This window comes from Tardiphaga sp., assembly GCF_041424195.1.
GTDB lineage: Bacteria > Pseudomonadota > Alphaproteobacteria > Rhizobiales > Xanthobacteraceae > Tardiphaga.
The window spans coordinates 70,995-160,909 of sequence record NZ_JBGMOE010000005.1; the positions used below are offsets into that span (position 1 = coordinate 70,995).

The 89,915-nt window shown below is 62.1% G+C and carries 75 protein-coding genes and 1 riboswitch (1 of these 76 only partly in view); of the genes, 33 read left to right on the forward strand and 42 right to left on the reverse strand.

Annotated elements, in window-relative coordinates; genetic code table 11:
• A protein-coding gene (purL, locus tag ACEK02_RS00595) for a phosphoribosylformylglycinamidine synthase subunit PurL (protein WP_371419877.1) crosses the window boundary here: on the reverse strand, positions 1–672 show its start. It extends 1,533 nt beyond the left edge of the window; the window shows 672 of its 2,205 coding nt (coding positions 1–672); it begins with the start codon at positions 670–672; the stop codon falls past the left edge of the window.
• A gap of 232 nt (positions 673–904) precedes the next feature.
• On the opposite strand from purL, the gene ACEK02_RS00600 reads away from it, so the two are divergent.
• The 4 genes from ACEK02_RS00600 (at position 905) to ACEK02_RS00615 (ending at position 4,543) form a co-directional block, all read left to right on the forward strand.
• Complete coding sequence (locus ACEK02_RS00600; protein WP_371419948.1) at positions 905–1,384, forward strand: PaaI family thioesterase; 480 nt, start codon at positions 905–907, stop codon at positions 1,382–1,384.
• A gap of 67 nt (positions 1,385–1,451) precedes the next feature.
• The gene (locus ACEK02_RS00605) at positions 1,452–2,327 is read left to right on the forward strand and encodes a helix-turn-helix domain-containing protein (protein ID WP_371419878.1); all 876 of its coding nucleotides are present in this window, start codon (positions 1,452–1,454) and stop codon (positions 2,325–2,327) included.
• A 114-nt stretch (positions 2,328–2,441) separates the two neighbouring features.
• Positions 2,442–3,350: a PhzF family phenazine biosynthesis protein gene (locus ACEK02_RS00610; protein ID WP_371419879.1), complete on the forward strand. Its 909-nt coding sequence runs from the start codon at positions 2,442–2,444 to the stop codon at positions 3,348–3,350.
• The gene (locus ACEK02_RS00615) at positions 3,347–4,543 is read left to right on the forward strand and encodes a serine hydrolase domain-containing protein (RefSeq protein ID WP_371419880.1); all 1,197 of its coding nucleotides are present in this window, start codon (positions 3,347–3,349) and stop codon (positions 4,541–4,543) included. The genes ACEK02_RS00610 and ACEK02_RS00615 overlap by 4 nt, the downstream gene beginning before the upstream one ends.
• 72 nt (positions 4,544–4,615) lie before the next feature.
• Here the strand turns inward: ACEK02_RS00615 and catC are convergent, their stop codons facing one another.
• The 4 genes from catC to ACEK02_RS00635 form a co-directional block, all read right to left on the reverse strand.
• Positions 4,616–4,906 (reverse strand): muconolactone Delta-isomerase, encoded by a 291-nt coding sequence (catC, locus tag ACEK02_RS00620; RefSeq protein ID WP_371419881.1) that lies wholly within the window; start codon positions 4,904–4,906, stop codon positions 4,616–4,618.
• A 3-nt stretch (positions 4,907–4,909) separates the two neighbouring features.
• On the reverse strand, positions 4,910–6,085 hold the full coding sequence (locus ACEK02_RS00625) for a muconate/chloromuconate family cycloisomerase (protein ID WP_371419882.1): 1,176 nt from the start codon (positions 6,083–6,085) through the stop codon (positions 4,910–4,912).
• Between the two features lie 49 nt (positions 6,086–6,134).
• Positions 6,135–7,304 carry an ABC transporter substrate-binding protein gene (locus ACEK02_RS00630; protein WP_371419949.1) on the reverse strand — a complete coding sequence of 390 codons (1,170 nt, stop codon included), beginning with the start codon at positions 7,302–7,304 and terminating at the stop codon, positions 6,135–6,137.
• Between the two features lie 127 nt (positions 7,305–7,431).
• A complete protein-coding gene (locus ACEK02_RS00635) occupies positions 7,432–8,430 on the reverse strand; it encodes a Bug family tripartite tricarboxylate transporter substrate binding protein (RefSeq protein WP_371419883.1) in 999 nt (332 codons plus the stop codon).
• 146 nt (positions 8,431–8,576) lie between these two features.
• On the opposite strand from ACEK02_RS00635, the gene ACEK02_RS00640 reads away from it, so the two are divergent.
• Complete coding sequence (locus ACEK02_RS00640) at positions 8,577–9,473, forward strand: LysR substrate-binding domain-containing protein (RefSeq protein ID WP_371419884.1); 897 nt, start codon at positions 8,577–8,579, stop codon at positions 9,471–9,473.
• A 103-nt stretch (positions 9,474–9,576) separates the two neighbouring features.
• Here ACEK02_RS00640 and ACEK02_RS00645 read toward each other — a convergent pair whose 3' ends face one another.
• From ACEK02_RS00645 to ACEK02_RS00655, 3 genes are all read right to left on the reverse strand, one after another.
• On the reverse strand, positions 9,577–11,628 hold the full coding sequence (locus ACEK02_RS00645; protein WP_371419885.1) for a DUF1217 domain-containing protein: 2,052 nt from the start codon (positions 11,626–11,628) through the stop codon (positions 9,577–9,579).
• 307 nt (positions 11,629–11,935) lie between these two features.
• Positions 11,936–13,486 carry a L,D-transpeptidase gene (locus ACEK02_RS00650; protein WP_371419886.1) on the reverse strand — a complete coding sequence of 517 codons (1,551 nt, stop codon included), beginning with the start codon at positions 13,484–13,486 and terminating at the stop codon, positions 11,936–11,938.
• A 114-nt stretch (positions 13,487–13,600) separates the two neighbouring features.
• A complete protein-coding gene (locus ACEK02_RS00655; protein ID WP_371419950.1) occupies positions 13,601–15,118 on the reverse strand; it encodes an amidase family protein in 1,518 nt (505 codons plus the stop codon).
• Between ACEK02_RS00655 and ACEK02_RS00660 the strand changes: the two genes are divergently transcribed.
• Positions 15,057–15,281 (forward strand): hypothetical protein, encoded by a 225-nt coding sequence (locus tag ACEK02_RS00660; protein WP_371419953.1) that lies wholly within the window; start codon positions 15,057–15,059, stop codon positions 15,279–15,281. The two genes, ACEK02_RS00655 and ACEK02_RS00660, sit on opposite strands and share 62 nt — an antisense overlap.
• A 156-nt stretch (positions 15,282–15,437) precedes the next feature.
• Here ACEK02_RS00660 and ACEK02_RS00665 read toward each other — a convergent pair whose 3' ends face one another.
• The 5 genes from ACEK02_RS00665 to purC are packed head-to-tail and all read right to left on the reverse strand — an operon-like array spanning position 15,438 to position 18,398.
• Positions 15,438–16,400, reverse strand: a complete 963-nt coding sequence (locus ACEK02_RS00665) for a tripartite tricarboxylate transporter substrate-binding protein (protein WP_371419951.1) — start codon at positions 16,398–16,400, stop codon at positions 15,438–15,440.
• 8 nt (positions 16,401–16,408) lie between these two features.
• On the reverse strand, positions 16,409–17,110 hold the full coding sequence (purQ, locus tag ACEK02_RS00670; RefSeq protein ID WP_309948809.1) for a phosphoribosylformylglycinamidine synthase subunit PurQ: 702 nt from the start codon (positions 17,108–17,110) through the stop codon (positions 16,409–16,411).
• Positions 17,107–17,361 carry a hypothetical protein gene (locus ACEK02_RS00675; protein ID WP_371419887.1) on the reverse strand — a complete coding sequence of 85 codons (255 nt, stop codon included), beginning with the start codon at positions 17,359–17,361 and terminating at the stop codon, positions 17,107–17,109. Before ACEK02_RS00675 ends, purQ begins: the two co-directional genes overlap by 4 nt.
• A 17-nt stretch (positions 17,362–17,378) precedes the next feature.
• Complete coding sequence (purS, locus tag ACEK02_RS00680) at positions 17,379–17,621, reverse strand: phosphoribosylformylglycinamidine synthase subunit PurS (RefSeq protein WP_371419888.1); 243 nt, start codon at positions 17,619–17,621, stop codon at positions 17,379–17,381.
• Positions 17,622–17,630: 9 nt separating this feature from the next.
• Complete coding sequence (purC, locus tag ACEK02_RS00685; protein WP_086937119.1) at positions 17,631–18,398, reverse strand: phosphoribosylaminoimidazolesuccinocarboxamide synthase; 768 nt, start codon at positions 18,396–18,398, stop codon at positions 17,631–17,633.
• Positions 18,399–18,752: 354 nt separating this feature from the next.
• On the opposite strand from purC, the gene ACEK02_RS00690 reads away from it, so the two are divergent.
• The 3 genes from ACEK02_RS00690 (at position 18,753) to ACEK02_RS00700 (ending at position 22,829) form a co-directional block, all read left to right on the forward strand.
• Entirely contained in the window at positions 18,753–19,076 is a 324-nt protein-coding gene (locus ACEK02_RS00690; protein ID WP_371419889.1) for a DUF1476 domain-containing protein, read from the forward strand.
• Positions 19,077–19,446: 370 nt separating this feature from the next.
• On the forward strand, positions 19,447–21,801 hold the full coding sequence (locus ACEK02_RS00695; protein WP_371419890.1) for a TonB-dependent siderophore receptor: 2,355 nt from the start codon (positions 19,447–19,449) through the stop codon (positions 21,799–21,801).
• A 2-nt stretch (positions 21,802–21,803) separates the two neighbouring features.
• Positions 21,804–22,829: an extracellular solute-binding protein gene (locus ACEK02_RS00700; protein ID WP_371419891.1), complete on the forward strand. Its 1,026-nt coding sequence runs from the start codon at positions 21,804–21,806 to the stop codon at positions 22,827–22,829.
• Positions 22,830–22,899: 70 nt separating this feature from the next.
• Here the strand turns inward: ACEK02_RS00700 and ACEK02_RS00705 are convergent, their stop codons facing one another.
• A complete protein-coding gene (locus ACEK02_RS00705; protein ID WP_371419892.1) occupies positions 22,900–23,922 on the reverse strand; it encodes an LLM class flavin-dependent oxidoreductase in 1,023 nt (340 codons plus the stop codon).
• Positions 23,923–24,084: 162 nt separating this feature from the next.
• Here ACEK02_RS00705 and ACEK02_RS00710 point away from each other — a divergent pair, with 162 nt between their 5' ends.
• Positions 24,085–24,750: a hypothetical protein gene (locus ACEK02_RS00710; protein WP_371419893.1), complete on the forward strand. Its 666-nt coding sequence runs from the start codon at positions 24,085–24,087 to the stop codon at positions 24,748–24,750.
• Positions 24,751–24,881: 131 nt separating this feature from the next.
• On the opposite strand, the gene ACEK02_RS00715 is transcribed toward ACEK02_RS00710, so the two are convergent.
• The 6 genes from ACEK02_RS00715 to ACEK02_RS00740 form a co-directional block, all read right to left on the reverse strand.
• Positions 24,882–25,025: an AraC family transcriptional regulator gene (locus tag ACEK02_RS00715; RefSeq protein WP_371419894.1), complete on the reverse strand. Its 144-nt coding sequence runs from the start codon at positions 25,023–25,025 to the stop codon at positions 24,882–24,884.
• 125 nt (positions 25,026–25,150) lie between these two features.
• Positions 25,151–29,581 carry a sacsin N-terminal ATP-binding-like domain-containing protein gene (locus tag ACEK02_RS00720; protein ID WP_371419895.1) on the reverse strand — a complete coding sequence of 1,477 codons (4,431 nt, stop codon included), beginning with the start codon at positions 29,579–29,581 and terminating at the stop codon, positions 25,151–25,153.
• Positions 29,582–29,764: 183 nt separating this feature from the next.
• Positions 29,765–30,253 carry a cyanase gene (gene cynS, locus ACEK02_RS00725; RefSeq protein WP_371419896.1) on the reverse strand — a complete coding sequence of 163 codons (489 nt, stop codon included), beginning with the start codon at positions 30,251–30,253 and terminating at the stop codon, positions 29,765–29,767.
• A 41-nt stretch (positions 30,254–30,294) separates the two neighbouring features.
• Positions 30,295–31,188: an ABC transporter ATP-binding protein gene (locus ACEK02_RS00730; RefSeq protein ID WP_371419897.1), complete on the reverse strand. Its 894-nt coding sequence runs from the start codon at positions 31,186–31,188 to the stop codon at positions 30,295–30,297.
• A 225-nt stretch (positions 31,189–31,413) separates the two neighbouring features.
• Positions 31,414–32,253 carry a nitrate ABC transporter permease gene (gene ntrB, locus ACEK02_RS00735; protein WP_371419898.1) on the reverse strand — a complete coding sequence of 280 codons (840 nt, stop codon included), beginning with the start codon at positions 32,251–32,253 and terminating at the stop codon, positions 31,414–31,416.
• 155 nt (positions 32,254–32,408) lie between these two features.
• Positions 32,409–33,794 carry a CmpA/NrtA family ABC transporter substrate-binding protein gene (locus ACEK02_RS00740; RefSeq protein WP_371419899.1) on the reverse strand — a complete coding sequence of 462 codons (1,386 nt, stop codon included), beginning with the start codon at positions 33,792–33,794 and terminating at the stop codon, positions 32,409–32,411.
• A 166-nt stretch (positions 33,795–33,960) separates the two neighbouring features.
• On the opposite strand from ACEK02_RS00740, the gene ACEK02_RS00745 reads away from it, so the two are divergent.
• The 6 genes from ACEK02_RS00745 to ACEK02_RS00770 all read left to right on the forward strand — a co-directional run bounded on the left by ACEK02_RS00745 (position 33,961) and on the right by ACEK02_RS00770 (position 39,231).
• Positions 33,961–35,862 carry a sigma 54-interacting transcriptional regulator gene (locus ACEK02_RS00745; RefSeq protein WP_371419900.1) on the forward strand — a complete coding sequence of 634 codons (1,902 nt, stop codon included), beginning with the start codon at positions 33,961–33,963 and terminating at the stop codon, positions 35,860–35,862.
• Positions 35,863–35,997: 135 nt separating this feature from the next.
• On the forward strand, positions 35,998–36,702 hold the full coding sequence (locus ACEK02_RS00750; protein ID WP_371419901.1) for a hypothetical protein: 705 nt from the start codon (positions 35,998–36,000) through the stop codon (positions 36,700–36,702).
• Positions 36,703–36,770: 68 nt separating this feature from the next.
• Positions 36,771–37,100 carry a type II toxin-antitoxin system RelE/ParE family toxin gene (locus ACEK02_RS00755; protein WP_371419902.1) on the forward strand — a complete coding sequence of 110 codons (330 nt, stop codon included), beginning with the start codon at positions 36,771–36,773 and terminating at the stop codon, positions 37,098–37,100.
• Positions 37,097–37,381, forward strand: a complete 285-nt coding sequence (locus ACEK02_RS00760; protein WP_371419903.1) for a helix-turn-helix domain-containing protein — start codon at positions 37,097–37,099, stop codon at positions 37,379–37,381. The genes ACEK02_RS00755 and ACEK02_RS00760 overlap by 4 nt, the downstream gene beginning before the upstream one ends.
• Before the next feature lie 204 nt (positions 37,382–37,585).
• Positions 37,586–37,828, forward strand: coding sequence for a hypothetical protein (locus ACEK02_RS00765; RefSeq protein WP_371419904.1), 243 nt, complete (start codon positions 37,586–37,588; stop codon positions 37,826–37,828).
• A complete protein-coding gene (locus ACEK02_RS00770) occupies positions 37,825–39,231 on the forward strand; it encodes a hypothetical protein (protein ID WP_371419905.1) in 1,407 nt (468 codons plus the stop codon). The genes ACEK02_RS00765 and ACEK02_RS00770 overlap by 4 nt, the downstream gene beginning before the upstream one ends.
• Positions 39,232–39,626: 395 nt before the next feature.
• On the opposite strand, the gene ACEK02_RS00775 is transcribed toward ACEK02_RS00770, so the two are convergent.
• The 4 genes from ACEK02_RS00775 to ACEK02_RS00790 form a co-directional block, all read right to left on the reverse strand.
• A complete protein-coding gene (locus ACEK02_RS00775; protein ID WP_371419906.1) occupies positions 39,627–39,974 on the reverse strand; it encodes a type II toxin-antitoxin system RelE/ParE family toxin in 348 nt (115 codons plus the stop codon).
• 3 nt (positions 39,975–39,977) lie between these two features.
• Complete coding sequence (locus tag ACEK02_RS00780; RefSeq protein WP_371419907.1) at positions 39,978–40,247, reverse strand: type II toxin-antitoxin system ParD family antitoxin; 270 nt, start codon at positions 40,245–40,247, stop codon at positions 39,978–39,980.
• A gap of 54 nt (positions 40,248–40,301) precedes the next feature.
• On the reverse strand, positions 40,302–41,120 hold the full coding sequence (locus tag ACEK02_RS00785) for an oxaloacetate decarboxylase (protein ID WP_371419908.1): 819 nt from the start codon (positions 41,118–41,120) through the stop codon (positions 40,302–40,304).
• Between the two features lie 125 nt (positions 41,121–41,245).
• Positions 41,246–42,460 carry a TrmJ/YjtD family RNA methyltransferase gene (locus tag ACEK02_RS00790; RefSeq protein WP_371419909.1) on the reverse strand — a complete coding sequence of 405 codons (1,215 nt, stop codon included), beginning with the start codon at positions 42,458–42,460 and terminating at the stop codon, positions 41,246–41,248.
• Between the two features lie 289 nt (positions 42,461–42,749).
• On the opposite strand from ACEK02_RS00790, the gene ACEK02_RS00795 reads away from it, so the two are divergent.
• The 5 genes from ACEK02_RS00795 (at position 42,750) to ACEK02_RS00815 (ending at position 50,730) form a co-directional block, all read left to right on the forward strand.
• Positions 42,750–44,480, forward strand: coding sequence for an alpha/beta hydrolase family protein (locus tag ACEK02_RS00795; RefSeq protein ID WP_371419910.1), 1,731 nt, complete (start codon positions 42,750–42,752; stop codon positions 44,478–44,480).
• Positions 44,481–44,730: 250 nt separating this feature from the next.
• Positions 44,731–46,455: a carbamoyltransferase C-terminal domain-containing protein gene (locus ACEK02_RS00800; RefSeq protein ID WP_371419911.1), complete on the forward strand. Its 1,725-nt coding sequence runs from the start codon at positions 44,731–44,733 to the stop codon at positions 46,453–46,455.
• A 162-nt stretch (positions 46,456–46,617) separates the two neighbouring features.
• Positions 46,618–47,832, forward strand: coding sequence for an NADP-dependent isocitrate dehydrogenase (locus ACEK02_RS00805; protein ID WP_371419912.1), 1,215 nt, complete (start codon positions 46,618–46,620; stop codon positions 47,830–47,832).
• 91 nt (positions 47,833–47,923) lie between these two features.
• Positions 47,924–49,987 (forward strand): prolyl oligopeptidase family protein, encoded by a 2,064-nt coding sequence (locus ACEK02_RS00810; protein ID WP_371419913.1) that lies wholly within the window; start codon positions 47,924–47,926, stop codon positions 49,985–49,987.
• A gap of 38 nt (positions 49,988–50,025) precedes the next feature.
• Positions 50,026–50,730, forward strand: coding sequence for an SDR family oxidoreductase (locus ACEK02_RS00815; RefSeq protein ID WP_371419914.1), 705 nt, complete (start codon positions 50,026–50,028; stop codon positions 50,728–50,730).
• Positions 50,731–50,752: 22 nt separating this feature from the next.
• Here the strand turns inward: ACEK02_RS00815 and ybaL are convergent, their stop codons facing one another.
• Together ybaL and alaS are read right to left on the reverse strand one after the other, a co-directional pair.
• Positions 50,753–52,447, reverse strand: coding sequence for a YbaL family putative K(+) efflux transporter (ybaL, locus tag ACEK02_RS00820; RefSeq protein WP_371419915.1), 1,695 nt, complete (start codon positions 52,445–52,447; stop codon positions 50,753–50,755).
• A 253-nt stretch (positions 52,448–52,700) separates the two neighbouring features.
• Positions 52,701–55,382 carry an alanine--tRNA ligase gene (gene alaS, locus ACEK02_RS00825; RefSeq protein ID WP_371419916.1) on the reverse strand — a complete coding sequence of 894 codons (2,682 nt, stop codon included), beginning with the start codon at positions 55,380–55,382 and terminating at the stop codon, positions 52,701–52,703.
• A 218-nt stretch (positions 55,383–55,600) separates the two neighbouring features.
• Positions 55,601–55,695: riboswitch (glycine riboswitch) on the forward strand.
• Between the two features lie 142 nt (positions 55,696–55,837).
• Between alaS and gcvT the strand changes: the two genes are divergently transcribed.
• The 3 genes from gcvT (at position 55,838) to gcvP (ending at position 60,356) form a co-directional block, all read left to right on the forward strand.
• Positions 55,838–57,001, forward strand: a complete 1,164-nt coding sequence (gene gcvT / locus ACEK02_RS00830; protein ID WP_371419917.1) for a glycine cleavage system aminomethyltransferase GcvT — start codon at positions 55,838–55,840, stop codon at positions 56,999–57,001.
• A gap of 11 nt (positions 57,002–57,012) precedes the next feature.
• Positions 57,013–57,378 (forward strand): glycine cleavage system protein GcvH, encoded by a 366-nt coding sequence (gene gcvH, locus ACEK02_RS00835; protein WP_371419918.1) that lies wholly within the window; start codon positions 57,013–57,015, stop codon positions 57,376–57,378.
• 113 nt (positions 57,379–57,491) lie between these two features.
• A complete protein-coding gene (gcvP, locus tag ACEK02_RS00840; RefSeq protein WP_371419919.1) occupies positions 57,492–60,356 on the forward strand; it encodes an aminomethyl-transferring glycine dehydrogenase in 2,865 nt (954 codons plus the stop codon).
• A 52-nt stretch (positions 60,357–60,408) separates the two neighbouring features.
• On the opposite strand, the gene ACEK02_RS00845 is transcribed toward gcvP, so the two are convergent.
• Complete coding sequence (locus ACEK02_RS00845) at positions 60,409–61,581, reverse strand: M20 aminoacylase family protein (protein ID WP_371419920.1); 1,173 nt, start codon at positions 61,579–61,581, stop codon at positions 60,409–60,411.
• A gap of 162 nt (positions 61,582–61,743) precedes the next feature.
• Here ACEK02_RS00845 and ACEK02_RS00850 point away from each other — a divergent pair, with 162 nt between their 5' ends.
• The 5 genes from ACEK02_RS00850 (at position 61,744) to ACEK02_RS00870 (ending at position 66,125) form a co-directional block, all read left to right on the forward strand.
• Positions 61,744–63,363 (forward strand): GMC family oxidoreductase, encoded by a 1,620-nt coding sequence (locus tag ACEK02_RS00850; RefSeq protein ID WP_371419921.1) that lies wholly within the window; start codon positions 61,744–61,746, stop codon positions 63,361–63,363.
• A 77-nt stretch (positions 63,364–63,440) separates the two neighbouring features.
• Positions 63,441–64,391: a metallophosphoesterase gene (locus ACEK02_RS00855; RefSeq protein WP_371419922.1), complete on the forward strand. Its 951-nt coding sequence runs from the start codon at positions 63,441–63,443 to the stop codon at positions 64,389–64,391.
• A gap of 12 nt (positions 64,392–64,403) precedes the next feature.
• Positions 64,404–64,733 carry a cupredoxin family copper-binding protein gene (locus ACEK02_RS00860; RefSeq protein WP_371419923.1) on the forward strand — a complete coding sequence of 110 codons (330 nt, stop codon included), beginning with the start codon at positions 64,404–64,406 and terminating at the stop codon, positions 64,731–64,733.
• 79 nt (positions 64,734–64,812) lie between these two features.
• Positions 64,813–65,376, forward strand: a complete 564-nt coding sequence (locus tag ACEK02_RS00865) for a sigma-70 family RNA polymerase sigma factor (protein WP_371419924.1) — start codon at positions 64,813–64,815, stop codon at positions 65,374–65,376.
• Positions 65,373–66,125, forward strand: a complete 753-nt coding sequence (locus tag ACEK02_RS00870) for an anti-sigma factor (protein WP_371419925.1) — start codon at positions 65,373–65,375, stop codon at positions 66,123–66,125. Before ACEK02_RS00865 ends, ACEK02_RS00870 begins: the two co-directional genes overlap by 4 nt.
• Positions 66,126–66,128: 3 nt before the next feature.
• Here the strand turns inward: ACEK02_RS00870 and hpnO are convergent, their stop codons facing one another.
• The gene (gene hpnO, locus ACEK02_RS00875) at positions 66,129–67,520 is read right to left on the reverse strand and encodes an aminobacteriohopanetriol synthase HpnO (protein ID WP_371419926.1); all 1,392 of its coding nucleotides are present in this window, start codon (positions 67,518–67,520) and stop codon (positions 66,129–66,131) included.
• Between the two features lie 99 nt (positions 67,521–67,619).
• Here hpnO and ACEK02_RS00880 point away from each other — a divergent pair, with 99 nt between their 5' ends.
• Positions 67,620–68,333 (forward strand): DUF2147 domain-containing protein, encoded by a 714-nt coding sequence (locus ACEK02_RS00880; protein WP_371419952.1) that lies wholly within the window; start codon positions 67,620–67,622, stop codon positions 68,331–68,333.
• On the opposite strand, the gene ACEK02_RS00885 is transcribed toward ACEK02_RS00880, so the two are convergent.
• On the reverse strand, positions 68,323–70,911 hold the full coding sequence (locus ACEK02_RS00885; RefSeq protein WP_371419927.1) for an MMPL family transporter: 2,589 nt from the start codon (positions 70,909–70,911) through the stop codon (positions 68,323–68,325). The genes ACEK02_RS00880 and ACEK02_RS00885 overlap by 11 nt on opposite strands.
• A gap of 394 nt (positions 70,912–71,305) precedes the next feature.
• Here ACEK02_RS00885 and ispH point away from each other — a divergent pair, with 394 nt between their 5' ends.
• Together ispH and hpnH are read left to right on the forward strand one after the other, a co-directional pair.
• Positions 71,306–72,250 carry a 4-hydroxy-3-methylbut-2-enyl diphosphate reductase gene (gene ispH, locus ACEK02_RS00890; protein WP_371419928.1) on the forward strand — a complete coding sequence of 315 codons (945 nt, stop codon included), beginning with the start codon at positions 71,306–71,308 and terminating at the stop codon, positions 72,248–72,250.
• A gap of 42 nt (positions 72,251–72,292) precedes the next feature.
• Positions 72,293–73,462 carry an adenosyl-hopene transferase HpnH gene (gene hpnH, locus ACEK02_RS00895; protein WP_371419929.1) on the forward strand — a complete coding sequence of 390 codons (1,170 nt, stop codon included), beginning with the start codon at positions 72,293–72,295 and terminating at the stop codon, positions 73,460–73,462.
• Between the two features lie 103 nt (positions 73,463–73,565).
• Here the strand turns inward: hpnH and ACEK02_RS00900 are convergent, their stop codons facing one another.
• The 6 genes from ACEK02_RS00900 to ACEK02_RS00925 form a co-directional block, all read right to left on the reverse strand.
• Positions 73,566–74,300: a phosphorylase gene (locus ACEK02_RS00900; protein ID WP_371419930.1), complete on the reverse strand. Its 735-nt coding sequence runs from the start codon at positions 74,298–74,300 to the stop codon at positions 73,566–73,568.
• Positions 74,297–76,270 (reverse strand): squalene--hopene cyclase, encoded by a 1,974-nt coding sequence (gene shc / locus ACEK02_RS00905; RefSeq protein ID WP_371419931.1) that lies wholly within the window; start codon positions 76,268–76,270, stop codon positions 74,297–74,299. The genes ACEK02_RS00900 and shc overlap by 4 nt, the downstream gene beginning before the upstream one ends.
• Before the next feature lie 42 nt (positions 76,271–76,312).
• Positions 76,313–77,563: a hydroxysqualene dehydroxylase HpnE gene (gene hpnE / locus ACEK02_RS00910; protein ID WP_371419932.1), complete on the reverse strand. Its 1,251-nt coding sequence runs from the start codon at positions 77,561–77,563 to the stop codon at positions 76,313–76,315.
• Positions 77,563–78,417 carry a presqualene diphosphate synthase HpnD gene (gene hpnD, locus ACEK02_RS00915; protein ID WP_371419933.1) on the reverse strand — a complete coding sequence of 285 codons (855 nt, stop codon included), beginning with the start codon at positions 78,415–78,417 and terminating at the stop codon, positions 77,563–77,565. The genes hpnE and hpnD overlap by 1 nt, the downstream gene beginning before the upstream one ends.
• On the reverse strand, positions 78,414–79,295 hold the full coding sequence (gene hpnC / locus ACEK02_RS00920) for a squalene synthase HpnC (RefSeq protein ID WP_371419934.1): 882 nt from the start codon (positions 79,293–79,295) through the stop codon (positions 78,414–78,416). The genes hpnD and hpnC overlap by 4 nt, the downstream gene beginning before the upstream one ends.
• Before the next feature lie 218 nt (positions 79,296–79,513).
• Positions 79,514–79,756: a hypothetical protein gene (locus tag ACEK02_RS00925; RefSeq protein ID WP_371419935.1), complete on the reverse strand. Its 243-nt coding sequence runs from the start codon at positions 79,754–79,756 to the stop codon at positions 79,514–79,516.
• A gap of 440 nt (positions 79,757–80,196) precedes the next feature.
• Here ACEK02_RS00925 and ACEK02_RS00930 point away from each other — a divergent pair, with 440 nt between their 5' ends.
• Positions 80,197–80,697 carry a hypothetical protein gene (locus ACEK02_RS00930; protein WP_371419936.1) on the forward strand — a complete coding sequence of 167 codons (501 nt, stop codon included), beginning with the start codon at positions 80,197–80,199 and terminating at the stop codon, positions 80,695–80,697.
• A gap of 71 nt (positions 80,698–80,768) precedes the next feature.
• On the opposite strand, the gene ACEK02_RS00935 is transcribed toward ACEK02_RS00930, so the two are convergent.
• The 7 genes from ACEK02_RS00935 to ACEK02_RS00965 form a co-directional block, all read right to left on the reverse strand.
• Entirely contained in the window at positions 80,769–83,108 is a 2,340-nt protein-coding gene (locus ACEK02_RS00935) for an RND family transporter (RefSeq protein WP_371419937.1), read from the reverse strand.
• Between the two features lie 244 nt (positions 83,109–83,352).
• On the reverse strand, positions 83,353–84,120 hold the full coding sequence (gene eutC, locus ACEK02_RS00940) for an ethanolamine ammonia-lyase subunit EutC (RefSeq protein ID WP_371419938.1): 768 nt from the start codon (positions 84,118–84,120) through the stop codon (positions 83,353–83,355).
• Between the two features lie 38 nt (positions 84,121–84,158).
• Positions 84,159–85,742, reverse strand: a complete 1,584-nt coding sequence (locus ACEK02_RS00945; RefSeq protein ID WP_371419939.1) for a B12-binding domain-containing radical SAM protein — start codon at positions 85,740–85,742, stop codon at positions 84,159–84,161.
• 223 nt (positions 85,743–85,965) lie between these two features.
• On the reverse strand, positions 85,966–87,348 hold the full coding sequence (locus ACEK02_RS00950; protein ID WP_371419940.1) for an ethanolamine ammonia-lyase subunit EutB: 1,383 nt from the start codon (positions 87,346–87,348) through the stop codon (positions 85,966–85,968).
• A 32-nt stretch (positions 87,349–87,380) separates the two neighbouring features.
• Complete coding sequence (locus tag ACEK02_RS00955; RefSeq protein ID WP_371419941.1) at positions 87,381–88,580, reverse strand: NAD(P)/FAD-dependent oxidoreductase; 1,200 nt, start codon at positions 88,578–88,580, stop codon at positions 87,381–87,383.
• Complete coding sequence (locus ACEK02_RS00960; RefSeq protein ID WP_371419942.1) at positions 88,577–89,455, reverse strand: transglutaminase N-terminal domain-containing protein; 879 nt, start codon at positions 89,453–89,455, stop codon at positions 88,577–88,579. The genes ACEK02_RS00955 and ACEK02_RS00960 overlap by 4 nt, the downstream gene beginning before the upstream one ends.
• Positions 89,452–89,915, reverse strand: a 464-nt coding sequence (locus ACEK02_RS00965) for an alpha-E domain-containing protein (RefSeq protein ID WP_371419943.1), incomplete at its 5' end; no start/stop codon positions are given. The genes ACEK02_RS00960 and ACEK02_RS00965, both read right to left, overlap by 4 nt.

Genomic DNA, 89,915 nt, shown 5'->3' on the forward strand with positions numbered 1-89,915 from the left:
GGCCGAGGCCATCGACGCGCCGTGAATGCCGTCGCGGCCCGTTTTGGAGCCGAGATAGACGATCGGCATGTTTACGCCGGACGCCGCCGCGAGGAAGATCTTGTCGGCATCGGCAAGACCGACGGCCATCGCGTTGACGAGGTTGTTGCCGTCATAGCGGGTGTGGAAGCGGGTCTGGCCGCCGACGGTGGGCACGCCGAACGAATTGCCGTAGCCGCCGACGCCGGCGACGACGCCTGACACGAGGTGGCGGGTCTTGGGATGTTCGGGCGCGCCGAACGACAGCGCGTTCAAACAGGCGATCGGGCGCGCGCCCATGGTGAAGACGTCACGCAGGATGCCGCCGACACCCGTGGTCGCGCCCTGATAGGGCTCGATATAGCTCGGGTGGTTGTGGCTCTCCATCTTGAACACGATGGCCTGATTGTCGCCGATATCGATGACGCCGGCATTCTCGCCCGGCCCCTGCAGCACCCACGGCGCCTTGGTCGGCAGCCCTTTCAGATGGATGCGCGAGGATTTATACGAGCAATGCTCGTTCCACATGGCCGAGAAGATGCCGAGCTCGGTGAAAGTCGGCTCGCGGCCGATCAGTTTCAGGATGCGCTCGTACTCGTCGGGCTTGAGGCCATGGGAGGCGACGAGTTCGGGAGTGATCTTTGGCTCGGTCATGGGGTCAGTCGTCGGCTTTCTGGCTCTGTAAGGCTTCTTCATAGGGAGATCGGAGCATGCGGAAAAGGCCTATTCCGGCCCGTTCCCCGCATGTCCCAAGCTTTGCCCGGGCAATGCCTTCACTGCCCGAAAAAGAGCCTGCATAAGGCCCTGCGCCGCGCCGGATTGCGCCCGCCGGATGGATCGGATTTAACACTTTTCTCAGCCAATCCAAGGAGTTCAGACCGTGAATGTGCCCGCCGATGCCACCATCCCGTTCCACGCCGACGCCTATACCGCGACGGAGGGGGAATTTGCGGGCTGGACCACCTGGAAGCGGGACTCCTTCGAATCGGTCTCAGGCCCGTTCTGGCACAAGGTCGAGGCCGACGGCTCCGTCCGCTGCGCCTTCCGGGTCGAGAAAAAGCACCTCAACGGCATGAAGAACGTCCATGGCGGCTGCTTCATGACCTTTGCCGATTACTGCCTGTTTGCGCTGGCCTCCCGCGAGCTGCAGGGCCCCGGCATCACCGTCTCCTTCGGCTGCGAGTTCCTCGACGCGGCCCGCGAAGGCGAGCTGGTTGAATGCCATGGCGAAATGACCAGGATCGGCGGCTCGTTGATCTTCCTGCGCGGAATCCTCAAAGCCGGCGAGCGCTCGCTGCTGACCTTTTCGGGCACCATCAAGCGCGTAAAGAAGCGCCCGAAGCCGGCGGCCATCGCGGCGGAGTAACCGGGCGTCGATTGGCGGGCATGGGCGCACCCTGCTAGGTTCGTCGACAACACATGTGGGCCCGAACATGCTGAGTTCATTCGAACGGCTGCGTCATCCGGCAAATGCCGATCTCCTGATCGTGGCGGACGATGAGCATGCGGCTGTCGCCGGCCGCGGCAATTACGCCATGCCGTGGCACTGGCATGATTGCCTGATGTTCATCCTGCCAAGCCGCGGGACGATCGAGCTGAAGCACGAAGCCGGACGTGAAGGTAGCTGGCTGTCGCAGGATAGGTTCGCGATCGTTCCTGCCAACCAGGCCCATGAGACGCGCGCAGGGATCGGCGCACACAGCCATGTCGCCATCTACGCAACGGACTCGGTCCTGAAGCGCCTTGAAAGCGAGAACGGCTCGCTGAGCGAATTCCGCCGCAGGACATCAACGACCCGGCTGTTTCGCCGGTCAGACAGACTGCGCGCCCTGCAGGCGCTGCTGGTCGGGGACGGCAGGCATGCCTATGGCAATGCCCATGTCCGGCACGGACTGTCCTCTGCCCTGCTCGTTCAGTGCATCGCCGAGACCCTGACCGGCGACGCCGTATCCAGTGCCTCGCATCGCGAACACGGCATGACATTGGTCGCGGAGCTGAGGGACTATCTCACCCTTCATGCCGACCGGGACGTTCCGCTCGACGCCCTGGAAGAGCGCTTTGGCGTATCGCGGCGTCATATCACCCGACTGTTTCGCGCGGGGACCGGGGCGTCGATCGGCGAATTCCAGCAACGGATCCGCCTCGATAATGCAAGCGAGCTGTTGAAGGCAACCGATCTCCCGATCGGCGAGATCGCGCTCCGTGTCGGCTTCGACAGCGGTGCAGCGCTGGCCCACGCGATGCGCCGGGCAGACGGCCAATCGCCAAGCGAAGTTCGCAAGCGCATGGCCCGGCCGATCAAAATCTAGGGCCCGCTGAAACGCGCGCCGCAGCAACACGCCCCGTAGCTTCGCACCGGTGAATTCCGTGCAGCGCTGGCTGACGTGCAGTGCGAACGCGCGAGGCTGCTAGAGGGTGTAAACATGATGACGACATCTCCCGAACCGCAGGTTCGATTTGTCAGTGTCTTTGCGGCAGGCCCGCAGGGCGGCAATCCCGCACCGATCGTCGTCGATGGCGCAGGGATGAGTGATGCGGAGATGCAGCAGGTCGCACGCGCCTACGGTCACGAGAGCGGGTTTGTGTTGCCGTCTCCGCCGGGCTCCGACTGCGATTTCGAGTTTCGTTTCTGGGTGCCCAATCATGAGATGTCCATGTGCGGCCATGCGACCGTCGGCGCGACATGGTTGCTTCAACGGCTCGGCCGGCTGCAGCGTGATCGCATCGCGATCCTGACGAAGAGTGGCCGCGTCCATGCACGGATCGGTCAATCAGACGAACAGGATATCTCGGTCGAGGTCTCGCAGCCTACAGGGATCGTCGAGCCGCTTCCCGACACGCCCCGAAGCGTCGATGACATTCTCGACGTCCTCGGGATCGGCTCCGACTGCCTCGCGCCGTTCCCGATCCAAAATGCGCGAACGAGCCGGATCAAGACGCTCATTCCTTTGAAGAGCGTGTCCATCCTTGATGGCCTCAAGCCTGACTTCTCGAGGATGGAGCGCCTGTGCAATCGCATCGACTCCACCGGTCTCTATCCCTACGCCGTGTCCGACCGGAACGATCAGATCATCGATGCACGCCAGTTTCCGAGCGCATCGGGATATCCGGAAGACGCAGCGACGGGCATAGCGGCTTCTGCCCTGTCCTTCGGTCTCCTCGCGAACCGGATGGTGGATGCGTCGGAACGCCAGATCACCATTCGCCAGGGCCGCGCCATGAATCGCCCCTCCGCGATCAAGGTGCGCTTCAGCTTCAATGACGGCGATCTCAACGGCTGCTGGCTCGGCGGCGCCGTTCAGCCGACCGAATGCGAGAAGATCGCGTCATGACGAGCAAGGGACAGCCCTCGGCTTTCGAGGCCGACTATGGCTTTGCGCGAAGCGACGTTCGTCTCGATAACTGGCGTCAGGCACCCTGGAATGTCTGGGCATTCCGTCACGTGTCCGAACTCATTCCGACAGCACGCATCGCAGCGACGCCGGGACTGATCGAGGATCCACCTGCCGATCCCGGAGACTTGCTCCGGCAGACATTACCGGTCGGTGGAGAAACAGCCGGTGTCGTGGATGTGTTGCGCAGGACCTCGACCGATGCCCTCGTCGTGATGAAATCCGGCCGTGTCGTTGCGGATTACCATGCGCCGAATTTCACCGCGCAATCGCGGCACATTCTGTTCTCCGCGAGCAAGTCGGTGACAGCGATCGTCGCGGGAATTTTATACAGCGACGGCCTGATCGATTTCGACGAGACCGCCTCGCATCACGTGCCGGAACTGAACTCCTCGGCTTTCGCAGATGCGCGGGTCCGCGATGTTCTTGACATGCGGGTGAGCCTGGATTTCGAGGAAACCTATCAGGATCCGCGCGGCGACTTCGCCAGATATCGTCGCGCCGGCCTGCTGGAACCGTCCAAGGCCGGCGACACTCCGGACTCCCTGCTGGCCTTCCTCGCCTCGCTGCAAAAGGGCGGCGGCAATCACGGAGGTCCCTTCCACTACTGCTCGCCGAATTCGGATGTACTGGGTCTGGTAATCGAACGCGCCTCGGGTCAACGTTTCACCGACTTTGCGGCTGCGCGCTTGTGGCAACCGCTCGGTGCGCGGCAGGATGCTTATATCACGGTCGATGCGGCCGGCACCCCGCGAACCGGCGGCGGCTTCTGCATGACCCCGCGCGACCTCGCACGCATCGGCGAGATGATGCGACTGGGCGGCATGGCCAACGGCCGCCAGATCGTCTCGCAGGATTGGGTATCGGATACGATCACGAACGGCTCCGACGAAGCCTGGCGCGCAGGCAAATTCGTCGAATGGCTGCCGGAAGGCCGCTATCGCAACAAATGGTATCAGACGGGCGATGCGAGCGGTGCCTTCTTCGCACTCGGCATTCACGGGCAATATCTTTACGTGAATCCGCGCGCCGAACTGGTCGTGGCAAAATTCTCGTCCCAGCCGGAGCCGGTGAACAACGATCTGAAGCGCCTCAACCTCGCGCTGTTCGATACGCTTGCAAGATTGTACTGATGACACGCCCCTGCGAGAGCAGCCCGCCGCCAGGACAGTGCGGCCTGTCGCCGATTGAGGCCAGCTCCGCGCCTATGTGTCGTCCGGGCGAATGGACGACGGATGCCGGCACAAAGGCGTCACGCTGACGCGCATGAAGGGGAAGAGCGGCAATGTCGACAGGATGTCGTGCAGCGCCTCATTGCTGGCCACATCGAAGATGCTGACATTGGCGTAACGTCCGGCGACCCGCCAGAGATGGCGCCACTCGCCTGTCTTCTGCAGTTCCTGCGCGCGTTCACGCTCGGTCTTCTTCAGTTGCTCGACCACATCCGGGGCGAGACCCGGCGGGATCTGAACGTCCATTTCCACCTGAAAAAGCATCGATCAAACTCCTGTTGTTGCGCCGGCCGGTTGAACGCGCGGCGAATAGCCATCGCGGCGGAAGAATGCGACACGGTCCATGTCCAGTTCGACGCCGATGCCGGGCGCGGTCGGCACCTGCAACACGAAGTCGCCGTAACGCAGCGGCGTCGCGAGAATCTCCTCGGTCAGGAGCAGCGGGCCGAACAGTTCGGTGCCCCATGCGAGTTTCGGCAGCACGGAGAAGACCTGCGCCGACGCCGCGGTGCCGACACCGCCTTCCAGCATCGTGCCGCCGTAAAGGCCGATGCCTGCAGCATCTCCGATCGCAGCCATCTTCACCGCATCATACAGACCGCCGGCCTGGTTGATCTTCAGGGCGAACACATCGGCAGCGCCCCGCGAAGCAACATCGAAAGCATCCGCCGTGCCATGCAGTGCCTCATCGGCCATGATGGGCACATTGAAGCGACCGCTGATGCGGGCCTGTGCCCCGCGATTGTCGCGCGACAGAGGCTGCTCGATGAGGTCCACGCCGGCCGCCTCCAGGGCGGGAATGCCGCGCCGTGCGTCGGGCTCGCTCCAGGCCTGGTTCACGTCGACCCGCACGCTGGCACGATCTCCGAGGGCGCGCTTGATGGCCGCCACATGCGCCACGTCATCATCCACGGGCCGCAGGCCGATCTTCAGCTTGAAGATATTGTGGCGGCGCGCATCGAGCATCTGCTCGGCTTCCGCGATGTCGCGCGTGGTATCGCCGCTGGCCAGTGTCCAGGCCACCGGCAAGGTGTCGTGCATGCGGCCGCCGAGCAGTTCCGACACCGGCAGGCCTAGGCGCTTGCCGAGCGCATCCAGCAGTGCCGTCTCCACCGCGCATTTGGCGAAGCGATTGCCTTTGACCCGCCGCTTCACGTCGGCCATGAGCGCGGCAATGCGTGATGCATCCATGCCGATGATGGCCGGAGCGATGTAGGTGTCGACGGTGAGCTTGATGCCCTCGGGGCTCTCCTCGCCGTAGCTGAGACCGCCGATCGTGGTGCCCTCGCCGATGCCGACCGTGCCGTCGGAGCAGCGAATGATGACCAGCACGAGAGTCTGGCTGTTCATCGTATGCATCGACAACCGATGGGGGCGGATCGTCGGCACATCGACCAGGATGGTCTCGACCCCGTCGACGCTGACTGCCACGCTGGTGCTCATGAAAGGCGTTTTCCTGTTGTCCATGGATGGGGCCTTGAATGGCGCCGCGCTACTTCTTGATCAGCGGGCAGCGCGACGCCGAGAGCGGCTGGAACGCGTCGTCGCCGGAGACGGTCGCGAGCAGCTTGTAGTCGTCCCAGCGCGCCTTCGATTCCGACGGCTTCTTCACCTCGAACAGGTACATGTCGTGCACCATGCGGCCGTCCTCGCGGATCCGGCCGTTCTTCGCGAACATGTCGTTGATCGGCGTGTCCTTCATGGCCGTCATCACGGCCGCTGAATCGGTGGTACCCGCCTTCTTCACAGCGTTCAGGTAGGTCGTGACGGACGAATAGACGCCCGCCTGCGCCGATGTCGGCGCGCGCTTGGTCCGCTCCATGAAGCGCTTGGCGAATGCGCGTGTTTCGTCGTTGAGATCCCAATAGAACGCTTCGGCCAGCAACAGGCCCTGTGCGGTCTCAAGTCCGACGCTGTCGATGTCGGAAATGAAGGCCAGCAAGGGCGACAGCTTCTGCCCGGATTGGGTCAGGCCGAACTCGGCCGCCTGCTTGATCGCATTGATCGTGTCGCCACCCGCATTGGCGAGGCCGATCACGTTGGCCCTGGAGCTTTGCGCCTGGAGCAGGAACGACGAAAAATCCGACGTGTTGATCGGGTGCTTGACGCTGCCGACAACCTTTCCGCCGGCCTTGACGACGACGTCCGAGGTGTCGCGCGCCAGTTCCTGGCCGAACGCGTAGTCGGCCGTGAGCAAGAACCAGTTGTTGAGGCCACGCTTCACTGTGGCCAGTCCGGTGACGGTGGCCAGCGCATAGGTGTCGTAGGTGTAATGGACGATATAGGGACCGCACGCCTCGTTGGTCAGCCTGACCGCGCCGGGACCATTGAACATGATGATCTTGTTGCGCGTCCTGGCCATTTCCGCCGCGGCCAGCGCCGTGGCGGAGCCAGCCACATCGACGATGGCCTCCACGCCCTGGTTGTCGAACATTTCACGGGTGAAATTCGCAGCCAGATCGGACTTGTTGAGATGATCGGCGACCACGATCTGGACCTTGCGCCCGAGAACCTCGCCGCCGAAATCCTCCACGGCCATCTTGGCTGCAGCCTCGCTGCCCGGACCCGTAATGTCGGCAAACAGGCCGGACATATCGAGGACAGCGCCCAGTTTCAGCGGCGCGGTGCTCTGTGCCATCGCAGCCGAAGTGGTGACGAGCATGACGGATGCCGTCAGACCTGAGAGTAGCTTCTTCACATCATTCTCCATGAGCGCCCTCAGCAAGAGCGCTCGTCTATCGCTTGATATTCGTTAGTGATTGATCGCGGTGTGTGTCAGACGCCCGTCGTCACTGGCTGCCGCGAATGCCGGCGGTCTCGACGATCTGCTTCCATTTGGCGCTCTCCTGCGCGAGATGAGCGGCAAGCTCCTGCGATGACGACGCGATGACGCGCCCGCTGACATCGGCGAAACGCTTCTGCACGTCGGGGTCTGCGAGAACCTTGCGGATATCGGCACTGATGCGCTCCGCCAGTGCCGGCGGCATCTGGCCCGGACCGAAAATGGCCCACCAGTTGGCGAGCTCGAAGCCCGGCAGACCGGATTCGCTGATCGTCGGCACATCAGGCAGTGCGGCGATGCGCTCCTTGGTGGTGACGGCAATGGCGCGAAGGCTGCCGCCCTGTACCTGCGGCAGCGCCGTCGAGGCGTTGTCGAACATCAGGTCGATCCGGCCGGCCATCAAATCCGTCAGGGCCGGCGATGAGCCGCGATAGGGAACGTGGGTCATCTCGACCTTGGCCTGCTGCCGGAACACTTCCGCAGCCAGATGCAGGGAGGAACCAACGCCCGCAGAACCATAGGTGGCGCCGCCCGATGCCGCCTTTTCTTTCGCAAAGGCGATCAGATCCTTGATGTTCTTGATCGGCGACGAAGGCGGCACAAGCACCACATTCGGCGTCTCGAGCGCCAATGTCAGCGGCGTCAGATCCTTCACAGGATCGTAGGGCATCGACTTGAAAAGCCACGGATTGACGGCCACGGCGATCGACGCGAGCACCAGCGTGTAGCCATCGGGGGCACTCTTGGCGGCAGCGTTGATGCCGATATTCGATCCGGCCCCGCCCCTGTTCTCGACGACGACCTGCTGGCCCCAGGTCTGGCTCAGCTTTTCCGCGATCGTGCGGCCGATGATGTCGGCGGCACCGCCGGCGGCGAAGGGAACGATCAACTGGACCGGCTTGGTCGGATATTCCTGCGCCACCGCACTGCTTGCGCCCATGGCGATCAAGCAAGCCGCCACCGCAGTGTGGGTTGCTCGGGCAAATAAAGTGCGTCGTGACAGCATGAAAGAAGCCTCCCGGTCGGTTCTTATGTTGTGATGGCGGCACAAAAGCATGCCGGCCAGGTCGGATATTGACAAACACTGGCATGAGACGCGTGATAGGCCAACACAGTTGAAACTATAGATGCAATAGAAGAATGTAATTGGCCATGGACCCCAGACGGCTCGGCTATTTTCTGGCGATCGCCACCCACAAGCGCATGGCCAAGGCCGCAGAAGTCCTCGGCGTCGCCCAGCCGACGCTGTCGCAGCAGATACGCGCCCTCGAGCAGGACCTCGGCACCGTCCTGTTCAACCGGACGCCCCAGGGCATGCAACTGACCGAGACAGGGCATGCACTGCGCGAACATGCGCAGCGTCTGATGGTTCAGACTGACGCCGCGCGCACCGCGATAGCCGAGCTGGAAGGCGGCATGACCGGCACGCTTCGGATCGGCGTCATCTATACCTACAGCACGACATTCCTGCCGAAGCTCATCGGCAGTTTCGGCGAGAAATACCCTGACGTTCGGCTCAGCGTGGAGGTCGGCTCCGCAAGCGATGTCGAGCAACGCATCCTGTCCGGGGATCTTGATCTTGCGATTGCTTTCGCGCCGCCCCAGCACCCGGAATTGGGCGTCGATCTGTTGTTCGAGGAGCGGCTCGTTCTGGTGCTTGCCAAGTCGCAAAATCACCCGCGGCAACAGTCGATCACGCTGCCGGCGCTCGCCCGACGCCCGTTGGCACTGCTGACCACCGCCTTTGCAACCCGCCGCATTCTCGACCAGTCACTGCCCAGCGATGTACAGCTCGACGTGCGCGTGGAGATGAACTCGGTCGAGGCCTTGATCGAACTTGCGAAATCCGGAGGGCTGCCGACGGTTCTTGCCGACCGAAGCTTGAACACCCGAAAGGACCTTGCGATCATTCCGATCGGGCCTCCGTGGATACGCCGTTCCGGAGCCTTGCTGTGGGACGCCCATCGCTACCAGACGGCGGCCGCGCGCGCTTTCATGGCGATAGCCCGCAAGACGACCAAGAGCACTCAAGCCACTCGCGCATTGTAGCGAACAATGGTGGGGTCGGCATTGCGCGAAGAGCGCTGGCGGAGTAAGCGGCGCGGCTCGCGATCGAGATTGCGGCGGCTGGCGATCACGGATCTGTCGTTCCTCAGCGCTGACTGCGCGCGATGGCCTGGAATGTGGATTCACCGATGCCGGTGCCGGAGCCCTGCAGGATCGCAAGGGCGGGCGACGATGTCGCGCTGTCATTCTTCAGGTCATACATCACCGAGAAGCGGCTGAGCAGTTTGGCCAGTTTCGCGGGGTCCGCGAGATCCTTCAGGTTCAGATATTTCTGCACGACCTTGGCCTGCTGATCGACATTCATGGCGCCCACAGTATCGGGCAGGTTGAAAGTCGTACGAAACACTTCCGCGAGCGCCTTGTCGGCCAGGATGTCGTAAACCGACGTGATGCTTTCAGCCTTGCGCTGGAAGTAGAGCGCCAGGCGTACGCCCGGATTGACCTCGCCCTGCTGCGTTTCGAGGCTTTGCTGGAGATAGTTGTTCTGCGTCTCCAGCAGTTGATCGCGCGTCTGCGGACCAATCGGCGCAAGACGGGCGACGTTGCCGTTCCTGTCGAAATTGAACGAGGCTGCGATTTCGGCGAAGCGAGGATCGCTCTGCGTGTTGGCGAAACTCCTGGGATCGCTCAGATCGGAATTGAAGATCTTGCTGAGAAAATCGTTGCTGACCTTCTCGGGCTGCAAACCTCGCGCAACGAGGATGATATCGACCATTTTCCGGTTGGCGAGCAGGTCCGACACGCTGCCGATGTCGGGAATCGTGTTCTGGTAATAGACGGCATCCTTCTCGGCCACGGCCCGAAGCGCGACCTGGTCCTTTTCGTCTGCAAATCGCGTCTTTGCGATGATGTAGTTCTTCGCCGTCTGCCTGATTTCCGCAGTTCCCTGCGCCACCAGTGACGTCGTCAGATTGCCTTTGCCGTCGAAATTGAAGGCGCGCGCGAGCTGGACATATCGGTCATCCTTGAGCGTATAGACGTAACTCTTCGGATTGGTCGGGTCGCTTTTGAGGACGGCCTTGATGGTGGCGACGGAGACTTTCTCGGGATCGAGACCTACCGATTTCAGCGCGAAATTATACACGCTCGGCGTCTTTACGAATGCATCGACCGACTTCAGATTGGAAATGCCGGCCCGGAACAGCCTGGTCATCAGGCTTGCATTTTCCTCGTCTGCCGCCAGATAGGCTGCCCCCTTGCTGTTCACGAAACGCTCGTTCGTGCTTGCACGATTTGCGTCGCTCTGTGCGTCGACGCCCGATGGCAGCGTACCGTCGGGCGAAAACTCGAAAGCGCGGGCGAGATCGAGATATCGGCCGATCATGGTGATCGCGTCATTGGAACTGATGATATTACCCGTGTTCTTCACCACACGGCTTTTCTCCATCACAATTTTTGCGCGCAGATCGTTGAGATCGGCGCCGGGCTGCGAGAGTTGCGCGGTATAGCTGGCGATTTTGGCATTGGCGTCGACGATATCTGCATTGGCTTTGGTAATCTTGCCTTCGATATCGTCGAGCTGGGAAACCCAGACCGTATTGACGTAGCTGTTGGGGTCGGCGGGGTCGCTGTTCATGGCCTGCCGGATCGTGTCACGCGACCACCGGCTGTCATCGATTCCGAACGCCGAGAACACATAGCTGCGCAGGCGATCATCGTTCAGAAGTTCGTCCACATTCCCGATCTTGCCGATCGCGACATTGTAGTGGCGAGTGTCGTCATCGATGGCCTCGACCTGTCGCTTCGCAGTAGTCGTATACAGGCCGATCATCTCATCGGTCTGATGGCCGGACTGGGCGACAAATGTGCCAGTGCCATTGAACGAAAATGCGGCGGCGAATTCCCGGTAGCGTTTGTCATTCAGTCTGTTGGCGAAGCTGTTGGCGTCGGAAAGATTGCTATCCAGCACTTTTTTCATGAAGGCCTTGGCATAAGCCATGTCCTCGAGACCATAGGCCTTCATCGCGTATTGATAGAGACGATAGTCCTTCAGAAGGTCGTCGGCGGTCTTCACCTTGCCGATATTGTCCCTGTAATAGGTGGCCTCGCGTGTCACGTCGGGCTGCAGCGCCACGCGCGTCATCGACTGCCCGAGATTGCGCACGACGGAATTGTAATTGGCATATGTCGACACCATCGCGGCGCAATCCTCGTTCGTTTTTGCGAGAATATGCCCTCTGGGTTGTCTGAAGCTGGCCAGCTTCGCCTCATGCCAGCCGCGCCGGATGCTTGCGCCCCGGCTGGCCAACCGCGAACGGAATGCGGCGCGCGTTCATCCGCACCTTCGGCAGCTCGCCACAGGCGCTACACGTGACGGGTGGCGAAGTCGCGGAGCGAAAGGTGCTCGCTATGTGCCGCTAGACGATGCCGGACGCCGGTTGCGCACGGCTCATCGCCTTACCGCCTTCGATGCAGTTGGTGCAAAGATGCGCGCGCCATGGCGCCTATTGCCACCATCCCCGCTGTACCGGAGCGTTATTCTGACCGCCACGACGGCGCGTATTGCCGGGTTGGGGGTCCCAACCGCGCTGGAAAAACGAGCTGAAGCCATCATCGTCGCCGTCATCGCTGCTCGCCATGAGGTCGGTCGCCGGCGCCGTCGGCTTGCGCGTGATGAACCCGCCTTGCGGCTGGTTGCTCAGCACCGCAACGAACTCGGTGCGATAGTTGGTCTCGCTGCTAAGCGGCTCGTCGGAGATCACAATCGATGACCGCGGCAAAGCGGTCGGCGCGACACGGTCGAGCACCTCCTGCGGGATGCTGATGCGGTCGAGCGCATTCCTGGCATCGTCGCCATGGTCGATCGTGACGGCGCTCCAGCGCAGGCCCGTTTCATTGCGCGCCATCGCCGTAAACACATGCGTGCCAATCGGCTTGTCAGGATCCCGGATCGTGACCGGAACTTCGATGCTCGAATCGAACACCTCACCGCCACCGTCCGGCGCGGGCTTATGCGTGTTTCGGCGCACATAGAGTTTCTGCGTCGCGCGGCTGATATAGATCGAGACCGGCTCAACCGCGAGCCTTGCGTCGCTCGCCTCCCTGGCAGTGGTCGCCTTTCTGGTCTCGGCCGCCTTGGCAGCGTCCTTTGCAGCGGTGGAGGCATCGAGCTTCGACGTCGCGTCGGACCTGGCGGTCTCGAACTGCGCGCCCAACTCAGCGGCCCTGGCGGCGGCCTTCTGTTTCGCATCCTCGGCTCGCGTCCTGGCCTGATCGGTCTTTGCGGCAGCGAGCGCCGTGTCGGCAGAGATAAGCTCGGCGTCGGCGCGCGCCTTCAGCGATTGCAGCTTGCGCAGTCCTGCGGCGAGCGGCTTTGCCTCCCGTGCTGCCGATGCAGCGGCTTTCTTCGTTTCGTCGGCCACTCTGGCAGCCTCTGTGGCCTCGCGGGTCAGCGTCTCGGCACGCCCCGGAGCGGCCGCGAGGGCCTCGGCCTTCGGCACCAGCAGCGCCGGGTGGGACAACTCGACCGGAACCGCATCGATCGGCGAGATGATGATCCGCATCCCGATCCGTGTCTTGTCGAACTGCTTTTCGGCAAAGCCGTAAGGCATCCGCACACAGCCATGCGACGCGGCATAGCCGGGCAGCGGACCGCCATGCAGCGCGACACCGTTCCAGGTGATGCGCTGCATGTTCGGCATCCAGGCATCGTCATACATGGTCGAGCGATGGTCCTTGTCCTTCTCGAGAACAGCGAACACCCCGGCCGGGGTTTCACGTCCCGCAACGCCGCTCGACACCGGCGCGCGCGCGATCCAGCCATCGGCATCGTAGAACGTGACCTGCTGACTCTTGATCGACACAATCGCCATGATCGGCTCGCCTGCCTCGCGCGGGGCGGTCGCCTCGACGACGCGGGCGGGACGCGCCTGCTTTGCAGCGGCATCGGCGGCCGGCATCACGAGCGCGACCGCGATTGCAAGCCCAGCAAGGACGGCAGGCCGCCGATGCCGCATCGGCATGTTGAATTGCGCCGTCATGGATCGGTTTGCCATACAATGCCCCGGTTTGGAGGCGCCTGCTCCCAGCATGCAAGGAACAGGCGCGATATCGCGATGTGACAATTCCTCTCATATACGCCCAAGCGTGCGGGAGGAAGATCGCTGCTATCAATCCGCTCGACTCCACAGTTCCCGCACCAGCATGCCGACCCGTTTCTCGATCGTTGCAGCCGCATCGAGAGCGAGGTCCTCGCGATAGCGTCCGGCAATCAGCTGCACGCCGACCGGCTTTCCATCATGCAAGGCGACCGGCACCACCGCGCCGGGCAATCCGAGCACGTTGATCGCCGAGATGAAACGCAGGTCATTCCAGAAGATTTCGCGTGTGCGTTCAGGGCTCTCTGTGTCGGCGCGTGGTCCCGGCGTCGGTTGAACGGACGTAGGCGCCAGCACCACCGGATAGTCCTCGAAGAACATCTGCCAGGCGCGTATATGACTGCTACGCGCGGCCGTTGCATTCATCCAGCCCACCATGTCGAGCGGATTGGCCTTGGCCTTGATGCCGCCCCACGCCTTGTGGAAGTCCTCGGACGTGACCGGCAGCATCTTGGCTTCCTGCAGCGCCATGGTCTCGTTGGTGATGATGTCGCACCAGGTCTGCCAGACGCCGTTGATGTCGGGCACCTCCACCTCGGTGACGCGGTAGCCGCCGCGTTCGAGATGGTCGGCAGCCTGTCGCAGCGCCGCCGTGACAGAGGGATGAACGTTGATATCGGCGGGCATTTTCGCCAGCGCCACCTTGACGGGGCCCTTCGGTTTGGGTCCTTCGAGCGGTGCCGGTACCCACCAGGGATCGCGCGGATCGCGCTGGCTCATCACACCGAGCGCGAGCCGGACATCGGCGACGCTCCGCGCCAGCGGCCCCTGCGCCGACATCAGATGCGCCAGCATCGGACGCTCGGCTGTCGCGCTTTCGTTGAAGGCAGGAATGCGGCCCTGCGTCGGCTTGACGGTGGTGACGCCATTGCAGTGTGCCGGCCAGCGCAGCGAGCCACCGATGTCGTTGCCATGCGCGATGGTGCCGATGCCGGCCGCGACGGCCGAACCGGCGCCGCCCGATGAGCCGCCGCAGGTGATGTCCGGGCGCCACGGATTGAGCGTCAGGCCGTGGAGCGGATTGTCAGTGAAGCCGCGGAACGAGAATTCGGGCGTGTTGGTGAGGCCGAGCACGATGGCGCCGGCCTTCTTCAGATTGCGGACCACCGGCGAATCCGACGGCGCGACAACGCTCATCAGCGCGGGCACGCCGTTTGGGTTCGGGCGCCCTGCGTAGTCGACGTTTTCCTTGATGGTGATCGGTACACCATGCAGCGCGCCGCGGTCGACGCCCTTGCGCAACTTGTCCGCAGCGCGCGCCGCGCGCAACGCTTCGTCCGACAGATCGACGACCACGGCATTGAGTTTCGGATTCACCGCATGCATATGCGCGATATGCGCCTCAGTCACCTCGACCGCTGACACCATACCGGACGCGATGGCCGCGGCCGTGTCCACGGCCGACCATTGCCAGACCGGCCCCTTTGGAAGGCGCGCCTTGGGGGCGACAGGCTTAGGGGCAAGAGTCTTGGATGAAACGGATTTTTGCGATTTTGCGCCCGACTTCGCCGACACCGCGCCTTTGGCCACGGGTTTGGCTTTCGCCGCAACCTTCGGCGCTGCGGATGCCCTCGCTGCCCTTGCTGCGGTCTTCTTCACCGATTTCGTCTTTGCGTGTTTCGTCTTTGCAGATGCCTTGGCCACGATTCTCTCCGCGCACGATCAACTCTGCGCAGCCTGCCAAGCTGAATGATCGAGCGCAATGCAAGATGTCCGGCAAGCATCCCTGCTGAACGGATTCATGCATCGAACCGAACCATCGTCCGGTCATGCCTCCGCTAGGGAGCCGGATGATGACGACAGGGGGTGAAAGAGAAAGAAGGCGAGTGGCCTGGCTGAATGCCTTCGCCTATTTGTCCTGCAGGAGCTTGTTGTACTTCGCCACATCGCGCGTCACCAATTGCTGCAGCACCTCCGGTGCATGCTCATTGGCATCGGGCGCCACGGTCGACAGATCGCGGAAACGCTTTTTCACGAGATCGCTTTCAACCGACGCGCGTGCTGCGGCGTTCAGCGTGGCAATGATCTCCGGCGGCGTGCCCTTCGGCGCGAACAGGCCGTTCCAGCCCTGCGCCTCGAATTCGGGCAGCCCTGCTTCCGCCGAGGTCGGCAGATCGGGCAGCGTTGCCAGCCGCACCGTCGAACCGACCACGATGCCCTTCACCAGCTTGTCGTCGATGGCCTGCGAGACGGAGGCGGCGGAATCGCAGACGCCGTCGATCTGGCCGCCGATGGCATCGGTGAGCGCGGGCGCCGCGCCGCGATAGCCGACCAGCGTGACATCGATGCCGGCGGCCTGCACGAAGCTCTTGCAGATCAGGTAATTCGACGAGCCGATCCCGGCATGGCCGAGATTGACCTTGCCTGGATTGGCTTTGGCATAGGCAATGAAGCCCTTGAGATCAGTCGCCGGGAAATCCTTGCGCAGCGCCACGACGCCGAAGGTCTTGGCCACCATGCCGATGGAGGCAAAGGAGTCCGGCGTGAAGGAGAGCTTCGGATAGATCGTGTAGGTGGCCGCACTGGTGCCGGCATTGCCGATGGCGATGGTGTAGCCGTCCGGCGTGGCGCGCGCCGCCCGCGCCAGCGCGGTGGAGCCGCCGGCACCGACCACGTTTTCGATGATGATGGTCTGGCCCAGCACCCCCGCCATCTGCTCGGCGACCGCGCGCGCAATCACGTCCGACGTGCCGCCGGCCGCGAAGGGCACGATCATGGTGATGGGGCGTTTGGGATAGTCGTCGGCGGATGCCGGGACGCTCGTAGCCAGTACGAGCGCAAGCGTTGCGACGAGCGTCGACAGCCGCGCCACAGCGGCGATCACGCAGCGCGCTCCAGATGCTCGACGAGGCCTGCGAACAGACCGCGGCCATCGGTGCAGCCCATGATGTCTTCGACGTGGTTTTCCGGATGCGGCATCATGCCGAGCACGTTGCCCTTCTCGCTGACGATGCCGGCAATCGATGCGGCGGCGCCATTGATGTTGTGCAGATCGCCAACTTCACCTGTCGGCGAGCAATAGCGATAGAGCACGCGGCCATCGCCTTCGAGGCGCTTCAGCGTTTCGGCATCGGCGGTGTAATTGCCCTCGCCATGGGCGATCGGCACGCGGATCACCTGACCGGCATTGTAGCCGCGGGTGAACGCCGTATCGGAACGCTCGACGCGCAGATGCACGTCGTGGCAGAGGAATTTCAGCTTGGCATTGCGCATCAGGATGCCCGGCAAGAGACCGGACTCGCACAGGATCTGGAAGCCGTTGCAGACGCCCATGACGAGACCGCCATCGGCCGCAAACGCCCGCACCGCATCCATCACCGGCGAGCGCGCCGCAATGGCGCCGCAGCGCAGGTAATCGCCATAGGAGAAACCGCCGGGCACGACGACGAGATCGGTGCCCTTGGGCAGCGCCGTCTCGGCGTGCCAGACCATCGTGGATTCCTGGCCCGATGCGAGCTTCAGGGCCCGCGCCATGTCGCGTTCGCGGTTGATTCCGGGGAAGACGAGAACGGCGGATTTCATGATGTCGGTGCTTCGCTGAGTTCCAGACGGCGCTCGATGTGATCGAGTCGCTGTTCGTGACGGATCAGCGTCGCATGCACGCCGCCGAGTTCCTGGTGAATACTTAGAAGATCATGATGGATGGACGTCATCTGCGTCCGCAACGCCATCATGTCGCTTTTGTTTTCGTCCGCTTTGCCATCGACTTGCACAAGCCGGGCCTGAACGGATTTGAGCACTTCATAAATCAACTCATTGCTGACTTCAGCCATGACCGATCCTTTGAGTGTTACCCCTGAACCTCAACCTTGTAATTCTCGATCACCGTATTCGCCAGCAGCTTGTCGGCTGCGGCTTTCAGCACCTCTTCGGCTTTCGCCTTGTCGGCGCCGTTCAGTTCGATGTCGAACACCTTGCCCTGCCGCACAGAGGCAATGCCATCGACGCCGAGCGACTTCAGCGCGCCTTCGATGGCCTTGCCCTGCGGATCAAGGATGCCGTTTTTCAATGTAACCGTAACACGCGCTTTCACGTCGATTCCTCAGCTCTTGACCAATACCGGACCAGTGCCCATCGGGCGTTCGTTTTCGGCCAGGATACCGAGACGCTTGGCGACCTCGGTATAGGCCTCCAGCACGCCGCCGAGATCCCTGCGGAAACGATCCTTGTCCAGCTTCTCGTTCGACTTGATATCCCACAGCCGGCATGAGTCGGGCGAGATCTCGTCGGCGACGATGATGCGCATCATGTCGTTCTCGAACAGGCGTCCGCATTCCATCTTGAAATCGACGAGGCGGATGCCGATGCCCAGGAAGAGACCGGTGAGGAAGTCGTTGACGCGGATGGCGAGCGCCATGATGTCGTCGATTTCCTGCGGCGTGGCCCAGCCGAAGGCCGTGATGTGCTCTTCCGAGACCATCGGGTCGTTCAGCTGGTCGTTCTTGTAATAGAATTCGATGATCGAGCGGGGCAGCTGGGTGCCCTCCTCGATGCCGAGGCGCTGCGACAGCGAGCCGGCGGCGACGTTACGCACCACCACTTCCAGCGGCACGATCTCGACTTCGCGAATCAGCTGTTCGCGCATGTTGAGGCGGCGGATGAAATGGGTCGGTACGCCGATGTCGTTCAGATGCTGGAAAAGATATTCCGAAATCCGGTTGTTGAGGACGCCCTTGCCCTCGATCACCTGGTGTTTCTTGGCATTGAACGCGGTCGCATCGTCCTTGAAGTGCTGGATCAAGGTACCGGGCTCCGGACCTTCATACAGGACCTTGCCTTTGCCTTCATAAATGCGACGTCGACGGCTCATGGGGATGTACCGGGTGTTGTTGAAATCCATGGATGTGGTGTGCTCCGAATAACGGGATCGACCCACGACGGAGCTGCCGTGAAGGCCAAGAACCGGAATCAGTACGGGAAACAGAACAAGAACCGGGCCTGCCGGCAACCTACCCGATCAGCCCCGGCGTTACAATCGACCCGGCCCGCCCGGCGGGGGTTTACCCCAGCCTCGCGCAGCCTTGTCCAATAAGCACTGCCTGATACCGCCTCGCCTGCGACCTTGCGGCCGATTGTTCCGACGGTATCTCGCCCTTATCTAAGCTGCGAACCGGCGTTTACAACGCCGTTTCGACCGCCCACCAACCCGACGGGAACCTTAACCATGTCATCATTCGACAAGCGCGGCGAAGCCTTCGAGAACAAGTTTGCGCTCGATGAAAGCCTGAAATTCAAGGCTGAGGCCCGCCGCAACAAGCTGCTGGGCCTGTGGGTCGCCGAACAGCTCGGCAAGTCCGGCGACGAGGCCGCTGCCTATGCCACGGAAGTCGTCGCGGCCGATTTCGAGGAAGCCGGCGACGGCGACGTGGTGCGCAAGGTGCTCGCCGATCTCGGTGCCAAGGGCGTCGCGATCACCGAACCGCAGCTGCGCGCCAAGATGGATCAGCTGACCGCTGAAGCCGTCGCACAAGTGAAGGCGGGCATCTGAGATCCGCAGCCATGAGTTGCAGCGAGACATCTTGCTGCAACTCGCGACGACCCACGGAGCCGCGCATCGTTCGATGGCGCGGCTCTTGTCTTTTGAAACGTTCCAGACTCGCAGGGTCTGACTCAGGATTCCGAATTGCGATGTGCAAATTCTGAAACAGAATCGCACAGCGTGCCGATGACGCCCCGCATGCGCGTGCTGTAAATTGCTCGGAATGCACGTCGATTGTTCAATCGGGTCGCGGCTGACCTTGCGACTGCATCATCCAGGACACACAGGCTCGCCAATCTCGCCGCTTTAGAGCTATTCAACCTCCCATTCGAAGTTTTCGTTCAAAGCTACTGCTAGATCGCCTGCGCAGGTTTCTCAAATGCGAAGGCGACACAACGTGACGACGGACAACCATTGCAATCTCGACAGCAACGCACGCAGCATCTTCAGGGTGCGCCGCGCGTATTGGTTGATCGGCGCGACGTTCCTGCTGGGCGATCTCTTCACCGACCTGTCGGTCGCCAACGCACAATCGAGCACGGCGCTGCCGCCTGTCACCGTGGAGTCGCCCACGCAAGCGCGCCGGCCCGCCCGCGCGGCGAACACGCCCCAGCGCCGCGCCCGCACTGTTGCGGCCCGGCGCAACGCCAATCCGCCGCCGGCCCCGCCGACGCCGACCGAACGCGCCATCGCCGCAGCCGCGGCGAAATACGAACAGATCCTCGGCTACCGCGCGATGCCGGATGCGACGACGCTGCGCGGCGCAACCTCGGCGCTCGATACGTCGCAGACCGTCAACGTCGTGCCGCAGCAGGTGATCAAGGATCAGCGGCCGCGCAATCTCGACGACGCGCTGGTCAATATCTCCGGCATCACCCAGACCAATACGCTCGCCGGCACCCAGGATGCCGTCATGCGCCGCGGCTTCGGCGACAACCGCGACGGCTCGATCATGCGCAACGGCATGCCCCTGGTGCAGGGCCGCGCGCTCACCGCAGCGGTCGAAAGCGTCGAGGTCTTGAAGGGACCGGCATCGCTGCTCTACGGCATCATCGATCCAGGCGGCATCGTCAACACGATCAGCAAACGACCGGAGCTTTACCAGCACGGTGAAGTCACGCTGGAAGGCGCGACCTATGGTTCGCGCAGCGGCGCCAATGCGACCATCGATATTACCGGCCCGATCGGCAAGGACGGCCTCGCCTATCGCTTCATCGGCTATGGCATCAACGAGGACTACTGGCGCAATTTCGGCACCCGCAAGGAGACGCTCTACGCGCCGTCGCTGGCCTGGTATGGCGAGAACACCACGGTGCAGTTCAACTACGAACACCGCGATTTCTATTCGCCGTTCGATCGCGGCACTGCGCTCGACACACGCACGATGACTCCGCTCGCCATTCCGGCAACACGCCGCATCGACGAGCCCTTCAACAGCATGTGGGGCTCCTCCGATCTCACCCAGATCTCGGTCGACCAGAAGATCAACGAAAACTGGAAGATCTATGCGGGCTACAGCTACAACGTCGAAACCTACAATGCCGCGCAGCTCCGCAACACGGCGGTCAACCCGGTCACCGGCGTCACCACGCGCAGCAATGACGGCACCTACGGCGCCCTCACCAATGACAGCTATGGCACCGCTTATGTGCAGGGCAGCTTCTGGCTCGGCAGCCTGAAGAACGACGTGGTGTTCGGCGGCGATGCGCAGCGCCGCGTGATCTATCGCAAGGATCTGGAGCGACAGAGCGTCGGCACGTTCAACGTCTACAATCCGGTCTATGGCACGATGCTGCCGGGCACGACGATTTCGGCGGCGGACAGCGACCAGACCGACAAGCTCGATACCCAGGGCCTGTTCTTTCAGGACACGCTACACCTCACCAACCAGCTCTCGGTGGTCGGCGGCCTGCGCTACATCAATTACGCGCAATTGGCCGGCAAGGCGCGGCCTTTCATCACCAACACCAATCTCAGCGGCGACAAGGTGCTGCCGCTCGGCGGCGTGATCTACAAGATCACCGACGAGCTTTCGACCTATGTCAGCTACACCCAGTCGCTGAAGCCGACCTCGGTGATCGCGAATTTCAACACAGCGCTGCCGAACTTCGTCGTCACGTCGGGCTTCGCGCCCGAAGAAGGCACGCAGTGGGAAACCGGCCTGAAATACGACAACAAGCGGATTTCCGGCACGCTCGCCTTCTACGACATCGAGAAGAAGAACGTCCTCGTCACGCAGCTCAACACCAGCACCGGGTTTCAGGAAGCGACGGCCGCAGGCAAGGTGCGCTCGCGCGGCATCGAGCTCGATGTCACCGGCCGCCTCTCCGACAACTGGAGCATGATCGGCAGCTACGGCTACACCGATGCGCGCGTCACGGAAGACCCCGTCTTCCTCGGCAAGAAGTTGCAGAATGTCGCGCTGAATACCTCGTCGCTCTATCTTGTCTACGACTTCGGCACGACACTGCCCGGTCGCCTGCGGCTCGGCGCCGGAGGACATTATGTCGGCGATCGTGCCGGCGATGCCGCCAATACTTTCGTGCTGCCCTCCTATGTGGTCGCCGATGCCTTCGCGACCTATGAGACCAGATACATGAACCTGCCGGTGATCTATCAGTTCAACGTCAAGAACCTGTTCAACAAGGTGTATTATCCCTCGGCGGTCAACAATCTGAACGTGGCGATCGGCGATGCCCGCCGCTTCTCGCTGGCGGCCACGGTGAAGTTCTGATCATGACCAGGCCATGTCGCACCACTGCAGGACTGATTGCGCTGGCCGCGGCGTGGCTGTCCCTTGGCGTGGCCGCAAGCCACGCCGAGGAGATCAATCTCTATTCGACGCGCGAGCCGCAGCTCGTTGAACCGGTCATTGCCTCGTTCACGGCAGCGACCGGCATCACCGTCAAGCTGACTTATATCGCCGACAATCTGGTCAAGCACATGAAGGCGGAGGGCGGCTCGTCCCCCGCCGATGTGCTGATGACCATCGGCCTCGACAAGACGTCGCAATTCGCCGCGAACGGCCTCTCGCAGCCGACGGCCTCTGCCCTGCTCGACAGCGCGATCCCGCCGCAACTGCGCGGCACGGAGTGGATCAGCCTGTCGGTGCGGCCGCGCGTGGTGGTGGTGCGCAACGACTCGCCACAGGGCGCGATCCGTTACGAGGACCTCGCCGATCCCCGTTTTCGCGGCCAGCTCTGCATCCGCTCGCCATTGCATCAGAACAATGTCGCGCTGATCGCGGCCTATCTCGTGCATCACGGTGCCGACGCCACCGAAGCCTGGCTGCGCGGCATCAAGGCCAATCTCGCGCATGCGCCGGAAGGCAAGGACAACGACGTGATCCGGCAGCTCGCAGAGGGCCGCTGCAGCATCGGCCTCGCCAATACCGTGGCGCTGGCGCAGCTCCGCGACGGCCGCGAGGGCGCGGAGTGGACCGCCTGGGCGAATGGCGTGAAGACGGTGCCGACGACATTCGCGGGCGGCGGTGCCCATGTGAACCTCACCGGCGCGGCGCTGGCGAAACACGCGCCGCATCGCGCCGCCGCGCTGACGTTTCTGGAATTCCTGGTGACACCGGCGGCGCAGAAAATCTACGCCACTGCGGAGCTCGAATATCCGGTCGCCGCAGGCGCCGAAAGCGCGCCGCTGGTGGCCGCGATGGGGACGTTTCCCAGCGACACGCTGGCGATCGACCAGATCGCGGCCAGCCAGACGGCGGCGATCGCGCTGATCAAGAAGGTTGGGTTTGAGAAGTAGTGCGCCAAGCGCGGCCTTTCTTTTCCCTCCCCCACTGCGCGGCTTCGCCGCTTGAGGGAGGGAAAAGAGATCACCGCCAGCCCATGCCGGGCGCCACGTGCTTCAGGATCGCCTCGATCACATGGGCATTGTAATCGACGCCGAGCTGATTGGGCACCGTCAGCAATAGCGTATCTGCTTCCGCGATGGCCTCATCCCCCTTGAGCTGCTTGATCAGCGCATCCGGCTCTGCCGCGAAGCTGCGGCCGAAGATGGCGCGCTCGGTGCCGTGCAGGTAGCCGACCTTGTCCTCGCCTTCATTGCCCCGGCCGAAAAAAGCGCGGTCGCGGTCGTCCACCAGCGCGAAGATGCTGCGGCTCACGGAGACGCGCGGCGTGCGCGTGTGTCCCGCCGCTTTCCAGGCGTCGCGATAGAGCCGGATCTGCTCGGCCTGCTGCACGTGGAACGGCTTGCCGCTTTCGTCGATCTTCAGCGTCGACGATTGCAGGTTCATGCCCTGCTTCGCCGCCCATTCCGCCGTCGCATTGGTGGAGGCGCCCCACCAGATGCGCTCGCGCAGGCCTTCGCTATGCGGCTCCAGCCGCAACAGCCCCGGCGGGTTCGGAAACATCGGGTTGGGATTGGGCTGCGCAAAGCCCTTGCCCTGCAACACGTCGAGAAACACCTCGGTGTGCCGCCGCGCCATGTCGGCATCGGTCGAACCTTCCGGGGGCGCGTAGCCGAAATAGCGATAGCCATCGATCACCTGCTCCGGCGAGCCCCTGCTGATGCCGAGCTGCAGCCGGCCACGACTGATGAGATCGGCCGATCCTGCATCCTCCGCCATATAGAGCGGGTTCTCGTAGCGCATGTCGATCACGGCGGTGCCGATCTCGATCTTGCTGGTGCGCGCGCCGACGGCGGCCAGCAGCGGAAACGGTGCGGCGAGCTGACGGGCGAAATGATGCACCCGGAAATAGGCGCCGTCGGCGCCGAGCTCTTCGGCGGCGACCGCGAGATCGATGGATTGCAGCAGCGCATCGCCCGCCGAGCGCGTCTGCGACGATGCCGACGGGGTCCAGTGGCCGAAGGAGAGAAAGCCGATATTCTTCATGGGATGGGGTGCTCGGGGTGGGTTGGTTGCACTCCTATCTAGGCCCGAATTGGCGCAAGAAAAGGGAAACGATGGAAACGCATCGTTTCCGCACGGGCATGGCCGGCACGCGCCTGCACGGCCGCCTTGCGCCTGATGTCGCCAAGGCATATATTCTTATTCATGTCATATCCCCTCTACAATTCCATCCTCCGCCTTCGCGTCACGCCCGATGAGCCCGAGGCGCCGGATGCCTTTGTGGGCGGCCCGCGGGTGCGCGGCTCAAAGCGGCCGCACGGGGATGCCAAATGCGCGCAGGTGCGCCGCCTGATCGAGACGACCACGCTGACCTATGGCGAGATCGCGAAGCAGACCGGCGTCGGCCGCGCCTCGATCTGCCGCTGGACGCGCGACGGCGGCTGGCAGCGCCCGCTCTTCGCGCCGCGCGCCACCGACACGGTGCCCTCCGCCCGCGCCTCGCAGAAACTCAAGCTGCGCAAACTCGCCGAGCGGCTTCACGCGCTGGCGGAGCGCGCCGTGCGCGAGCTGGAAGCGCAGCCCGATGTCGACATCGATCGCCTGATGCAGGCGCTGCAGGTGCTGAAGATGGCGCGGCTGGAGGCGATGGGCCGCCGGCGCCCGCGTCGCCACGTCGACATGCCCGCGCGCACCGGCCGCGAGATGATGGAGCGCGACGCTGCGATCCGCACCGCGCTGAAGGAGATGCGCCGCGGCGGCGTCGATGCGACACAGATTCCGGATGACGCGATGGCGCTGCTGGAAGCGGCGCATACGCCGCCGGAACGGGATCACCCGGCGCTGCGGCCAAGGGGCAGCCGGCGGAGGTGAATGCCTCCTGCGAGCCGAAGCCGCAATCAGCTGCGAGATCGACGAGGCGCAGATCGGGATGCGGTCAGCCGCTGCGCGGCGTGGTTCAGCCTGCGCCCGCGCACATCCGCCAACACGCCCCGCCGCGCAGCCTAGAACAGCCGCGAGAAATGATAGGGCGACAGGTTGGCATGGGCGGCGATGGTCTCGACGCTCAGGGGCTCGTCGAGATGCTGCTCGATCCAGGCGAGGACGGCGACGAGATCAGGCGTGCGATGCGGCATGGACTGGTTCATGCGGCGGGTATCGCATGGGCGGATGGGAGTGTCTTGATCGGTCTTGCTGTTGGTGAGAACGCGGTCCGAGATTTAAATCGCGACCATTATTCACAGACTTCTCAGATTGCAGATTCCAGACGAATTTAGACCACAGCCATAGTATCTGCCACCAAAGACGATGTAGGCGCCTCTGCAAAAGTCAGAATGACGGCATTCGCCTGAGCTAGACCAACAAGACGTATACCGGCCGTCGGCCGAATCGACAGGTTATTGATTGGATCGACTATTAACCGCGCCTCTGTACGCTCTCCCTCTTCGAGCCCGTACACCAACGCCAGAATGTAATCGGAACCCCTCTCCTTCGCTCGCTCATACTCTGCGTTCGTCATTTCTACTGAGGAGGGAAGAGATCTAGCGCTAGCCTTGAGCTCAACGAATTTTTGCCAGTCAATTGCGCCGTCCGCACCAACACCATGTCGCTTCCTAAAATCCGAGAGCAAGGGCGCATCAGAACGGTCGAGCGCAGCGCTTAAAATTTCCCAACCTCGTTGCTCCAAATCGGCAACCGTAAACTCAACTGGCGCGACCTCTTTGGAACCGGCAGAGGATGAACCGCTGGAGCTCGGTGCAGTCGAAAGAAGCGGCGCAGATGAACCATTGCCATTCGCCGCCGGAAGATTTCCTATGTTGACGGTGATGCCGCTTACGCCGCCTTGAAATAGCTTCAGGCGCCTAGGCTTCGCAGACGACGCTCGACTTGCCGGCGCGCTTACCTCTATCTTGCCGCCTGTTGCATCGAAACTGTCCGCGAGCAACTGAGTTTCTACTCGCAGCTTCTCATTACGTTCTTCATCGGACGCAAATCGCATCGTCTCTACAATTCGGGACTGGCTTTCTAGCCACGAAGCGGCCCATTGGGCTTCGATACGAGAGCGCACCTCCCAGGGAAATAGGGACGCGACGGCGCGCCCCCCGGTCTTTGGCATACCGATAGCCTCTTCTGCGACGTGAAACCCTCCTTGTTTTTCTTCAAGAAATGCGCGTAACGAAATTCGGAATGGCGCCCCGCCGTTAAGAGAATCGTGACTGACCGAGACCTCAAAAGCTTTCGGGTAAATGAACAACGGCATATCGCGTAGCGCATCCCAAGTGATCGATATTTTCTCGCGAGTCGCCGGTTCGTTACGGGCCAGCTCCGACGACAACGATTCAACCACCGCCTGAAATTTATCACGCCAATTGTCGCCCTCATCGCCAGCAGCTTTGCTGTCCGCTGCGATCGCTATTTGCGGATTCACCTTTTCCACGTCGATCGCGGACAGGAAATTTGGCAAGCTACTCAGTTCACAAGGTGGATTCCAAAAATTCATACCCGGAAAAGCACGCGTCAGCTGATCTCGGACCTCCGAATTTTCTACTAGTACGATTGGACGACTATCTGCCCAGAGGCCGGAGCACGCCAATGGCAGAGTAGCCAGACGTCCCTTCACGTTCCTGCGATCCGGTTCAGCGAGTAAATCCTCCATATATCTATAGGTATCTATCAATGCTGCCTCAGCATTTACTGAATAGGGTTTCAGAGCCAAATTCCTACAGTAACGCGCACAGTCGGATAGCTCCGGCTTACGGATCTGAAGGGTACGCCACAAGTCGGCATAAGCGGCCGCGCTCGGCACAAATAATTGAGGCTCATGAAAAATATCGCGCCCACTAAAGAAGTCAGAGGGTTTCTTCCAACCATCTTGCTGTAGGCGCATCAGCCCGCTTCCACTACTGAATTCTCTTCTGACATCATGCGCAGACACGTCACCTACATCCCCCCAAGGCTCCGATGCAGGCGAGCACAGCTTCGACAGCGTCCGGTAAACTTGCATAATCTCAGCATTAGTCGCCGACTTCTCTCCCAACTTGATCGCTCTGAGATGCGCCATAAGATCACTCGCTCGAACCGCCGTGATCAAACCGATTGCAACAGCAAGCGCATTATTAATTTCGGACGCCTCGACCCCAGCTATGAATGTTTTACTATCATAAAGCGTCTCTGTTTGCGGACTGCGGAGCACCGCTTTAGACGGCTCACTCAGATCGCCGTTCCCAACTACAATCCATGCAGTATCCTTAAGCATACAGAGCCATTCGGCCGACACATCACCCTTAGAGTAACGATATCGTCGAGCTACATGATAAGCTGAAACCGTTTGCCTTGTAGAGAAAACACGTTGCCAATGGCGCGAAAGCCCTCTCATGAGGGCTGCCGCCCGTATCTTTCGGTCTCGCTTACTCATACGTGGAAGTGCGACTAATACTCGCTCCAAGTCAGGAGACCTAACATTCGCCTCCACAAGCTCCGCGTTTATTCTCGCCAGCTCCAAGCGTTGAGAATTTCGGCTTGGGTATTGAAATCCCTCCTCAGTCACAAGACGCGGAGCGCACTCAGCTCCGAGCAACATCAGAAAACGCCGAGCACCTCTTGACATACCTCCGCCTTCCGCTCGCCTTCGCGACTGCCGACCGGTCGAACTTTTTAGTACCTCGTCATACGATGCAGAGAGCCACGTAATTCCTGGAAGATCGCCCGCTGCCTCAGGCCAGTCGGGGTGTTCTGAATCAAGCGTTTTTGGCAGATACGCCTCTGTTGGCGACACCTTGCATGAGCGCTTCTTCTGATTCTTATATATGTGGCAATTCAATCTAAGGGCGCGCCCTACCTGCAAACCTATCTTGGCGGCACTGCGCTCGCCGACGGCATCAAAACGGTCTCTGATCTCTCGAAGCTGCTCATCAGAGACTTCCACGCCGTCAGCGTTGAGCTCTGCAAACGCAGCAAGTTCGAGAGCTGGATCAGGATCAATCGTGTACGCTGCTCGTCGTGTGAGCCAGTCTCGGACACGCTCACCAGCACCCGGATGACCGTATACATCGTGCAACTTGTCGAGAAGCCGCCATCTTCTTGCAAAGGCTGAGACCCCATCTCCAGAAACGAGAAGCCGGGACGTTGAGCCAGCTTTGGCGCAAGAAACCACCTGTTGATCCGCTGACAACAAAAACGGCTGGCCAAAAATTTTCTCGGACGGATAGGATTCTACAAGGATCGCGCCGGCTTCCACCCACCACTGGGGCGACTTACTCACAAAATGGCCTCCGGCCATACCCGTGAGCAACCTTCCCGAATCCACGACCTGGCACACGCCGATGTCATCAAGCACCAGTCGCCACCTCCCTTCAGTGTCCCGGATATCTCGCGGGATCACTTTCTTACCACCCGACAGATTCTGCACATCGTCGCTGTCGAGCAACGGGGTAAGATTTTCTACCTCATAAGCCGTTTCTGCCAAAAGTATGTATTCGCCGTCGATTAGAATAGCTGACTGACCTACAGCTTCCCTGACCCTCTCTAGGGCATCAAAGAATTGTTTCCCCGGCCACTGCTCCGGAGACGCGCCGATCATTTCGGTCGACAACGGCACAAGCCGCCATACCTCGGCGGGCTTACGACCAATAATTTCAATAGCTACGGCAGCGATTACGCTCGCACAGCGATTGATGAGCCAACGATTCCAAGCATTGTCAATCAACTCTTCTCGGGCAGTACTCGGATCGAACTGCGCATCGATAGAAATCGCCAAACTGGTTTGCACGCGAGTTTTAAAAGCAATGAAAAGGCCAGTTCCTATATCTATATCGGGTACGGCGAAAGAGATTGGCGTAAAATGACCTTTGGCTTTGTGAGCGCGCTTCAGATGAGCCGGCACGAGCACTTGACCGCAATAGACATGCCATGTCGCGGCATGCGTTCGCATCGTTCTTTCGCGAATACTGGAAATACCGTTATCCATATTAACATATGGAACGTCGATCCAATCCCCTGCTACAATAGACTTCGCACCGAGCGTTTCTCCGTTGAGATCGCACCAACGGAAACTTCTCACGCTACTCAAGAATAGTAGGCCATCTTCGTCCCACGCATCGAACCACTGCTGGAGGCCATCGATTTCGAATGACGACTTCAGGTCTAGAACCAACAATGTATCAGTACGGACGTTATAAAAGCCGGGTATATTTTCTTCCGGCTCACCGAGCGACAAGGCAAGTTGTTCTGCCTGAAAGTGATAAGGCTCGCAGTGCACAGTCAGCCGGGACGAAATACGGGCCAACGTCTTCAATCCAATTCCAAAACGCCCCTTTTGATCGGCGTCATCCCCTTTGGTGGTCAGGAACGGTAGAGTCATTGGCAAGATGTGCGCAAATGTGACTGGCGCACCGTTGTGTACAATCAGAAGCTGACGAGTATCGCCGTGGTCACGAAAGGCGAAGCGGATTTCATGTGCTCCAAGATCGTCGGCATTTTGAAGAACCTCGATTAACCCCTGATATGGTTCGACATTCAGATCTTCTGCCGCGGATGCGGCGCCTGCCATTACCTGTTGGATCAGGGCTGGCGTCCTAGCCAACTCACGACCGAAGGCTCCGATTACTGCATTTGCGAAGGCTCCGTTGCGTGGATCGACTAAGTCCTTCACCGACGGATCGTTGTTCCAGACAAGTTCAACAGCGCGGTCGGCATCAACTACCATTGCGGGCTTTGGGGGGATCATAGGCCAGCCTTCTTTCAATCATAGGGAAAACTACCATAAGTTGAACAATGATCATCTAGGCGCCACCCCGCAATGTCATTTATTGCGCCGCTGACGAGGTACCAACAAAATGGCCGGGACAAAGCCCGGCCACATGACGCGACAGAGAATAGATCTCGCCCCCTACCCCTCCTTGAACCCATATTCCGGCACGTTGCCCGTCGCGCCGTAATACTTGTAGGGCAGGAACTTGCCGGACATCGTGATCTGGACGCGGTCGCCCTTGGGATTACTGACGCGCTGCATCACCATGTCGAAATCGATCGCCGACATGATGCCGTCGCCGAATTCCTCCTCGATCAGCGCTTTCCAGGCCGGGCCGTTCACCATCACCATCTCGTAGAAGCGATAGATCAGGGGATCCTGCGGCGGCATCTGCACGTTTTCGGCGCGCATCGGGATCTCGTTGAGCATCGCTGTCTCCGCCTTGGTGAGGCCGAACAGCTCGCCGGCATTGGCCGCCTGCGGTTTTGTCAATTTCATGTTGCCGAGAATGGCGCCGACGATCAGCACTTCGCTGTAGCCGCCGATCTGCTCGCAGATATATTTCCAGGTCCATTCCTTCTCGCGCTTGATGTCGAGCAGCTTCTCGGTGAGGTCGGATCGCAGCATGATGGTTCTCCTTCGATGGTGAGACGCGGGGTGTTCGGGCGCTAGCGCGCCGCGCTGGTGAGAGACGGCATCATTGGCGCCTCGGTGAAGACTGGCCGCACCAGAGGCACGCGGCGCGGGTCGTGGTTCGGCGTGGTGGCCGTGAACGTCTTGCTGCGCGTCACCAGGAAATCGATGATGTGGTTGCGCAGCGCGTAGTAATGCGGGTGCTTGTGCAGATCGATGCGCGAGCGATCCCGCGGCAGCGGGTTCTCGACGATCTCCGCCAGCACGGCGCCGGGGCCGTTGGTCATCAGGAAGATCTTGTCGGCGAGATACATCGCCTCGTCCACGTCATGGGTGATCATGAAGGTGGTCTGGCCGGTCTCCAGCGTCACGCGGCGCACCTCGTCCTGCAGCGTGCCGCGCGTCAGCGCATCGAGCGCCGAAAACGGCTCGTCCATCAACATGATCTTCGGCGTGATCGACAGCGCGCGCGCGATGCCGACGCGCTGCTTCATGCCGCCGGACAGTTCCGATGGCCGCTTGTGCTCGCTGCCCGTGAGGCCGACCTTGTCGATATAGGTCTGCGCATGGGCGCGGACTTTTTGTTTGTCCCACTTGCGCCATTTCGACGACACCGCATACGCAATGTTGCCCATGACCGTGAGCCACGGCAGCAGCGCGTGGCTCTGGAAGATCACCGCACGGTCGAGGCTGGTGCCGGATATGGCCTGGCCGTCGACGATCACGGTGCCTTCACTGGGCTCATCGAGCCCGGCGAGGATGTTCAGCACCGTGGTCTTGCCGCAGCCGGAATGGCCGATGATGCAGCCGAATTCGCCTGAGGGCATCGACAGCCAGAGATCCTCGAAGATCGTGGTGGCGCCGTTGCCTGACGACGCCGGATAGCGCTTGGCGATGCCTTCGATGGAGATGAATTTGGTGGTGCTCATGACTTAACTTTCAGCGACGCGCGGCTCCTTCTCCCCGCTTGCGGGGAGAAGGTCGGGATGAGGGGGAGCCTCCGCAGGCTCGGAGCGTGTGGAGAGTCACCCTCACCCGCCCGGCTTCGCTGCGCTTCGCCCGGCGACCTCTCCCCGCCTGGCGAAGCTTCGCTTCGCGCGGCGGGGCGAGGTAAGGAAGGAGCGGCATTCATCAAGATTACAAATCGCATCGCCTCACTCCGGAAACGTAACCATTTTGGTGAAGCGTGCTAATATCTGGTCGAGCAACATGCCGACGATCCCGATCATCAAGATCGCGATAATCACATTGGTAATCGATAAATTATTCCATTCGTTCCAGACGAAGTAACCGATCCCCGTCCCGCCCACGAGCATCTCCGCTGCGACGATCACCAGCCAGGCGATGCCGATGGAAATGCGCATGCCGGTGAGAATGGTCGGTGCCGCTGCCGGCAGTATCACGGTGAAGGCGCGGCGGAAGGTGCCGACTTCCAGCGTGCGCGCCACATTGATCCATTCCTTGCGCACGGCGGAGACGCCGAAGGCCGTATTCAGCAGCATCGGCCAGACCGAGCAGATGAAGATCACGAAGATCGCAGAGAGGCTGGAATCCTTGATGGTGTAGAGCGCGAGCGGCATCCATGCCAAAGGCGAGATCGGCTTCAGCACCTGGATGAAGGGATCGAGCGCCTTGTTCATCAGCGGCGACATGCCGATCAGGAAGCCGAGCGGGATCGCGACGATCACGGCGATGAGATAGCCGAGCCCGACGCGGCCGATCGAATAGGCGAGCTGAATGCCGAGCCCCTTGTCGTTCGGCCCGTTGTCATAGAACGGCCGCTTCAGGTGCTCCCAGAGTTTGGCGCCGACATCGAGCGGCCCCGGCATCGCCGATTTGCCGGATGTCGCCGTGAGGCCCATCAGTTTTGCGTATTCGGGCGACATGGTGGTGGTCGCCGCCGTCGAACGCGTGGCGAGATGCCACACGCCGATGAAGGCGAGGAAGATCGCGATGGACACGACGGCCGCGCGGAAGCGAAGGGAGAAGGTCATGCGTGGTCTCCACCCTCCCCTAGAGGGGGAGGGTCGGCTGCGAAGCAGCCGGGGTGGGGTGATAGCGGCGCGGCCCTCACCCCCACCCGCCGATACTTCGTATCGTCGACCTCCCCCCTCAAGGGGGAGGTGAAGAATCCAGCGCGCGCCATCGTTTACGTCGCCTTCCTGATCTTGAAACTCGCCAGATATTCCTTCGGCTTTTCCGGATCGAAACTCTTGCCCATCACGGCGAACGACTTGTAGGCGGTCGCCGGCGGCGTGAGGCCCATCTCCTTCATCACCTTGGCCGTGTCGGTGGCGAGATAGATCTGTTCGGCGACGCCCTTGTAATCGACGTCGCCCTTGATCTGGCCCCAGCGCTGCATCTGGGTCATCATCCACACCGCGAAGGACTGCCAGGGGAACGGATCGAAATCGACGCGCTTCGCATCGGCCTTGATGCCGCCGAGCCCGTCGGCATAGGTGCCGGTCAGCACCTGCTCCAGCACCACCGGCGGCGCGTTGAGATAGGCGGCCGGCGCGATGGCCTCGGCGATCGACTTGCGGTTCTCCGCCTTGGACGCATAGGCGGTGGCATCGACGATGGCGCGCGTCAGCGCGGCGAAGGAGTTCGGCGACGTGGTGATGAATTCGCGGCTCGCCGCAAACGAACAACACGGATGGCCGTCCCAGATCTCCTTCGACAGGATATGCATGAAGCCGACGCCGTCATAGATCGCACGCTGGCAGATATTGTCGGGCGCCAAAAAACCATCGATATTGTCGGCGCGCAGATTGGCGACCATTTCCGGCGGCGGCACCGAGCGGATCTGGATGTCGGTATCGGGATCGATGCCGTGCTCGGCGAGATAGTAGCGCAGCAGATAGTTGTGCATCGAATAGTCGAAGGGGACGGCGAGCTTGAAGCCCTTCCAGTCCTTCGGGTCGCGCTTGTCCTTGTGCTTCATGGCGAGGGTAATGCCCTGGCCGTTGATGTTCTCGATCGCCGGCACCGTATAGGGGATCGGCTGCGAGCCGAGGCCGAGCGAAATCGCGATCGGCATCGGCGCCAGCATATGCGCGGCGTCATATTCCTTGTTGATGGTCTTGTCGCGGATCACGGCCCAGCCGGCGGTCTTCACCACGTCGACATTGAGGCCCTGCTTCTTATAGAATCCAAGCGGATCGGCCATGATGATCGGCGTCGCGCAGGTGATCGGAATGAAGCCGACCTTGAGGTCGGTCTTTTCCAGCTTGCCCGCGCCCTGCGCGAACACTTCAGTGGCGGTCTTGATCGGGAAGAACTGCGACAGCGCCGCCAGCGCACTGGACGCGCCGACCGACTTCAGGAAGGCGCGGCGCGCGACGTCCTTCGGGAACACCGCGCGCATCACCGCCGAGGCGACGACGCCCTCGTAGCGCTTGTCCTCACTCTCGGGAATGTCGCAGCGAAGCTGCAGCGTGGCCTCATGCTCGGACTGGCTGGCGTGCTGGCCGCAACTGCAGGCGCCGGTGCGCAAGCGGCGGGCGGGATCGAACGGATTGTCGAATGTGGACATGTGACCTCCTCGGTGACGCTGGGGTCATTTACGCAAGGAGTGTGCCAGCGCAGCGTTGGCCGGAATGTCCAATCGCCGCAGGCATTTCGGTCCTTCATTGGCGATTACGAAAATTCGTGCTACACGAAAATTCGTAGCCTGATTACGAATTTTCGGAGTTTTGCCGATGGATGTGGCAACGGCCCACTCGCCTGATCTGCGCACCATCGCCTTCGATTATTCGGTCGAGCCGACGCTGCTGCTCGATCCCCATGCCGACCAGATCATCGACGCCAATCCGGCCGCCTGCACCCTGCTCGGCTATGACCGCGCACTGCTGCGCCAGACCAAGATCAGCGCGCTGCATGCGGGCCAGTTGCCGGCGCTGATCGTGTTCACCCAGGCGGTGCTGGCCAAGGGCTCCTACTGGACCAACACGCTGACGCCGCGCCACGCCACCGGCGAAGCGTTGCGGCTCGAATATGCCGGATCGCTGGTGCCGCAGGGTGAGCGCAGCTTGCTGCTGCTCACCATGAGCGATCTCGAACAGCGCCGCCGTCGCCATGTGGACGCCGCCGCCGAGGATCACATGCGCGGCGGCATTGCCGCCTGGCAGCGCGTCGAGCGGGTGTTTCAGGACATCGAACGCGAGAACCAGCTGATCCTGCGCGCGGCGGGCGAAGGCATTTACGGCGTCAATGCCGATGGCAAGACCACCTTCGTCAATCCCGCCGCCGAGCGCATGCTGGGCTGGACCGCCGATGAACTCGTCGGCAAGGAAATCCACCCCATCGTGCATCACAGCCATCACGACGGCAGCCACTATCCCGATCACGACTGTCCGATCTATGCGGCGTTTCGCGACGGCGCCGTGCACAATGTCGACAACGAGGTGTTCTGGCGAAAAGACGGCACGCCGGTCTGGGTCGAATACACCTCCACCCCGATCCGCGACCGCCACATGGTGGTCGGCGCCGTCATCGTGTTTCGCGATGTCAGCCAGCGCCGCGAGGCCGATGAAAAGCTGCATGCCGCGCTGGCCGAGGTCGATCGCCTGCGCGAGCGTCTCGAACTGGAAAACGCCTATCTGCAGGAGGAAATCCGCATCGAGACCAATCCGCGCGGCATCATCGGCCAGTCCGAGGCGATCCAGAAAACGCTGCGGCAGGTCAAGCTGGTGGCGCCGACCACGGCGGCGGTGATGATCACCGGCGAGTCCGGCACCGGCAAGGAGCTGATCGCCCGCGCGATCCATGAGGCGTCGGGCCGCCGCGACCGGCCGCTGATCCGCGTCAATTGCGCGGCGATCCCGCGCGAATTGTTCGAGAGCGAATTCTTCGGCCATGTCCGCGGCGCCTTCACCGGCGCGGTGCGCGATCGCATCGGCCGCTTTCAGCTCGCCGATGGAGGCACGCTGTTTCTCGACGAGGTCGGCGAAATCCCGCTGGAACTGCAGGGCAAGCTGCTGCGCGTGTTGCAGGAAGGCAATTTCGAGCGTGTCGGCGAGGAACGCACCCGCTCCGTCGATGTCCGCGTCATCGCCGCTACCAACCGCAACCTGAAACAGGAAGTGGCGCGCGGGCGGTTTCGCGAAGACCTGTATTTCCGGCTCAACGTCTTCCCCGTGGAGTCGGTGCCGCTGCGCGACCGCCGCGAGGACATTCCCCTGCTGGCGCAGCACTTCCTGCTCAGCGAGCGGCTGCAGTCGGACCTGCGGCTGTCCGAGGGCGATGCGCGAAAACTCTCGCGCTACGACTGGCCCGGCAATGTGCGCGAGCTGCAGAACGTCATCGAGCGCGCGGTGATCCTGGCGCAGAACGGCCGCCTGCGGATCGACCTGCCCGATACGCCCGGCCCGCATCACGCCGCGGGCGCGCATCGCGTGAAATCCGACGCCCGGCCGGCGGTGATGACCTCAGCCGAACTGCGCGATCACGAACGCAGCAACATCCTCGCGGCGCTTGCCGCGACATCAGGCAAGGTGTTCGGCCCCGGCGGCGCGGCCGAACTGCTCGACATGAAGCCGACCACGCTGGCGTCGCGCATGAAGGTGCTGGGGATCGGGGCGGGGCGCGGACGGGCTGGCTGACACTCAGCCGGGACGGCGCACCGGCCGTGCGCTCCTTCTCCCCGCTCCCGTGCGAAGCTTCGCTTCGCGCGTGGCGGGGAGAGGTTAAGTGAAGCCCCGCTTGCAACCTCCGCGATTGGGTATATAATCCACTTCATGGCACATCCCCTCAATCCTCTTTTCAACAACCGGCCCCGCGTCAGCGACGCGTATGACGAGCCCGTGCTGCGCCTTCGGATCACGCCTGATGTTGATGACGGGCCGCCGCCCGTTCCCGGCCGTCCGAAGGGCTGCAAGCGGCTTCACACCAATGCGACGGTGGCCGCGACGCGCCGGCTGATCGAGGAGACGACGCTGACCTACAAGCAGATCGCGGCGCGGACCGGCGCCACCGCGGGCACGGTCGGGCGCTGGGCGCGCGACGGCGGCTGGCAGCGTCACCCGTTTGCGCCCCGTGCCAGCGACACGGTGCCGACCGCCCGCGCTGGCCGCCGGCTGAAGCTGCGCATGCTGGGCAACAAGCTCCATCAGCTGGCCGAGCGTTGCGCCAGCGAGCTGTGGAACAGCCCTGCGGTCGATCTCGACCGGCTGATCCAGGCCATGGAGGTGCTGAAGATGGCGCGGCGGGAATATATGGGCAACCGCCGCCCGCGCCGCCGCGCCGATTCACCGGCGCGCACCGGCCAGGACTGGATCGACCGCGACGCTGCCATCCGCAAGGCGCTGTGGCAGATGCGCTGCGGCGGCGTCAATATCGACCGCATCCCCGATGAGGCGATGGCCCTGCTGGAGGACGCGCATACGCCGCCGGAGCGGGACCACCCGGCGCTGCGGCCGAGGGGACCGCGGCGGAGGTTGTAGGGCCGGGGGCGCGACAAGCAGCAAAGCCGCGGTAGATTTCTTATATCAAACCTGATATAATTCATGTCATGAAGCCGGTGTCCTTCATCGGAAACTCCCTCGACGAGGTGCGCGCATTTCCCGACAGCGCGCGCCGAGAGGCGGGTTTCCAGATCGACAGGCTGCAGCGTGGTCTCGATCCCGACGACTGGAAGCCGATGACCACAATCGGTGCCGGCGTCAGGGAAATCCGCGTGCGTGACGCGACCGGCGCCTTTCGGGTGATCTATATCGCCACGCTCGCAGATGCCGTCTATGTGCTGCACGCCTTCGCCAAGAAGACGCCAGCGACATCGAAGCGCGACCTTGAGCTCGCCACCATCAGGTTCAGGGAATTGATGCGGAGGACTCGACGATGACCGAACAACGTTTCGACAGCGTCTGGGACGCTCTTGAAAACACGCCGGCAGAGGCCGCAAACATGAAGGCGCGCTCCGGCCTGATGATCGCCATCCGCGATGCGGTGGACGGCTGGAAGGTGACGCAAGCCGAAGCAGCGAAACGGCTCGGCGTGACACAGCCGCGCATGAACGACCTGCTGCGCGGGCGGATCGACAAGTTCAGCTTGGACGCGCTGATGATCCTGGCGACGGAAGCGGGGCTGACCGTGGAGTGGCGGGTCGGCAAACCGGCGGCGTGATCCGGGCTGCGCAAAGACTCGCCCGCCCCAAGTAGCCCGTATGGGCGCAGCGGCGGCGTCAATGCATCCCCGACGAGGCGATGGCCCTGCTGGAAGACGCGCATACGCCGCCGGAGCGGGATCATCCGGCGTTGCGGCCGAGGGGGAAGCGGCGGAGGGTGTAGGGGGCGATTAGCTGGGACTGATTAGGCGCCGCTCACGCACATGCCCATCCCGCTCCGCCCCACGCCGGCGGAAAACCCAACCATGAAGCTCAGGAACGCTCGCGAACTCAAGCAAAGGAAGATTCATCAACAGGCGATCGTCATCAAGGATGCCACGATGTCTTGGGCCTTCCTGCGTAGAAGCATTGAAGACAACACTGTTAATCGCCTGACGCTAATGCCGAATTCAGACCATCATCTTCCAAACGCCCCGATGGTATTCTTATCAAATAGAACGAAATGAAATCAGCGGCCTTCGGCGTACTGGCTCACAGTTCGTCTGGCTCCGCTTGGAACAACTGGCATTTAACCATGCAACTCGAAGCAACCGTAGACGCCTTTGTAGCAGAGTGGCTCAAAAACATTCCGCCCGCCAACGCGGATCGTCTTTGGTACTCCGACGTACTAAAAAGGACACACCCACTAGGCTTCTCATCAAGACCGTTCAACTGGATAAATAGCGAAGGCAATCAGCTGCTGTGGAGCGCAGCCAGACTTCTTCTTCAAAGAACCGGAGAGCAAAGAAGAGTAAGCGTTGAAACCTCAAGACAAAGCATAATTGACGCACATTTTTCTCACCTAGAGAAGACTCGACGAACCGGGATAATCTCAGAACACGCTATAGTCGCGGGTGCAATCAAGCGATTGTCCGAGTGCACACGCTTCGATGGCCAATATGTCTTCCCCATATGCTTCGCACCCTCGGCGACAACAACACGATTCCGCGTCGGACCTGCCCTTATCTTGTCAAAAGCGGAGTTCGAAAGAGAGTTTCTTTCGGCGATCTTAGCGAAAGCCAAAGATGGCGAAGGATTTGATCAGGGCGCGGCCATGGAATGGCAATCATATTCCGAACGCTATGATCATTTTCTGCTGGTTGACATCAACCGTCATGAAATGACGATGGCATGGAAAGCGGCCCGTGATGTTGCGGAGTATGTCTTGAATCTGATCCGAATTCGATTTGGATTTCATCATATGGATGACGTTCGCATCGGCAACGGCTTCGTATGGGAAACTTCGCAGGTCACGGTAATCTTCGACAAGAACGGTGGCGCCAACTTAGGGTTATCGCGCGGGCCTTGGGGAAGCGTTCTTCGCGATGATTGGGTTAATCAATTTGACAAGAGTCTTGGCAGTGCATCTCGGATGCTCGCTAGCTTAGCTGCTTGGCTCGCATCGGGGGATGATGCACGCTCCCCAGTTTTGGAGCGCCTGCGATACGCAAATTCACTTATCGCAGAAACATACAGCGAACCCCATGATCGTATTCGATTGGTAAGAATGGTCTCGGCGCTGGAAGCACTCGCCTCGCTTCCGAGAGAAAACAAGGCAGAGTCTCTCGCTTGGCGTTGCGCTTTTGCAGGTGGACGGACGGACTGCGGCACCGCAACGCAAATTGTGAATGACGTCCGTCACGCTTACGAGATTCGAAGCGCCATTGTACACGGAGATCCGGTCGAAGATCACGACGTCGGTCAAGCCTTCTATCGTCTAGAGCGGCATTTGGCAGGCATCTATCTTGGATTTCTTAATCTTCATGCCAAAGTACAGCGACGCTACAAGCCACAGCATAAACGACACATTCGCCAAGCATTTGATCGACACATAGAGAGCTTCTTTTGGATGCCGGATGAAGTCTGGTAGCCCCCCATGACCAGATGTTGGGGTCAGAACGTCACCATGTTGCAAAGCGAGGAATCAACGAATCCTGCAGCGGCATCTGCATGGTCTCGGTATGCATCGGGATGAGCAACGTGGTCTCGGATATCGAGAGGCCGAATAGCGCGCCGCGGCCGTGCCCTCAGGCACAACAATTGGTGTGCTAGGGAATGACGAGTTTATTGCTTCGGACGAGTTGACTATTTCCCCGCAAACACCCCATTCAACTCCCCGCCCTTCGCGCCCTGCGCAAAAGGCCGAAAAGGTCCCCTTCCCGGCGATCTCCTGCGCCGCCTGCATGAACCCCGCCCAGGCCACGCGCGCCAGCGCGCCGCCGACGCTGATGTGGCGGACGCCGGGGCTGCCGAGATGCTGCACGCTCAACTGCTCATATACCGGTCCGGCAGCATCCGCTCATGGAGCACCCGGACGACCTCGATGATGCCGGCGCGTTGCGCGCGATAAAAGATCACATGAACGGGGTGACCGACCGGCGCCTCACGACTGTCGCTGCGGCTGTGGCGGATGTGATAGCTGCGCACCCCGGCGAACAGATCGCTGCAATCGACGCTCGCAGGTGAAGCCGGATCGGCTGCGATCCGCCGCAGCGCCGCCGTCAGCAGCGCGCGATAGCGTAGCCGCGCGTCAGCGCCATGCATGGCTTCACTGGTGCGCAGGACCGCCGCAATATCCGCCTTCGCCGGTTCGGAGAGGCGATAGCGCGCCACGGTTTACGGTGCGTGCGTGGCGAGGTCGTCCAGAGCGGCATCGAGATCGGCGTCGTCAACCTCGGTGAAACGGCCGGTCTCCAGCGCGGCGAGCCCGGCCTGAAGTTGCGCGCGCAGCAGATCGAGCTTCAGTTCGTCGGCCTGGATGCGATGCTGCAAGCCGCGCACCGCGTCGCGCATCGCCTCAGAGGCATTCTCATATTTGCCCGCACGGACAACCTCATCGACAAAGGCGTCCTGCTCGTCCGTCAGATGGATGTTGCGTGTCGGCATGGCCACATCTCCGCCTGAGCTGAAAAGTACCGCAATCGGCCATTTTTGCCAATGCTAGGCGCCAAACAGCTTGTTCAGCTCCCCGCCCTTCGCCCCCTGCGCGAACGCCGTAAACGTCCCCTGCCCCGCAATCTCCTGCGACGCCGCCATGAACCCCGCCCAGGCCACGCGCGCCAGCGCGCCGCCGACGCTGATGCGGCGGACGCCGAGGCTGGCGAGATGCGCTACGGTCATGGTCGGCTGCACGGTGAGAACGTTGAGCGGCTTGCCACCGAGCGCTTTCACCAGCGTGGTGATCTCCTCGTCCGAGGCCACGCCCGGCGCATAGAGGCAATCGGCGCCGGCCTCCGCGAAGGCTATGAGCCGCGCCGTGGTCTTCTTGAGGTCGCGCTCGCCATGCAGAAACCCTTCGCAGCGCGCCACCAGCATCACAGCGGGATCGACGCTGTCGATGGCGGCGCGGGCGGCCTTGATGCGCTCGACGGCGAGAGTGTCGTCATAGAGCGGCTTGGCGGGATTGCCGGTGGAGTTCTCGATGGAGAGGCCGGCGATGCCGCTCTTCACCGCGCGGGCGACATTGGCGGCGACGCCGGCCGGGGCATCGGCAAAACCGTTCTCGAAATCGGCATTGACCGGCAGATCGGTCGCGGCGGAGAGATCAGCGAGATGTTCGATGACATCATCTGCGGTGACCTTGTTGTCGGGGCGGCCGGTGGACCAGGCATAGCCGGCTGATGTCGAGGCCAGCGCCTTGAAGCCGAGATGCGCGAGATAGCGGGCGCTGCCGACATCCCAGGGATTGGGCAGCACGAAGCAGCCGGACTCATGGAGCTTGCGGAAGTTTGCGCGCTTCTCGGCGGTGGAGATGGTCATTCATCGTCTCCCGTTGTTTCGACCGCCGCGTTGATCGCGGCTGGTCACATCGTTCGTAGCCCGGATCAAGCGGCTTGTCCGCCGTAGCTCGCAGAGCGAAGGCGGAAGCGCCACCCGATTTCAGGTCATCCCTGCCCCGGCATCCCGCTGGCGAGCAACGCCTCAAGCCGAACCAGCTCCGCCGCGATGTCACTCGTCACGTCGTCCGCCCGCATCGCGATCACGCGATAGCCGCGCTCTTCCAGCCAGGCCTTCCGGGACGCGCGGTCGCTGACAATGACTTCGGTCTCGTCGGGATTGACCAGCTCGACGGCAATGCGCTGCGGGAACGAGACGAAATCCGGGATGTGGCGGCCGACCGGGGTCTGGCGCTTGAACTGGCCGGCGAAGCGACGATCCGACCTGAGCTGGTCCCATAGCAGGCGCTCGGCATCGGTGGGATTGCGGCGGAGCAGCCGGGCGAGCCCGCGCACCGTGCCGCTCTCATGCGGCTGCGCACCCTTCCCATGTTCGGCCAGCAGCGCCCGCAGCCGGGTCGCCTGTTCGCCGTCCAGCACGCCGCCCTTGGCCGGGCCCTTGCGGCCCTCGGCGATGGCCATCACCACCCCGTGCAGCGTGTGCATGTCCTGCTTGGTCGGCTCCATCCGGGTGAAGATATTGCGCAGATTGACCAGCATGGTGTCGCGCTTCTCGGGCGGGCGCAGGAATTCGACCTTGTCGAGCTCGCCGACAAGGTTGTCGAAGAACGCCGTCATCTGGTGCTGCGACGCCGGCTCGGAGCGCTCCGGCATCGCATAGGGCAGCGCGTTGGAGGTGGCCTGCTTGAACCATTCATAGCCGCAGAGCAGCACCGCTTGGGCGAGGTTGAGCGAGGCGAAGGCCGGGTTCACCGGAAAGGTGATGATCCGGTTGGCCAGCGCCACCTCCTCGTTCTGGAGGCCGTAACGCTCCCGGCCGAACATGATGCCGGCGGTGGCACCTCCGGCGACATGGGCGATGGTCTCGGCGGCGGCCGCCTCGGGAGCGACCACCGGCTTGGCCTGATCATGGGCGCGGGCGGTGGTGGCGAACAGCAAAGTGCAGTCGGCCACCGCCTGCGCGACGGTGTCGAACAGCTCGACCTTCTCGAGAATATGGTCGGCGCCGGAGGCGGCGCGGCGGGCATGGACATTGGGCCAGCCGTCGCGCGGGTTGACGATGCGCAGCCGGGTCAGGCCGAAATTGCCCATGGCGCGCGCGCACATGCCGATATTCTCGCCGAGCTGCGGTTCGACGAGGATGACGACGGGGCCGACGAGGTCGGTATGCGCCTTGGTCGAGTCGGTGCCTGAACCGGACATGCACTTCACTTTCTGATTCAATCTCTGAAGGTGTTGAATCACCCCGTGAAGGTTTTGATTCAACACCTCATCCCGGCGCTGCCGGGTGTCTTTAAGTCCCGACGCTTTCCCAAGCTTTAACAAGAGCTTGGCCGGGCTTGCGTAGATGTCCCCTAAAACCTGTCGGCCTCTGCGCGCAGCCCGTTTGCTTTCGCTTTATTTTCGGTTAGCGATAGTAACAAACGTAAAACGAAACTACACGCAAACCCGATCGCTGGTGGGGCTGGCGCGGGATTATGGGAGGAATGCGATGCGCGCAAGATGGACATTGGCGATTGTCGGCGCCGTGATGATGGTCGCCGGCAGCCTGCTGGCGCATCTCACCCAGACCTCCGGCGGCATCAAGGTCGAGGACATCCGCTTCAAGGGCGCCAAGGGCAACACCATGAGTGCCCTGCTCTACACCCCCGCCAATGCCACGCCGCAGACCCCGGCGCCGGGCATCCTCGCCGTCCACGGCTATATCAATTCGCGCGAGACCCAGGACGGCTTTGCCATCGAATTTGCCCGCCGCGGCTATGTGGTGCTGGCGATGGACCAGACCGGCCACGGCTATAGCGACGGGCCGGCGTTCTCGAACGGCTTCGGCGGCCCGGACGGACTGGCGCATCTGCGCAGTCTCGCCACCGTCGACAAGGCCAATATCGGCCTCGAAGGCCACTCGATGGGCGGCTGGACGGTACTGGCCGCTGCCACCGCCATGCCCAACGACTACAAGGCCATGGTGCTGGAAGGCTCCTCCACCGGCAAACCCTTCGCCGCCGACGGCACGCCGACATGGCCGCGCAACCTGGCGCTGGTGTTCGCCAAATACGAGGAATTCTCGACCCTGATGTGGGGCGTGCCGAAGGCCCGCGACGTGGTCACGAGCCCGAAGCTGTGGGCGCTGTTCGGCACGAATGCGGCGGTCGAGCCAGGAAAGGTGTATGGCGATCTCGCGGCGGGGACTGCCCGGGTGCTCTATACCCCCGGGATCACCCACCCCGCCGAGCACATCTCCCATGAGGCCATCGGCCATGCGCTGGACTGGTTCGGCAAGACGCTCACCGGGGGCACGCCGCTCCCGGCCAATGACCAGATCTGGTTCCGCAAGGAGATCGGCACCGGCCTCGCTTTGCTCGGCTTCGTCGCCTTCCTGATCGGCATATTCGACGGCCTGCTGGAAGCCCGGATGTTCTCCCGGCTGATCCTGCCCGAACCGGCCGACGGCACCCGGCCTGCCGAGACCCCGGTCAATCGCGGCCGCTGGCTCGGCGCCCTCGCGCTGTCGGTGCTGATCCCGGCCCTCACTTATTATCCCGCCTTCACGCTCGCCGGGAACTACGTCAAGGCGCAGCCCTGGCTGCCGCAGGCGATCACCAACCAGATCGTGGTCTGGGCCCTGATCAACGCCGCCATCGCGCTGCTGCTGATGCCGTTCGCGCCGAAGCGCGCCAGCCGCCGCGGCATCATCGGCCTGTCGATCGCCATCGCGGTGGTGACCGTTGCCGCGGGCTATCTAGCGCTATGGCTGGCCGACCGGATCTTCACCGTCGATTTCCGGTTCTGGATCGTTGCGCTGAAGCTGATGAACGGCAAACAGGCGCTCATGGCGCTGATCTATCTCGCGCCGATCACCCTGTTCTTCGTCATCGCCCTGCATGTGATGCACCGGAACTTCTCGACGCTGTCAGCCAGCCGGCTGGCGGTCTACCTGACCAACATGGCCGCGCTGGCCTTCGGTTTCGTCCTGTTGCTCGGCATCCAGTACGGCGCGCTGTTCCTCAGCGGCCAGTTGATCGACCCCGCTCCGGCCACGATCACCTCGGTGCCGCTCAACACCATCGTGGCGATCCAGTTCGTGCCCCTAATGGCCATCGTGGCCGTGATTGCCACCTTCACCTGGCGGCGGACGGGCTCGAGCCTGCCGGGAGCCTTGATCTGCAGCCTGCTGGTGACCTGGTATGTGGTGGCGGGCACGGCGACGCAGGCTGCATTTTGAGCACGAACAGCCGGCGTTTCGGGTTCAGAATCGGGCTGAAACCGCATGACGCCCCCGGCTGTCGCCGGGATATGCGCGCGAGGCCGCGGACCGTGCCGCTCTCATGCGGCGACGATGCCGTGCCGTGTTCGCGGCCTGCCTGCCGCCCGGCATCCGGATGAAGGCGGGTTCCCGGCCATGCGCTCGTGAGTTGCCGGTCATGGCAGGGGGCGGGTAATGTGCCCCTCCCGCGAATGACCTTGCAGCCTTCATGCCCCAGCTTATCCTCAGCGTTCACTCCGGCGTCCATGACGCCGCCGCCGCCATTTTCGAAGATTACGAGCTGAAGGCCGCCGTCGCGCTGGAGCGACTGACCCGGCGCAAGAGCGACGGCAGCACGCACCCCGATGCGGCCATCGACGAGGTGCTTTCGATCGCCGGCGCCACCCGGCGCGATGTCGACGTCGTCGCCACCAGCCGCGCGATGTTTCCCAAGGCCTATTTCCCGCGGCTCGGTGGCCTGCGCTGGCTGCACGAGCAATATCGCAGCCGGGTCGGCAAGGACCGCCTGCTGCTCGGCGCCGAGCAGCATCGCTACCGTGCGCAGCGGACTGAGGACGTCTTCGATGCCGCGGCATGGCGGCGCGACGGCGGTTTCCGCGACGACGCCGCGGTCCATTTCTACAACCACCACGAAGCGCATGCGCTGCCCACTTTGTTCTACAGCCCGTGGCCGGATGCCCTGCTGGTGACGGCCGATGGCGGCGGCGACAATGTCAATTACAGCTACCGGCACTTCGCCGATCACCGCCTGACGACGGTGTACGGCGACGACGAGTGCCTGTTCCTGCCAAATCCCGTCGACAGCCTGGGCCGCGCCTATAGCGCGGCGACCAAGGCGCTCGGATTTCGCCCCAACCGGCACGAGGGCAAGCTGACCGGGCTCGCGGCCATGGGGAACCCGACCGCGGCCGAGACGATCGCCGGGTATTTTTCGGTGGCCCCGGACGGACGCATCCAGTCCAGCTTTCGCAGCTATCACCAGATGAACGCCTTGATGCGCCGGCTGGCCAAACAGGCCGGCCGGGAGGATTTTGCGGCGTCGATCCAGAAGGTGCTGGAAGACACCATGCTGCTGTCGCTGCAGCGCCTGTTGCAGCGGCATCCGGCGCGGCATCTCGGCCTGTCCGGCGGCGTGTTCGCCAACGTCAAGCTCAACCGCCTGCTGGCGGAGCAATTGCCGATCGATGAATTGTTCATTTTCCCGGCAATGGGTGACGACGGCCTGCCGATCGGCGGCGCGCTGTCCCACCTGATGCAGCGCGACGGCCTGGCGCCCTGGCTGGACCACCGCCGCGATCTCGGGACTGTCTATCTCGGCCGCGATTTTCAGGCCGGGCTCGACGCCGGCATCGCAGCCACCCCGGGGATTCGCCGGGTCGACGAGGCGCCGGTCGCGGGCGCAGTGACGCGGCTGGTGGCGGGCGAAATCGGCGCGATCTATAACGGCCGGATGGAATACGGCCCCCGCGCGCTGGGCGCCCGGACCATCCTCGCCAATCCGGCGCGGCGCGGCACCCACGACCTCCTGAACGAGCGGTTGAGCCGGTCCGAATTCATGCCCTTCGCCCCCGTCATCACCGCCGAGCGTGCCGCGGACGTGTTCGACGTCAATCCCGTCAATGCGCGGGCCTGCCGCTACATGACCATCGCCTGCGACGTGCGGCCGGAATGGCGGGGCCGCATCCCCGCCGTGGTCCATGTCGATGGATCCGCGCGGCCGCAGGTGATCGCGCGCCCGGACAATCCGCTCTATTATGACATTGTCGCGGGGTTTGCCGAGGCCAGCGGCTTGCCGGTGCTGGTCAATACCAGCTTCAATGTGCATGAGGAGCCCATCGTCAACAGCCCGGCCGAGGCGCTGCGGGCGCTGCTCGACGGGCGGATCGACTTCCTGGTGACCACGGGCGGCCTGTACCGGCGCGACACGGCGTAGGGCACCGCGGCGCAGGCTGCATTTTGAGCAAGAACAGCCTGCGTTTTGGGCTGGAAATTGCGCCGAAACTGCATGACGCCCCGGCTTTCGCCGGGTCCGGCGCGGTGCTATAGCCCCCCTACAAATCACCCCTCCCGCAACGCGCTAAAGGCCCGATCTCCCATGGCAAAAATCAAGGTGACCAACCCCGTCGTCGAACTCGACGGCGACGAGATGACGAGAATCATCTGGCAGTACATCAAGGACAAGCTGATCAACCCCTTCCTTGACGTCAACCTGATGTATTTCGACCTCGGGATGGAATACCGCGACAAGACCGACGATCAGGTCACCATCGACGCCGCTCACGCGATCAAGAAATACGGCGTCGGCGTAAAGTGCGCCACCATCACCCCCGATGAAGCGCGCGTGAAGGAATTCGGCCTCAAGCAGATGTGGAAGTCGCCGAACGGCACCATCCGCAACATCCTCGGCGGCGTGATCTTCCGCGAGCCGATCATCTGCAAGAACGTGCCGCGCCTGGTGCCGGGCTGGACCAAGCCGATCATCATCGGCCGCCATGCCTATGGCGACCAGTACCGCGCCACCGACATCAAGTTCCCGGGCAAGGGCACGCTGTCGATGAAGTTCGTCGGCGAGGACGGCACCGTGATCGAGCGCGAGGTGTTCAAGACCCCGGGCGCCGGCGTCGCCATGAGCATGTACAACCTCGACGAATCCATCAAGGACTTCGCCCGCGCCTCGCTGAACTACGGCAAGATCCGCAACTACCCGGTCTACCTGTCGACCAAGAACACCATCATGAAAGTCTACGATGGTCGCTTCAAGGACATCTTCCAGGAGATCTACGACGCCGAGTTCAAGAAGGACTTCGAGGCCAAGGGCCTGACCTACGAGCATCGCCTGATCGACGACATGGTGGCTTCGGCGCTGAAGTGGTCCGGCGGTTATGTCTGGGCTTGCAAGAACTATGACGGCGACGTGCAGTCCGACACCGTGGCGCAAGGCTACGGCTCGCTCGGCCTGATGACCTCGGTGCTGATGACCCCGGACGGCCAGACCGTGGAAGCGGAAGCTGCCCACGGCACCGTGACCCGCCACTATCGCGAGCACCAGAAGGGCAAGGAAACCTCGACCAATTCGATCGCGTCGATCTTCGCCTGGACCCAGGGCCTCGCCCATCGCGCCAAGCTCGACAACAATGCCGAACTGGCCAAGTTCGCCAAGACCCTCGAAAAGGTCTGCGTCGACACCGTCGAAGCCGGCTACATGACCAAGGACCTCGCGCTCCTGGTCGGCGCCGACCAGCGCTGGCTCTCGACCACGGGCTTCCTCGACAAGGTCGCGGAAAACCTGACCAAGGCGCTGGCGGCCTGATTTCCGCCCTCTCCTGACTGCACCATCCGAAAGTCCGGGCTGCCTCAGGCGCCCGGACTTTCTTTTGAGACGTCCGTATTCGAGGTGACCCATGACTGCGCCAAATCCCGCCGACGGCCATGACGATCCCCTGCTCTGGCTCGAGGAGATAGAGGGCGACAAGGCCGTGGCCTGGGTCGAGGCGCAGAATGCGCGCACCGATGGCTTTCTCTGCGACGATAACTACAGGCGCGACTTCGACGCGGTCATGAAGATCCTCGACGCCGACGATCGCATCCCGTTCGTCGGCAAGTCCGGCGAGCATCTCTATAATTTCTGGAAAGATGCGCAGCATCCGCGCGGATTATGGCGTCGCACGACGCTGGAAAGCTACAAGACCGATGCCCCCGATTGGGACGTGCTGCTCGATATCGACGCGCTCAACAAAGCGGAAGGCATCTCCTGGGCCTTCGCAGGTGCTGCGCGTTCGCCGGACAAGACTCGCGCGCTGATCAGCCTGTCGTTCAACGGCACTGACGCCATTGAGGTTCGTGAGTTCGATATTCCCAGCAAGAGCTTCGTTGCCGACGGCTTTATCATTCCGAAGGCCAAGACGCAGGTGAGCTGGGTCGATCAGGACACGCTGCTGCTCGGCAGTGCGCAGACGCCCGAGGACAGCACGGAGGCCGGCTATACCCGCACCGTACGCAAATGGACGCGCGGCACGCCACTCGCTGCGGCTGAAACCGTCTTCGAGGTCGAGAAGCAGGACGTCGCCGCCTGGTTCGGTGTCAACCGCCGACCAAGCCATGAAGGCGTGATGTACTGGCGCGCGCTGGATTTCACGCGCTCGCATATCTTCGTCGAGCGCAAGCATGGCCCTCATGCGGGAAAACGCCTGCGCCTCGAATTGCCGGAAGAAGTCTCGGTCTCGGCGGAAGCGGACGATCTCCTGATCAGCCCGAAGCAGGACTGGACCGTCGGCGACCAGACGATCCCGACCGGCGCACTCGCCGTCATCGACTTCGACCGTTTCCTGGCCGGTGCCCGCGATTTCGAGATCGTCTTCACGCCGACACCGACCCGGGCGCTGCAGTCATGGTCGGAGACCCGGCACGGCATCGTGCTCGAAATCCTCGACAACGTCCGCGGCCGCCTCGCGCTGCTGCAACGGAGCGAAGCTGGGTGGCAAGAAGCGCCATTGCCCGGCTTGCCCGACAACGCTTCGATCTCGGCACAGAATTTCGGCGGCGAGGACGATCCGGATTTGGGGACCGATTTGCTCCTCACTGTCACCGGCTTCGACAGGCCGACCACCACGGCGCTGTGGAACGGCCAGGGCGCGCCCGAGCCGCTGAAGAGCTCGCCGCCCAATTTCGATCCCGAGGGCATCGAAGTACAGCAGCGCCATGCGGTCGCGGCGGACGGCACCAGGATCCCCTATTTCCTGATCGGCAAGAATCTTTCTGCCGGCGCCCCGCCTCGGCCGACGATTCTCTATGGCTATGGCGGTTTCGAGATATCGCTGACGCCCGCCTATATGGGCATCGCGGGCAAACTGTGGCTCGAACAAGGTCATCTCTACGCCGTCGCCAATATCCGCGGTGGTGGTGAGTTCGGCCCGGCGTGGCATCTGGCTTCGCGCAAGATCACCAAGCATGTGGCCCATGACGACTTCGCGACTGTAGCGCGAGATCTCGCTGCATCAGGTACAACGACGGCGCAGAAGCTCGCCTGTCACGGCGGCAGCAATGGCGGACTACTCGTCGGCAACATGCTGACCCGCTATCCGGAATTGTTCGGCGCCGTCTGGTGCAGCGTGCCGCTGCTCGACATGGCGCGCTATACCAGGCTGCTCGCCGGCGCGAGCTGGATCGCCGAATATGGCGATCCCGAAATTCCCGACGAGTGGGCCTATCTGCAGAAATACTCGCCCTATCATCTCGCTGCGGCAGGCCAGAATTATCCGCCGATCTTCATCACCACCAACCGCACCGACGACCGCGTCCATCCCGGCCATGCCCGCAAGATGGCAGCGAAGCTCGAAGCGCTTGGCTATCCCGTCTGGTTCAATGAGACCGTGGCGGGTGGACACTCGGGCGCAGTGGACAATACCAAGCAGGCGCAGAGCCAGGCATTGGGGTTTGCGTTTCTGCGGCGGACGATTTGCCGCTAAAGCGATAGGATCATAAAAACATTCAGGGAGACCACCTCATGCCAGCCAGCAAAGTCGCCGTCATCACCGCAGGCGGAAGCGGCATGGGCGCTGCATCGGCGCGCCGCCTTGCAGCCGACGGGTTCAAGGTTGCGATCCTGTCATCGTCCGGCAAGGGAGAAGCGCTTGCACAAGAGCTCGACGGCATCGGCGTCACGGGCTCAAATCAATCGAACGACGACCTGAAGCGGCTGGTCGATGGCGCGCTGGAGAAATGGGGGCGCATCGATACGCTGGTGAACAGCGCCGGCCATGGTCCGCGTGCGCCGCTGCTCGATATCACCGACGAGCAGTGGCACACCGGCATGGATGTCTATCTAATGAACGTGATCCGTCCGACGCGGCTGGTGACGCCGATCATGCAGAAGCAGAAGGCCGGCGTGATCATCAATATCTCCACCGCCTGGGCGTTTGAGCCCTCAGCGATGTTTCCGACATCAGCCGTATTCCGCGCCGGCCTCGCGGCCTACACAAAACTGTTCGCCGACGGTTTCGCCGCCGACAATGTGCGCATGAACAACGTGCTGCCCGGCTGGATCGACAGCCTGCCGGCCACTGAAGAGCGACGCCAGAGCGTGCCGATGCAGCGTTACGGCAAGAGCGAGGAGATCGCGGCCACCGTCGCCTTTCTCGCATCCGATGGTGCGGGCTATATCACCGGCCAGAACATCCGCGTCGATGGCGGCATGACGCGATCGGTGTGACGACACGATCGCGGCGGCGCGACTAGACCGCCCCCGTCGCGGCGATCTGCAGCAGCATCGCCTTGGCGATTTCCCGCTCGCCCATGATCACGACATTCGCGCCGTGATGCTTGAGATGCGCGATCTCTTCTTCGGAATGCGCGCGGGCGATGATCGGCAGTGTGGGGCTGAGGGCGCGTGCCTTGGCGACGATCTGCCCTCCCTCGAACGCATCGGGAATCGCCACCAGCAATCCCCTGGCACCCATGACATTCGCAGCTTGCAGCATGTCGGGCGCCGCGGCATTGCCGGTAATCACTTCCACACCCAGGCTCTGTAGACGCTCGACGACACCCGGCGTGTCCTCGATCACCAGCAATGGCGTATTATTCAAACGCAGCGCTCTGCTGACCACGCTGCCGACACGGCCATGGCCGACCAGCACGACGTGATCCTTGAGCTGCGTCTCCGGCAACGGGACGCGCGGGACCGCTTTCTCCTTGCTGTCCGCAGCAGCGGCTTCGCTCGCTGCCGCTGCTGCTTTCGCGTCCTTGTCGGCCAGTAAGCGATCGAGCAATGCGAAGAACAGCGGATTGAGCATGATCGAGATGATCGCGCCGGCGAGCACGAGATCGCGACCGCGATCCGGCAGCAGGCCGAGGCCCACACCGAGACTGACGAGAATGAACGAGAATTCGCCGATCTGCGCCAGCGATGCGGAAATCGTCAACGCCGTCGATGTCGGATAGCCGAACAGCCGCACGATGCCGAAAGCCGCAGCCGATTTGCCGAACAGGATGATGAACACGGTGGCGAGCAGCGGCAGCGGTTCGCGCAGGATGATCGCCGGATCGACCAGCATGCCGACCGAAACGAAAAACAGCACCGCGAACGCGTCGCGCAATGGCAGCGTCTCGTTCGCGGCGCGCTGGCTGAGCTCGGATTCGCTGAGGATCATGCCGGCAAAGAAGGCGCCGAGCGCGAAGGATACGTCGAACACGATAGCCGCACCGAAGGCGACACCGAGCGAGATGGCGAACACCGCCAAGCGAAACAGTTCGCGTGATCCGGTATGCGCCACATAGTGCAGCAGCATCGGGATGACACGGCGGCCGACCACCAGCATGAAGATCACGAAGCCCGCGACCTTGCCGAGCGTGATCAGCACCGGCATCGCAAGTGCTGACATGCCGGCACCGTTGCCCTCGCCTTTCAGCAGACCTGCGATCGCCGGGAGCAGCACCAGCGTCAGCACCATTGCGAGATCCTCGACGATGAGCCAGCCGATGGCGATGCGGCCGCGCTCGCTGTCCACCAGACGTCGTTCCTGCAGCGCGCGAAGCAGCACCACCGTCGAAGCCACCGACAGTGCGAGGCCGAAAACAAGGCCGCCCCCGAACGACCAGCCGAGTGCCTCGCCGAGGCCGATGCCGAGCAGCGTCGCCACGGCGATCTGCACGATGGCGCCGGGGATTGCGATATTCCTGACCGAGAGCAGATCCTTCAGCGAGAAATGCAGGCCGACGCCAAACATCAGCAGGATAATGCCGATTTCCGCGAGTTCATTGGCGATGTTCTGGTCCGCCACATAACCGGGCGTAAATGGCCCCATCAGCACGCCGGCGAGAAGATATCCAACCAACGGTGAAACGCGAATACGCTGCGCAACCAGACCGAGAATGAAAGCCAGCACGAGGCCGACGACGACTGTCGAAATCAGGGGGGTGTTGTGCTCCATGTCGCTTTTTGCCGCATGGACGCATGGGATGCCAGCCTCATCAGAGGCTACTCATGGTCGCAGCGTCAACCGGTCACGTCATCGCGAGGTGCACTTGCGTAACGTGGTTGTCATTCCGGGGCATGGGAGCATCTTCGCGCACGCGAATCGGGAATCTCGACATAGTGAACATTTCGGGATTCGCAGCCACTCCAAGCGGAGTGGCTGAGGTTCACGCCGGCCTAGCGGCGTTCCCGGCGCCGGAATGACAAGATCAGGCGCCGATCGCCGCTGCGATGGCCTTCAGCGCTGCATCGGCCTTGGCGCCGTCCGGACCGCCGGCCTGCGCCATATCCGCCCGTCCGCCGCCGCCTTTGCCGCCAAGGGCTTCAGAGGCGATCTTCACCAGATCGACGGCGCTGAAGCGCTTGGTCAGATCCTCGGTGACGCCGACCACGACGCCGGCCTTGCCGTCTTCACCGACATTGATGATCGCGACAACACCCGAACCAAGCTGCTTCTTGCCGGCATCGGCGAGGCTCTTGAGATCCTTCATCTCGATGCCCGAGACGCTCTTGGCCATCAGCTTGACGTCGCCGACCGTCTTGACGTCCGCGGATGCGCCGCCAGCGGCCGATGCGCCGGCCGCAGCACCGCCGCCCATGGCGATGGTCTTCTTCGCCTCGGAGAGTTCACGCTCCAGCTTCTTGCGCTCGTCCATCAACGCGGCGATGCGCGCCGGCATGTCGTCGAGCGTCGTGCGAAGTTCGTTCGCGGCAGTCTTGGCGAGTTGCATCGTCTCATTGGCATGATGACGCGCGTGGTTGCCGGTCAACGCCTCGATACGGCGCACGCCGGACGACACCGCGCTTTCAGCCGTGACCGAGATCATGCCGATATCGCCGGTGCGACGCACATGGGTGCCGCCGCAGAGTTCGACCGACCAGCCGAGTGCATTGCTGCCGCTCTCGCGCGGCGCGTTGCCCATCGAGACAACGCGGACTTCGTCGCCATATTTCTCGCCGAACAGCGCGCGTGCGCCCGCCTCGCGCGCATCGTCCACCGCCATCAGGCGCGTGGTGACGGCGTCGTTTTCCAGCACGACATTGTTGGCGATGTCCTCGACGCGGCGCAGTTCCTCGGCCGTAATCGGCTTCTGATGGACGAAGTCGAAACGCAGACGATCCGGCGCCACCAGCGAACCGCGCTGGGCGATGTGATCGCCGAGCACCTGACGCAGCGCTTCGTGCAGCAGATGCGTGGCCGAGTGATTGGCGCGGATCGATGAGCGACGGGCGTGGTCAACTTCCAGCGCGAGCGCCGCGCCGGCTTTCAGCGTGCCCTGCTCGACCGTGCCGATATGCACAAACAGATCCCCGGCGCGCTTCTGCGTCTCGGTGACGCGGAACGTGACACCCTCGCCGGTCATCACACCGAGATCGCCGACCTGACCGCCGGACTCCGCATAAAACGGCGTCTGGTTGAGAACGATCGCGCCGGTGTCGCCGGCTTTGAGGCTGTCGACTTCCTTGCCATCCTTCACCAGTGCGGTGACCGCACCTTCGGCACTTTCGGTCTCGTAACCGAGAAATTCCGTGGCGCCGAGCTTTTCGCGCAGGCCGAACCACACGGTCTCGGTCGCAGTGTCACCCGAGCCGGACCATGACGCGCGCGCCTTGGCCTTCTGCTTTTCCATCGCATCGGTGAAGGATGCGATATCGACCGAAATGCCGCGGTTGCGCAGCGCATCCTGGGTCAGATCGAGCGGGAAACCATAGGTGTCATACAGCGTGAACGCGGTCTCGCCGTCGAACATGTCGCCCTTCTTCAGCGACGCGCTCTTGTCGTCGAGAATACCGAGACCACGATCCAGCGTCTTGCGGAAGCGCGTCTCTTCGAGCCGCAGCGTTTCCTCGATCAGGCTCTCGGCGCGCACCAGCTCCGGATAGGCCTGGCCCATCTCGCGCACCAGCGCCCACACCAGGCGCCACATCAGCGGCTCCTTGGCGCCGAGCAACTGGCCGTGACGCATGGCGCGGCGCATGATCCGGCGCAGCACGTAGCCGCGCCCTTCATTCGACGGCAGCACGCCGTCGGCAATGAGGAACGACGACGCGCGCAGATGGTCGGCGATGACGCGCAGCGAGGCCTTCATCGGTCCCTGCGGATCGGCGCCGGTGAGATCGGCGATGGCGCGGATCAGCGCGACGAACAGGTCGATGTCGTAATTGTCGTGCTTGCCCTGCAGCACCGCAGCGATGCGCTCGAGGCCCATGCCGGTGTCGATCGACGGCTTCGGCAGCGACACGCGGTTGCCCGGCGCCAGCTGGTCGAACTGCATGAAGACGAGATTCCAGATCTCGATGAAGCGGTCGCCGTCTTCATCGGGCGAGCCGGGAGGACCACCGGGAATCTTGTCGCCATGATCGAAGAAGATTTCCGAACATGGGCCGCAGGGGCCGGTATCGCCCATTTGCCAGAAATTGTCCGAGGTCGGGATGCGGATGATCTTGGAATCCGGCAGACCGATTTTCTTCCACAGCGCGAAGGCTTCATCGTCCTCGGAATAGACCGTGACCAGCAGGCGGTCCTTGGCCAGGCCGTATTCCTTGGTGATCAGGTTCCAGGCAAGCTCGATCGCACGTTCCTTGAAATAATCGCCGAACGAGAAGTTGCCGAGCATCTCGAAAAAGGTGTGATGGCGTGCGGTGTAGCCGACATTGTCGAGGTCGTTATGCTTGCCGCCGGCGCGCACGCATTTCTGCGACGTGGTGGCGCGCTGATAGGACCGCTTCTCGACGCCGGTAAAGACGTTCTTGAACTGCACCATGCCGGCATTGGTGAACATCAGCGTCGGGTCGTTGCGCGGCACCAGCGGCGACGACGACACGATCTCGTGACCGTTCGCAGCGAAGTAATTCAGAAATGCCGACCTGATCTCGTTAACGCCGCTCATATCAGTCCCATTGCGCCCAAGAACTGGCGCCTAAAAATCGCCCACGGCCCAGCCGCCGGCTGATGCCACAACCGGTTGCTTTTAGACCGGCGGCACTAGGCCTGTCCAGAAACTGTGCAAGCGGATCAGGGGCTTGCCGCAACAGCACAGGGCCGTTGATAGGTGCAGCAACCGCGTTGACAGATTCAGGGAACGCATGCTCTTGTGCCGGCGTTGAAAGACGTCACGTCGGGAGAGACCGGCCCCTGTTTGGGTCGGCGCCGAAGGAGCAACCGCCCCGGAAACTCTCAGGCAAAAGGACCGCGTGACAGGTTAGCATCTGGAAAGAGATGCCATACGAGCCCGAATGGGCTGATGGCGTCCGCCGACGGGATAATACTCTCAGGCACAGCGACAGATGGGGCTCGTACAGGCACTCCGGGAATGGTCCCGGGGGAACCGCGAGGACCCGTCATATGTCTGCTGCAGATGCGCTTGCGACCGATAAACCCTCAATTTTGAAACAAACGCCGCTGCATGCCCTCCACATCGCCCGTGGCGGCAAGATGGTGCCGTTCGCTGGCTATGACATGCCGGTTCAATACGCCACCGGGGTGCTGAAGGAGCACCTCCACACCCGCGCCGCCGCCGGCCTGTTCGACGTCTCGCATATGGGTCAGATGACCCTGCGGGCGAAGTCCGGGAAACTCGAAGACGCCGCTCTGGCACTCGAGAAACTGGTGCCGATGGACATCCTGGCGCTGGCACCCGGCCGCCAGCGTTATGCTCAGTTCACCAATGAGGCCGGCGGCATTCTCGACGACCTGATGGTAGCGAATTTCGGCGATCACCTGTTTCTGGTCGTCAACGCCGCCTGCAAGGATGAAGACGAGGCGCATCTGCGCGCGCATCTCTCCGACAGCTGCATCATCGAGACCCTGCCCGACCGCGCACTGATCGCCCTGCAGGGGCCAAAGGCCGCGGATGTGCTGGCAAAATTCTGTCCCGAAGCACCTGCGATGAAGTTCATGGATGCCGGTCCGCATCAGGTGAACGGTATCGCCTGTTTCGTCTCGCGCTCCGGCTATACGGGTGAAGACGGCTACGAGATCTCAATCCCGAACGATCAGGCTGAAGCCCTCACCTCTGCTTTGCTCGATCATCCTGACGTGCTGCCAATCGGCCTCGGCGCCCGCGACAGCCTGCGGCTCGAAGCCGGGCTTTGTCTGTACGGCCATGACATCGACACGACAACCACGCCCATCGAAGGCGGCTTGAACTGGTCGATCCAGAAGAGCCGCCGCACCGGCGGCGCCCGCGCCGGCGGCTTCCTCGGCAGCGACAAGATCCTTGCCCAGCTCGATGGCGGCGCACCGCGCAAGCGGATCGGCCTTCTGCCCGAAGGCCGCGCCCCCGTGCGCGAGGGCGTCCTGCTGTTCGCGAACGCCACCTCCACCGAATCCATCGGCAGCGTCACCTCCGGCGGCTTCGGCCCCAGCCTCGGCGCGCCAATTGCAATGGGCTATCTGCCCAGCGCGCAGGCAGCCGACGGCACCACCGTTTTCGCCGAACTGCGCGGCCAGCGCATGCCGATGAAAGTGTCGCCCATGCCCTTCGTCCCCCACAGCTACAAGCGTTGAGGAACTGACCCATGACCACCCTGTACACCGAAGACCACGAATGGCTCCAGATTGACGGCGACGTCGTCACCGTCGGCATCACCGATTACGCACAGTCGCAGCTCGGCGACGTCGTGTTCGTCGAACTGCCCAAAGTCGGCCGCGCGCTCAAGAAGGCGGAAGCCGCCGCCGTGGTCGAATCGGTCAAGGCCGCCTCCGACGTCTATGCCCCGATCACCGGTGAGGTTGTCGCGATCAACGACGCCCTCGCCGCCGAACCGGCGCTGGTGAATTCCGATGCCGACGGCAAGGCATGGTTCTTCAAACTCAAACTCGCCGACAAGAGCGAGCTTGATGGCCTGATGGATGCCGACGCCTACAAAGCCCACACCGCCTAGTCGTCATGCCCGGCGAATGCCGGGCATCCACGTCTCGGCCACAAGCGAAGACGTGGGGGCCCGGGACAAGCCTGGCCATCACGAGCTTCTGAAATTCGTTCGAGGAACAACAGATGACCCTGAACAAATCTTCCGGCGACGTCGCCACCGATTTCGTCCGCCGCCATATCGGCCCTTCGCAAGCCGATATTCGTGTGATGCTTGAAACGGTCGGCGCGAAAAGCCTGTCCGCACTGATGGGCGAGACGCTGCCTGCCTCGATCCGCCAGAAGACGCCGCTCGATCTCGGCCGCGCGCTCAGCGAAACCGAGGCGCTGGCGCATATGACCGAGATGGCAGCCAAGAACGCGGTGTTCATCTCGCTGATCGGCCAGGGTTATTCCGGCACGGTTCTGCCGACGGTGATCCAGCGCAACATCCTGGAGAACCCGGCCTGGTACACGGCCTATACGCCGTATCAGCCCGAGATCAGTCAGGGCCGGCTCGAGGCGCTGTTCAACTTCCAGACCATGATTTGCGACCTCACCGGTCTCGACGTCGCCAATGCATCGCTGCTCGATGAAGCGACCGCCGCTGCTGAAGCCATGGCACTGGCCGAGCGCGCCTCAAACGTTCAGACCAAGACCTTCTTCGTCGATCATGAAGTTCATCCGCAGACCCTCGCAGTGCTGCGCACCCGCGCCGAGCCGCTCGGCTGGAAGCTTCAGGTCGGCAATCCGCTCACTGACCTCGACAAAGCCGATGTGTTCGGCGCGATCTTGCAATATCCCGGCACGACGGGCACCGTGCGCGATTTCAAGCCGGCCATCGCTGCCCTTAAAGCAAAGGGCGCGCTCGCCGTCGTCGCCGCCGACCTCTTGGCGCTGACGCTGCTGGCCTCGCCGGGCGAACTCGGCGCAGACATCGCGATCGGCTCGGCGCAGCGCTTCGGCGTGCCGATGGGATACGGCGGTCCGCATGCCGGCTACATGTCGGTACGCGATGCGATCAAGCGCTCGATCCCGGGCCGCCTCGTCGGCCTCTCCATCGATTCCCGCGGCGAGCCCGCCTATCGTCTGGCGCTGCAGACCCGCGAACAGCATATCCGCCGCGAAAAGGCGACGTCGAATATCTGCACCGCGCAGGTGCTGCTCGCCGTTATTGCCTCGATGTATGCGGTCTATCACGGCCCCGAGGGCCTCAAGCACATCGCCCGCGCGGTGCATCGCCGCACGCTGGTGCTGGCCGCTGGTCTCAAGAAAGTCGGCTTCGCGCCGGAGAGCGAAGCATTCTTCGACACCATCACTGTGACCGTCGGCGACAAGCGCGACGGAATCATCGCTGCCGCTCAGGCCGAGAAGATCAATCTCCGCGTCGGTGACGGCACCATCGGCATCGCGCTGGACGAGACCACGACGCCGGAAACCGTGGAAGCCATCTGGCGCGCCTTCGGCGGCAAGCTCAGCTATGCCGATATCGAACACGACTTCAGCGACGCCCTGCCGGCTTCGCTGAAGCGCAGCTCGGCCTTCCTCACCCATCCGATCTTCCACAGCCATCGCTCGGAAACCGAACTGCTGCGCTATATGCGCAAACTCTCGGATCGCGATCTCGCGCTCGACCGTGCGATGATCCCGCTCGGCTCCTGCACCATGAAGCTGAACGCCACCACCGAGATGATCCCGCTGACCTGGCCGGGTTTCGGCAGCCTGCATCCGCTCGTGCCCAGCGAACAGGCCGCCGGCTATCACCAGTTGTTCAAGACGCTGGAAAAATGGCTGTGCGACATCACCGGCTATGACGCCGTGTCGCTGCAGCCGAATTCCGGTGCGCAGGGCGAATATGCCGGTCTGCTTGCGATCCGCGCCTATCACGCCGCGCGCGGCGACAGCCACCGCAACATCTGCCTGATCCCGTCATCAGCCCACGGCACCAATCCCGCCTCGGCCAGCATGGTTGGCATGGATGTCGTCGTGGTCGCCTGCGACAAGCGCGGCGACGTCGATGTCAACGACCTGCGCGTCAAGGCGGAGAAGCACGCCGTCAATCTCGCAGCGATCATGATCACCTATCCGTCGACCCATGGCGTGTTCGAGGAGCATATCCGCGAAATCTGCGAGATCGTTCATGCCAATGGCGGTCAGGTCTATCTCGACGGCGCCAACATGAATGCGCAGGTCGGCCTGTCGCGCCCCGGCGACTACGGCGCGGACGTCAGCCATCTCAACCTGCACAAGACCTTCTGCATCCCGCATGGCGGCGGGGGTCCCGGCATGGGCCCGATCGGCGTCAAGGCGCACCTGGCGCCCTATCTGCCCGGTCATCCCTCGGCCAATGGCGATGCGCCGGTCGGGCCGGTCTCGGCCGCGCCCTATGGTTCGGCGTCGATCCTGACGATCTCCTATATCTACATCCTGATGATGGGCGGCGCAGGCCTGACCTCGGCCACCGAGCTTGCAATCCTCAATGCGAACTACGTCGCCACGCGACTGCATCCGCATTTCCCGGTGCTGTATCGCAACGAGAAGGGACGCGTGGCGCATGAATGCATCATCGATCCGCGCGCATTGAAGACGTCCGCTGGCGTCACCGTGGACGATATCGCCAAGCGGCTGATCGACTACGGCTTCCATGCGCCGACCATGAGCTTCCCCGTCGTGGGGACGCTGATGATCGAGCCGACAGAGTCGGAATCGAAACTCGAACTCGATCGGTTCTGCGAGGCGATGATTGCGATCCGCAAGGAGATCACCGATATCGAGAGCGGCCGCTGGACCGTCGAGGCATCGCCGCTGCGTCATGCGCCGCACACGGTGCACGACATCGCCGAGGACGACTGGAAGCGCGCTTACACCCGCGCGGAAGGCTGTTTCCCGGCCGGCACCTCACGCACCGACAAATACTGGTGCCCGGTCGGCCGCGTCGACAACGTGTATGGCGACCGCAACCTGGTGTGCTCGTGCCCGCCGATGGAAGACTACGCACAGGCAGCAGAGTAACAATAAAAAAGCCACCCGCGATCAATCGCGGGTGGCTTGATTTTGACGTCGATTAAGCCGCCAGCGTAGTCTCGACCAGCTTCACCCAATAGGACGTGCCGTAGACGATCGCGTCATCGTTGAAGTTATAGGCGGGGTGATGCAGCCCGGCGCTGTCGCCGTTGCCGCAGAAGATGAAGGCGCCGGGGCGCGCTTCCAGCATATAGGCAAAGTCCTCCGCGCCCATCACCGGCGGCATGTCCACATTGACCTTCTCCGCACCGGAGATCTCGCTGGCGACACGCACCGCCATGTCGGTCTCGGCGCGGTGATTGACCACGACGGGATAACCGCGGTCATAATCAAGCACGATCTTGGCGCCGGTCTGCTGCGCTACGCCGTTGACGACCTCGTTCATGCGCTTTTCCATGAGATCGCGCACCTCGGAGTTCAATGTCCGCACGGTGCCGCGCAATTCAGCGGTCCCCGGAATGACGTTGCTGGCGTGGCCGGCATGGAATTCGCAGATCGACAGCACCGCGGATTCCAGCGGATTGACGGTTCGGGAGACGATCGTCTGCAGCGCCACCACGAGCTGCGAGCCGACCAGCACGGAATCGATGGTCTTGTGCGGATAGGCCGCATGGCCGCCCTTGCCCTCGATCTGGATCGAGATGCGATCCATCGCCGCCATGATCGGGCCTGGACGCAGCGCGAAGGAGCCGACGGGCATGCCGGGATTGTTGTGCATACCGTAGACCTGATCGATCTTGAAGCGATCCATCAGGCCGTCCTTGATCATCGCCGCAGCGCCGGCACCGCCCTCTTCGGCCGGCTGGAAGATGACGACGGCATCGCCGGCGAAGTTGCGGGTCTCCGCGAGATATTGCGCCGCGCCCAGCAGCATCGACGTGTGCCCATCGTGACCGCAGGCATGCATCTTGCCGGGGGTCTTCGAGGCGTAAGGCAGGTTGGTCTCTTCCTCAATCGGCAGCGCGTCCATGTCGGCGCGCAGCCCGATCACCTTGTGTTCGCCGGAAGCCGGCTTGCGCCCCTTGATGACGCCAACGACACCGGTTCGTCCCAAGCCCGTCACAACTTCGTCGCAGCCGAATTCCTTCAGCCGTTCCGCCACGAAGCCCGCAGTCCGGTGCACGTCATACATCAGCTCGGGATGAGCATGCAGATCACGGCGCCAGGCCATGATTTCCGGTTGCAGATCGGCGACGCGATTGATGATGGGCATGGTCAGGTCTCGATGCAGTGGGACGGCGATATCCCTGTCTAGCATGTCGCGTGCCAACGGCCCACCCCACCGGCCCCACCCCGCGCTGTACAGACGCCCCCGGCCCCGTTAATCCCTTTGAGCACGGCGGATGAGACCGTGAATGGATGCGGCAGGGAAACGATGGCGACACGGCTTGAGGGTGATTTCGACTATATCGTGGTCGGTGCGGGTACCGCCGGTTGCATCGTCGCCAATCGCCTCTCGGCAGATCCCGGCAAGCGCGTCCTCATCCTCGAAGCCGGCGGCAACGACAACTGGATCTGGTTTCACATTCCGGTCGGCTACCTTTTCGCCATCGGCAATCCCCGCTCCGACTGGATGTTCCGCACCGAGCCGGAGCCCGGCCTCAATGGCCGCGCGCTGGCCTATCCGCGCGGCAAGGTGATCGGCGGCTCCTCGGCGATCAATGCCATGATCTCGATGCGCGGCCAGGCGGCCGACTACGATCACTGGCGGCAGCTAGGCCTCAATGGCTGGGGCTATGACGATGTGCTCCCGGCGTTCAAGAAACTGGAAGATCATTTCCTCGGCGCCAGCGAACATCACGGCGCGGGTGGCGGCTGGCGTATCGAAGAACCGCGGCTATCGTGGGAGGTGCTCGACGCCGTCGGCAATGCCGCCGCCGAAATGGGCATTCGCAAGACCGCCGATTTCAACACCGGCGACAATGAAGGTATTGGCTATTTCCACGTCAACCAGAAGCGCGGTCGCCGCTGGTCGTCGGCCCGTGGCTTCCTCAAGCCAGCACTGAACCGCCCTAATCTGCGCCTCGAAACCAAGGTGATGGTCGACCGCCTGATCGTCGAGAACGGCCGCGCGGTCGGCGTGCGTTTCATCCAGAACGGCCAGGAAATCGAGGCACGCGCCAAGGGCGACGTCATCCTTTGTGCCGGCGCGGTCGGCTCGCCGCATCTGTTGCAGCGCTCCGGCATAGGACCGGCGGAGTGGTTGTCCGCCGCCGGTGTCGACGTCACACTTGACCGTCAGGGCGTCGGTCGCAACCTGCAGGATCACCTGCAGCAACGCGCCATCTACAAGGTCTCCGGCGTGCGCACGCTGAACGAGACCTATTACAATCTGTTCCGTCGTGGCTGGATGGGCATCGATTACGTGCTGCGCCGCCGCGGCCCGCTCACCATGGCGCCATCACAGCTTGGCATCTTCACGCGCTCCGATCCCCATCGCGAACGCGCAAATATCCAGTTTCACGTACAGCCGCTGTCGCTCGACAAATTCGGCGATCCGCTGCATCGCTTTCCGGCGATCACCATCGCTGCCTGCAATCTGCAGCCAACATCGCGCGGCGAGATCAAGCTGCGCTCGGCGAAGCCCGATGAAGCCCCGGCCATCGCTCCGCACTATCTCTCGACGGACGACGACCGTCAGGTTGCTGCCGATGCAATCCGCGTCACGCGCAGGCTGATGAAGCAGAAGACGCTCGCCGCCTATCATCCCGAGGAATATCTGCCGGGGCCCTCTGTTGGCGACGATGCGGAGTCGCTGGCCAAGGCTGCCGGCGATATCGGCACCACCATCTTCCATCCCGTCGGGACCGCGAAAATGGGCACGGCCTCGGACCCGATGGCCGTAGTGGACGAGCGGCTGCGCTTTTTCGGGATCGCCGGACTGCGGGTTGTGGACGCCTCGGTGATGCCGACGATCACGTCGGGCAACACCAATACGCCAACCGCCATGATCGCGGAAAAAGGCGCGTCGATGATCATCACGGATTCGCGATAATCGCATTTCGCGGGAATAAATTTCCGTCTCCACCGATCAAGTCCCCATAGCCCAATCCAGGGCGATGGAGATTGGCGATGAGTGCATTCGATCACGATCACTCCCAGGACGACCCAAGGCTGAGCCGTCGAAAGGTACTGGAGTGCATGACCTGGGCTGGCACCGGCGTGCTCTGGAGCATTGCCGGCGGTGTCCCGCATGCGCTTGGCCTGGTCGATTCAGCACGAGCGGCGGAGCCCACCGGTCTGACATTCCTGCAGATCAGCGACAGCCATATCGGCTTCGACAAGCCCGCCAATCCCAACGCCATCGGCACGCTCGAGGAGGCCATCGGCCGGATCAAAGCCATGCCGGTGAAGCCCTCGTTCATGATCCATACCGGCGATATCAGCCACCTCTCCAAGGCCTCCGAATTCGACGATGCCGACCGCATCATTTCGCAAGCGCGGCTCGATGTGCATTACGTTCCGGGGGAGCATGATTTCATCGACGAGGAGGTCAAGCTCTACCGCGAGCGCTACGGACGCGGCACCAAGGGCTCAGGCTGGTATTCCTTCGACGCAAGCGGCGTACACTTCATCGGGCTTGTGAACGTCGTCGATCTCAAGGCCGGCGGGCTTGGAAACCTCGGCGCCGAACAGCTCGCATGGCTGGAAGACGACCTGCGCGGTCGGTCGAAATCCACGCCGATCGTGGTGTTTGCGCATATTCCACTCTGGACGGTCTATCCGACCTGGGGATGGGGCACTGAAGACGGCGCGCGGGCGCTGGACTACCTCAAGGGCTTCGGCTCCGTCACGGTGCTGAACGGCCATATCCATCAGGTGATGCAGAAAGTGGAAGGTAACGTGACGTTCCACACCGCACGCTCAACCGCGTTTCCACAACCTGCACCGGGCACAGCGCCTTCGCCCGGCCCCATGAAGGTGGCCGACGACAAGTTACGCGGCCTGCTGGGCATCGCCAGCATCATCTTCAAACCCGGCGATGAACGCCTCGCCATCATAGACACCCCGTTGCAGGGCTAGGGGCATCGCAACATGACATCCTTCGCCTTACGCAACATCTGCATCCGTCTCGCCATCTTTGCCGTCGTGGCCTCCTGCATGACGGCGGCGCACTGCGAAGACCTCATGGTGACGATCGACAACTTCACCTTCGAGCCGGCACAACTCACCATCAAGGTCGGCACGACCGTCACCTGGAAGAACCGAGACGATATCCCGCATACCGTGGTCTCAGCCGGCAAATTCAGGTCGAAACCACTGGACACTGACGATAGCTACTCCTTCACGTTCACGTCACCGGGTGACTACAAGTATTTTTGCTCGCTACATCCGCATATGACGGGGATGATCAAGGTTGAGTAGCAGCCAAAACCAAGGCATCACAACGATGCCCGGCCTCTGGAAACCCAGCAGCCGGGCATCGGCCGGCAAGGACAAGTCGATGCCAGCTCACAGACCCGACGACGATGGCGAGAGAACGCGTCGTTTCCGCGAGGCCGCGCTCCCATGTCTCGACGACGTCTATACGCTGGCCCGCTATCTGCTGCGCGATGCCGACGCCGCCGAAGACGCCGTACAGGAGTGCTATCTGCGCGCGCTGAAACATTTCGACAGCTATCGCGGGCCTGCCATCAAACCATGGCTGTTCGCCATTCTGCGCAATATCTGCCAGGCGGAGTTCGCCCGTCGCGTGAACTCACCAACCGCGATCGCCGAAATCGCTGAGGCAGAGTCGCAGGAAGCGGCACCGCTCTGGCATGAGACACAGGCTTCGCCGGAAGCGGAGCTGCTCCGGCGTCGCGATGCCACCACGATCCAGCGCCTGGTGAGCACACTCGCCGAGCCGTTCAGGGAAATCCTGGTGCTGCGAGAAATGCAAAACCTGTCTTACCGCGAAATCTCCGACATCGTCGGCGCGCCCATCGGCACCGTAATGTCCCGCCTCGCCCGCGCACGCGCGATGCTCCGCACCGCGTGGATGGCTGAAGAGGAGCCGCACAAATGACCTGCGACGAGGCCGAGATCCTTCTTCACGCATTGCTCGACGGCGAACTCGACGCCGGGCATGCCCGTGAGGTCGAGGCGCACATTGCCACCTGCGAGCGCTGCGCCGCCCAATTGAAAGCCTATCGCGACATGCGATCCGCAATGGCCGCCAGCGATCTGCACTTTACGGCGCCTCCACAGCTACGTCGGCGCATCGAAGCGGCACTCCCGAAGGCACGCACACCAGATCGTCGCGCCGTGCTGAAAGGCTTCGCGATGGGATCAGTGTTGTCCGCCGTGGCTGCGACCGGTCTCGTCGTGGTCGTGCTTCGCCATGAAGACGAGCAGCGTATTCTGTCGGATGTGGTGTCGGCGCATCTGCGCGCGCTGCAGGCCGGGCACCTCACCGACGTGCTCTCCACCGATCGGCACACGGTGAAGCCATGGTTCAACGGCCGGCTTGACGTGGCGCCACCGGTTGTCGATCTCACCACGCAGGGTTTCACGCTCATCGGCGGGCGGCTTGATTATGTTAATGGACGAACGATCGGCGCCATCGTCTACCGGCGGCGCACCCACGTGATCAATCTGTTCGTTGCACAGACGACAAATGCAGAGCCACGCGTAGCCAAGATCGAGACCGTTCAGGGCTTCAACATTCGCCATTGGAGCGAGCGCGGCCTGACTTACTGGGCAGTCAGCGATCTGAACGCCGATGAACTTGCCGATTTCGGCAGCAAGTTCGAACTTGCGATGGGAGCGAGCTGAAACCTAGGCCGACTTCCGCACGGCGTTATCAACCAGCGTCTTGCCGAGCGACCAGATCGCGCCGGGCACGCGGTGGCTGTCAGCGATCACGGTGTCGAACGACTTGGTGATCCACTTGCAGTCATCCTCATTGATCACCAGAGGCGGCAGCAGTTTGATCGTATGGCTGCCGTGACCGGAGACCTGGGTGAGAATCTTCTGTTCCTTGAACAGCGGCACCGTGATGAGCTGGCAGAACAGACCCTTGTTGGCCGACTCCAGAATATTCCAGGACGCCTTGAGACGCAGCGATTTCGGCGGTCCGAATTCGATACCGATCATCAGGCCCTTGCCGCGCACTTCCTTGAGCAGCTCGAAGCCGGGGATCATATTTTGCAAAGCGAGGCGCAGCTCGGCACCGCGCTTGGCAGAATTCTCGACCAGCTTCTCGTGCTTCATGATCTCCAGCGTAGCGATCCCGGCGGCCATCGCCAGATCGTTCTTGCCGAAGGTCGACCCATGGACCAGCGAACGGTCCATGCGATTGAATATCTTGTCGAAGATGGATTTGCGCGTCAGCAGCGCTCCGACAGGAACGTGGCCTCCTGACAGAGCCTTTGCGAGAAGGATCATGTCGGGCTCGACATTCCAGTGCTCGATCGCGAGAAACTTTCCAGTGCGCCCGAGGCCCGTCTGGATTTCATCGGCAATGAACAGCGTGCCGTATTTCCGGCACAGCGCTGCCGCGCCCGACAGGAATTCATCCGTGGGCATGTTGACGCCCTTGCCCTGGATCGGTTCGACGATGAAGCCGGCGACCTGCTTCGACGACAACGCCTTCTCAAGCGCTTCGAGGTCATTGAACGGCACTGTGGTGCAGTCCGACAGCAGCGGACCGAAGCCCGTGCGGAAATTGGTGTCGTCGGTCAGCGACAGCGCGCCGTAGGTCAGTCCGTGATAGGCGTGATCGCAATAAACGATTCCATTACGCCCCGTCGCGTTACGTGCAAACTTGATCGCAGCCTCAACGGTTTCTGCACCGGAATTCGCGAAAAACACCTTGTCCATATATGGGACGTTTTCCAGCAGCTTCTCGGAGAGAATACCTGCGAGTGTAGAGACGTCCATTTGCACCAGATTGGGCATATCGGCGTCGAGCACGCTTTTGAGCGCATTCCGCATGACCGGATGGTTCCGGCCAATCGCAAAAACGCCAAATCCGCTCAGTAGATCGAGATAGCGGGCGCCGTCCCGGTCGAACAAATACTGGCCGGTGCCACGCTGGAAGCCAACGTCATACCCGATGGTCTTGAGGACTCGAACGAGCTGTTCATTGAGGTGGCGCGTATGCATCGAGCTACGCTGCGCCTCCCGTTCAACAAACATCTCGGAAACGTCTAGATTCGGATATACCATGAGCTACATACGTCGGTTGATGGTCGTTTCGTCAACTGAAAACCGTAAATGCGGCGATTTGACTTCGCCGAGAACCGCTACTTAAGCATAGGTCTAAACATGTTGCAGCGCCCACGCATTACTACGCGCAGTCTTACATATTGCGGAATCCTTTTTTCAGCAGGCTTGCTTTCGGCAGGGCTGTCACCCGCATTTGCAGCAGACCCGACCGGCGACTGGCAAGTCGAAGATGGCGTCGCCCACATCCGTGTTGCCGAATGCGGCGGCAGCATGTGGGGTGCCGTAGCCTGGGAAAAGACCCCCGGCGGCATCGATAAGAACAACCCCGATGCCACCAAGAAGACGCGCCCCACTTTGGGCATCGTGACCTTGATCGACATGAAGAAGAATGCCGCAAACGACAAATGGGCGGGGCAGGTTTACAATGCCAAGGACGGAAAATTCTATAAATCGACGATCAAACTCGGTGACACCCCTGACGAACTCGAAATCGAAGGCTGTGTCCTTGGTTTCCTGTGCGGCGGCCAGACCTGGACGCGCGTAGGCCCGTCGATTCCGTCGAGTCCCTCGAACCTCACCGCCAAGGGCGCCCTACCCAAGGCGGGCGCTGCCACCGGTGCCAAAATGGCCCCTGCGGCTGGTCCAACGGTTTCTGCAGCTACCCCCAAGGCCGCACCGGCTCCTGCTGCTGCCGGGGCTCCCAAGGCCGCGGCTCCTGCCGGTCAGAAAACCGCGACAGCGACCGCGCCGGGACAGCCGGCCGATATCGGCGATATCTGCCTGCTGCCCGAGATCAACAAGGTCACTCATTAGGCTCGCGCGGCTTACCCATCAGCGCCGGCTGGAACAGCAGCACGGCAGCCAGCGTTACGACAAAGGACATCGCGAGCAGTTTACCCATGCTCGCGGTGCCCGGATGGTTCGACAGCCACAGGCTGCCGAACGCCGTAGCCGTCGTCAGCGCGCTGAAGAAAATCGCGCGTGTCAGCGATGACTGCAGCAGGTTCTTGTAGCCGGCCCTCCAGGCCGTCACATAATAAATCTTGAACGCCACACCGACGCCGAGTAGCAGCGGCAACGCGATGATATTGGCGAAGTTCAGCGGCAGGCCGATCAACACGCAGATTTCCAGCGTGACCGTTCCCGCCACCAGCAAGGGAACGATCGTCAGCAACACATCGCTGATGCGTCGCAAAGCCAACCACAGCAGCAGCGAGATCGAAATCAGCGCCCAAAGCCCCGCATGAATGAAGGCGGTGACAATGGTATCGCCCGACTTCAGGATCGAGATCGGACCGCCAACGGCGAGCGGCTCGGACTTCAGCACGACATCGGCGAACTTACGCAACGTGTCGTTATCGTTCGGATCGCCGTTGGGCTGCGCCTCGACGCGGATCTGGCCATCCTTGGTCTTCCACGAATTCACCAGTTCGGATGGCAAGGTCTGCAAACTGATCGGGCTCGCCTGCAACAGATTACGCAACTGCCCCAGCGCGAGCTTGAGCGGCACCACAAAGGTCGCCTGCACCTGATCGCGCACCGGTTGGCTGGCCTCAGCGGTCCTGGCCAATGCATCGGCCAGACGCTTGGCGGCGACGGCACCGGGGCTCGTCTGCGTTCCAGCAAGCTTGCGCAGGCTTGTCGCCGAATCCTTCAGCGACGTAACGTTTTCGGCATCGGACGGCGCCTTGTCGATCGACTCCGGATTCAACGCCGGCTCAAGAATCTTCGCGCCCTCCTGGATCGCCTTTAGCTTGGCGGGCTGATCCTCAGGCACGAAACTATCGAGCGAAATCGTACGAGCGACTTCCGGCAGCTTGGAGAGACGCTCCTCGACCTGTTTCGCAGCGGCCTCGTTCGGTGTCATGATGTTGACGGCATTGGCGCCGGTGTTCGGATCCTTGCGCAGATCGAGGAAAGTAGCGATCGACTCGACGTTCGGATTGCGCAGGTTGATCGGATTGAAGTCGAACTTCAGGAAGTAGAGCAACGGCAGACCGGCGATCGTGAGCGCCAGCGTGATGCCGATAATCCAGAAGCGTTTCTCCTCCAGGAAGCGGTCGACAGGCGCCAGGAACGCATAACCAACGGGCTCCTTTTCACCTGCGGGATTCAAGAGGTCGAGCAGTGCCGGCAGAACGGTGATGCTGGTCAGGAACGCGATCATCATGCCGGCCCCGGCGATCTTGCCGAGTTCGGATACGCCTTTGTAATCGGTCGGCAGGAACGACAGAAAACCGGCAGCCGTTGCGAAAGCGGCGAGCGACAGCGGCACTGCGCAATATTCGGCGGCCTTCGTCAAAGCCAGCGGCAGGTTGTCATTCTTGTATCGCTCCGAGCGGTAACGCACGCTGAACTGGATGCCGAAGTCGACGCCGAGGCCGACGAACAACACGGCAAATGCAATCGACAGCAAATTCAGTGAACCAACCATCATGAGGCCGACGGCGGTGGTTGTGGCAAGGCCAACGAACAGCGTTGCAAAGACGGCGCCGATGATCTTGGCGGAGTGCAGCGCCATCCAGAGGATGACCAGCACGATCAGAACCGTACCGATACCATTGACGACGGCACCATCCTGCACAGTGGAGAATTCTTCGTTTGCGATGGGGACCGGGCCGGTCAACCGTACGCGTGCGCCATATTCACCAGCGATGTTCAGGTCGATGGCAGCCTGCCGGATCGCATCGGTGGCGGTCTTGCCGGGCTCAAGCGCGTTGAAGTCGAGGATAGGCTTGATCTCGATGAAGCCACGCTTGTCGCCATCGGTCAGAGGCTTGTCGCTGACCAGCCCGCGCCATGAGAAGGTGCCCTTGCCGTTTTTCAGCACGTCCTCGATGGTCTGCGAGACGGCGTTGAAGGTCGGTGCTGCCGCGTCGAGCTGAATCTGCCCGCGGCGAATGCCGGTGAGGCCGGTCTCCAGCGCGCCGGTGAGACCGCGCAGACTGGGATCGCCGGCCATGATTTCAATCAGGGGAGCAGCTTGCTGAAACTGGCCCGTCAGCTGCGCAACTTCCTTTGTCGGAAGGAACAGCAGGCCGTTCTTCTCGAAGAAAGCACCGCCATCGAGCCGGCGAACTGAGTCGAAGTCCGTTTTATTGGTGACCAGCTTCGCTTCCATCGCATTGGCTGCGGCATTGGCGAATTCAGGCGTAGGCGCCTCAACCACCGCGATGATCAGGCGCTCCTGATCGAAGGCCTTGTCGAAGGCAATGTCGCGCTGACGCCAATCGAGACTGGGCGAGATCAGCTTGTTGATGTCTGTATTGATTGAGAAATTCTTCGCCGTGTAATAGCTCGCGCCAATCGAAAGAAGCAGACAAGCGAGCACCACCGGCAGGGCAAACCGGGTGCAGAAGTTCACGATCGAGACGACAACTCTTGTCAGCACGCTTTTTCTTTCTATTTGGACGAGGCTCGCGAAGAATGCAGTTCACGTGGGAGTGTTCCGCAAACCATTACTTTCGCACTGGATGCGCTTTGCTTTCAGCAATGTGATGGGATGGCATAAAACGTGCTGATCACCGTAGCAACGGACGTGTTAGCGATGCCTCGTGACGCCGTAAAGTGACGAACAAGTGAGAGTTTTCAGGTTCTTGTGGCGCAACCGCAAAATATTACCGCAACCCGGCCAGTCGTCGCAAACCACGTTTTCGGTTCGCGATTGCACACTGGGTGATTTTTGTCACACAGAACAGCTCAAATATCCAGCTGGGCTGGATATGTGCCTGATTATGGTACAGAATTAGCGATTATACCGGAATCGATTATGGACTTTGTACCACGTGCTTGACTGTCGTCCCCTTGAAATCTTTCTGGCTCAGCCGCGCGGCTTCTGCGCGGGCGTCGTGCGCGCTATCGAGATCGTCGAGCGTGCTCTCGAGCGCTATGGAGCGCCGGTCTATGTCCGCCATGAAATCGTCCATAACAAATACGTGGTCGAGAGCCTGAAGGCCAAGGGCGCCATCTTCGTCGAGGAACTCTCTGAAGTGCCTCCGAACGCCATGACCATCTTCAGCGCCCATGGTGTCGCCCGGAGTGTCGAGGAGGAAGCGGCGACCCGTGGCCTGCCTGTTCTGGATGCAACCTGTCCGCTTGTCACCAAGGTTCACAACCAGGGCAAGCGGTACATGTCCAAAGGCCGCAAGGTCATCCTGATCGGCCACGCAGGCCATCCGGAGGTCGACGGTACCATGGGACAGGTGCCCGGCCCGGTTTACCTTGTTCAGAGCGTTGAGGACGTCAAGGCCCTGACGCTGTCACCGCAGGAACCGGTCGCCTATATCACCCAGACGACCCTCAGCGTGGATGACACCAAGGACATCATTCTGGCCCTGGAACAGCGTTTCAGCAACATTGAGGGCCCTGATACCCGCGATATCTGCTATGCAACACAAAACCGCCAATCTGCGGTAAGAGAGCTCAGCAAACTCGTGGACGTCATTCTGGTCGTCGGGGCGACCAACAGTTCCAACTCGAACCGGTTGCGCGAAATCGGCACCGAAGTCGGCGTCGCGAGTTACCTCATTGCCGATGGCAGCGAACTCAACCCCGCCTGGTTGAAGGATGCGCGCGCGGTAGGCATCACGGCTGGCGCTTCCGCGCCAGAAGTGCTTGTAGATGACGTGATCGAGACCTTGCGGCGGATCGGACCGGTTGCCGTGTCGGTGTTGCCCGGACGTGAAGAGACTATCGAATTCAAGCTACCCGCCGAACTGACCGCGGTTTGATCCACCTTCGTCACGATGTGATGCGCAGAGAGAAAATACGAAATGGCCATTCCATTCTTTAAAGAAATGAAAATCGGCTCCTATCTATTGAAGAAGAAGCTGACCGGCCAGAAGCGCTATCCGCTCGTGCTGATGCTGGAACCTCTCTTCCGCTGCAACCTGGCCTGCGTCGGCTGCGGCAAGATCGACTATCCGAACGCCATCCTGAACCGCCGCATGTCGGCGCAGGAATGCTGGGATGCCGCCGATGAATGCGGCGCGCCGATGGTTGCGATTCCGGGCGGCGAGCCGCTGATTCACAAGGAGATCGGCGAGATCGTGCGCGGCCTGGTCGAGCGCAAGAAGTTCGTCTCGCTCTGCACCAACGCACTGCTGCTCGAGAAGAAGCTCGATCTGTTCACGCCGTCGCCCTACCTGTTTTTCTCGGTGCATCTCGACGGCCTCAAGGATCACCACGACAAGGCTGTGTCGCAGGAAGGCGTGTTCGACAAGGCCGTCTCCGCGATCAAGGCCGCCAAGGCCAAGGGCTTTGCCGTCAATGTCAACGCGACAATCTTCGACGGCCATGCCGCCGAGGACATTGCAAAGTTTTTGGACTTCACCGTGGAGCTCGGCGTTGGCGTCTCGATGTCGCCCGGCTATGCCTATGAGCGCGCGCCGGACCAGGAGCACTTCCTGAACCGCACCAAGACCAAGAAGCTGTTCCGCGACGTCTTTGCGCTCGGCAAGGGCAAAAAGTGGAACATCATGCATTCCGGCCTGTTCCTGGACTTCCTCGCCGGCAACCAGGAATACGAGTGCAAGCCGTGGGGCATGCCCGCGCGCAACATCTTTGGCTGGCAGAAGCCCTGCTACCTGCTCGGTGAAGGCTACACCAAGACCTTCAAGGAATTGATGGACACCACCGATTGGGACACCTACGGCACCGGCAAATACGAGAAGTGTGCTGACTGTATGGCCCATTGCGGCTACGAGCCGACCGCTGCAGACGAAGCCATCAGCAACCCGTTTAAGGCCATGTGGGTGGCGATGCGCGGCGTGAAGACTTCGGGCCCGATGGCGCCGGAAATCGACCTCACCAAGCAGCGCCCGGCGCAGTACGTGTTCTCGTCGGAAGTTCAGAAGCGCCTGTCGGACATCCGCAAGGAAGAAGCTGTCGCCGCTGCCGCCAAGGCAGAGGAAAAGGCGCAGAAGGCTTCGACCGCCGCCTGAGCGATTTCAAGCTGAATACAAAAAGGGCGCGATGCAAATCGCGCCCTTTTTCATTGAAAAATTGAATTCGCGAGAGGCCCGGCAAACGCCGCCAGAGCAGCGCTCAGACGTCCGCGGAAACGAGGTTGGTGTGACCCAGCAGATAGCTGCGGCAGTCGCGCAGGCTGCGTAGCGCGCGATTGAAGTCGCGCCCGGTCGAAACCAGCGCCCGGATCACCAGCGGATTGCGGGCAATGCCGCGCAGGACCTTGCGCATGTCGATGTCGCCGTTCGGCTTGATCGCCGTGGTGGCGATTTCCGGCAGCGCGCGGCTGGCGGGATCGCTGACCACGCGCAGTGCGGCAAACGGCAAACCGGCCTTGGCGGCGAACTCGGCTGCGATGTGGCTTTCCATATCGACGGCAGCTGCTCCGAATTCCGAGCGCAGCGCGGCCTTGCCGGCCTGTCCGGTGATGACTTTCTCGACACCGACGAGACCGCCGCGAAACACCTTCTGGCGACCGACGCCGGCACCGGCGATCAGTTCGTCGCTAAGGACTTCAGACGCCGACCAACGGCTGTTGCCGGCCACCACTTCCGTGGCCACAACGACGGCACCTGATTTGAGATCGGGGTCGAGGCCGCCGGCGACGCCGAAGCTGACCACGCCGCGGACGGCGCCGGGATCGAAGTCTGCCAGCAGGCTACGGAGCTGGACCGGGTCGCTTGAGCTGCAGATGACAGTCATTCCCGGTCCGGCAGCGATCTTCGCTTCCTGGACCAGTCCCGTGACGATCAATACCGGCCGGCGGTCGATTGCGTCGCCCGCGGTCGAAATGCCCCCATCGCCCAAAATCACATCCCAACCCCTACGGTCTTGCTGTTGGTGCTCTTCAAATTCCGGAACCGCGCCAACGCCCAGAGCGGGAAGAATTTCGAGTAGCCATGATAACGCAGATAAAACACCCGGGGGAAGCCGGTAGCCGTGTAACGGGCCTCGTCCCAGAGTCCTTTTTCCGTCTGTGTGTCCATCAGGTACCGTGTTCCACGGGCGACAGCCGGATTATCGACCTCGCCTGCAGCCATCAGGGCGAGCAAGGCCCATGCCGTTTGCGATGACGTGCTGGGTGCCGCCTCGAATCCCTTGTAATCGAGTCGGTAGCTGACCGCATCTTCGCCCCAGCCGCCGTCCTCGTTCTGGATCGACAGCAGCCAGGCCACCGCCTTGCGGAACGCCGGATCCTGGTGGTCGATGCCGACAGCGTTGAGCGCGCACAGCACCGACCAGGTGCCGTAGATGTAGTTCAGGCCCCAGCGGCCATACCATGAGCCCTCGGCGAGCTGGGTGCGGCGCAGATATTCCACACCGTCCGCCAGCGGCTTTGAGGTCTCGACGGTATCGCCAAGCTGCGCCAGCATCGAGACGCAACGCGCGGTGACGTCCTCGGTCGGCGGATCGAGCAGGGCGCCGTGGTCAGAGAACGGGATGTTGTTGAGGTAGTATTCCAGGTTATCGACCTCGAACGCCGCGAAGCCGCCATCACTGCTCTGCATGCCCAGGATCCACTCCCGGCCGCGATCGAGCGCGACGTCGTATTCCTTGCCGCCGGTCTGACGGCGGGCGCGATCCATCGCCATCATCACCACGGCGGTGTCGTCGAGATCCGGGTAGTGCGCGTTGTTGTACTGGAAGGCCCAGCCGCCCGGACGCAGATCCGGGCGCTTGACCGCCCAGTCGCCCTTCACGTCGAGCACCTGCTTGGTCGCCAGCCAGTCGAGACCTTCTTTCGCCGGACCGAACGCCTCATCGCCGCCGGTCTCCAGCATCGCATGCGCGGTCAGCGCGGTGTCCCACACCGGCGATACGCAAGGCTGGCAATAGGCTTCGACCTCGCCGACAATCAGAAGCTTGTCGATACCACGGCGCTGGACGGCGCGCGGCGGATAGTCGGCCGGGAAGCCGAGCACTTCATACATCATAACCATATTGGCCATCGGCGGATAGATCGCACCGAGACCGTCTTCGCCATTCAGACGCTCTTCGCAGAACTCAACCGCCTTGGCGATTGAATGCGCGCGCAGCTTCTTCGGAAAATACGGCTCGGCAGCGCGGAGCAGAATGTCGATGCCGGTGAAGAAGGCGAACATCGCGCGGCTCTGATGCGGCGCGCGTTTGATGCCGCCGACCTTGGACGGATCTTCCAGGAACAGCTCGTCGAGGCCGACGCCCTTCTTGTTCTGCGCGCGCGGCTTCAGCGCCGCGAGCACCATGAGCGGCACGATGGTGGTGCGCGCCCAATAGGACATCTTGTTGAGGTGGAACGGAAACCACATCGGCAGCAGCATGATCTCGACCGGCAGCACCGGCGTGGCGCGCCATGGGATGATGCCGAACATCGCGAGCAGGAAGCGCGTGAAGACGTTGACGTTGACAGCGCCGCCGCGCGAACGGATCGCCTCGCGGGCACGAACCATATGCGGCGCGTCGGTCGAATCGCCGATCATCTTCAGCGCAAAATACACTTTCACGCTGGCGCTCATGTCGAAGTCGCCGTCATGCACCAGCGCCCAGCCGCCGTGCTTGCCCTGGGTGCGGCGAAGATAGTTGGCTATCTTGCCTTCGAGTTCAGCATCGACGGGCTCGCCGAGGTAGTGCCGCAACAACACATATTCTGACGGGATCGTGCCGTCGGCTTCGAGCTCAAATACCCAATGGCCGTCAGGCTGCCGGAACTTCAGCAGGCCCTGCTTCGCCGAAGCGATGCTCGTCTCGAGCGCCGCGTTCTGAATTGTGATCTCTGGACTGACCGAATGCATCTCGCTCGCCATATCTCCGTACTCGTCGTGAATGATCGCCTGCCTGCGCAACGACTAGCGCATCGCCAGAACGAGATCGGCCGCGCGGTCACCCGACCGCACCGATCCCTCAATAGTCGCCGGCAGACCGGTATCGGTCCAATCGCCTGCGAGAAAAAGATTCTTGAAATCCGTGACCGGGCCGGGACGCAAAGCGTTCTGCGCAGGTGTGGCCGCGAAGGTGGCCCGGCGCTCACGCACGATCTGCCACGGCGGCAATGGCGCGCTGATATTGGCGATCATGCAGATGTCGTCCCAGATCTTCTGCGCCAGTTCCTCGCGCGGCATATTCACGAGGTGATCACCGTTGCTGATGGTGATCGACAGACGATTATCGAAGGCAAACAGCCACTCGATGATTCCACCGACGACACCGACCAGGGCTGGCTGACCAACCGGCGGGACGTAGCGAAAATGCGCGTTGACGATCGCGCGGAATTCGGTCGGCGTCTTCACGCCCGGCAGCAGCGACTTCGCAGTCCATGGCGGAACAGCCATCACCACAACGTCGTCCGCACCAAGCGCGACGACATCTTCGGCACCAAACTTCAGCTCGCTGATTCTATCCCCGCTCATGGTGTAACCGCGCAGCTCGTGGCCGAAATGAACGCCGGCACCCTTGGCACGCAGCAGTTCGACAGCCGGCTCGACCAGCACATCGCTGAGACCGGCGCGCGCGATCAGTGGCCGGCACGCCTGTCCGCCAGCAAGCAGCGTCTCGCGCACGATGGCGCCGGCGAGACCGGCCGAACCTTCGGGCGGATCGACATTGAGCGCGGCCAGCAATAGCGGCTGCACCAGGCGATCATAGAGAATGCCTTCGCAGCGAATGGCGTCACCGACGAGACGATCGTTCGACGACCAGATCAGCGGCGACAGTGCGAGATAATCGCCGACGCTGGTGTCCGGGACGCGGCGCGTCTTGTCGAACAGCCAGGTCGGAATCTTGCCGTCGCCGAGATCTATCTGCCAGCGCTTGCCGGTCTTGATATCGGCGAATTCGAATTGCGCGCGCTGCGGACCAACGAGACCGGCCTCGGTGCCGATCGACTTCGCATAGGCAACGACGTGGCTGTTGCCCGACAGGACCAGATGGTTGCCGTTGTCGATCTGGAGCTGTGTCTGCGCGTCGAAATACGACCGGCAGCGGCCGCCGGCCTGCTGCGTCGCTTCGTGGACGTGGACCTTGAAGCCGGCATTGACGAGGCGCACGGCGGCCGACAGGCCGGAAACGCCGGCACCAATGATATGAGCGGTCTTTTGCATCAGATAATCGCGTATCGCAGCAGGATCGCTATCTTGGAGGCCTTGCCGAGACGAACGGGGTCGCGCGGCAAAGCAAAGCCACGCGCCACCAGCAATTCCAGGATGGCGTGATAATATTTCGACATGATCCGTGGTGCGCGCACCACGCGGCGCTTGTTGCGCGCCATGATCTCATCGGACTTTTCGAAATGCGCCTGCGCGCGCTTCACCAGCGGTGCACAGACCTTCGGCAATGCCGGGCTGGCTCTCACCACGTCCGGATCGCTCGACGTGATGCCGGCGTGATAGAGCAGCTCACGCGGCAGATAGAGACGGCCGATACCGGCGTCTTCATCGATGTCACGCAGGATATTGGTGATCTGCAGCGCACGGCCGAGATGATGCGCAAGCAGGATACCGTCTTCGTCCGGCATGCCGAACACCTTCACGGACAGGCGGCCGACGGCACTGGCGACGCGATCGCAATACAGATCGAACGTCGCATCGTCAGGCGCACGGATATCTGCAGGGATATCCATTTCCATACCGTCGATGACGGCGATGAAATCTTCCTTGCGCATCCCGAACTGTTTGATCGGGCCCACATAGTCGCGTACCCGCGCAGGCGGATTGCCGGCATAAAGCGCGTCAATGTCGGCGCGCCACTGCTGCATGTCGGCCAGCCGCGCGTCGCGCGGACCATCTGAGTCCGCGATGTCATCGACCTGGCGGCAGAAGCTGTAGATCTGGAACATCGCGTCACGCTGCGCGCGCGGCAGAATGCGCATCGCGGCATAGAACGAGCTGCCGGCAGCAACGCCCTGAACCTCGCTCTGAGGTTCGCTGTTATTCACTTCGCTGGTCATCTGGTTCATGCGCCGGGCGTCGTCGAACGAGGCAGCGGCGCACTTGTTGTGGCGCGACGCCACAACCCGCCGGCAATGCCGGCCAGTGCATAAGCGGCCATGCTCGCCTTGGAGAGATGAACCTTCTCGCTCAGGGGATCGCGTGTCTTGAGCATCTTCAAGATCTGCCAGGCGAAGGTCTCGATGACTGCGACATCGCAGCCCAGCCGAACATCGGCGATGTGGACCGTCAGCGTCTCGCTCTCATGCATCAGGGTCTCGGTCCTGGCGACAAGCTCGCGAATACAGGCCAGCAGCGCCGGCGACGCCTGCGCATCCTTGAGGTCTTCCACCGAGGCGCCATGCCGGTCCAGCACGTCCTGCGGAATGTAGACCCGATCGAGATCGCGATAATCGTTGCCGCAATCCTGCAGGTGATTGTTGATCTGCAACGCCGCGCACAGCGCATCCGACGCCGGCCAGGTGGCTTTGCTTTCGCCGTGCACGTCGAGCATGAAACGTCCGACCGGCATCGCCGAGAACGAGCAATAATGAATGAGCTCATCCCAGTCGGCGTAGCGCAGCTTGGTCACGTCCATCCGGAAGGCCGTCAGGACGTCCAGCGCATGACGCGGAGCCATGCCGCGGGTCTGGAGCGCCTCGCGCAGGACGACGGCTTCAGCCTGCCCATCGCCTTGACCGAGCAGATCGGCCTCCAGCTCGTCAAGCAGGGCCAGTTTCGCAGACGCATCGAGCAGCGCGTGATCGGCAATGTCGTCTGCGGTCCGGACAAAATTATAGAAAGCAAGAATCAGCGCCCGATGGCGCGGATGGATAATCCACGACGCGACAGGAAAATTCTCGTCACGATCGGTCTTGCCGGATCGCAGTTCGCTCGCAGGGGTCATCCAGAACTGGCTACGTTGGATTTGAACGGGATGGCTCGGGGGCCGCCAAGGTCCGGGAATACCGGCAGGCGGGGTCGGCCGCGAGCCCCCATATAGGGCAAATTGGCCGGTGAAACCAATGCCAATATGCCGCTTTCGGCCGCAGCCGATGCCGGGCCGGATCACGTTTAATCGGGCTCGCGGGACGGCCACGAGCCCGTAATCTCATATCGGCGGGCTTATTGGCCGTGGCTGACCAGCACGTCGTTGCAGGCCTTGCTGATCTTGGGGCGGTTTTCCTTCAGGCAGGACAGAACCACGAGGTCGCCCTGATCCATGAGGGTGCGGCAGAGCTTCTGCACGTCGCGGGTGCAAGCCTTCTGCTCCGCGTCGGTGCCGCTGCGGGGCTGGTTTTGCTGGGCCAACGCGCCGGTCGAGGCAGATGCGGAAAGCACGGACAGTACCAGGAGAAATTTACGCATTGTCTTCCTTCAGTATGGTGGCAAGATTCACAGCCCGCGTGGTGCATAGCATAAACCGAAACATTCGCATCGCCGGGAAGGCCTTATCTTCAGGCGCATCGGCGAATTCGGGGCGATGGATGCAATCAGGACACAGAGCATCCCCGCCACCGCAGACGCGAATAAATGCGGCGAAAACTTGCGCACGTGGCCGCACAGGCTACCAGACCGGCCAATGTCCACACCGCAGGACGAAATAACGTTTTTAAGACAAATGTCCCGAAGCGCACCGTCCTCCGCCCGTTCCGCTCCGGGAACCTTCGGCTTGTGAGCGGTGACATGTTACTTTTACAATCGTCTAATTATGATTGGTCCATTGAACCTAAAGGGGTGCAGGGACACCTAAGCTTCGATGGGCGCGGCATGGTTCGGTTAAATGGCGCCATTTTGGGAAAATTCACATGACATTCCATTCAGCAAAGCGGTTCGGGCACGCCATCAAGGCCGTCGGCGCAGGCGCAATTCTCATGCTGTCGGTGTCCGCAAGCCATGCCCAGTCCGGACCGTTCGCCGGCTTCGACGGGGCCTGGAGTGGTACCGGAACGGTGTCGTTGTCGGACGGGTCATCGGAGCGCATTCGCTGCAGGGCGACCTACAAGGTGGATGGCGGCGGCGGCGCACTGGCTCAGACGCTGCGTTGCGCCAGCGACAGCTACAAGTTCGACCTCTCCAGCAATGTCACCAGCCAGGGCAATAACGTCTCCGGCAGCTGGAGCGAAGCCAGCCGCAACGTCTACGGCAATCTGGTCGGCAAGGCTGGCGGCGGCCAGATTGATGTTTTCGTCGAGGCCGCAGGCTTTGCGGCCAACATCACGCTGACGACCCGCGGCAACAAGCAATCCGTGTCGATCAGCTCCAAGGGCGAAATTCGCGGCGTCTCGATCAACATGGTCAAGAGCTGACGCCGACTCCGATAACATTACAAAAAAGCCCCCGGATCCGGGGGCTTTTTCTTTTGCAAATAGAATGTGCTCTATTTTGCCTGCTTCGCCAGAACCGAACTTCCCGTGAGGCGCTGCTGCAGATTGATCAGCCACATCGCGGTCGGGCGCAGGATGAACAGGTCGGCCACCAGTGCCGCCACCATCGAGAAGGCGCTGAGCCAGCCGAACAGGCGAAGTGACGGCAGGTCCGAGAACACCGTCACAACGAGACCGCAAGCCAGCACGACCGTGGTGAGGATCAGCGCAGGGCCAACCAGCACAGTCGCACGCTCGACGGCGATCGCGGGATCGGTGCCCGGCGTGTCTTCCAGACGCAAGCGGTTGAGAAAGTGGATCGTGGCGCTCAGGCCGAGACCGAAGGACACTGTCAGTGCCACCACACTGGCGAATTGCAGCCCCTCCCCGAGCAGCCACAACACGAAGCCGGCCAGCACCACCGGAAAGATGCCCGGCAGGATACAGGCCAGCATCACCACCCATGAGCGGAATGCGAGGCCGATGAAGACGGCGACCAATCCGAATTCGATGGTCAGGCCGTGATTGAGCTTCTCGATCATGCCAGCGCTGTTACGCGCCGCGATGGCCGAGAGGCCGGTCACTGCGATCTCATAGCCGGGGTGCTTCGTGCGAACGGCATTCAGCGCATTGTCGAGCTTGTCGACCACCGGCAGGATCTTGCTCGAATCGCTGTCAGGCACGCGTCCCGACACGACGACTGCCGTCTGGTCTGCCGAGATGAAGCGGCGCACCAGATGCTCCGGGATCACGCTGACATATTCCTTCAGCGTCGCGACATCGGTCGAGCCGGCTTTCTCGGCCAGCCATCGCCGCAGCGTCTCCAGCGACCAGACATTGCCGACGCCAGCCTGCTTCTCGACCATGGAATGGACTTCAGCGATGGTCTGGAGCGTGTCCGGCGAATACAGATCCGCGCCCTTGGGGAATTCGATCAGCACGTCGATCGGATTGGCACCGGTCAGCTTGGCGTCGAGGCGCCCGCTGGCAGCGACCGCCTGCTCCTTGTCCGGCACCTGATCGGCCAGGCGATAGCGCGGTTCGAGATTGGCATAGACCACACCCAGACTGCCAACGACGATCAACGAGATCAGGCTGAACAAGCCAGGACGGCCGACCATACGCACCGCGATCCAGTAACAGAAGGCGCGCAGCGCCTGCACACCGGCATCGGCGGTCTGGAACTTGGCGGCGAAGATCTTCTCGTTGCGCACCAGCAGTACGCCGAATACCGGCACCAGCGACAGCACCGCAACCAGCGCAATGATGGTGGCCGTGAGACCGGCCTCGCCGAAGGCGCGAATCAGATCCGAGTCGGAGAACTGCAACGCGAGGAACGAAATGCCGGCGGTGCCATGGGTGAGGACGCAAGCTGGGCCCACGACACGAACCGCATTCGTAAACGCAGAATACTTGTCCTCGCCCGCAATCAACCGGTCACGCGCCGCGAAAGTGAGCTGCATCGAGTCGGCAAAGCTGATCACCATGATCAGCGGCGTCATCACATTGAGGAACATATTGAGGCTGAAGCCGGCCCAGCCGAGCGCACCGAGCGACAACAGGATCGCCAGCAGCGGCGGAAACGCCGCGATGATCATGAATGAGATCTTGCGGAAGAAGATGATCGCAATGACGCAGCCGGCGAGAATGCCGGCGATGTTATAGATCAGGCCGTCGCGCTCCACCGCGTTGCGGATTTCGAGCTGCATTACCGGCACGCCCGACAATTCCTTGGTCAGGCCGCTATTGGCGAGGTCCTCATTCATGGTCTTGCGGATATCGGCAACGACGGTGCCGAGCTTGCTGTTGCTGACCACGGCCGGATCCAGCGACAGCACCACCAGCGCCAGCGTGCCGTCATCTGACAAAAGCTTGCCGCGGATCAGCTCGTTCTGCTTCACCGTCTCGATGAACTTGTCGTAGTCGGCGCCTTCAGGAAGGTCGTTGGGAAACAGCGCCGCCGGCAACTTGCCGGGGGCCGGCGTCTGACGCGCCGAGAAAATCGAGATCAGCCCGCGCACGCCATCGACCAGTTGCAGGTCGGTCACGAGCTCACGCATCTTTTCAAGATTGTCGCGCGCAAGCAGCGTCTTGCCTTCGAGCACCACGAGCACGTCGAACTCGGTGGACGGGAAGCGCTTGGTCACTTCCTCATATTGCTTGTATTCCTTGCTGTTGGACCGGAACAGCTGGCTGAGCGAATCGTCGATCTTGATGCGCTGAATGCCGAAGATCGCGCCGATCACCAGCGCGAGCAGGATCACGCAGGACAGCAGCGGCGCCTTCACTGCGATCAGACCGATGCGCTCGAGCCCGAAGGCGATGCTGATCGGTCCCTTTCGCAATTTATTCATGTCCGAGTCTTGGGGAACCGTATCGTGCATACCCTGTCCAGTCCTGTCGTCTGCGGCGTCTGCCTAGCAAGCGTCGCGGGCAGTAGTAAGGCCGGAATCGTCGAGACCGAACAGCGCTAGCCCTTGAAAACATGCGGTAAATTTGCCGCACGCAGATGTAGCAGGTCTGTATGACACATCGCAAGGCGGCGACCGCGCACAGGTTGCGTTTCAGGTCACAAAATAGAGCGCAGAGGTTGTTGTCTCAGACTGGCGTAGCGAGAGGCGCTGCCAGTTGCAGACCGCTTTCGTCCTTCAGAGCCACACCGGTTACGCCGCGACTCAGCCCTTCACGGGCAAGCCACGCTATCTTGGCTGCAGCCTCCTCGAAGGACAGGCCGGCGGACTGGATGTTCGAGACGCAATTGCGCGCAGCATCGGTCAGGCCCGGCTGCGGCGCGAAAGTCAAATAGGCGCCCAAACTCTGCGGCGCCGACAGACCCGGGCGTTCGCCGATCAGCACGATGGTCATTCGCGCCTTCAGCAGCGCACCGATCTCGTCGCCGAGCGCAACGCGCGCACCTTCGGCAACCACAACGGCGCCCAGATCGTATCCGCCCAGTTTCGGCAATAGCCTATCCAGCAGGCCAAGCGCATGGGCATTCACGGCTGCCGGCGACAATCCATCGGCAACCACGATCACCAGATCGCACGCCGCGCTGTTAAGCCGAACGAGCAGTTCCCGCGCTTCGCCGGAGAGTTTACGGCCGAGATCAGGACGTTTGAGGTAGTCGGCACGATCTGCGACCTGACTCGTCACCACCAGCGCGCTCATCCCCTGCCCAGCCAGTACAGCCATGATGGCTTCGGCCTCGAAGGGTGCATGGACCGCGTCACGCGCGCGGGCATGATCCAAAGTGAAGTCTAGCAACGCTTGCGTGGTCAGGCTGGCTCCGGTCCGCCCGAGCCCGACACGCGCCGGGGTCAGCGCCCGCAACTCCGCGAGGGAGCGTCGCGGCGAAGGCGGCGTCATGTCATTTCTCATTTCGGTCATGACGCCCAGCCTATCGCCTATTCGGCCGGAACGGCAGCGTCCTGCAGCTTCAGCGAATAATAGGACGCGTTCGTCTGACCACCGGACGCATCGCGTGCGAAATTGATCAGGTGGTGCGCCACCATGATCCCGCTGATCAGATATTCGATCTCGCCCCGCGCCAGTCGCCGAAACGCGAATTTCCAGAAGGCACGCTTGTAATCGCCGAGCACACCGACTTTCCAGAAGATGTTGCGCAGCATGACCAGACCGAGCCGAATGCTCTTCCAGGTCAGCATGGCGCCGATCGGCGGCTTGATCCGGTTCGGGTACGTGTGGCGGATCTGATATTCAAAACGCTCGAGCAGCTTCTCGGGCACGTAGGCGCTGCCCATGGCGCGGCGCCAGCTCTTCACCACGTCCTCATACGGCAACAGGAAGTCGACGTTGGAATCGCGGCCCTCGTCCTCGTTCAGGCGCCCTTCCTTCTTCAGCCGGTCCCAGAGCGGCGTCTGCGGCAGTGCCTGAAGCAGATTGATGGTCAGAAGCGGAATCTGTGACGTTTCCACGAATTCGAGCAGATGCTGGCCCGTCTCGGGCTTGTCGGTATCGAGGCCGAGGATGATGCCGGACACGACTTCCATGCCAAAGCTGTTCAGCGTCTCGATCGCCTCCATGATGGGGACCATCATGTTGTGATCCTTCTTCATCGCCTTGAGGGCGACGGGATCGGGCGTCTCGATGCCGCAGAAGATCGTGCCGAACCAGGCATCGCGCATCAGCGCAAGGATTTCCGGCCGCTTGGCGATGTTCAGCGTCGCCTCGCAGGACAGGCGCAGCACATAGCCGGTCCTCTTCTGCCACTCGACGAGATGAGGCAGCAAATCGAGCGCCGCCTTGCGATTTCCGATGAAATTGTCGTCGACGAAATAGACCGAGCCCATGATGCCGCATTCGAGCAACTTGTCGAGTTCGGCGATGATCTGCTCCGGCGACTTCAGGCGCGGATTGCGCCCGTAGAGACCGGGAATATCGCAGAACTCGCACTGATACGGACAGCCCGAAGAATACTGGATGCTGCCGAGGAAGTAGCGCGGAATATCAGCCAGTTCATAGGCCGGAATCGGAAACCTGGTCATATCCAGGCGATCAGTGGTCTTCAACACGACCTGCTGGTCCGGCCGCGACGTATCCTTTTCCAGGATATCGATCAGTTGATCGGTGGCATCACCGAGTTCGCCGATATGGAGATAGTCGAAAGCCGGGTAGTAGTCCGGACAGGAGGATACCGAGGGTCCGCCGATCGCCACCGGAAGATCGTAGGAATGCGCGCGATAGCAGATGTCGTTCATCTGCGTACGCTGGATGTGCATGCCTGACACCAGCACCGCTTCGGCCCACAGGAAATCATTGGGCGTGGCGGCGCGAATGTTCTCGTCGATAAAACGGACTTCCCAGTTCTCGGGCATATAGGCCGCGATCAGCAGCAGGCCCTGGGGAGGCATGAAGGCCTGAACGCCATCGGTCAGAGGATATGAATATTCAAACGTGCCAAATGAAGACGTGTATCGCGGAAAGACGCACAGGATACGCCGGACCGTCTGCCTGCCCTCAGCTCTCATCAAAATTCCTCTGTGAATGCATCAGCGGTCCCCATAAGCGCTGAACCTTCAATAACGTCGCCAAGATAAAACCGTTCCACTCCTGCCGAATACTTTGAGCGATCTAATCACGACGTCCGAATCTGGGCCAGAATTTCTTCAAGATTGTGGCAGGCGGTGACAAGGTCGTGACCAGCTCCGCGCAAGTGCGCAAAGCGCTATGCTGCATGACGGCTTATTGACGTCATGCGATCAGGCGCGCGGCCAGATCGGGCAGCAGGCCTTCCCGGTCGCGGATGCGAAGGTCCGCTCCGGAGAGCCCGACCCGTTGCAGCCACTCGTCGAATTCCGGTGCGCGTTTGAGTCCAAAGAGGTCGCGGATATAGAGCGCGTCGTGAAATGACGTCGACTGATAATTCAGCATCACGTCGTCGGCGCCGGGGACGCCCATCACGAAGGTCACACCGGCCGCAGCCAGCAGCGTCAGCAGATTGTCCATGTCGTCCTGATCGGCTTCGGCATGGTTGGTGTAACAGACGTCCACCCCAAGCGGCAGGCCGAGCAGCTTGCCGCAGAAATGGTCCTCCAGACCGGCGCGGATGATTTCCTTGCCGTCATAGAGATATTCCGGCCCGATGAAGCCGACCACGCTGTTGACCAGCAGCGGATCGAATGCCCGGGCCACCGCATAGGCCCGCGCTTCCAGCGTCTGCTGATCGACGCCGTGATGGGCGTTGGCTGACAATGCCGAGCCCTGCCCGGTCTCGAAATACATGACGTTCTGGCCGAGCGTGCCGCGCTTCAGGGAGAGGCCAGCGACCTGGGCTTCCCTCAAGATCGCCAGATCGATGCCGAAGCTTCTATTGGCGGCTTCTGTCCCGGCGATCGACTGAAACACCAGATCGACCGGTGCCCCCTGATTGATAAGATCAAGGCTGGTCGTGACATGGGTGAGTACGCAACTCTGGGTCGGAATATCCAGCTTGGTGATGACCTCGTCGAGCAGCCGCACCAACCCGCCCAGCACAGCAGGATCGTCGCTCGCCGGATTGATGCCGATACAGGCATCGCCCGAGCCCAGCATCAGCCCATCGAGAATGGATGCCGTGATGCCCCTGATATCGTCGAACGGGTGGTTCGGCTGCAGGCGCACACTCATTCGACCGCGCAGACCGATAGTATTACGGAAGCGCGTGATCACCTCGCACTTCTTGGCTACCAGGATCAGATCCTGATTACGCATCAATTTCGATACTGCCGCCGCCATCTCCGGGGTGATACCACGCGCGATGTTCAAAAGGAGCTGCGGCGTGGCGGTATCCGACAGCAGCCAGTCGCGAAAGCCGCCGACGGTCAGAGCCGAAATGGGCGCGAAGGCCGATGCGTCATGGCCATCGACGATCAGCCGGGTGACCTCGTCGTCCTCATAGGGCACAACCATTTCCTGCAGGAACTGGCTGAGCGGCACGTCGGCCAGCGCCATCCGCGCCGCGATCATCTGCTCCGCGGTTTCGGCTGCGATCCCGGCCAACCGATCGCCGGAGCGCGGCGGAGTTGCCTTGGCCATCAGTTCGCGCAGATCCGCGAAGACATGCGTATGGTCACCGATGGCATGGCGATAGATCATGGAGGGATTGTTCGATATTCGCCGGAGGCTGTCTAGACGTGCCGGCCCGCAGCAACGCCTGACGACCACGCCCACTGGAAGTTGAAGCCGCCGAGATGGCCGGTGACATCGATCACTTCGCCGATGAAATACAGCCCCGGCACCGATGTCGCCGCAAATGTTTTCGATGACAGTTCAGTGGTATCCACACCGCCAAGCGTCACCTCGGCTGTGCGATAGCCCTCGGTGCCGTTCGGCCGCACGCGCCATTCTTTCACCGCCGCCGCCACCGACGCCAAAAGCTTGTCGGAAAAATCCGCCAGCCGTGGCGGGCCGGCGATCTTGTCGGCAATCATCTGCGCCAGGCGCTTCGGCAGGAGATCGCCAAGCACGGTCGCCAGTTCCTGCCGCGGACGTTCGCGGCGTGCGTCCTTCAAGGTGGCGAGCACATCGCGCGTCGGCGCCATGTCGATGACAACATCGAGCCCGTCGCGCCAGTAAGACGAAATCTGCAGGATCGCCGGGCCGCTGAGACCACGATGGGTGAACAGCAGTGCCTCGTCGAATTTCGCCTTGCCGACGCTGACGACGGCATCGACAGCGACGCCAGCGAGGTCCTTGAACTGGGCGAGCGCCGCAACGTCGAAGGTCAATGGCACCAGTGCGGCCCGCGGCGCGACCATCTTCAGCCCGAATTGCTGCGCCAGCTTATAGCCGAAGGCACTGGCACCCATTTTCGGGATCGACGGCCCGCCAGTGGCAACAACCAGCGACTGGCTGCGATACTCGCCCTGATCGGTGGCGATGAAAAAACCGTTCTCGTTCTTCGTCACGCCGACAATGCCGACGCCGAGCCGCATCTGCGCATCGCCGCGGCGACTTTCGTCCAGCAGCATGTCGATGATCTGCTGGGAAGAGCCATCGCAGAACAATTGCCCGCGGGTCTTCTCGTGATAGGCAATGCGGTATTTCTCCACCAGCGCGATGAAGTCCTGCTGAGTGAAGCCCTTCAGCGCCGATTTGCAGAATTGCGGATTCTGCGACAGGAAATTCGCCGGCGCCGTATGCAGGTTGGTGAAATTGCAGCGGCCGCCGCCGGAGATGCGGATCTTTTCGCCCGGCGCCCTCGCCTGCTCCAGCACCATCACCGAGCGGCCGCGTTGGCCGGCGACGCCGGCGCACATCAGGCCGGCCGCACCGGCGCCAAGGATAATGACGTCACTGGTGTTATGCGCGCGACGGACGATGCTCATTCCAGCAGCAACACATCGACGGCGACGGCGAGCTTCTGCTTGCGGGCACCGACGATCACGCCATCGACCGGCGACACGTCGGAGAAATCGCGACCGGTCGCCAGCACGATATGGTCGTTCTCGACCAGGATATCGTTGGTCGGATCAAAGCCGATCCAGCCGAGCTCCTCGCCGCACCAGACGGAGACCCAGGCGTGGGTCGCATCCGCGCCCTGCAGCCGCTCCTTGCCCGGCGGCGGAATGGTGCGCAGATAGCCGCTGACATAGGCCGCGGGCAAACCGAGCCCGCGCATGCCTGCAATCATGATGTGGGCGAAATCCTGACAGACGCCATGACGCTTATCCAGTACCTCCTGCAACGGCGTCGAAATCACCGTGGCCTTCGGATCGTATTTGAACTCGGTGCGGATGCGGTGCATCAGGTCGACGGCGCCGGCGAGAATCCCGCGCCCTTCGGAGAAGCTCACCGCCGCATAATCCGTGACAGCATCGATGATCGGCACCAGCGGACTGGCGAAGATATAGCCGATCGGCGAGGCACCGCTGAGATCATTGGAATCGAACGACGCCTCGCGAACGCTTTCCCAGGCGGGGCTGTCATCGCTGCGATCGGGTGCAAAACGTTCGACATAAACACGCGACCGGCTATCGATCCGTAGCACCCGATGCGGGCTTTCTATCAGCACGCTTTCCGTCGGGGTGCCGAAGAAATCCGTCCGCATGGCGCGGGCGGCAGGCAGCGGCTTGATATCGACGCTGTGTGAGACCAGTTGCTGCCCGGCGCTGCTGTTGGGCTGCAGCCGCAGCGAGCAGCGCGCATAGCTCACCGGACTCTCATAGCTATAGGTCGTGACGTGGCGGATTTCGTAGATCACGCCAGCCCCGTGAGCTTTTCGGGGCGCGATGCGCTGGCGCCGTGCGGGAAGTACTGCAGGCCGATGGAATCCGCCAGCGTCAGCAGGTCCTGCTCCAGCGCAAAGAGTGACTTGGTATGGATCTCGGAGGCCTCGCCGGTGACGAGCGACGAGCGCAGCGCTACAGCCAGCCGCTGCGGCCGTTCCATCAGGCCGTTCTCCTTCAGCGCCGGCAGGCTGGCGATGTGATCGTTCAGAGCCGAGACCTGGAACGCCACCGAGCGCGGATTATAGGGATCGAGCACCACGAGATCGCGCACCGGCGCGAGTAGCGGGCCGACGAGATAGCGCGAACGATAGGTGATCTGGCAATCCACCAGCGTCAGCAGGATATCGAGATCGTCACTCGTCGCGTCGTCGGACGCGAATTGCCGCGCGAAGCGCGTGGTGTTGATGGCGCGTTCGGCGCGGCGCCCCATTT

Coding starts and splice junctions, on each gene's coding strand:
- ACEK02_RS00650 (WP_371419886.1), bottom strand. CDS start 13,486: ATGGCAAACCGATCCATGACGGCGCAATTCAACATGCCGATGCGGCAT.
- shc (WP_371419931.1), bottom strand. CDS start 76,270: ATGGCGAGCGAGATGCATTCGGTCAGTCCAGAGATCACAATTCAGAAC.
- ACEK02_RS00795 (WP_371419910.1), top strand. CDS start 42,750: ATGCGCGCAAGATGGACATTGGCGATTGTCGGCGCCGTGATGATGGTC.
- ACEK02_RS00950 (WP_371419940.1), bottom strand. CDS start 87,348: ATGATCTATCGCCATGCCATCGGTGACCATACGCATGTCTTCGCGGAT.
- ACEK02_RS00870 (WP_371419925.1), top strand. CDS start 65,373: ATGACCTGCGACGAGGCCGAGATCCTTCTTCACGCATTGCTCGACGGC.
- ACEK02_RS00935 (WP_371419937.1), bottom strand. CDS start 83,108: ATGAATAAATTGCGAAAGGGACCGATCAGCATCGCCTTCGGGCTCGAG.
- ACEK02_RS00845 (WP_371419920.1), bottom strand. CDS start 61,581: ATGCCCATCATCAATCGCGTCGCCGATCTGCAACCGGAAATCATGGCC.
- hpnO (WP_371419926.1), bottom strand. CDS start 67,520: ATGGTATATCCGAATCTAGACGTTTCCGAGATGTTTGTTGAACGGGAG.
- ACEK02_RS00790 (WP_371419909.1), bottom strand. CDS start 42,460: ATGTCCGGTTCAGGCACCGACTCGACCAAGGCGCATACCGACCTCGTC.
- ACEK02_RS00815 (WP_371419914.1), top strand. CDS start 50,026: ATGCCAGCCAGCAAAGTCGCCGTCATCACCGCAGGCGGAAGCGGCATG.
- ACEK02_RS00880 (WP_371419952.1), top strand. CDS start 67,620: ATGTTGCAGCGCCCACGCATTACTACGCGCAGTCTTACATATTGCGGA.
- ACEK02_RS00770 (WP_371419905.1), top strand. CDS start 37,825: ATGAAATCAGCGGCCTTCGGCGTACTGGCTCACAGTTCGTCTGGCTCC.
- ACEK02_RS00760 (WP_371419903.1), top strand. CDS start 37,097: ATGACCGAACAACGTTTCGACAGCGTCTGGGACGCTCTTGAAAACACG.
- ACEK02_RS00750 (WP_371419901.1), top strand. CDS start 35,998: ATGGCACATCCCCTCAATCCTCTTTTCAACAACCGGCCCCGCGTCAGC.
- ACEK02_RS00865 (WP_371419924.1), top strand. CDS start 64,813: ATGCCAGCTCACAGACCCGACGACGATGGCGAGAGAACGCGTCGTTTC.
- hpnE (WP_371419932.1), bottom strand. CDS start 77,563: ATGCAAAAGACCGCTCATATCATTGGTGCCGGCGTTTCCGGCCTGTCG.
- ACEK02_RS00645 (WP_371419885.1), bottom strand. CDS start 11,628: ATGGTGTCGACATATGCCAATTACAATTCCGTCGTGCGCAATCTCGGG.
- ACEK02_RS00925 (WP_371419935.1), bottom strand. CDS start 79,756: ATGCGTAAATTTCTCCTGGTACTGTCCGTGCTTTCCGCATCTGCCTCG.
- purC (WP_086937119.1), bottom strand. CDS start 18,398: ATGAGCCGTCGACGTCGCATTTATGAAGGCAAAGGCAAGGTCCTGTAT.
- ACEK02_RS00715 (WP_371419894.1), bottom strand. CDS start 25,025: ATGAACCAGTCCATGCCGCATCGCACGCCTGATCTCGTCGCCGTCCTC.
- ACEK02_RS00860 (WP_371419923.1), top strand. CDS start 64,404: ATGACATCCTTCGCCTTACGCAACATCTGCATCCGTCTCGCCATCTTT.
- ACEK02_RS00630 (WP_371419949.1), bottom strand. CDS start 7,304: ATGCTCGTCACCACTTCGGCTGCGATGGCACAGAGCACCGCGCCGCTG.
- ybaL (WP_371419915.1), bottom strand. CDS start 52,447: ATGGAGCACAACACCCCCCTGATTTCGACAGTCGTCGTCGGCCTCGTG.
- ACEK02_RS00690 (WP_371419889.1), top strand. CDS start 18,753: ATGTCATCATTCGACAAGCGCGGCGAAGCCTTCGAGAACAAGTTTGCG.
- hpnH (WP_371419929.1), top strand. CDS start 72,293: ATGGCCATTCCATTCTTTAAAGAAATGAAAATCGGCTCCTATCTATTG.
- purQ (WP_309948809.1), bottom strand. CDS start 17,110: ATGAAATCCGCCGTTCTCGTCTTCCCCGGAATCAACCGCGAACGCGAC.
- ACEK02_RS00785 (WP_371419908.1), bottom strand. CDS start 41,120: ATGACCATCTCCACCGCCGAGAAGCGCGCAAACTTCCGCAAGCTCCAT.
- ACEK02_RS00855 (WP_371419922.1), top strand. CDS start 63,441: ATGAGTGCATTCGATCACGATCACTCCCAGGACGACCCAAGGCTGAGC.
- ACEK02_RS00850 (WP_371419921.1), top strand. CDS start 61,744: ATGGCGACACGGCTTGAGGGTGATTTCGACTATATCGTGGTCGGTGCG.
- hpnD (WP_371419933.1), bottom strand. CDS start 78,417: ATGAACCAGATGACCAGCGAAGTGAATAACAGCGAACCTCAGAGCGAG.
- ACEK02_RS00730 (WP_371419897.1), bottom strand. CDS start 31,188: ATGAGCACCACCAAATTCATCTCCATCGAAGGCATCGCCAAGCGCTAT.
- ACEK02_RS00610 (WP_371419879.1), top strand. CDS start 2,442: ATGATGACGACATCTCCCGAACCGCAGGTTCGATTTGTCAGTGTCTTT.
- ACEK02_RS00955 (WP_371419941.1), bottom strand. CDS start 88,580: ATGAGCATCGTCCGTCGCGCGCATAACACCAGTGACGTCATTATCCTT.
- ACEK02_RS00675 (WP_371419887.1), bottom strand. CDS start 17,361: ATGGCTGAAGTCAGCAATGAGTTGATTTATGAAGTGCTCAAATCCGTT.
- ACEK02_RS00755 (WP_371419902.1), top strand. CDS start 36,771: ATGAAGCCGGTGTCCTTCATCGGAAACTCCCTCGACGAGGTGCGCGCA.
- gcvH (WP_371419918.1), top strand. CDS start 57,013: ATGACCACCCTGTACACCGAAGACCACGAATGGCTCCAGATTGACGGC.
- ACEK02_RS00705 (WP_371419892.1), bottom strand. CDS start 23,922: ATGAAGAATATCGGCTTTCTCTCCTTCGGCCACTGGACCCCGTCGGCA.
- ACEK02_RS00615 (WP_371419880.1), top strand. CDS start 3,347: ATGACGAGCAAGGGACAGCCCTCGGCTTTCGAGGCCGACTATGGCTTT.
- ACEK02_RS00945 (WP_371419939.1), bottom strand. CDS start 85,742: ATGAGAGCTGAGGGCAGGCAGACGGTCCGGCGTATCCTGTGCGTCTTT.
- ACEK02_RS00805 (WP_371419912.1), top strand. CDS start 46,618: ATGGCAAAAATCAAGGTGACCAACCCCGTCGTCGAACTCGACGGCGAC.
- ACEK02_RS00765 (WP_371419904.1), top strand. CDS start 37,586: ATGCCCATCCCGCTCCGCCCCACGCCGGCGGAAAACCCAACCATGAAG.
- ACEK02_RS00930 (WP_371419936.1), top strand. CDS start 80,197: ATGACATTCCATTCAGCAAAGCGGTTCGGGCACGCCATCAAGGCCGTC.
- ACEK02_RS00710 (WP_371419893.1), top strand. CDS start 24,085: ATGTCATATCCCCTCTACAATTCCATCCTCCGCCTTCGCGTCACGCCC.
- ACEK02_RS00640 (WP_371419884.1), top strand. CDS start 8,577: ATGGACCCCAGACGGCTCGGCTATTTTCTGGCGATCGCCACCCACAAG.
- ACEK02_RS00810 (WP_371419913.1), top strand. CDS start 47,924: ATGACTGCGCCAAATCCCGCCGACGGCCATGACGATCCCCTGCTCTGG.
- catC (WP_371419881.1), bottom strand. CDS start 4,906: ATGCTTTTTCAGGTGGAAATGGACGTTCAGATCCCGCCGGGTCTCGCC.
- gcvP (WP_371419919.1), top strand. CDS start 57,492: ATGACCCTGAACAAATCTTCCGGCGACGTCGCCACCGATTTCGTCCGC.
- alaS (WP_371419916.1), bottom strand. CDS start 55,382: ATGAGCGGCGTTAACGAGATCAGGTCGGCATTTCTGAATTACTTCGCT.
- eutC (WP_371419938.1), bottom strand. CDS start 84,120: ATGACGCCGCCTTCGCCGCGACGCTCCCTCGCGGAGTTGCGGGCGCTG.
- hpnC (WP_371419934.1), bottom strand. CDS start 79,295: ATGACCCCTGCGAGCGAACTGCGATCCGGCAAGACCGATCGTGACGAG.
- ACEK02_RS00635 (WP_371419883.1), bottom strand. CDS start 8,430: ATGCTGTCACGACGCACTTTATTTGCCCGAGCAACCCACACTGCGGTG.
- ACEK02_RS00740 (WP_371419899.1), bottom strand. CDS start 33,794: ATGTCCACATTCGACAATCCGTTCGATCCCGCCCGCCGCTTGCGCACC.
- ACEK02_RS00745 (WP_371419900.1), top strand. CDS start 33,961: ATGGATGTGGCAACGGCCCACTCGCCTGATCTGCGCACCATCGCCTTC.
- ACEK02_RS00700 (WP_371419891.1), top strand. CDS start 21,804: ATGACCAGGCCATGTCGCACCACTGCAGGACTGATTGCGCTGGCCGCG.
- ACEK02_RS00605 (WP_371419878.1), top strand. CDS start 1,452: ATGCTGAGTTCATTCGAACGGCTGCGTCATCCGGCAAATGCCGATCTC.
- ACEK02_RS00695 (WP_371419890.1), top strand. CDS start 19,447: ATGCGAAGGCGACACAACGTGACGACGGACAACCATTGCAATCTCGAC.
- ACEK02_RS00625 (WP_371419882.1), bottom strand. CDS start 6,085: ATGAGCACCAGCGTGGCAGTCAGCGTCGACGGGGTCGAGACCATCCTG.
- ACEK02_RS00800 (WP_371419911.1), top strand. CDS start 44,731: ATGCCCCAGCTTATCCTCAGCGTTCACTCCGGCGTCCATGACGCCGCC.
- ACEK02_RS00720 (WP_371419895.1), bottom strand. CDS start 29,581: ATGGTAGTTGATGCCGACCGCGCTGTTGAACTTGTCTGGAACAACGAT.
- ntrB (WP_371419898.1), bottom strand. CDS start 32,253: ATGACCTTCTCCCTTCGCTTCCGCGCGGCCGTCGTGTCCATCGCGATC.
- gcvT (WP_371419917.1), top strand. CDS start 55,838: ATGTCTGCTGCAGATGCGCTTGCGACCGATAAACCCTCAATTTTGAAA.
- cynS (WP_371419896.1), bottom strand. CDS start 30,253: ATGCTGCGATCCGACCTCACCGAGAAGCTGCTCGACATCAAGCGCGAG.
- ACEK02_RS00780 (WP_371419907.1), bottom strand. CDS start 40,247: ATGCCGACACGCAACATCCATCTGACGGACGAGCAGGACGCCTTTGTC.